This is a genomic window from Pseudomonas sp. SWRI111, assembly GCF_014268555.1.
Lineage (GTDB): Bacteria > Pseudomonadota > Gammaproteobacteria > Pseudomonadales > Pseudomonadaceae > Aquipseudomonas > Aquipseudomonas hamedanensis.
Map to the genome: position 1 here is coordinate 230,687 of NZ_JABWQQ010000001.1, position 115,343 is coordinate 346,029.

The window sequence follows — 115,343 nt, forward strand, 5'->3', positions numbered from 1 at the left end:
GAGAGCGGCAACACTTATAACCAGCGCTATGAAACCAACACCATCGGCCTGGAAGTCAGCGTGCCGCTGTACGCCGGTGGCGGGGTGTCGGCCTCAACCCGTCAGGCCAGCCGCACCATGGAGCAGGCGGAATACGAACTCGACGGCAAGACCCGCGAAACCCTGATCGAATTACGCCGCCAGTTCAGCGCGTGCCTGTCCGGGGTCAGCAAATTGCGCGCCTATCAAAAGGCGTTGAAGTCGGCTGAAGCGCTGGTGGTCTCGACGAAGCAGAGCATCCTGGGCGGTGAGCGGACCAATCTCGACGCGTTGAACGCTGAGCAGCAGTTGTTCACCACTCGCCGGGATCTGGCCCAGGCGCGCTACGACTATTTAATGGCCTGGACCAAATTGCATTACTACGCCGGGACCTTGAACGAGCAGGACCTGGCGCGGGTAGATGAGGCTTTTATGGTCGCGCAACAGCCCTCTCCCTAAGCCTCTCCCGAGGAACACGCAACACCGCAAAAAGACCCGATAAAACAAAAAAAAAGAGTGATGAACATGGACGTACGCATCAAGCCGATCCCGGTCGGCACCCTGTTGCTTGTGATTTCTGCCACCTCGGCCCAGGCGCAGTATCTTGAGTCCGGCCAGCCCGGCGACCCGGCCAGTTGGCGCAGCACCGAATTCCTGCGGGACTGGGGCCTGGGCCGCATGCAGGCCGAGCAAGCGTATGCCGCCGGCATCACCGGCAAAGGCGTGAAAATCGGCGCTCTCGATTCAGGCTTCGATGCGGCCCACCCCGAGTTCGCTACGGATCGCTATCACCCGGTACTCGCCAGCGGCAGTTACGTCGACGGTACGCTGTTCAACGTTAACGGCACCCTAAACCCCAACAACGATTCCCACGGCACCCACGTGGTCGGCACCATGGGCGCTTCGCGCGATGGCAGCGGTATGCACGGCGTTGCCTACAACGCGCAGATTTTCGTTGGCAACACCAACAAGAACGACAGTTTTCTGTTCGGTCCCAATCCCGATCCGCGCTATTTCAAAGCGGTGTACGACGCCCTGGCCGACGCTGGCGTGCGAGCGATCAACAACAGCTGGGGCAGTCAGCCGCCGGATGTCAGCTACCGCACGCTGGCGGACTTGCACGCCGCCTATGCCCAGCACTGGAATAAAGGCACTTGGCTCGACGCGGCGGCCGACGTTTCGCGCCGGGGTGTGATCAACGTGTTCAGCGCCGGCAACAGCGGCTACCCGAATGCCAGCGTGCGTTCGGCACTGCCGTATTTTCAGCCGGATCTGGAAGGGCACTGGCTGGCCGTGTCGGGTCTGGACCAAAGCAATCAGCAGAAGTACAACCAGTGCGGCATCGCCAAGTACTGGTGCATCAGCACACCGGGCGCGAAGATCGACAGCACCATTCCCGGCGGTGGTTATGCGATCAAGTCCGGCACCTCGATGTCCGCGCCGCACGCGACCGGCGCGTTGGCGCTGGTGATGGAACGCTATCCGTACATGAGTAATCAGCAAGCGCTCGAAGTGCTACTGACCACCGCCACGCAGCTCGACGGGTCTCCGACCGAGGCGCCGAGCGAGCGGGTCGGTTGGGGCGTGGCCAATCTGAACCGGGCGATGCGCGGCCCGGGACAACTGCTTGGCGCCTTCGACGCCAATCTGGCCGCCGGCCAGCGCGATGTCTGGAGCAACGACATCTCCGACACCGCGCTGCTCCAGCGTCAGCGCGAAGACGCCGCTGAACACAGCGCCTGGCAGCAAACCCTGCAAGACAAGGGCTGGCAGAGCGGCGTTCCAGTCGGCGCCAGTCAGCAGGAGCAGACCGATTACGCGGTCGGCACGGCCCGCGATGCCGCAGCGGCGAATCGCGTGTATCAGGGCAGCCTGATCAAGTCCGGTGGCGGCCAACTGGTGCTTGCCGGCAACAATACCTATCGCGGCCCGACCACCGTCAATGGCGGTCTGCTGACGGTCAATGGTTCGCTGGCCTCAGCCGTTACCGTGAACGCCAACGGCACGCTTGGCGGGTCCGGGCGCATCGCAACGTTGCTGGCCAATAACGGCGCTCGCGTGGCGCCGGGCAATTCCATCGGCACCCTGAACGTGGCGGGCGATGTCACCTTCGCGCCTGGCTCGACCTACGCCGTGGAACTGTCGCCCACCGCCAGCGACCGCCTTGTGGCCGGCGGCAGTGCCAGCGTCAGCGGGGCCACGGTCAGCCTGGCGCTGGAGAACAGCCCGACACTGCTCAGCACCCGCGAGGTGCAAAGTTTGCTCGGCACGCAGTACCACATTTTGCAGGCGGCCGATGGCATTCAGGGCCGCTTCGCTGCGGTGCTGCCGAACTACCTGTTTATCGGCGGCCGTCTCGACTACGCCGCCACCGCTATTCAACTGAATATCGAACGCAATTCGAACAGTTTCGCCAGTGTCGGTCTGACGCCGAATCAGCGCTCGGTTGCGGCCGCCGCCGAGGGCTTGGGCGCTGGCAATCCAGTCTATGAAAGCCTGCTGCGTTCGCCGACAGTGGCCACTGCGCAACAGGCTTTCCAGCAATTGAGCGGCGAAATCTATCCCGCCCTCGGATCGATGTTGATCAATGACAGTCGTCAGGTGCGCGACGCCGTTGGCGAGCGTCTGCAGCAGCCTGCGGTGGCGCAGAACAATGGCTGGATCAAAGCCCTTGGCGCTTGGGGGCGCACCGATTCGGGCAACGACACGGCGGGCTATAACACCTCGATTGGCGGCTTGCTGGCCGGTGTCGACGGCGCGCTCGACGAGCAGACCCGCGTCGGTCTGGTCACCGGTTACAGCGACAGTTCGCTAAGCATGGGTTCAGGCACGCATTCCTCGGCGAAGGTCGACAGCTATCACCTCGGCGCGTACGCCGGTCATGCCATCGGCGCCTGGCGCTTGAGCACTGGCGCGGCGTACAGCTGGCATCGCGGCGATGTGAAACGTGAACTGCAATACGGCGATGTCAGTGCCAGGCAGAAAGCCAAAGTCGATGCGGCAACCACTCAGGTCTTCGGTGAAGCGGCGTATCGATTCAACGTGCTGGAGCCGTTCGCCAACCTCAGCTATGTGCATCTGGACACTGAAGGCTTTCGGGAGAAGGGCGATGGTGCCGCGCTGAAAAGTTCTGGCGATCAGCGTGACGCGGTGCTCAGCACCCTCGGCGTGCGAGCGGTCAAGACGATCAGCCTGACGAACCGCCAGTCGCTGGATGTCAGCGGTCACGTCGGCTGGCAGCACAGCCTGACGGACATCGAATCGCAGCAGCACCTGCGCTTTGCCAGCGGCGGCGCGCCGTATGCAGTCGAAAGCTCGGCACTGGTGCGCGATGCCGCACTGGTCGGCGTGCAGGCCAGTCTGGCGTTGAGCAAAGACGTGCGGGTCAACCTCGATTACAACGGCCAGTTGGCGAGCCGCGAGAAGCTGCACGGCGTTGGTTTGAGCCTGAACTGGCAGTTCTGATCGCTTGTGGCGAGGGGATTTATCCCCGTTGGGCTGCGAAGCGGCCCCCAGCAATCTTTCCTGCCAACCGTACACACAGGTTTTGCGACTGCTGCGCAGTCGAGCGGGGATGAATCCCCTCGCCACAGGTGCGGTGTGTCATTGGCTACAGCGGACAAAGGTGCCTCTCGCCACAGCTATTGAAGCAAACGGATTTTTCGCAACAACACTAAGGAAGGTCGCTGGATGAAAAACAACAATACCCCCGCGCAAACGGGCGGCTGCTTTGCCCTGAAAACCCTGACGCTGGCGATGCTGTGTGCCAGCGCCATGGCGCAAGCCGCACCGTATGTCGAAAATGGCCGCCCGGGTGATCCGTCGAGTTGGCGCAGCAGCGAGTTTCAGGCCGACTGGGGCCTGGGAGCGATTGGCGCCGATCATGCCTACGCCGCCGGCTACACCGGCAAGGGTGTGAAACTGGGGATCTTCGATCAGCCGGTATACGCCGCGCACCCGGAATTCTCCGGCGCCAATAAAGTCGTCACTCTGGTCACAAGCGGCATCCGCGAATACACCGACCCGTACATCCCGGTGAAGGCCGGCGATGCGTTCCTTTATGACGGTTCGCCTTCGGTCGGCTCCAACGGCAAGCTTGGGGCACACGGCACTCACGTCGGCGGTATCGCCGCGGGCAGTCGTGACGGTGGGGTGATGCACGGCGTCGCGTTCGGTGCGCAGATCATCAGTGCCGATAACGGCGACCCAGGCCCGGAAGACGGCATCGTCCGCGGCAACGACGGCGCGGTGTACAAGGCCGGTTGGGACGCGCTGATCGCCAGCGGTGCGCGGATCATCAACAACAGTTGGGGCATCGGCATCACTGATCGCTTCGACCTCGGCGGCCGTGATCCGGCGTACCCACACTTCACCGTCAACGATGCGCAGGTGCAGTTCAACGAGATCCGCACGCTGCTCGGCACCAAACCCGGTGGCGCCTATGACGGCGCGATAGCTGCTGCGCGCAGCGGCATCGTGACCATCTTCGCTGCCGGCAACGACTACAACCTCAACAACCCGGATGCCATCGCCGGCCTCGGTTACTTCGTGCCGGACATCGCGCCGAACTGGATCACCGTGGCCGCGCTGCAAAAGAATCCGGATCTGGCCAGCGCCAATCCGTACATCATGAGTACGTTCTCCTCGCGTTGCGGCTATACGGCGAGTTTCTGCGTCTCGGCACCGGGCACGAAAATCTACAGCGCGATCATCGAAGGCACCAACGCCGACAACCTGACCACCAGCTACGCCAACTACAACGGCACCTCTATGGCCGCGCCGCATGTGGCCGGTTCCATGGCAGTGCTGATGGAGCGTTTCCCGTACATGACTGGCGATCAGGTCGCCACGGTCTTGCGGACCACCGCTACCGACCTCGGCGCACCGGGCATCGACGCCTTGTACGGCTGGGGCATGATCAACCTGCGCAAGGGCATCGACGGCCCGTCGATGTTCGTCACCGAGCAGGACATTCCCGAGGAGTTCCGGATTCAGGGCGCTTACGGCTCCGGCCAGTTTGTCGCCGATCTGCCGGGTATCGGCGCGATCATCGATCAAGGCAAACCGACGGAACGCGTGTGCACCGACATCACTTGCGGCCTCGACACCTGGCGCAACGACATTGCCGGCCACGGCGGCCTGACCAAGCAAGGCATCGGCACGCTGGTGCTGACCGGCAACAACAGCTACAGCGGCCCGACCCTGATCAATCAGGGCCGCCTGGCCGTCAACGGTTCGCTGCAATCGGCGGTCACGGTCAATGACGGCGGCATCCTCGGTGGCAACGGTCGCATCGGCGCGCTGGCAGTGAACCGCGGCGGTACGGTGGCGCCGGGTAACTCGATCGGCACTCTGAACGTGGCTGGCGACGTCACCTTCGCGCCGGGTTCGACCTACGCCGTGGAGTTGTCGCCAACCAGCAGCGACCAGATCAATGCAACCGGCAAAGCGCTGATCGAGGGCGCCACGGTGAGCATGGCGCTGGAAAACAGTCCGACCTTGCTCAGCACCGGCGAAGTGCAAAGCCTGCTCGGCACGCGCTACAACATCCTGCAAGCGGCCGGCGGCATTGAAGGGCGCTTCGGCCAGGTGTTGCCGGATTACGCATTCCTCGGTGGCACGCTGGACTATTCGGCCGACGGCATCCAGCTGGCGGTGGGGCGCAACGCCGCCTCGTTCGCCAGCGTCGGCCTGACGCCGAATCAGCGTGCGGTCGGTGCCGCTGCCGAGCGCCTGGGTGCGGGCAACGCGTTGTTCGAAAGCCTTTTGCTGTCGCCCAACGCGGCGTCCGCGCAACAAGCCTTTCAACAGTTGTCCGGCGAGATCCACCCGGCCATCGGCACGCTGCTGATCAACGACAGCCGCTACCTGCGCGAGGCCGTCGGTGAGCGCCTGCGTGAGCGCGATCTGTTCAATGCCGACGCGCCCACCGACTCGGGCAGCAATGCCTGGGTCAAGGTGCTGGGTTCCTGGGGAGAGAGCGACGGCGGGCATAAGAACGCCGACTCCAACAGCTCCATCGGCGGCCTGCTGGCCGGTGTCGACGGCTTGATTGCTGAAGATACGCGGCTGGGTTTCGTCACCGGTTACAGCGACAGCTCATTGAGCATGGGCAGCGGCACGCATTCTTCGGCGTCGGTCGACAGTTACCACTTGGGCGCGTACCTGGGCCATGAAATCGATGCCCTGCGCCTGACCGTCGGCGGCGCCTATAGCTGGCACCGCATCGACGTGAAGCGTGACCTGCAGATCGGCGCTACCGGCAGCAAACAGAAAACCAAGCGTGACGCGACCACGGCGCAGTTGTTCACCGAAGCCGCTTACGATCTGGGCTTGCAACCGATGAACCTCGAACCGTTCGCCAACCTGTCCTACGTTCACCTCAACACCGACAGCTTCACCGAAAAGGGTGATGCCGCGGCGCTGAAGGGCGGTGAAGACAATCGCGATGTGGTGCTCTCGACCCTGGGTGTACGGGCCAAACGCAGCTTCGCCCTGTCGGATCAACATCAGCTGGAACTGGGCGCCAGTCTCGGCTGGCAGCACAACCTGAGCGACGTCGATGCCGACAGTCATTTGGCCTTCGCCAACGGCAACAGCGCATTCACCGTGCAAAGCGTGTCGATGGACCGCGATGCCGCGGTGGTTGGCGTGCGTGCCGGTCTGGCGTTGAACCGCGATGTGCGGGTCAACCTGGATTACAACGGGCTGATCGGTTCGAATGAGAAGGACCACGGCGTGGGTCTGACCCTCGACTGGCAGTTCTGACGCGTGACCGGCAGCTCTTGCCGAGCTGCCGGTTTTGAAGAAAAGGGAGCGCAGCACATGGGATTGTTCGATTACAAAAACGCCGATGGCAAAGGGTTGTACAGCGATGCCATCGCGCTGACGTTGTATGCCTACGCGCCAACGGGTAAGCCTTTGCCGTCGACCGCGTGGGCGCCGGTCACCGCGACGGCGCTGGGCTATCAGGGCAAGGTCGGGGCGCAGGGCACGTTCTTTGGTGAGCAGGAAGGCTTCACCAGCGCCGAGGCCGAAGTGCTCGGCAAATACGACGCCGCTGGCAAACTGATCGGCCTCGGCATTGCCTTTCGCGGCACCGGCGGGCTGGGTTACAGCGACACTTTCGGCGACCTGAAAAACAATCTGCTGGCAGCGGTAGGGCCGTCGGATTACGCGAGCAACTACGCGAAAAACGCTTTCGACAACCTGCTCAAGGCTGTCGCCGCCTTCGCGGTTGCCAACGGCATTGCCGCCACGGACGTGCTGATCAGTGGCCACAGCCTCGGCGGGCTCGGGGTCAACAGCGTCGCCGAGTTGAGCGCGGACAATTGGGGCGGTTTCTTCAGGGACGCCCATTACATCGCGTTCGCCTCGCCGACCCAGAGCAGCACGGGCAGCAATGTATTGAACATCGGTTTCGAGAACGATCCGGTGTTTCGCGTACTCGACGGCACTACGTTCAGCACCGCGTCGCTGGGCAAGCACGACAAGCCGCACGACTCGACCACCGACAACCTCGTCAACTTCACCGACAACTATGCTTCCACCGCGCAGAACCTGGTGCCGTTCAGCATCGCCAATCCGCTGAACTGGTCAGCGCACAGTTCGCTGGGCTATGCCGACGGTTTGAACAGGGTGATCGATTCGAAGTTCTACGACCTCACCAGCAAGGACTCGACGATCATCGTCTCCAATCTGGAAGAGGCGTCCCGAGGCAAAACCTGGGTCGAGGATCTGGGTCGCAGCGGCGAGCCGCACACCGGCAGCACCTTCATTATCGGCACCGACAGCAATGACTGGCTCAAGGGCGGGGCGGGTAATGATTTCCTGGAGGGGCGTGCCGGCGATGACCGGTTCCGTGATGATGGCGGCTTCAACATCCTCCTCGGCGGCCAGGGCCACAACACTTTCGAGCTGCAAAAACCGCTGCAGAATTTCAGCTTCGCCAACGACGGTGACGGTACGCTGTACGTGCGCGACGCCTACGGTGGCATCAGCCTGACCCGCGACATCGGCGCACTGGTCAGCAAGGAATCGGGTTCATGGTGGGGCAGCAAAGAGATCATCTGGGGCATCTCCGGCAAAGGTTTGAGCAACGGCAGCGAACTCACCCCCTACAGCCACTCACTCAATGGCGATGGCTACGGCAATGCCTTGCACGCGAGCGGCGACGGTGACTGGCTGTTCGGCCTCGGTGGCGATGACCAACTGATCAGCGACAAGGGCCAGGTGACGTTCGTTGGCGGCGCCGGTAACGACGTGATGACGGCAACGGGCGGCAACAACACCTTTCTGTTCAGCGGCGCGTTCGGCTTTGATGCCATCAACGGCTATCAGGGCAGCGACAAACTGGTGTTCATGGGCGTCGAAGGCGCGGGGCAGGGCTACGACTACAAACAGCACGCGGCGCAGTCCGGCGGCGATACCGTGCTGAAAATTGGCGATTATGCCGTGACCCTGATCGGGGTTGGAGTGGCTAATCTGTCGGACTCGGCGTTTGTGTTCGCCTGATAACCCATGTAGGAGTGAGCCTGCTCGCGATAGCGGTGTTCCCGCTGCGGATATTTCAACTGACAGACCGCTATCGCGAGCAGGCTCACTCCTACAAGGGGTGATGTGCAAGAAGTTGTGAAATGCTCCGGGGCGTCCCCGTGGGGCGCTCTGGCTGTGAGCTATCTCTGACAATTCCAACAACAAGAGAGGCAATGGCAATGGGTGTGTATGACTACAAAAACTTCGGTACAGCCGAGTCACAGGCATTGTTCAGCGATGCCATGGCGATCACGCTGTATTCCTACCACAACCTCGATAACGGCTTTGCCGCCGGTTATCAGGACAACGGCTTCGGCCTCGGCCTGCCGGCGACGCTAGTCACCGCGCTGATTGGCGGCACGGATTCGCAGGGTGTTATTCCCGGTATCCCGTGGAATCCCGACTCGGAAAAACTTGCCCTGGAGGCGGTGAAACAGGCCGGTTGGACACCGATCACCGCGGCGCAACTGGGTTACGACGGCAAGACCGACGCCCGCGGAACCTTTTTCGGCGAGAAGCCCGGCTACACCAGCGCGCAAGTGGAAATCCTCGGCAAGTACGACGCGCAGGGGCATCTGACGGAGCTGGGCATTGCGTTTCGTGGCACCAGCGGCCCGCGTGAAATCCTCATTGGCGACTCGATTGGTGACGTGATCAACGACCTGCTCGCCGCGTTCGGCCCGGCGGATTATGCGAAGAATTATGTCGGCGAAGCCTTCGGCAATCTGCTCAGCGACGTCGTTGCGTTCGCCCAGGCCAACGGCCTGACCGGCAAGGACGTGCTGGTCAGCGGGCACAGCCTGGGTGGACTGGCGGTCAACAGCATGGCCGATCTGAGCAGCGACAAGTGGGGTGGATTTTTTGCCGAGTCCAATTACATCGCCTACGCCTCACCCACCCAGAGCAGCACCGACAAGGTGCTTAACATCGGCTACGAAAACGACCCGGTGTTCCGCGCCCTCGACGGCTCGACGTTCACCGGCGCTTCGGTCGGCGTGCACGATGCGCCGCACACCTCGACCGCCGACAACATCGTCAGCTTCAACGATCACTACGCTTCGAATGCCTGGAATGTGCTGCCGTACTCGATCCTCAATATCCCGACGTGGATTTCACACCTGCCGACCGGCTACGGCGACGGCATGACCCGCGTGCTGGAGTCGGCGTTCTATGACCTGACCAGCCGCGACTCGACGATCATCGTCGCCAACCTGTCCGACCCGGCGCGGGCCAACACCTGGGTGCAAGACCTCAATCGCAACGCCGAAACCCACAAAGGCAGCACCTTTATCATCGGCAGCGACGCCAACGATCTGATTCAGGGCGGTAGCGGCAGCGACTATCTGGAGGGTCGCGCCGGCAACGACAGCTTCCGTGACGGCGGTGGTTACAACGTCATCCTCGGCGGGCAGGGCAGCAACACGCTGGATTTGCAGCAGACGGTGAAGAACTTCGACTTTGCCAACGACGGCGCCGGCACCCTGTATATCCGCGATGCCAACGGCGGGATCAGCATCACCCGTGACATCGGCAGCATCGTCACCCAGGAACCCGGTTTTCTCTGGGGCGTGTTCAAGGACGATGTGGTGCACAGTGTCACGGCCAGCGGTTTGAAATCCGGCACCAGCCTCACCGCCTACGAGTCGAGCAGCAAAGGCAGCGCTGGCGCCGATACCCTCAAGGCCCATGCCGGCGGTGACTGGTTATTCGGTCTTGCTGGCAACGATCATTTGATCGGCGGCGCAGGCAATGACGTGTTTGTCGGCGGCGCCGGGAACGATCTGCTGGAATCGGGGGGCGGCGCGGATACCTTCCTGTTCAATGGTGCGTTCGGCCAGGACCGGGTGGTTGGCTATACGGCCAACGACAAACTGGTATTTCTGGGCGTGCAGGGTGTGTTGCCGGGAGATGATTTTCGCGCACACGCCTCCAGCGCAGGGCAGGATACGCTGCTGACGTTCGGGGCGGATTCGGTGACGTTGGTGGGGGTGTCGCTGGGGAGTTTGAGTGCTGACGGGATTGTTATCGCCTGATGGTCATGTGGTGCCTGTAAGTCCCCCTTCGCGAGCAGGCTCGCTCCCACACTGGATCTGAGTCGTACGCAAATCCTGTGGGAGCGAGCCTGCTCGCGAAGGACGATAACTCGGTTTACAAAGTGACTCGATAGCCACTCCCTGACTCAAAACCCTGCAAACCAGGAAAAGCGGCCTAAAGCCAGCACGTGTACACACGTTCTACAGCTAGCCGCCCATTAGCACAGGAGATTCAAACGTGAAAGGTTTCAAGGGGTCTGTGGGTTTCGTTGCATGGGTGCTGTGTTCGGCCAGTGTCTGGGCCGATCTGCCTCAAAGCTCGATCCTCAGCCGCTACGGCATCACCACTGATCAACTGCCGGCGCCGGCGGCAACCGAACCGGTGGAACCGGTCGAAGAGAAGAGCCGTTTTCAGATTCAGCCGGAACAGCCGTTCATGACGATTCGCCTGGGCGACGGCAAGGTGCCGCAAACCACTGGCAATCTGAGCATCGACCGCATGGTGCAGCAGGATCTGGAGCGTTGCCAACGTTTGCAGGGGGAACTGGTGAAGCGGGGCGGGAGTTACCTGCGTTGCGACGGCAGCATTCCCGGAATGCCGACTTTCGAATGACGAAACGATCACTGTAGGAGCTGCCGAAGGTTCGGCAGCTCCTACGGGGAAGACCGCGATGTGTCAGTCTTCTTTGCGAACGGTCGCGACTTCGTCTGCGCGAACCTTGACCTGGGCGCCGGAAATGTCCTCGAACTCGTAGAAACCATCCTCAGTCTTGGTCTTCGGCATGTCCTCGGTCAGGTATTGGGTGCCGTTCTGCAACGTGACCACTGTCTGCGTCGAGCAACCGCCCAGGGCCAGCAGCGCCGTTACTGCTAAGGGGATGCCCAGTGCCTTGATTTTCATACCCACCTCTGATTCCTCATCACGTAATGCCGAGCATTGTCGGCCTCTAACGCGGTTGGTGCCACTACGCCGGGAAAAGTTCGATGGCTCAGTTAAAAAATGCCGCTGATCCTTTTCCGTTTGCACCCGGCGGGGCAGAACTGGTATCTGTACGCATAACCAGTATTCGCCCGCATGGCCCTGAATTCCCGTGACTGCCAATCCCCTCGACGACCCGTTCTATTACCTCAACAACTTCCGGCAAGTGCTTGACTGGCTTGAACTTCGTTATGCCGATGTGCTGAGCGAAACCGAGCACGGGTTCATCCGCGACTTAAAAGCCTTGCCCCAGGCGGCACAGGGTTTGCTGGTGCGGCTGGTCATGCGCAAGGGCGTGCATTTTCGCGCGAGCAAACTCAATTACGACGAGATCGGTGATATCGCGCAGGCCGCGCAGCCGCTGCTTGATCACGGTTGGCTCGACGCGCAGGCGTCGCTGTCCATGGTCGACTTGTTCGATGTGTTGCTCAAGGCCGAGATTCTGCAAGCGTTCGGCCCTTTCATCGACCAGCCCAAGGGGCGCAAGGACGATTGGCTGCCGCTGCTGGCCGAGCAGTTTGCCGACGCCCGACGCCTGTGCGACTGGGCGCCATTGCTCGACGATCGGCTGTTCAGCCTGACGATCATGGACCTGTGCGATCGCTTGCGGCTGATGTTCTTCGGCAACCTGTATCAGGACTGGTCAGAGTTCGTGCTGGCCGACTTGGGCATCTTTATCTACGAAAAAGTTGAATTCTGCAGCGAATCCCGCGGCCTGCGCAGCCGGGCAGACGTTGACGCCTGCCTGTTTCTGCACCAGTGCCAATTGCGTTTCGAGGCCGGCGAACCGCTGCAAGCCATCGCCGAGCAGGTCAGCGCGCTGCACTTCGACAATCCGTGGCTGCAACGCCGCCGGGACAAGGTGCTGTTCCAGATCGGCCAGTACGCCGAGCGCATCGGCGAGTTTGCCTTCGCGCTGAGCGTTTACCGCGAAAGCGCCTGTCCCGGCGCGCGGTTGCGCATGATCCGGGTTCTGGAGCGTTGCGCCGAATACCCGTTGGCGCTGGAACTCGCCACGCTGGCTGAACAGGCGCCGGAAAGTGCCGCCGAACAACAGGGCCTGCAGCGCATAGTGCCGCGATTGCGGCGCAAACTCGGCGGACCACCGCTGAAACGGGTCAAGGCCAGACCGGTCGAGCGCCTCGACCTGCAACTGCCGCGCAGCGACCCGGCATTGTCGGTGGAGTGTTATGTGCAGGCTCACCTGCATGACGACGATGGCCCGGTGCACTATGTGGAAAACAGCCTGATCAATGCACTGTTCGGCCTGCTGTGCTGGCCGGCGATCTTCGCGCCGCTGCCGGGGGCGTTCTTTCACCCGTTCCAGCGCGGCCCGGTTGACCTGTTGAACGAAGACTTTCAGCAACGCCGCGCCGAGCTGTTCGAGGCGTGCCTGGCCGAACTTGACGACGGCCGTTATGCCGAGACCATTCGCGCCCGGTTTGTCGGCAAATGGGGCATACAGTCTCCATTCGTGTTCTGGGGCGCCTTGCATGAAGACCTGCTGGAGCAGGCGCTGGCCTGCCTGCCGGCCGAACACCTCAAGCACTGGTTCAAGCGTCTGCTGCTCGACATCAAGGCCAACCGTACCGGCATGCCTGACCTGATCCAGTTCTGGCCGCAGCACAAAACCTACCGGATGATCGAAGTCAAAGGCCCCGGCGACCGCTTGCAGGACAACCAACTGCGCTGGCTGGAATTCTGTCATGCGCATCAGATGCCGGTTGCGGTGTGCTACGTGCAATGGCTGGAGCAGAGCGCTTGAGCTACAGCGTTGCAGTGCGCGCGTTGTGTGAGTTCACCGCCAAGACCGGTGACCTCGACCTGCGGTTCACCCCGTCGCCGACAGCGCTGGAAGGCATTGTCGGCCATCGCACCGTGGCCGCGCGGCGCAGCGCGCACTACCAGAGCGAAGTCGCGCTGGAAGGCGAGTTCCGCCAGTTGAAAGTCAAGGGCAGGGCGGACGGCTACGATCCGGCGCAAAATTGCCTGGAAGAAGTCAAAACCTACCGTGGCGATTTGAGCAAGCAACCGGCCAATCACCGCCAGTTGCACTGGGCGCAGGCGAAGATCTACGGCTGGTTGATGTGCGGCAAGCTGGGTCTTGAGCAGATCAACCTGGCGCTGGTGTACTTCGACATCGTCAGCGAAAAGGAGACGTGCCTGATCGAGGCGTACAGCGCTGAGGCGCTCAAAACGTTTTTCGAACAGCAATGCGCGCTGTTCCTGCACTGGGCCGAACAGGAAATGGCCCATCGTCAGGCGCGCAATCTGGCAGCGCAGCAACTGGCATTTCCTCATGCCGACTTTCGTCCGGGCCAGCGGCATCTGGCTGAATCGGTGTTCAAGGCGGTCAGCACCGGTCGCTGCCTGATGGCCCAGGCCCCGACCGGAATCGGCAAAACCCTCGGCACGCTGTTCCCCATGCTCAAGGCGCTGGCGCCGCAGCAGTTGGACAAGGTGTTCTTTCTTACGGCCAAGACGCCGGGGCGCAAGCTGGCACTCGATGCCAGTCAGGTGTTGTTCGCGCAATCGCCGGCCTTGCCGTTGCGGGTTCTGGAAATGGTCGCGCGGGACAAGGCTTGCGAGCATCCGGACAAAGCCTGTCACGGCGAATCCTGCCCGCTGGCGCAGGGTTTTTACGATCGCTTGCCCGCTGCCCGTGAAGCCGCGGCCCGGGTCAACCTGCTGGATCAGGCGGCGATGCGTGAAGTCGCCGCGCAGCACGCGGTGTGCCCGTATTACCTGAGCCAGGAAATGGCCCGCTGGGCTGACGTGGTGGTCGCCGACTACAACTATTACTTCGATTTCAGTGCGCTGCTGTTCGGCCTGGCGCAGCTCAATCAATGGAAAGTCGCGGTATTGGCCGACGAGGCGCACAACCTGGTTGAGCGCGGCCGGCAAATGTACAGCGCCAGCCTTGATCAGTTCACCCTCGCCAGCGTGCGTAAAACCGCACCCGCAGCGCTGAAAAAAGCCCTGCAACGGATCAACCGCGAATGGAACGCCCTGCATGCCCCGCAACTGGCGGCGTATCAGGCGTACGACAAGCCCCCGGAAAAACTGCTGCAAGCGATTGCCCTGGCCTGCGGTGCGATCGGCGATTACCTCAATGAGCATCCACAGGGCCTGGACAGCGGACTGCAGAATTTCTATTTCGACTTGCTGCAGTTTGCCCGTGTCGCGGAGTTGTATGACGCGCATTACCTGTTCGACATCAGCAAACGCGACCTCGACCGCCCGCGTCCGATGTCGCAACTGTGTTTGCGTAACGTGGTGCCGGCGGCGTTCATCGGGCCACGGCTGCAAGCGGCGCGCAGCAGCGTGCTGTTCTCGGCGACGCTCAGTCCGCGTGATTATTACGCCGATCTGCTCGGCACCCCGGGCGATACGGTGTGGATCGACGTCGAATCGCCCTTTGCCGCCGAACAGTTGCAGGTCCGCATCGTCAGCCAGATATCCACTCGTTTCAATCACCGTCAGGCCTCGCTGGAACCCATCGTCGAACTGATTGCACGCCAGTTCGCTGAGCGCCCGGGCAATTACCTGGCGTTTTTCAGCAGCTTCGATTACTTGCAGCAAGTGGCAACCTTGCTGGCTGAGCGATACCCCCGGATTCCCTTGTGGCAACAGTCGCGGGGCATGGCCGAAGGGGCGCGACAAGCCTTCCTCGACCAGTTCACCGCGGACAGCCAAGGCGTCGGTTTTGCCGTACTGGGCGGTGCGTTCGGCGAAGGCATCGACTTGCCGGGCGCCCGGTTGATCGGCGCATTCATTGCCACTCTGGGGCTGGCGCAGCTCAATCCGGTCAACGAACAACTGAAGCGGCGCATGGCGGCGATCTTCGGTGCCGGTTATGACTACACCTACCTGTATCCGGGTGTACAGAAAGTCGTACAGGCCGCCGGCCGGGTGATTCGCACCCGTGAGGATCGGGGGGTGGTGGTACTGATTGACGACCGCTTTGCCGAATCCCGGGTCCAGCAGCTGTTACCGCGCTGGTGGGCGCTCAAAAACGACCCGGTGGCTGTCCAATTCGGCGCAATGACGCATACTTCAGCACATGACACTGTGCGGTGAAAGTGATGAGTGAACACAACAGGACGGCTGCGATCGAGGAGCGGCGTTTCAGGCTGCTGATCGATGCGGTTGTCGACTACGCGATCTACATGATCGACCCGGATGGCATCATCACCAGCTGGAACTCGGGCGCCAAGCGGTTCAAGGGTTACGAGAAAAACGAAATCCTTGGCGAGCATTTCTCGCGGTTCTACACCGCTGAGGACCGTGCTGCCGGCCTGCCGCAACAGGCGCTCGACACCGCGATCAACGAAGGACGCTTTGAAGGCGAAGGCTGGCGGGTACGCAAGGACGGCACGCATTTCTGGTCGCACGTGGTGATCGATCCGATCATCGACACCAATGGCCAGTTGCTGGGTTTCGCCAAGATCACCCGCGACCTGACCGACCGCAAGATGGCCGAGGAAACCCTCAAGCAAAGCGAACAGCAGTTTCGCCTGCTGGTGCAGGGCGTTACGGATTACGCGATCTACATGCTCAGCCCCGAGGGGCGCGTCAGCAACTGGAACCAGGGCGCCCAGCGGATCAAGGGCTATCTGCCGGAAGAAATCATCGGCCAGCATTTTTCAATCTTCTACACCCCGGAAGACCGCGACAACGGCGAGCCGCAGCGGGCGCTGGAAATCGCCACCCGCGAAGGGCGTTTCGAAAACCGAAGCTGGCGGATGCGCAAGGATGGCACGCGTTTCCTGGCCCACGTGGTGGTCGATGCGATTCGCGGTGACACGGGCACGCTGCTGGGTTTTGCCAAGATCACCCGTGATGTGACCGAGGCCCATGAAGCGCAAGTGGCACTGGAGAAAACCCGCGAAGCGTTGTTCCAGGCGCAGAAGATGCAGGCTATCGGACAGCTCAGCGGCGGCATCGCCCATGACTTCAATAACCTGCTGACGGTGATTCTCGGCAACCTGGAAATCGTCCAGAAGCGCGTGGGTGACGACCCCAAAATCGGCCGTCTCCTGGAGAATGCCACTCAGGGTGCCTTGCGCGGCGTATCGCTGACCCAGCGTATGCTGGCGTTCGCCCGCCGCCAGGAACTCAAGACCGAGTCGGTCGATATCCCGCAACTGGTGCAAGGCATCACCGGGCTGCTGCGCAGCTCGCTGGGACCGGGAATCCGCATCGTGACGCGGTTTCCCGAGGGGCTGGAACCGGTGCTGGCCGACAACAATCAATTGGAACTGGCGTTGCTCAACCTGGCCACCAACGCCCGCGATGCCATGCCCGAAGGTGGCTGCGTGATCATTGATGCGCAACCGCAAGTGGTGCTTGAACAAAGCCATGCGACGCTGGCGGCGGGGCGTTATGTCTGCCTGCGTCTGATCGATGATGGCGAGGGCATGGACGCTAGCACCTTGTCCTCGGCCAGGGACCCGTTTTTCACCACCAAGGGCTTGGGCAAAGGCACCGGGCTGGGGCTGTCGATGGTGCATGGCTTTATCGAGCAGTTGGGCGGGCGTTTCGTCCTCAAGAGTGAAAAAGGCCACGGCACCACCGCCGAACTGTGGATTCCGGTGGCCGGCGAGGGCGCGCCAAGCCTGTCACAGAGCCGGTCCGCCGAGCAGACCACGGTGCCAAGGCTCAGCGTACTGGTGGTGGACGACGACTCTCTGGTGCTGACCAGCACCAGTCTGTTGCTGGAGGACCTCGGCCATCGAGTGGTCAGTGCAACCTCGGGCAGCCAGGCCCTGAAGCTGTTCGATGAGGGCGAAGTCATCGACCTGATGATCACCGACATGGCCATGCCGCACATGAGCGGTGCACAACTGGCGCATGCCGTGCGTTTGCTCAAGCCGGACCTGCCGATCATTCTCGCCACCGGTTATGCCGACCGCCTGGAAGGGTTCGCCGCGCAACTGCCACGACTGCCCAAGCCATTCACGCAGATGAACCTGGTCGAAATCATCGCCCGATCGATGAAAAGGGGCACTGGTCGATCCGGCTGAACTTGTCGGAATACGCAGCCTTCCAATGGTCTTTATTCATCTGGAGGGCGCGTCTTTTGCCTCGCATACTGACTCAGTCGACCGCTGAAGAAACCCTGACCGAACATAACGCCAAGATGTTCGGCTCGCCCAAGGAACGGCTGGATTTCTATCGCCGGGAAATCCAGTACGAGACCAGCATCCTCGCCAATCGCACCGACGCCTATCTGGCGGCGCAGTCGTTTCTGGTGATTGCCTTCGCCTCGTGTATGGCTAACCTCAATCCGGAATGGGGCAAGATGTTCACCTTGGTGGTGCCGCCGTTTCTGGCGTTGCTCGGCGTGCTCAGTTCACTCAACGCCTGGCCGGGGATTCGCGCGGCGTACGACATCATTGACCACTGGCATTTCAAGCAAAGCCAATTGCTGCACAGTGAACCGGTGATGGGCCTGGCCTATGACGAGTCGCCGCTGTTCAGCGAGATGGAATCGAGCCACAAGGGCTATCGCAAATCGCTGCTGTTTTCGGTGCGCACGCCGTGGATCTTTGCCACGTTCTGGGTTCTGTTGGGCGTTTATGCGGTGTTTATTCAGGTGACCAATCCATGAGGTGGACGGGCGGATGAGGCGCTTGCGCTGGATGTGTGGTGGGGTGGGATGTCCTCTCACCCCAGCCCTCTGGCGAAAGAGAGCGCTGGGGTGATGAGTCCTGGATTACGCCGTCTCAAGCTCACGCCGCGTTTGCACGGCATTCTGCACCGCCGTCGGAATGGGCGGGAAATCTTCGTTCAAGACATACAAATGGTCGATCGCGTCTTCAAACTTCGCATCGGCTTTCTTGCGCAAGGCTCGGTATTGCTCGAATCGCTCGAAGTCCGTCGGGGTCGTTTCAAGCAGTTCGTTTGCCGCTTTGTTCAGCGCGTGGGCTTCTTCGAACAGTTGGCGGTTGCGTTCCAGAGCCAGCGCTCTGCAAGCCTTGATTTGCGCAGGAGTCGAGCATTCGTTCATGACCGTGACCTTAATGTTGTCGAGGTTCCTTTTCATAGGCAGCGTGCCGCAGGGGAACCGAACCTGCCGGGCCGCGCCGGGTGATTGGCGCGGTTAATGTTGTGACCCGCGCCCATGGCTGGCTGATCCATTTTTTTGCAGAAAAAAATTCGATTATTTCCAACGATTTGAAGCGCTTGAAAAATCAGATTTTTCGTTTCTTAAACTGTTCGTACCGCGCAAGCATCGGCTGCGTACTCACGCCGTGCAGCAGAATGCTCAGGGCCAGCACCGATAACGTGATATCGGTGCACACCGTCGCCACTTCGACGCTCAAGCCGTGGTTCAAGGCGAAAAACAGATAAAACAGACTGCCGATGCCGCGGATGCCAAACCAGCCGATCAGCCCGCGTTGGGGCCAACTGAGCAAGCTGCCCCAAGGCATCACGGCCACGCTCAGCGGGCGAATCAGACAAAACAGTACGGCGCCAATCCACAACGCTCGCCAATCCCAATGGGCGATCAGTACGACGCCGAGCAGGGTCACCAGAAAGACTTCCATCGCCCGCTCGACCAGGCTGCCGAAGGCGAGCATGTCGCCCATCATGATGCCGGCGGCCACCTGGCTGTCCTGCAGTTGCGCGGTATCGCCATGCACCGCGTCCTGCGGTTCGACGTTCTGGTGGCCAACCACGGGTTGCACCAGATGCTCGGCCGGCGGTTGGGTGACGCCGGTGGACTTGACTTCCTCCTGGCGTAAGCCGAGGCCGGCAGCGAACACCGAGAGAAACCCGTAGCCGCCTATTGCATCCGCAACCACGTAAGCCAGTGCAATCAACGCCAGCGTGAGGTAATCATTCGGCCCCAGCGTGCTGTCCTCGTTGTGGATCCGCAGCGACAGGGCGATGCGGCCGATGCCACGGCCCATCCAGTAACCGGTCAGCAGCCCCACCGGCACGGCCCACAACAGGCTGCGCAAAACCCAGTCCTGCCATTCGCCGGGGCTGCCATCGCCGTGCAATAACAGCAGGCCGAGAATTACGAAAGGGAACGCAACGCCGTCGTTGAGTCCAGCCTCTCCGGAAAGGCCGAAACGCACGCTGTCGACGTCCTGCGCATCGTTGACCTGGACCAGCGCGGCGAGGACCGGATCGGTCGGTGCGAGAATCGCGCCGATCAGCAATGACGGCCCCCACGGCAATTGCAGGCCCCAATGCAGCAGCAGGCACACGCCGATGATCGTCAGCAGCATGACCGGCCCGGCGAGGCCGAAAGCGATGCACCAGGTTTTGTTGCGCAGCGGCAGGCGCAATTTCAACCCGCAGACAAATAGCGAAAAGAGCACCGCAACTTCAGTCAGGTGCTCCATCCATAGCGAAGCGTTTTCCAGCGACAGTTTCAGCAGGTTCAGGCCACTGGGACCGATAACGATGCCTAGCAGCAGGCACACCGCTGACGTCGTGACCGGCAACCAGCGTAGCCATGAAGATGTCAGAGCAAGGGTCAGCAGCACGCCGCCGAGCACCGCGACCCATACGCTGAAGTTCATCTTCGGGCACCGCCACGTGTCGTCAGGCGCAAACGCACCGGATCAACCCGCATGGGTGCGCAAATACTCAGGCGTGAGCACGTTGAACCACAGCAGGATCATCGACACCAGGATTGTCACCAGCACCAGCAGACCGACGCCCCAGACACTCGCCGAGTACAACAGGCCTTGCTCCCGGCGCTCGTGCATGAACGTCGGCAGGCCGACGAACAACAGGAACGTCGAATACACCGATGCTGCCCCCAGCACCAGAATGGCCAGCCAGCGGCTTGGGTAAAGGCCGGCGATTCCGGCGATGAAAAAAGGCGTCACGGTGTAGGCGGCAAAGCCGATGCACTGATTCAGCGTCGGGCGGGTATCGAAGGATCGCGACATCCAGCGGATGAAACCGCCCATCAACGCGACGCCGACAACAATGGTCAGGTACAGCAAAACGCACAATTGCACAGCGCTCGCGGCGCTCAGCTTTACCGTCTCACCCGCGGCGAGGCTCCAGCCGACATAGGTGGTGCCGACGAACAGGCAGACAGCAGGAATCAGCGCCAGGACCAGCAAATGCGCAAGATAGTGGCGCGGATGAGCCTCTTCTTCGCGGCGGATATCGGTCCAGGCGAAATTGGGTTGGGTGAAGAGTTTGACGATCGGTGCGGACATGACGATCTCCTTTTCCTGACGGCCCGTTGGGCGCTTACAGGTATGGAGAGGCGTCATGCCGCTGGGTTCAGTTTTTCTTGAACACGGTTACAGCATCGGTTTGCCGCCGGTCACGCCGTAGCGCTGGCCGGTGATGTAACTGGCTTGATCCGACGCCAGCAGCACGTAGATCGGCGCGACTTCCACCGGCTGGCCGGGGCGGCCGAGTGGCGTGTTGCCACCGAAGTTCTGCACTTCTTCCTCGGGCATGGTCGAGACGATCAACGGCGTCCAGATCGGCCCGGGTGCAACGCTGTTCACACGGATTTCCTTAGGCCCGAGCATCTGCGCCAGGCCACCGGTGAAGTTGGCGATGGCGCCTTTGGTGGTGGCGTAGGCGAGCAGGGTGGGTTTGGGCATGTCCGAATTGACCGAACTGGTGTTGATGATCGATGAGCCGGGACGCATGTGTTTGATCGCTGCCTGGCAAATCCTGAACATGGCGGTGATGTTGACGTCGAAGGTCATCACCCATTCGTCATCGGGGATCTCCTCGAAGTTTTCGTGGGTCATCTGGAACGCTGCGTTATTGACCAGCACATCGATGCGGCCGAAGCGCTCTACAGTCTTGTCGACCAGCGCCTGGCAATGGGCTTTTTCGGCGATATCGCCGGGCAGCAACAGGCATTGGCGCCCGGCCTGTTCGACCCAGCGTGCGGTTTCCTGGGCGTCTTCGTGTTCGTTGAGGTAGGCGACAGCGACGTCGGCGCCCTCACGGGCAAAGGCAATCGCCACCGCGCGGCCGATGCCGCTGTCAGCGCCGGTGATCAGGGCGATCTTGCCGCTCAGTCGCCCGGAGCCAACGTAGCTTTGCTCGCCGCAGTCGGGGTACGGTTCCATCTTGCGCTGCGAGCCGGGCACCGGTTGGGCTTGTTGGGGGAAGGGTGGTTTTGGATAGTCAGTCATCGCGGGACTCCTGATTTCAAGGCCAGTGTTCGGGGTTGACCCGACGGCTTTGCCTTGAGTTCGATCGGATTTGCAGCGGATTTAGTTCGCGGAGATCGCATCCAAATGTGGGAGCGAGCCTGCTCGCGAAGGCGCCGGGTCAGTGACATCAATGCCGACTGGCCCGCCGCCTTCGAGAGCAAGCTCCCTCCCACAATTGGTTTTGTTGCGGTCAGTAATAACTCTGGTGTACCCCAAACCTGTGGGAGCGAGCTTGCTCGCGAAGGCGCCGGGTCAGTGAAATCAATGCTGACTGACCCACCACCTTCGGGAGCAAGCCCCCTCCCACAATTGGTTTTGTGATGGTCAGTAATAACTCTGGTGTACCCCAAACCTGTGGGAGCGGGCTTGCTCGCGAAAGCAATTGATCAGTTTGGAAACCTTGGCTGACCCACCGCTTTCGTACAGCGCCGCTCGTGTCGCGGTCATGGCATACTGCCGCGCATGACTTTCAACTCCCCCTTGAGCGCTTGGCAACACGCGGTCCAACATAAGGGCTTCATCCAGGATGAAGCTCAGGAACACGCGGTCTGGGCGCTGCAAAAATGCCATGAAGCCCTGCATGCCGGTGCCCGCTCCGTCAGCGGTGTGTACCTGTGGGGGCCGGTCGGACGCGGCAAGACCTGGCTGATGGATCAGTTCTATCAGAGCCTGCGCGTGCCCGCCCGGCGCCAGCACTTTCACCACTTCATGGGGTGGGTGCATCAGCGCTCGTTTCAACTGACCGGCATCGCTGATCCCTTGCGGGTATTGGCGCGCGAGTTGGCCGCCGAGGTCCGCGTGCTGTGCTTCGATGAGCTGTTCGTCAACGATATTGGCGACGCGATTATTCTCGGGCGCCTGTTTCAGGTCATGTTCGACGAAGGCGTTGTGGTGGTCTGTACCTCCAACCTGCCGCCGGACGACCTGTATGCCGATGGCTTCAACCGCGACCGGTTTACCCCCGCGATTGCCGCGATCAAGGCGCACATGCAAGTGGTCGCAGTGAACGGCGCCGAGGATCACCGCCTGCATCCGGGCGCCATTGAACAGCGCTATTTTGTCAGTGCGCCCGGATCGCCGAGCGCATTGTCCGACGTGTTCAACGTACTGAATGCCGGGCAACCGTCCGCTGCCGAGCCCGTTGCCGTGGGGCACCGAATGCTCAATGTGGTGCGGGCCAGCCAAGCCGTGCTGTGGTGCCGTTACGCTGATCTGTGCGAGCAACCGTTCGCCGCGATGGACTTCATCGCGCTGTGCGACCGCTACCGGGCTATTCTGTTGAGCGAAGTGCCGAACCTGAGTGCGCGCAAGCGCGAGGGGCGCATTGCTCGCGGCACCGAAGATGGCGCCGAACGGGTGATCGCAGGTGATCGTGAACTGCCGCAGTTGTCGGTGCACGACGATGGCGTACGTCGATTCATCGCGCTGGTGGACGAATGCTACGACCGTAAAGTGCCGTTGTACATCGAGGCGCAGGTGCCGATGGATGCGCTGTACACCGAGGGCTATCTGCAGTTCCCGTTCCGCCGCACCCTCAGCCGTCTACAAGAGATGCAACTGCAGCGTTTCGCCGAAGCTTGAACAAGGAGAGGGCGCCGACATGAGCCAACCGCTGTCCCATCATTTGCTGACCATGGCCTATCAAAATGCCTGGGCCAATCATCGTCTGGCCAAGGCCTGGATCCAGCTCGACGCCGCTGAACTGGCGGCGCCACGGGTGAGCTTCTTTCCGGGCATCCGCCTGACGCTCAATCACATTCTCACCTGCGACTGGTTTTACGTGGATGCGCTGGAGCGAGAGCTGCGCGGTGACGAGCCGCACCCGGACTGCTACGTGTTCTTCAATCAGGACGAGCCATTTACCGAAGCCGCCTCGTTGCGCGACGAGCAGGCCCGCGTCGACCGACGGTTGATCGCTTATTGCGAACAACTGCGCGATGCCGAGCTGACGCGAATCGTCACCATTGCGCGCGACGCACCGCAACATGACAGTCGTCTGCGTCTGCTGTCGCATCTGTTCGAGCATCAGATCCATCATCGAGGTCAGGTCCATGCGATGCTCAGCGGGACGTCGATCGAACCACCGCAACTGGATGAATTTTTCTGTGCCGGCGAAAGCGCACTGCGCGCCGAAGACTTTGCCGAACTGGGCTGGACCGAGGAACTGATCTGGGGACATTGATAAAGCAAAACAGCGCAGCGGCCCCACGCAGCTGCTGCCGAAGGCTGGGATCTTTCTATTTTCCAATTGTGGCCCGGTCCGCACTCGCGCTAAGGTCAGCCAGCCTTTCAGTTCGCACTTTGCGTGCCGGGGCGATTGTTTGTTCGGGGATGGAAATGGATTGCGCAGAAATTCTTGTGCTTCAGGCCAGCTACACCAATCCGTTACACGCCGAGGCCATCGGTATCGTGCTCAATCATTATGCAGAAGACCCCATGGGCGGCGGACACCCGATCGCCCCGGAGCTGTTGCAACGCCTGCCCGAAGAACTTGCGCGGCGGCCCTATGCTTTCAGCGTGCTGGCGTTTGTCGGCGGCGAGCCGGCCGGTCTGGTGAACTGTTTCGAGGGCTTTTCAACCTTTGCCTGCAAACCGCTGGTCAATGTCCACGACGTGGCGGTGGTCGGCAAATTCCGCGGCCTCGGCCTGAGCCAGAAAATGCTCTGCAAGGTCGAGGATATCGCTCGTCAGCGCGGTTGCTGCAAGATCACCCTGGAAGTCCTCGCAGGCAACGCCGTGGCACAAGGCGCTTACCGCAAATTCGGTTTCGCCCCGGGAATGTTCAATCCCGATCATGGGCAGATGCTGTTCTGGATCAAGAACCTGCAGGCATAAAAAAGGCGCCCGAAACGGGCGCCAACTGTCTACTTCCAGGCCAGAGCGAAGCCATGGAAGGTCCATTGGTGATGCACAACATTCAGTCGCGATAAGACTCGGTGACTTGCGCGGTCTGGTCGGCGGGAACGCGGATTTCTTTTGCGTCAGCGTCGGCCTTCTGTGCGCTTTGCGCGTGCTGGACCGGGAAGTTGTCGTAGTAGTAACGCATGCGCTCGGCGCCGCCCTCGGCGAAAACGCTCGAAGAGACGAGGGCGAGCAGTGCAGCGAACATTGCGGTAGTGATTTTCATGGTACCTCCTACTGAACAAGTGGGAGTCGTTCATCCATGAAGCAGACCTCGGCGATGAGTGTGGGTGGGCGGCATTAAGTTGGTGTTAACAGCTCAAAGCCTCCAGTCCAGGCTCACTGTCAGGGTGCGCGGATCGCCCCAATACACGCCGTTGTAAAAGCCGACGTTGTCGTAGTACTTCTTGTCGAACAGATTGTTGATGTTCAGCGACGCCGACAGGTGGCGGTCGAACGCATATCGCGACATCAGATTGACCAGCGTGTAGGCGCTCTGGTTGATGCGCGCGTTTTCTGTAGTGAGCCCGACCGGGCGGATCGAGTTGCCGTAGACATCGCTTTGCCAGTTCACCGCGCCGCCCACGGTCAGCGCCTGCCACTCGCCTGGCAGGCGATAGGCCGTGGAGACCCGCAACAGGTTCATTGGCTCATTGGTGTTGGTGCGCTCGCTCGTACCGTTGACCGAGTGGGTATAGGTGTAACCGGCCGTCATGTTCCAGCCCGTCATGACTTCACCGGACACCTCGGCTTCGAAGCCATTGACCTTGTTGCCCTTGCCGCCAGACTTGTAGAACTGTTCGCGGGTTACCGGGTCCGGGGGCACTGAATTGTCGACTTCGGCGACATTGTCCTGCTTGCTCCAGAACACCGCAGTGGAGAGGTTCAGGCGCTCTTCGAACACACTGCCCTTGAGGCCCAACTCGTAGTTTTTGCCGACGACCGGGTCAATGTATTTGCGATTCTTGTCGCGGTTGCCCTGGGGTTTGAAGATGTCGGTGTAGCTCACATACACCGTGTATTGCGGCGTCAGGTCGTACAGCAGCCCGGCGTAAGGCGTCCAGACGTCGTTCTGTTTTTGGGTGGTGTAATCGACCTCGGTCAGTTGCCGATTGGTATCGAATTTGTTGCCGGTGCTGGACGCTTCCCAACTGCCGTATCGGCTGCCGAGCACGGCATGCAGATCTTCGGTCAGGCTCAGGCGCGTGGCGATGTATCCGGCTTGCTGCCGGGTATTGTCTTTGGAGCCAGTGAGATCGGTGACGGTGTCGCTGAATTTGGCGATACCGCTCATGTACTTCCAGTCGCGGATGGTTTCGTAATCGCCGGGTTGCGCACTGGCAACCGTATAAGGGGAGTGCGAGCGCCGCTCGGCCTCACCGTAGCCAAACATCATTTCGTGTTCACGCCCCAGCAGCGAGTAGGCGCCGGAGACATTGAAGTCATACGCCTGCATTTTCTGCGTGCCGATCATGTGCGAGGTGTAGGCGCTCATGCCGCTGCGGTCGGCCTTGGGGAATCCGCCGCCGCCGTAATAGACCTTGCCGTCGGTATCGCTTTGCCGGTGGGTGTAGGCAGCTTTCAGGCGCCAGCCGCCGGCCAGTTGCTGGTCGAGGGTGGCGAACGCGGTTTTGTCTTGCAGCGGCCAGGAACTCCACGACGTCGCCATGTTGGTCGAACGCCCCAGCCCGGCCTTGCTGCCATCGGCATTCCAGTAAGGCACGGTGCCCCAGGACGAACCTTGTACGTGCTTGTTCTGGTAGTCGTAACCGACTGCCAGCACGGTGGAGTCGCTCAGGTCGGCTTCCAGCACGCCGTAACCAACCTCCCGTTGCAGCGCGTATTTGTCTTTGATCGACTGGCTGTCGCGATAGGCGAGCACCGTGCGCCCACGCAAGCGACCATCAAACGCCAAGGGGCCACCGACATCGACGTAGCTGTAGTAATCGTCATAGCTGCCCCCGCTGACCCCGGCCAGCGCCTGCCATTGCGCAGTCGGCCGCTTGCGCACCATGTTGATGGTCGCCGACGGATCCCCTGCGCCAGTGGTCAGCCCGGTGGCGCCGCGGACCACTTCGATGCGGTCGTAGATAATCGTGTCCGAGTCGGACTTCATTCGATCGAAGGTGTTGAGCATCCCGTCGATCTGGAAATTGTCGATCGCATAACCGCGCGAAGAATAACTGACCCGATCCGAATCCAGATGCTGCACCACCACGCCCGTGGTCTGACGCATCGCCTCGGACAACGTGCCGAGCTTGAAATCATCCATCTGCTGACGCGTGACCACCGACACCGATTGCGGGGTTTCCTTGATCGACAGGTTAAGGCGCGTCGCCGTGCTCATCGCACCAGTGGTATAGGACTCGGTGTTTTCAGTGCTGGTGCCCAGGCCTTGCGCACTGATGTTGGTTGCGGCCAGTTCCAGTGCATTGCCGGCGGGTTGCGGAGGCTTTTCAGCTTCGGATTCGGCCAGCAAATCAGCGCTCAAAGCAGCACCGCACAGGCCAAGGGTAAGGGTCATGGAACGGGTGATGGGCGCAAACATCGCAGCCGACTCCTTGTCTTCGAGGGAAAAATTTCCGTTTGTTCAAAGACGAAGGGTGGGGTGGAGATTTAGGGGTAGACGAGAAGTATTGTTATTTGCGGATGTTTCAGCTTTTCGCAGGACTATTTAAAGAAGTCGGAGTGAGGGCAGGGCAGGCAACCGCCGCAAAACCTGCGAAGCACACCCGTTCCCCTGTGGGAGCGAGCCTGCTCGCGAACGCGGTGGATCAGTCGCAAAATCTGCAATGACACCCCGCGTATGCGAACAAATCAAATCACCGCACCGCGGCATCGCGTTAATGACCGGTGTCTGCGCCAGCTGTTCTCAAACGTTGAGCCTTGAGCGCCAAGCCTCGAGAGACGGGGTTAGCCAGATAGGAAACCTGACCTCGTAAACGGTCTTGAACGGGACTGCTGTCGCCGCCACGCTCGGGGTCACCCCAGGTCACTACGCGGCCACCGGAGGTCAATGCGACGAAACCTGATCCATTGCTATAGAGCGCTTGTACCTGAGTGAGCTGTTCTGCAACAGGAGAGAGGTCACCGCCAGATCGTACATTTCCCCACGCGACAACCGTACCGTTCTTGCGCAAAGCTGCGTAAGCAAGCCCACTCCCGCAGACCTGAACAATGTCATCCAGTTGGGCAATATCGGCAGGGATCGTTCCTCCCGCTTCGCTATTGCCCCATGCCACGACGTGCCCATTGGCTCGACGAGCGGCGAACGAGATGTTTGTTGAGCTGACGTCTACAATGTCTTTCATTTCAGCAATGACTGGATCAACAACTCCGCCGTAAGACGTGTTGCCCCAAGCGACCACCTGTCCCGTCCTGCGTATCGCACAGAATGCTCCGAAGTGAGCGGCCGTTAATTCGATAACATCGGTCAGGTCGGCAACGGGCTCGGGTAGCATACCGCCGCTGTTTTCCTTTCCCCATGCAACGATTTGGCCAGTGCTTCGAAGCCCTGCGAAGGCGCTGCTGGCACTTACCAGTTTTTTGATATCCGTTAGCTTTCCAAGCTCGACAGGAATCTCACCGCCAGTTGTTGCGTTGCCCCACGTCACCACTTCGCCATTGATTCGCTGAGCCGCGAAGGCCATAGGATTACTGGTCACTTCGACAATGTCGTTTAACGCACCGATTGCTTCTGGGAGTACTCCACCAGTAGCTGGATCCCCCCAGGCCGTAAGGCGACCGGTCTCTCTCAAGCCTGTAAATGCCCAGGCACTACTGACAACCTTGGTAAAACCTGACGGATCGATGTCACCCATGTCGCCGCCATACTCAGCTTCACCCCACGCATTGACCACTTGGTTAGCGCGAAGAATTGCATAAGCCCCGACAGAACAGCTCACGGCAACGATGTCTTTCAGGACGGCAATATTTGAAGGGACGATGTCTCCGTATTTCGGATGACTCCATCCCACGACGTCGCCCTCGTCGCGGATCGCTATGTAGGATGTCTCGCCGCCGATAATGTTGGACGGGTTGATTGTCAATTGGTCATCGTCTGTGCGCACTTGCAAGAGCTGTTGGGGCAAGTCGTCGCGCCAACTGTCTGCAACTTCCCAATGGGGACTTGAGGCGTATTTCCATTCAACTTTTAATGGTTTACCTGTCTGCGCGTGGAAGGCGCTCAGTATCCGACTGCTAACGGCTTTCTTGAATTCGCTAGAAGATCGCGCTCCCAAAACTCTGAGGCTCCCTTTATCTACCACCTCGCGCACATCATAAACCGTCGGATCCGAAGGCCCGTCTGTGCCCCCGGCCTTACGCTCAACCTGATAACTGAGCGCGATTTCCTCACCCTGTTCAGCCACTATCCGCGCATGTCCGATTTTGATCGAAGTCAGTTCCTTGTCCGCTTCGGCCGCCAGAACTGTGTGCGGGTGGGTGGTCGTGGTTTGGCCTTCCAGGGTGACGGTGATTTGATCGCCTTCCTTCAACCGCGCCTTGGCGGGGATGATGACGGTAGCGCCGTTCGGGTAAATCCCCCCCAATAGATCTTTTTGTTTGCCGGTTGCTTGGAGGAACGTGGCAACGGGTAAGTAACCGGGCAGGGTGTTCTGATGGCGGGCCAGAGGCGTGTGGCTGGAAGAACTATCGGTGGACATGGGCTGCAACTCCGTAGGTGAAAGTGACGGAGTGATTGAACGGCTAAAAACGCAATTGCGCACCTGTCAGATCTGACAGGTGCGAAGGTGATGCCGACGAGTGGTCGCGAACCGCGAGCGCGTTTTGTACTTCCTCCAAGCGCAAAAAAGCCCCGCATCTTTCGATACGAGGCTCTCCTACAAGCGAACAACGTTTATTTCTGCACGACTTCCGAAGGTCCTGCGGCGGCGGTTTTGGGCTTCATCAAACTGAAATCGATCAACGCACGCTGCTGGGTTTGGTAAGGATCACCAATCAGCAGCGGGCGCTCCTTGAAGCTGTCGCTGACCAGGCTCTTGCTGCGGTCGAGTTCGTCGAAGCTCAGGCCGGCCATGTCGGCCCAGGTGTGGATCAGGTGCGAGCTGCTGTACGGTCGCTCCAGGTCGGCAGCGAAGTTCCAGTCGTGGGTTTGCTTCCACTTCGGCGATGCCCAGGCCATGAACGGAATGGTGTACATCGGTGCGGTCGGTTTGTTTTCGTTGCGACCCAACGTTTTGTGGCCGACCGAGTCGAACACATCCTCACCGTGATCCGAAAGGTACAGCAGGAAGCCGTTCGGATCGGATTTGGCGTAATCCTTGATCAGGCTCGACACGACAAAGTCGTTGTACAGCACGGCGTTGTCATAGCTGTTGTAGGTCGGCACTTGGTCGTCCCGCACGCCAGCCGGTACGCCCTGGCGATCCTGGAATTTGTCGAAGGTCGGTGGATAGCGGTACTGGTAGCTCATGTGCGTGCCGAGCAGATGCACGACGATCAGCTTGCGCGGCGCCGCGTCGGCCAGGGCCTTGTTGAACGGCTCGATGACGTCGCCATCGTACTGCGCGGCGTTCTGGTTGCGGTTGTTGTTCAGGTACACCTGCTCATCGGCCTGTTCGGAGAAGGTCGTGAGCATGGTGTTGCGCTTGGTCATGGTCTGCTGGTTGGTGATCCAGAACGTTTTGTACCCGGCCTGTTTCATTACGCTGACCAGCGACGGAGTCGTCAGGTACAGGTCCGGATGCTCTTCGTCAGCGAAGGTCAGCACCTGCTGCAATGCCTCGATGGTATACGGGCGAGGGGTGACGACGTTGTTGAACACCGCCAGTTGGTCCTTGAGCTTGTCCAGTTCCGGCGTGGTGTTGCGCTGATAGCCGTAGAGGCTCATGCGCTGACGGTTGGTCGATTCGCCGATGACCAGCACCAGCGTCGCCGGCTGATTGGCGGAGGCGTCCTTGAGGTTTTTCAGCGGAGGGATCTTGCTCACGTTGTGCAGCATGCCCTGCATGTCGGCGAGGGTCTCCTGATAACGGTGATAGGCCACGACCATCTGCCAAGGCACGGCCGGCTCGATACGGGTTTCGAATTTTTCGAAGCCCTGGGCGAAAGAGCCCATGCGCAGCGTCTGCTTGACCAGCGGGTAACCGATCACCGCGATCAGAATCGCCATCGCCGCAACGAACGCACGGCCACGCGGCATGTATACCGGGCGCAGACGAGCCCACAGGAAGTAAGCGAATGCGGTATGCGCGAGGAACGCCGGAACCATCCACCAGGCAAAGTACTGGGTCATGTACTCGCCAGCTTCAGAGATGTTCGATTCGAACATGATGAAGATGACGCTCTGGGAGAACTCCTGCTCATAGATGAAGAAATAGCCAAGGCTGGCCATCGAGCAGGCCCATAGCACCACGCCGATCAGGGCGGCGAGCAAGCGGGTGTGTCTGGGGAAGAGCAACATTGGCGCCAGCCAGATCGCGCTCATGACGAACGCCTGGCGGAAACCGGTGAAGCCCGAAGTGCCGGTCAACTGAATCAACAGTTGGGTGATACCGGAGAAATACCAGAAAAATACGAACAGCCAGAGAAAACCAGCCCAGTCGAAACCTGTCGCAGTCGTTTTGCTGCGTTTGAACAATGCCATTCAGCACTCCAGCTCAGTCATCAAACCACCGCCGGAACGCATCCATGACACCGACGAACAAAAGCCGTACGCGCAGGTACGGCCAGAATGGGGGCGGAGTATCCCCAAGCGAATGTGAAAGTTTCGTTAATCGGCGCCATGCAACAGCCGCAAGCGCAGGGGTGAAACAGGTCGGGAACGACGATGGCCGCTCCCGTAGCAGGCAGGATCAGGCGTTGGGCGCGCGCAGCACAACCGGGCGGGGTTGGGGCTGGGCGTCTTGAGTCAATGCGCGCAGCTGCGCCAACTCGTGTTTCAACTGGTCGCGCTCGTCCTTCAACTGACGCAATTCATCGCGACGGATCGTGACGTAGAGGGTTTGTGGCGGCATTGCTGTGTGTACTGTGCCCATTGCTCACCTCGCAAATGGCGTGCATCAACTGTAAGTCGCCCTCGCTTTCGAGGTGCGTGACTTACTATCGGCGCCAATTTTGATTTCTTTTGCCTGTGAATGGAACTTTTTTATTTTTCATGGTCGGTGTGTCTTCGGCACGATTCGAGGCGTTATCAGTCTGGATCGGGCACAATGCCCGGAAACTTCATCGCAACGCTCTGGACTAACCTCCATCAACCGCGTTGGGCTATAACCAATGACACACATTTATTTGTAGTAAGGAGCATCAGCACATGCAACTCGGGATTATTGGACTGGGCCGCATGGGCGGTAATATTGCGCGGCGCCTGATGCTCAACGGTCACACTACCGTTGTCTACGACCGCAATACCGCTTTCATCGACACCCTGGCCGCCGAGGGCGCCACGGGCGTCGCCGACCTGCCGGCCCTGGTGGCCGGTCTGGACAAGCCACGCGCCGTCTGGGTCATGCTGCCGGCCGGTGCGCCGACCGAAGAGACCATCGACACCCTGAGCAATCTGCTTGAAGCCGGCGATACCATCATCGACGGCGGCAACACCAACTATAAAGATGACATTCGCCGGGCCAGGACGTTGGGCGAGAAGGGCCTCCACTACATCGACGTCGGCACTTCCGGCGGCGTCTGGGGCTTGGAGCGCGGCTACTGCATGATGATCGGTGGCGACGCCGAGACGGTTAAGCGTCTGGACCCGCTGTTCGCTGCTCTGGCGCCGGGCATGGGCGACATCCCGCGTACCAGGGATCGCAAATCCGACGACCACCGCGCCGAACACGGCTACATCCACGCAGGTCCTGCCGGCGCCGGGCACTTCGTCAAGATGATCCACAACGGCATCGAGTACGGCATGATGGCCGCGTTCGCCGAAGGCTTCGACATCCTCAAGACCAAATCCAGCGAGCGTCTGCCGGAAGATCAGCGTTTTGATCTGAACGTGGCCGACATTGCAGAGGTCTGGCGTCGCGGCAGTGTGGTGTCCTCGTGGCTGCTCGACCTGACCGCCGATGCGCTGGCCAGCGATCCGAAACTCGACGGTTTCTCCGGCTCCGTAGCGGACAGCGGCGAAGGCCAATGGACCATCGAGGCGGCCATGGAACAAGCAGTGCCGGTGCCGGTGCTGTCCAACTCGCTGTTCTCGCGCTACCGCTCGCGCGGCCAGGGCACCTTCGGCGACAAGATCCTGTCTGCACAGCGTTTCGGCTTCGGCGGCCACGTGGAGACAGCCAAGAAATGACCCATACGATCCGCAGAAAATCCAAGGCAGAACCCGCACCACCGACCACGCTGTTTCTGTTCGGTGCCCACGGCGACCTGGTCAAGCGCTTGCTGATGCCGGCGCTGTACAACCTCAGTCGCGACGGCCTGCTGGACGATAATCTGCGGATCGTCGGCGTCGACCACAACGCGATTACCGATGAAGCCTTCGCGCAGAAGCTCGAGGATTTCATCCGCAGCGAAGTGGCGGCGAAGGTCGGCAAGGGCGATCAGATGCTTGATCCGGCCTTGTGGGCCAAGCTCGCCAAAGGCATCAGCTACGTCCAGGGCGACTTTCTGGACGACAGCACTTATTCAGCGCTGGCGGCGAAAATCGCCGCCAGCGGTACCGGCAATGCGGTGTTCTACCTGGCCACCGCGCCACGTTTCTTCAGCGAAGTGGTGCGCCGACTCGGCAGCGCCGGTTTGCTCGAAGAAACCCCTGAAGCGTTCAGAAGGGTGGTGATCGAGAAGCCGTTCGGCTCCGACCTGCACACCGCTGAAGCCTTGAACGCTTGCCTGCTCAAGGTGATGACGGAAAAGCAGATCTACCGGATCGACCATTACCTGGGCAAGGAAACCGTGCAGAACATCCTCGTCAGCCGGTTTTCCAACAGCCTGTTCGAAGCTTTCTGGAACAACCATTACATCGACCACGTGCAGATCACGGCCGCCGAAACCGTCGGCGTCGAGACCCGTGGCAGCTTTTATGAACACACCGGCGCACTGCGTGACATGGTGCCCAATCACTTGTTTCAGTTACTGGCGATGGTCGCGATGGAACCGCCGGCGGCGTTCGGCGCCGATGCGGTGCGCGGCGAGAAGGCCAAGGTCGTGGGGGCGATTCGTCCCTGGACCGTCGAGGAAGCGCGCGCCAACTCGGTTCGCGGCCAGTACAGCGCCGGTGAACGCGACGGCCAGCCATTGAACGGCTACCGCGAAGAACCCAATGTTTCGCCCGACAGCACCACGGAAACCTACGTGGCATTGAAGGTGATGATCGACAACTGGCGCTGGGTCGGCGTGCCGTTCTACCTGCGTACCGGCAAACGCATGAGCGTGCGGGACACCGAAATCGTCATCTGCTTCAAACCGGCGCCTTACGCGCAGTTCCGCGACACCGAAGTGGATGAATTGCAGCCGACCTACCTGCGCATCCAGATTCAGCCCAACGAAGGCATGTGGTTCGACTTGCTGGCGAAACGACCCGGGCCGGCGTTGAACATGGCCAATATCGAGCTGGGCTTCGCCTACAAGGATTTCTTTGAGATGCAGCCGTCGACCGGCTACGAAACGCTGATTTATGACTGCCTGACCGGCGACCAGACACTGTTCCAGCGCGCCGATAACATCGAGAATGGTTGGCGCGCGGTGCAGCCGTTTCTCGATGCCTGGCAGCAGGATGCAAGCGTCGAGACGTACGCAGCGGGTGAAGATGGCCCCAAAGCGGCTGAAGATCTTTTGACTCGCGATGGCCGCGTCTGGCATGGCCTGGGATGAGCAAACCGATCCGTTTTCTACTGAGTGACATGGACGGCACGCTGTTGCTGCCCGATCACACGCTGAGTCAGCGCACCATTGACGCGGTGCGATCGCTGCGCGAGGCGGGCGTGTTGTTCAGCCTCGCCACCGGGCGCCCCCCGCGAGCCATGTTGCAGCAGATCGAGGCCTTGGGCGTTGATCTGCCGACCGCGGCGTTCAACGGTGGCACCATCGTCAATCCCGACGGCACTTTGCTGGCCGCGCATTATTTACCCGCGACAACGGCGCTGATCGCACTGGCGCAATTTGCCGATCAGCCGGATGTCGAGATTTGGGTCTTCAGTGGCGGCGACTGGTTGCTCAAGGATCCGCACGGGCCGATGGTGCCCCGCGAGCAGCACGGCCTGGGCTACCCGCCGGTAGTGGTGGAAAGCTTCGAGCCGTATCTGGAGCGTATCGACAAGATCGTCGCCACGAGCAACAACACCGAACTGTTGATCGAACTGGAAGCGCAACTGCTGCCGAAGGTCAACGGCATGGCGCAAGTGTCGCGTTCACAACCGGTGTATCTCGATGTCACTGCACTGGAGGCCAATAAAGGCACCGCACTGACGACCATTGCCGATTACCTCGGCGTGCCGCTGGAGCAAACGGCTGCAATCGGCGACGGCGGCAACGACCCGGCGATGTTCAAATGCGCCGGCCTGTCGATCGCCATGGGCCAGGCGGAGGAGGCGGTGAAGCGTCAGGCTGATGTCGTCACCGCGCCAAACACCGAAGACGGCGTGGCCCAGGCGATCGAGCAATACATCCTCCCGCGCTGATCCAGCACAAAACCCCCGTGTGGGAGGGGGCTTGCTCCCGAAGGCGGTGGGTCAGTCAACATCAATCTCACTGCGCCGGCGCTTTCGCGAGCAAGCCCGCTCCCACAGGGTAATCGGTCTTCTGTCAGAGCCAATAACTCACGGCATACCAGCCGAGCAGGCCCATGACCACGGTATAGGGCAGCGCCATCCACACCATTCGCCCGTACGACAAGCGCACCAGCGGTGCAATCGCCGAGGTCAGCAGGAACAGGAACGCGGCCTGGCCGTTTGGCGTCGCCACACTCGGCAGATTGGTGCCGGTGTTGATCGCAATCGCCAGCGTCTCGAAATGCTCGCGGGTCATGTGGCCGGCGAGGAAAGCCTGTTTGACTTCGGTGATGTAGATCGTCGCGACAAACACATTGTCGCTGATAGCCGAGAGCAACCCGTTGGCAATAAACAGCATGCCCGGCTGCTGGTCCACCGGCAGGGCAAGCACCCACTGAATCAGCGGGGCAAACAGTTGTTGATCGTGAATCACCGCGACCACGGCAAAAAACACCACCAACAGCGCGGTAAACGGCATCGCATCCTTGAACGCAGTGCCCAGGCGATGCTCATCGGTGATCCCGGTAAACGCGGTGATCAGCACAATGACCATCAAACCGATCAGGCCGACTTCGGCCAGGTGGAATGCGAGGCAACCGATCAAAATCAGCGCCGCCGCACCTTGCACCAGCAATGCTGCAGTCTGACGCGTCGTGCGCTCGGCGTTGTCTTCGGCGGCGTAGTTGGCCAGAACAGCACGAACGTTATCCGGTAAAAGCGTGCCGTAACCGAACCAGCGCAGCTTTTCCAGCAGCACGCACGTCACCAGACCCGCCGCCAGCACCGGTAGGGAGACCGGCGCGACTTGCTGGAAAAATTCGCCGAAATGCCAGCCCATCTCATGACCGATTAACAGATTCTGCGGCTCGCCCACCAGCGTGCACACGCCGCCGAGCGCGGTACCGACCGCGCCGTGCATCAACAGGCTGCGCAAGAAAGCGCGAAATTGGTTCAGGTCGTCGTGATGCAGCGTGGGCAGGTGCTGGTCGTCGCTGAACTCGCTGTCCTGGCGTGGATCGTTGCCCGAAGCCACGCGGTGGTACACCGAATAAAACCCCACCGCCGCGCTGATGATCACCGCGGTCACGGTCAGGGCATCGAGAAACGCCGAAAGAAACGCCGAGAGGAAGCAGAACATCAACGACAGGATCGCTTTCGAACGCACGCCGAGCAACAGGCGCGAGAAAAGAAACAGCAGCAGATCTTTCATGAAGTAGATGCCTGCGACCATGAACATCAGCAGCAGAATCACCGGGAAGTTATGCAGCAGCTCATCATAGAGTGCCTGCGGCGTAGTCATCTTCAGCAGTAGCGCTTCGACCAGCAGTAGGCCTCCGGGCATCAGCGGGTAGCACTTGAGCGCCATGGCCAGGGTGAAGATGAATTCGATCACCAGCAACCAGCCCGCTACGACCGGGCCTACGGTGAACAGCACCAGCGCATTGATAATCAGGAAACCGATGATTGTCGCCTTGTACCAGCGCGGCGACTGCCCGAGAAAGTTGTGCGCGAACGCCTGGGCCATTGATCCGGACATCGGTTGCTCCTTGTTTTATTGAAGGGCGCAAGTTGCCGGATGTGACGGGCAAGTTCAAGTGGGGCGTGGGTTTGTCTCAATCACCCATGGGGCCGACGCTGTTCCGTCCGCCTTGCGAACGATCAAGTTTTGCGTGCCTGGCAAGAAATTTTTGACCTTGGTGCTCCAGTATTCGTCCGAATGTGCTGATCAACTAAAGCGCCTACTGTCAGAACAACAGGTACGAGGCTAATCCACGCGAACGGTGAGACGCTGTCACCGTCTGCTCGCCTAGCGATTGAGATACCGCGCCACCATCGCCCGGTAGTTGCCGTCCAGCGAATACCCGCCCACCACAATGGCTCCGTCCACTTGCAGCGCCAGTGAGTTGGCGGTGTCGAGGCTCCTGCCCAGGCGGGTCCGTAGCCAGCCATGGCCAGCGCCGAAGCTTGAATCCAGATGGCCATCGGGCCGATACCGGGCGACGATAAAGTCGGCCTCGACCCCGCCGATGGTTGCGCCCACTGCGATGATGTTGCCGTTGGCCATGCGCTGGGCGGCGCTCCACTGGCAGCCGCTGGGGCCGATATCCAGCAACTGGGGCTGGCCGTTATTGCAATGTGCGTCGGGGCGCCCGTTGGCGTGCAGGTTGAACGCCAGGCAGCGAATCGGGTCGCGGCTGCTGCCAAAACACTGCAGCGACTCACCGGACTCGATGACCTGACTGACCTGGGCGCTTTTGCCGTGAGCCGTGAATGCCATGAAGCCGTCCACGGCGAACCGTTCATCCAGGCGCCCATCGGGCAGGTAGACAGCAAGTAGGCCTTCTTGCGGAAAACCGATGGAGCCGGCGACCACAATCCTCCCGTCGTTTTTCAGCAGTAGGCGACTCAGCCAGGTATTGAGCAACAAGTGGCGGACCATCACGAAGCCGCGGCCGTTAAAGCTGTCATCCAGGCTGCCGTCGGCCTTCAGACGAATGAGCAGGCCGGCATGGTCCGCGAGTTCGAAATGATGGTTGGCGATCAGCAAGATGCGGCCGTCATCCTGCACGGCAAAATCACAGGCTTCGACACCCGGGACACCGGGCGGTAACCAGTGATCGCGGGTGCCCATGGATAAATCGCCCGGCAGGCGCACAACCTGAAAACCGTTATCGGCGAACGCTGGGTCTGGCCGGCCCTGCGCATCGAACAGGGCGAAGCCGGGCAGGGTGCGATGGCTGTTTTCATAATGCAGGCCGGCCAGCAGAATGCGCCCGTCCGGCAGCGCCTGGACCTTGCCGGCCATGGCTTCGAAACCCGCGGCAAACGTACCGATCACGCTGCCCTGAACGCCGAAGGACAAGTCGGCCGAGCCGTCTGCGAGCAAGCGCGCGAGACCGAAACGGCAGCCTTCAAGGGTACCGACCTTGGCGGCCACCAGTATCCGGCCTTGGGCATCAAGGGCGACATCCTGGGTCAGGCTGGACAAGCTGCCGGCAAAGTACACCTGCGCAACGCCGCGGAAGGCGAACGTCGAATCAAGTGGTCCCGGATGGTCTGCTGACGCTGGAAGCGCAAAGGCGTTCAGGGTGGACATGCACGCATCTCCTTGCGAGTTGACCACGGCCGGGAGCCGGCGGGGATAACTGCATGAGCGGAACATTCAAAACCTGAACGCGAGGAAGTACAACTGTTAGAAGTAGCAGACGGACGGTCGCACTGTGCCAGAACAGTGTCTTTTTGAACCAGTCGCAAGCCTGCCAAGCAACTTGACGAAAAAGCGCTGTGAAAAGTTGTACGAAAGAATGTCTTTTAAAAAAGAAGGGGCAACTAAGGCAAGCATGCGGATGACGTGAATGTCATCCGCATTGTCCGTGATCAGTGAGGCATCGACCAGGACTGCAGCTTATGACCTTCTTTGCTAAGTTCGCTACGAGCCTGCTGCAGCAGTTGCTCAAGTTGCGCAGGATCAGAGTAGGTGCTGCTAGGAATCTGTGTGCGACCGATGTGGGAATTGGTGCGGTCGATAACGGTCAGGCTCAATTCGCCATTGCCGTCTTGTGGTGCCCAGGCCACGCACTGGAAAGGTTTGAACGCGTGGTTGGCAATCAAAAGAGCTTCGTTGATACGGAGCGGGGCGGTCATGGGGTCTTCTCTCTATAAGTGCCCAATCAAATGATGTGCCGTCGGTTGGGCTTACCGTTCGGCTGGTTACTTGTACTGATGCACGCAACCGGGGAGCAGGTCACACCTGAGACAAAGAAATTTCGACTTTATTTCATGGCCCCGCCATAAAGAGCAGTTTGAAAGCGGGCTGAAAGTTTTGTGTCGATAGGCAACTAACCAATCCCGTTCTTATAACGGATTTGCTGGTACATCTATAAGCAAACGGTACAAGGCTCTGTCAAAATCTTGCTAGTGTTACAGCCAGGTCTGCCAAATGACTGTTTTTACAATCATTTCCTAAAATTTGGCGCCAAGGATCAGACATGAACGAAGCGCCAGCCTTACGCCGTCTACTGGTTGTCGACCCCTGCGACGATTGCCACCGTTTATTGCCCGGCTTGCGCACGGCAGGCTGGGATGTCGACAGTTGTTCGCTGGAGCATGCCGCTGATCGTGCGTGTGATGTCGGCTTGCTGCGTTTGCAGCCTTTTCATCTGGAACGTCCCGAAGCCGTCAAGGAGCTGATCAGCCGCAGTGGCACCGAGTGGATTGCCGTGCTGAACCAGGAGGTCCTGCGCTTACAGAACGTTGGCGACTTCGTCTGTGAATGGTTCTTCGATTTCCACACCTTGCCCTTCGATGTCTCGCGGGTGCAGGTCACGCTCGGTCGCGCGTTCGGCATGGCACGTCTGCGCGGGCAGGGGACGATTCATGTCGATCAGCCGGAGCATGAGTTGCTCGGCGACAGCAAACCGATTCGTGAGCTGCGCAAGTTGCTCAGCAAACTCGCACCTACCGAGTCGCCCGTGCTGATCCGTGGTGAAAGCGGCACCGGCAAAGAGTTGGTGGCGCGGACGCTGCATCGGCAATCGCAACGCCACAGCAAACCGTTTGTAGCGATCAACTGCGGGGCCATTCCCGAACACTTGATTCAGTCCGAATTGTTCGGCCATGAAAAAGGCGCATTTACCGGTGCCCATCAGCGCAAGGTCGGACGCATCGAAGCGGCCAATGGCGGCACGTTGTTTCTCGATGAGATCGGCGACTTGCCGTTGGAACTGCAAGCCAATCTGCTGCGCTTCCTTCAGGAAAAACACATCGAGCGAGTGGGCGGCAGTCAGCCCATTCCGGTAGATGTACGCGTTCTGGCTGCGACGCACGTCGATCTTGAGGCCGCCATCGAGCAAAAGCGCTTTCGTGAAGACCTCTATTACCGCCTCAACGTGCTGCAAGTGCTGACCGCGCCTCTGCGCGAACGCCACGGCGATCTGTCGATGCTGGCCAATCACTTTTCACACTTCTACAGCCACGAAACCGGACGGCGGCCACGCAGCTTCAGCGAAGATGCCTTGATCGCCATGGGTAAACATGACTGGCCGGGCAATGTGCGCGAACTGGCCAATCGGGTGCGCCGCGGGCTGGTATTGGCCGAAGGCCGGCAGATTGAGGCCCGCGACCTCGGATTGATCAGCCAGCAGTCAGTCACCGCGCCCATGGGCACACTCGAAGACTACAAGACTCGCGCCGAACGCCAGGCCTTGTGCGATGTGTTGAACCGCCACAGCGATAACCTCAGCGTCGCTGCCAAAGTGTTGGGCGTGTCGCGGCCGACGTTTTATCGGCTCCTGCACAAACATCAGATCCGTTAGATAACTGAAGATCAACAGATCGTCCGAACGCGGCCCGAGCGTTCGGACGATCTTTTGCTTTTAGAAGTAATACGGGAATTTCAGGCTGAAGGAAAAGTCCGGCGCATCGTCCGTCAGGCCGATCGACAGGTTCGGCACGATGGTCAGGTTATCGCTGGCGGCAATGGTCATGCCGACGTTGAAGTATCCGGCGTTGGCGTCGCTGGACACCACCGATTCCCAGTCCCCGCCATCCTGTTTCAGCTTGCTCTTGCGTTGCACCAGGTCGGACACCGAGAACGACATACTCATCTTCTCGTTCAACGCGAAAGCGATACCGGCGCCGATCTGGAAGCTGTCGCCGATGCGCACCTTGCCCGGGTTTTTCTGGTTGACCGTGGAGCTGACGTCGTCAAACGACTCCTCCAGGTTGTGCGTGTACGACAGGCTGCCGAACAGCACCGCCGGGTCAAACGTCTTGACCAGCGAGATACCCGGTGTGATCGACCAGACGCCGTTGCCGGTCGGCAGGGTATCGGGGACGAACAGGTTGGAGTTGGCATCGGTCTGGCGCAGCTTGATGCCGAACGGATCCTTGCCCGTCGGCGCCTTGACCCGCAAGGTGACGACCGCATCCGGGGTATTGACCGATTCGTCGAGGAATTTGTAAGCGATGCCGAAGTTGACGTCGCCCAGGGTTGGGTCCTTGGTCACGGTTTCTTCGGTGGTGACGCCGGCCGCGCCTTCGTTACCGCCACCCGACTGATACGTCGATTCGCGGTACACCACCGGCACGTTCAGGTCGAATTGCCACCGATTGTCGAAGTTGTAGCGACCCGTCAGGTCGAAGGTCCAGGTGTCGGCCTTGATCCGGTCGAGGTTGATGTTGCCGAGAAAGATCGAATCCAGCGCGAGGAAACCGTTGAGGATCAATTGGCGAGTGTCATAGCGCGAATAGGTGATGCCGGTCTCGACACTGAACTTGCCACCGCCAAAAAAGCCGCTGGCTTCGTCATACAGGTTGGAGACGCTTTGCGCCGGTTGCGAATCGTCGGCCAGCGACTGACCGTAAGAAGCGCCACTGCCCCCGGCGGCGCCTCCCGATGCAGCGGCCGCACCGGTGCCGGTGGCGACACGGTTGCCTTTCATGTCCGATGGCGATTTGGCCAGTCGTTTTGGCGGTGGGGCGGCGGGCTGTTCTTCGACCTGGCGAACCCGTTGTTCGAGTACCGCCAGGGCCTGTTGCTGTACTTCGTATCGTTGTTTCAGTTCCAGAAGTTCCCGTTTCAGGGCTTCTACATCGGCGTCGGGAGCTGCTTGCAGCATCGCCGCGGGTAGAAGGGTACTCAAACACACTGCGGCACGCAGTGATACTGATCGATACATGAATAAGCCGTCCCTTTAAGCCCAATGATCGAGAGTCAGCGTAGTTCAATATCCGCTTATGCGTAGGGCCCCGAGTTGAGTCAGGTTGCAGTCCAGTGCGCCGGCGCTTCTGCCGTTATTGTTCAGTACGACGTTGAGCTGTGTGAGGTTGTTGACCACGTTGGCACTGCCCAGCAGGCGGGTGTTCTGCAGCAGTCCGCCCTGGGCGACTTGTTGCAATGCCGTGCCCTGGTTGCCACTGGCCTGAATGGCCATTTGCACGCCACCGCCCGACGCGGAAACCGCGACGCTGCCGGCGCCGTTGCTGCCGGTGATGGTCTGTCCGGCCACGAGCGCCTGACCTTGCGACGGCAGCAGTGCCGGCGCCTGACTGGCTTCGCTGACGTTGATCGCCACATTGTTGTTGGCGGTGTTGCCATCGCCCGCCGCGCGTACGCTTTGTGTCACGCCCTGCGTGCTGTTGAGGCCGGCGCCACCGATGACGGTGCCAGTGCCCAGTGTGGGGGTGCTGCCGTTGCCCGACTCCTTGATGGTCGAGACATAAAATTCCGGTTTGACCGTTGCAGCCTGGATCTGCATTGAGGTCGCGGCCCCGATCAGGTCGCCGCTGGCGTTGCGCCAGGTACTGCTCATGACAATGCCGAAGCTGATAATCCGCCCCGGCATCACATACCGACCACGCAGCTCGGCGAGCTCCTGGTCCTTGATCTCAATGGGTTTGAACCCTGCTTGGGCAAAACCTGATGCACTCGCTGCCAGGCAGGCGGCGGCCAGCCAGTATGAGCTTTTCATTTGCTGCTCCCGGGACATCCAGTCCCATTCTCTAACTCGGCGATTAAAAAAAGTCGCTCTGAATGAACCCGAAATCCATCAATTCCGCATCTTTGACCGGGTTGAAGCCGTCCAGCTTGTTTTTTGCCGTCAGCGGCACCGGAGGGCTGCGCAAGGCATTGACCTTGTCATACCCGGGACCCACGATGGCGAAGACAATACCGTTCCAACCTTTGACAAAGTCATCATGTTTGTAGCGTTTGTGGCCGAGTACCGGGTCTGCGATGTACACCCAGTGCTTGTCCGAACGCTGCAACACGACGAAATGCTTGTAGCCGCGAATGTCCATCAGGACCACCACCGGAATGGTCACCGCTTCGAGTTTCTCGGGCGGGATCCGGTAGCCTCGGGCGCGCATGCCGATGCTTTCCACGTAGCGCTTCATGTCGAGCATGGAGAAACCCTGGGTTCGCACCAGGTCCTGGTCAGCGTTGACCAGCATGCCTTTGATGATGTGCTCCTCATCGACGTCGAGCCAATAGGCCTGGCGCAGGACCGTTGCCAGTGCAGCAGCGCCGCAGCTGAAATCGGTCTTCTGTTCGACGATGTCGGCAAACTTGCGCTCACGCAGGCTCTGCACGTCCTTGTAAACCAGCACGCCACCCGGCAAGGCAGCGACGGGCATCTGCGCTGCCTGAGTCAGGCCACACAGACAAAGCAGAGTGAGGAGGGCAGGAGTTCGCATGATCGAATACGCCTTGTGGAACCGGGGAAAAGCCCCGTTGCCGGGGCTTTCGTTTCGATCGCGCTACATGCAGGCTTTGCAACCTGCGGCGATGGACAGCGAGTTGCTTTGCTGGTTGCCCACACCGGCCGAGACGTTGGCTCCACCGTTGCCGGAGAAGTTGTTCATCGAGTTGGTCATGTTGGCATTGTTGACAACAGGGGTTTTCCAGCCGTCTTTGGTCAACACTTGGTGGGTGGTGACGCCAGCGAGGCCAAAAGTACCCACGGCTTCGAACTTGGCTTTCTGATCATCGTTGCCGCCGTGGCCGCCGCCACGGTTACCCCAACCGCCATGGTTGTCGTCTTCGATGGTCGCGGTGCCTTTGGCTTTGAACGTGCCAGCGGCTGCATAAGTGCCGGTAAGGGTGTCGGTCTTGTACGCCTGCACGCCTTTGTTTTCGACGACCAGGCCAGTCGAGGACTGGTTGGCAGAAGCTGCAGCCTGCGCTACACGGCCACCCGATACGGCGATGGCGAGGTTGTTTTTCTGCTGGTTGAAGTTGCCGGCCGTCACGTTGATCCCGATGTTGCCGGAACCACTGTTGCCTGCGTTGTTGAGGTTGGCGTTGTTGAAGGTCGACGAGTTTTTCACGTAGTTGTTGTTATTGACCTGAGTCGCGCTCGAGGCCGCAACAGCGTTACCGAAGATGAAGCTTTCGTCGGCGGTGGCCAGCGCAGCGGCGTTGTCCTGCTGGTTGCCGTCGCCGGCAGCAACGTTGGCGCCCATGTTGCCGTTGGAGCCATTGAGCGAGTCGCTGGCATTGGCGTTATTGAGCGTGCCCTGGTTTTTCACCACGTTGCCGTCGCTGTCTTGCACGTCAAGTACGGCGGCGCCGGCGCCGGCAGTGATTTGCAGAAGTTGTTCCAGGGTAGGGCCTTTGGGCTGGTGATTACCGTGCCCGTTGCCATGCCCGTTACCATGACCGTTGTTGTCATCACGGCCGCCTGCCTGTGCTGCGATTGCCATCACTGCTGCAAGTGCGAAAACCAGTGGTTTGAGAGCCATTGTAGGTTTCATGGTGTTTCTCCATCGTGCTTATTAGTTGGTTAAGTGTTGGTACTTTCTAATTGCACTGCGTGTGTTTGGGTCAGTCTGCGACCCGGATGCTCAGGGTGTTAGCCATGCGGTTCCCCACCCCGGCACTCTGGTTCACCTGGATCACCCCGCGGCTGCCGGTGAAGGCCTGATCACTTGTCGTGACCTGGCGACTGCCGGGTGGGGTACCAGTTGCTCCTGAGCTCGGTAAAAACGCCACGTTCTGTTGCGAAAGGGCGCTGTCGTCAACGCTCTGCGGTGCAGCACTGATGCTGACGCGCGTGACGTTGGCCATCTGGTTATTGGCCCCGGCACCCTGGTTCACACCGAGGATGCCGTTGCCATTGCTGAAAGAATTGCCGCCGATGTTGGCGCTCGCGTCGATAGCGCGGCTGGCGGAGGTATCGAGGGTCTGGGTGATGCGGGTGGCGGCGTGCGCTTCGGTGCCGATGGCAATCGCCTTGGTGTTGGCTTGCTGCATCTGGTCACCGGCGGCCTGGTTGACATTGAAGTTGCCGCGGTACTGCGCGCCTGAATCCTGAATATTTGCCTGGTTGACTGAAGCCGAATCGGCCATGGCGCTGGTGCAGCCGAGCAGGGCAAGTAGCAGAAGAGTGCGATTCATCTCACTGGCCTCCGGCCATGCGGGTCAGGGGTGCCAGACCGGTGCTCATCGCCCGGTTGACCGTATTGGAGATCGAGCCGCCCGCGCCGCCACCCGTGCCAACGCGCATGCCGGGCAGACCGTTCTGGTTGGTCAGGGTATTCATGCCGGGCAGGTTGGAGCTGGGGGTGGTCATGTTGCCGCGGATCGAAGAACCGCTGGCGACACTGGCGAAGTCGCCGTCGCTGAGTTCGGTGTTGCTGAGGGTCTGATTGATCCGCGCCGAAGGGTTGGCGTTGACGGTGGTCGGGTAGGGGTCTTTGCCGCCATTGCGACCGATAGGGATCGGCTGCACGTCGCGATTGAGGACGATCACGCCATTGCCTTCGGCCTGCGCGCTGACACTGAACACGACGCTGGCGGCTGATCCGATCAGCAGAAGACAGGTCAAACCTTTACTGAAATTCCCCACGGCTGCAATTCCTTCTTCGGTGGGCTGCCCTTGGTCAGCGTTGTGAAGGAGAGAGCGAAAGCTGTGCCGCTTTTGGAATGCCTTGGCTTTTCAATGATTTGCGTAAACCCGGTGCGGGTTTGGGCTGGGATCTGTTTCAAACGTGAAACACGCCGAGCGGCACGCAGTTGGCACTGGCCTGAGGGATGCTCTGGCGCGGGGCTAACGTCGAGGTGTTTCATTGGTGTAACAACGCTGATGACAAAGCCATGAACATGGCCCGCAGCGGCCTTTGAGCGGTCGGCGGTGTTTCAGAAATGGACACTTTGCGCAGACTCGACGGGCGTTGGCACCCGCCGTCGGGTTATTCGGCGAGTAATTGCTCGACGGCGGCAAAGGCTTGCACTTGCCGTGCGGCCCAGTCGCCCTGAATGATTTGCAACGGTTGCTGGTGCTGTTCGAGCCAGTGGCGAGTGGCGTGATAGAACGCCAGACGCTCGGGCAGGTCTGGTTGGCAGCGCTGGCCATCTTCGGTCCAGTCGATCTGCTCCGGTGACAACAGAAGGTGCAAGTCGTAATGGCGCTTGAGCAGTTCCGCTTCCAGCCAGGCCGGGCAGGCGCCGAACAGCGTCTGGCTCCAGAGAATATTGCTCAACAGATGGGTATCGAGAATCAGCAACGACGGCTGTTGCGCGCGTGCCTCATCCTCCCATTGCAACTGGCCTCGGGCGATTTCGGGAATGTCGGCCAGGCAGGTATCGCGGGGGTTGAGTTCGATAAACCGACGCACGTATTCATCCACCCGAACGCCGCCGAAACGTTGTTGCAGACCCGCCGCCAGCCAGCTTTTGCCAGTGGACTCAGGTCCCGTCAACACGACAACTTTCATCGTTGCAGCGCCGGATCGGCTCGCCATTCGCGATAACCCTGGACGGCGAGCAGGGTAAACAACCCGTACAACGCAGCGGTGAGGTACAGCCCTTTATAGAGGAACAGCCCGACGAAAATCACATCGAGCACGAACCACAGCGTCCAGCATTGCAAGCGCTTCTGCGCCATCCACCACTGCGCCACCAGGCTGAACCCGGTCAGAGCCGCGTCGAGCCAGGGCTGCGCGGCATCCGTCCAATGGGCCATCGCTGCGCCGAGCAACAGACTGCCGACCGCACCGATGCCCAGACCGGACAGAATCGCGCGCGAAGGCAGCCGCGTGACATCCCGCCCGTCGTGCATCGTGCCGGCGCGGGTCCACTGCCACCAGCCGTAGAGTTGCAGCGCGGCGTAGATCACCTGCAACAACATGTCCGAATACAGCTTTACCTCAAAGAAGATCCAGCTGTAGAGCAACACCATGACCAACCCGATCGGCCAGCACCATGGATTCTGTTTGACCGTCAGCCAGACGGCGATCACGCCGAGGGCGGCGGCAAACAGTTCGAGCCCGGACATGAAAATTCCTTGGGGAGTGAGAGAAAGCCGCGGATTGTACTGCATCCGCCAGAATAATGGCCCGACGCAGGCTCCCGGGGATCTCTGCCTGGATCAGATTAATAGGTTTACACACGATCCAATGTGGGAGCGGGCTTGCTCCGGGCGGCGTTCCGACGAAGGCGCTGGGTCAGGCGACAGGGTTGCTGGCTGTGTCGCCACCTTCGCGAGCAAGCCCGCTCCCACAGGATTTTGGGCATGGGGGCAGGATTTTCGGCGTGGCGCAGCACCAATGTGGGAGCGGGCTTGCTCGCGAATGCGCTGGGTCAGGCGACAGGGTTGTTGGATGTGCCGCCGCTTTCGTCGGAACGCCGCCCGGAGCAGGCTCGCTCCCACAGCAATTTTTGCCTGGATCAGATTAATGGGGCTTACACAGACCCAATTGTGGGAGCGAACTCGCTCCCACAATTGTGTTGCGTCAGACCAGTGGCGGCGTGCGCGGTGGGATCTGGCGTTTGCTGCCGGTCGATTCGAATGCCGACGCCAGGCGCAGCAGGTTCGAATCGTCGTAGGCGCGGCCGGCGAAGGTCAGGCCGACCGGCATGCCGATGTCGGCCATCAGGCCCATGGGCACGGTGACGGTCGGGACGCCGAGATGGCGGATCGCGAGGTTGCCGTTGGCCACCCAGACGCCGTTGCTCCAGGCGATGTCAGCCGATTGCGGGTTGACGTCCGCGTCGGCCGGGCCAACGTCGGCGACGGTGGGGAACAGCACCGCGTCGAGGCCGAGTCGGTCCATCCAGTCTTCAAGGTCGATGCGCCGGGTCTGCTCCAGCCCACGCAAGCCATCGGGCACGGTGGGGATTTCATTCCACGGCGTGATACCGCGCTCGGCCATGCGCACGTATTCATCCATGCCGGCGGCCAGATCACCTTCGCGATTGGGCAGGGTGCCCGGATCGTGCGGAAAGATTTTCGCCCCGTCGACGTCAACCAGACGATTGAGTTTGGGGTCGCCGTTGGCTTGCAGGAAATCGTCGAATGCCCAGGCTGTCAGGTCCCACAACTCATGGTGCAAGAACTCTTTCGACACCAGCCCGCGGGTGAACACCGTCGGCGCGCCCGGGCGATCGCCTTCACAGTTGGACACCAGCGGGAAGTCGGTTTCGATCACTTCGGCACCGGCGGCTTCGAGGGCCTGCCGCGCCTGGTTCCACAACTCGATCACCGAGGCGCGGGTCTGAATGCGCTGGCCCGTCGGCCCACCGATACCCGGTGCTTCGCTGGTGCCCGCCTCAGGATCGGTATTGATGAACATGCGCGGCACGGCGAAACGCTTGCCGGCGAGGGCTTTGGCATCGGCGGCCAGATCAGCGTAAGACGCGGGGCGCACTTCGCTGACGCTGGGGATGGGCACCCACGTTTGCAGGCGCCACAGGTCGCCACGGGTGTCCGGGTCTTCGGCGACGACAACGTCGAGCACTTCGAGCAGGTCCGCCATGGTCCGTGCGAAGGGCACAACCACATCCATTGTCGGGGTCAGCGGCCAGTTGCCGCGCACCGAGATCACCCCGCGCGACGGGGTATAGGCGCACAAGCCATTGTTGGACGCCGGGCCACGCCCGCTCGACCAGGTTTCTTCGGCCAGACCGAATGCGGCGAAGCTGGCAGCGGTGGCGGTGCCGGCACCATTGGACGAACCCGAAGCGAACGGCGCTGTCAGGTAGTCGGCGTTGTACGGGCTTTCGGCACGGCCATAAACACCGCGCTGCATGCCGCCATTGGCCATCGGCGGCATGTTGGTCTTGCCCAGGCAAATGGCGCCGGCACCGCGCAGACGCTCGATGGTGAAGGCGTCGCGATAGGCAATCAGATCGGCGAACGCCGGGCTGCCGGACGCGGCGGTCAGGCCCTTGACCAGATAACTGTCCTTGGCGGTATAGGGAATGCCGTCGAGCGGGCTGAGGGTTTCGCCTCGGGCACGCCGGGCATCGGAGGCGCGTGCTTCGTTCAACGCTTCAGGATTGCGCACCACCACGGCATTGAGCGCCGTCGGTGTGTCCGCGCCGTCGTAGGCATCGATACGGGCCAGATAAGCCTGCACCAGCTCGACCGCGGTGGTCTGGCCGGATTCAAGCGCAGCGCGCAGTTGGGCAATGGAAACTTCGGTGACTTCGATCATGCAATCACCGCTGTCAGGCAGGGCGTGTTTTGTCTGGAAGGCGTGTTCATTTCGGTTCTCGGTGCACAGCTTGAGACGACAAGGTTAAGACTGGCGCCTATTTAACACCAAGCCGCGTGCGGAGTAATCGGCAGGATTGATTTTCGACGCGGCCGGCGCCTTCGAACAAGCCTGTTCCCACACGTTTGTACGGCGCCGGACATGGCTAGAACCGCCAGGTCACGCCACCGCCGACGATATGCAGGGCGCTATTGGGATAGCTGCCCGACAGCGTCTGCCCGTTACGTTTGCTCTGCTGCACGTCCATGTCGCCAAGCCAGACCAAAGTGTAATTGAGGTTGAGGTCGGTATTTTCCGCCAGTGCGTAGCTCAGGCCGGTCGCCAGTCGCCAGGTCTCGTTCATCGGATTGTCGACGGTGCGGCTTTTGTCTTTGACGGCGGAGCTGTCGTAACCGATGCCCATGTTCCAGCGCAGGGTAGGGCTGATCTGGTTTTGCGCGCCGATCGACAGGTGCCAGGTGTCCTGATACTGGCGATCCACCGAGCGGGAAACGTTGCCGGCCGCCGTGTCGACGTTCACGCCGATATCGGCAAAGTCGCTCCAGTCCTGCCAGTTCAGCGACCCGAGCAGGGTCCATTGTTGGTTCATCTGATGGGCGATGCTCAAAGTCGCGCTTTGCGGGATGTTCATGTCGATTTCCAGCGCCTCGACGTCCAGCCGCGACAACGCCAGATTGAGCAGGGGATTGCGAATGCCGTGGGCCGAAGGCGAGTCCTTGAACTCCAGTTTGACCTTGCTGGTGTAGGCAAGACCGACCGTGGTTCGCGAGTCCAACTGATAACGCAGGCCGAGGTTGAGGCCGACGCCGGTGTCGGTGTCCTTGTATTGCACGTTGCCATCCTCCCGGAACGGCGTGCCCGGCAGGAAGGCGTTATTGTCGACGGCCATTTTTGTGTAGTAGTAGCCGTACACCAACCGTGGGCCAATTCCCATCGACAGATCATCGGTGATCTTGTAGGCGAACGTCGGCTGCATCGACACGCCAATCAGCGTCGACTCCTGCGTGAAGTAACGCCCGGCCCAGTCATCGTCGTATTTCACACTCAGACCGAAGTTAGCTGAATACCGCCCGCCAGTGCCTGCCCGGCGCTGCCGGCCAACGCCAGAATCATCAGTGAGTGTGTCGACCGCATCCGCAACTTCCTTATCAACAGGGACGTGCATCAGGTTTAGACGGGAATCGGCCGAAGCACCAGTGTCGCAACTGGCACCAGTGCTCGAAAACACGACGACCGCGCGGTTGTGATCTAGGCTCAGCGCAGTGTCGATTTTCAGCCATGGGAGAACGCGAAATGGAAGAACAGCCGCACATTGCCTTCAACAGTTCCAGAGCCCTGCTGGACGTGCTGATCCGGGCCGGGCTGATCGCCACGCTGGTGCTGTTCTGCTTCGATATCTTTCATCCATTCCTCAACGTGATGCTGTGGGCGCTGATTCTCGCCATCACCCTGTATCCGCTGAACCAGAAGCTCGGGGCGAAACTGGGCAATCGCCATGGCTGGGCGGCGATCCTGCTGGTGTTGCTCGGCCTGCTGATCCTGATGGTGCCGCTGAGCCTGCTCGGTGCGTCGGTGGCCGACTCGGTCAAAGCCGGCATGCACACGATGGAGGCGGATCACTTTGAAATTCCGCCGCCACCGCCCAGCGTCGCCGACTGGCCGCTGATCGGTGCGCCAATCTTCGGCATCTGGCAACACGCCTCGCAGGATTTGAGCTGGGCGTTCAAGGAACTGGCGCCGCACCTGAGTAGCTGGGGCAAGGTGCTGCTGCACCAGGCCGCCGGCGTCGGCACCGGGATCGTGGTGTTTGTCATCGCACTGATTATCGCCGGGCTGATCATGACCCACGGCGAGCGCGGCCACCGCACCGCCGTGGCAATCACCACGCGGATTTCCGGCCCGGTGCGCGGTCCGCAAATCGCGCAATTGTGCACCTCGACCATCCGTGCAGTGGCGCAGGGTGTGGTCGGCATCGCCTTCATTCAGATGCTGCTGATCGGTGTCGCGCTGGTGATCATGGGCGTTCCCGCTGCGGGCATTCTGGCGCTGATGGTGTTGCTGCTGGGCATCATGCAGTTACCGGTGCTGCTGATCACAATTCCCGTGGTGATCTTCGTATTCGCCCATGACGGCGCCAGCGCCGGCACGATCATTTTTGCCGTCTGGATGATCATCGCCGGGCTCTCCGACAACGTGCTCAAGCCGCTGTTGCTGGGACGCGGCGTCGCGGTGCCGATGCCGGTGGTGCTGATCGGCGCGCTCGGCGGCATGGTCACCAGCGGCATCATCGGTTTGTTCACCGGCCCGGTGATTCTCGCGGTGGGTTATGAGTTGTTCATCGGCTGGGTCTACCAGCCGGCGGATCTCAGCCGTCTTGTCGAGGAAACGCCTGAACCGTGACCGGACCTGGCCTCAATCAATCCGCGGATGCTGTTGCGCCAGTTCCTTGCGCTTGGCTTCCAGCTCGGCGATTTGCGTGTCGATGTCTTCGATTTTCTGTTCGATATTGTCGTGGTGCTCTTGCAGCAATTCCTTGGCCTCTTCCAGGTCGGACGCTGCCGGGGCCGCACCGCGCAAGGGTTTGTTAGCGGTTTCCTTCATCGTCACACCGGTGACCAGACCGACCACGGCAATCACCATCAGGTAGTACGCCGGCATGTACAGGTCGTTGGTGCTTTCCACCAGCCAGGCCACGGCGGTTGGGGTCAGGCCAGCGATCAGCACCGAGACGTTGAAAGCGCTGGCCAGCGCGCTGTAGCGGATGTGCGTGGGAAACATCGCCGGCAGGGTCGACGCCATCACCCCGATAAAGAAGTTGAGCAGCACCGCGAGGATCAGCAACCCGGAAAAGATCAGGCCGATGCTGCCGCTGTTGATCAGCATGAACGCCGGAATGGCAAAGATGAACAAGCCGATGCTGCCCACCACGATGAACGGCTTGCGGCCGATCTTGTCGCTGATGAAGCCGATCAGCGGCTGTACGAACAGCATGCCGACCATGATCGCGATGATGATCAGCACGCCGTGGTTTTCGCTGTAATGCAAGTTATGCGTGAGGTAGCTCGGCATGTAGGTCAGCAGCATGTAATAGGTGACGTTGGTCGCCGCGACCACGCCGATGCAGGTCATCAGGCTGCGCCAGTGTTTGGTCGCGACTTCCTTGAACGAAACTTTCGGGCCGCGCGCCAGACCTTCGCGGTCGCCTTGCTCGAGTTTTTCCACGTGCTGCTGGAACGCCGGAGTTTCCTCCAGCGCGTGGCGCAGATAGAGGCCGATCATGCCCAGGGGCAGGGCGAGGAAGAACGGAATGCGCCAGCCCCATTCCTCGAAGCGCTGCTCGCCGAGAATGGTCGAAATCAAGACCACGACGCCGGCACCGAAGACGAAACCGGCGATCGAGCCGAAATCCAGCCAACTGCCAAGGAAGCCGCGTTTACGGTCTGGCGCGTATTCGGCGACAAAGATCGAGGCACCGGTGTACTCGCCACCGACCGAAAAACCCTGAGCCATTTTCGCCAGTAACAACAGAATCGGCGCCCAGATGCCGATCGAGGCATAGGACGGAATCAGGCCGATGGCAAAGGTGCTGAGGGACATGATCACGATGGTCGCGGCGAGGACTTTCTGCCGCCCGTATTTGTCTCCCAGGGCGCCGAAGAACAGCCCGCCCAACGGCCGGATCAAGAACGGCACCGAGAACGTCGCGAGCGCGGCGATCATCTGCACGCCAGGATCGGCGCCGGGGAAAAATACCTTGCCGAGCACGTAGGCAACAAAGCCATACACACCAAAGTCGAACCATTCCATGGCGTTGCCCAGCGCGGCGGCGGTGATCGCCTTGCGCATCTTGGCGTCGTCGACAATGGTGATGTCTTTCAGGCCGATCGGCTTGACCGTGTTCTTGCGTGATTTCATGTGAATTACTCTGTCGCTGGTCCGTCTTGTCACAACCGCGGCCCCGGGGTGGGGCAGGGAAGACGAGTTCCGTTCTCATGCGATGCCATCCTTTCGATGGCACCTTCTTTGAGATCAGAGATCAGAAGTAACCAAATAATTCACCACTCACGCTTATTTTCTTCACTCACCCATCGCGCAGTGATTTATCGACGCAGCGTCAGCCAGGATTGGCCGAGGTCGCTGGCCCAGCCGTCCAGCACCCCTTTGACGTCATCGGGGCTCAACACCTGCCGGTCGTTGTCCAGCGGCAGACCGATGCCCTTGCGCACCACTTCGGCGACCACTTCACCGGTCGAACCGTCTTCGAATGAGACCTCGGTGGCGACGGTACTGTCCTGGTCGCGTATTCCGGTCGCGGTGCTCACCCCGGCGGCCACCAGGGTGACGGGCAGCCACTCATAAAAGCGCAATCCTTGCACATGAGTGGCGACCTGGGTAATCGCCGGCCGGACCGTCAGCGTGCCCGGGCCGGGTCTGTCGACGACGCGCAGCACTCTGCTCAGTTCGATTCTCAGCGCCGCGTCGTAATAGTCGGTGACCCCGGACAGCGTGCTGAGAGGAATCCGCACCGTCGGTTCGGCGCTGGGGTAGAACTGACTCGGCGCCAGGTAAACCTGCGTATAACGGCCTCTGGCCAATGCCGGGCTGACCCAGGCCAGCACGGGTTGACCGGACGGTGACTGACGCTCGGTCAGCACCGTGTAATCATGCAGAAAGCCACTGTTCTCGGCTTTTTTGCTGGTGCACGCCGACAGGCTCAGGGTGGCGGCAAGGGCCAGCGACAATGAGCGAACGCTGTTGATCAAAGCGAAGTTTCCTTGTGTTGAGACCCGGTGTGGTCCGAGCACTCGATATGGAGCTGGCCGTGGGTCATGATCCACGCGACCAGATCGGCCGCCGAAATGCTGTGGACGTATTCGACCCAGTGCGCACTGGTCGGGCTGAAGTGCTCGAAATAACGGCGCAGGACGATTCGGCTCTGGTCGTCGGAAACGCCCAGGCATGACTCCTGGAACACAATCGGCGTGTCAGGGCCGAGCGCGGCGGTGCGCTGGCTGAGGATCAAAGGCCGGTTGACGCAGTGCCCGCCGACGCGATGGCTGCTGTACAAATCCTTCATGCAAACCCCCTGGACTGGAATGGCTGCAGAGTGCCCCAGCGGTTTTGCCAGACGATGTCCGTTTGGTGTCCGTGGTGTAGAGATGTTGCGCGATTGAAATAAATGACCCGGGCGCCGATTGGCTTTAGATTGCGTGTTTTTTCGTGGGTGGGCGTGGAACCGTGAGCAGACTGCTGATCGTCGACGATGACGTGGAAATTCTCGCGCTGCTGAAGAAGTTTTTCATGCAGCACGCCTATGACGTCGACGTCGCCGCACACGGCGAGGCCATGTGGGCGGCGATTGCCGCGCAACGTCCGGACACGATCATTCTCGACCTGATGCTGCCCGGCGAAGGCGGCTTGAGCCTGTGCCAGAAAGTGCGCGCGCAGATGGGCATTCCGATCATCATGCTCACCGCCATGGCCGAGTTGAGTGATCGCATCGTCGGCCTGGAGCTGGGCGCCGATGACTACCTGACCAAACCGTTCGCCCCGCAGGAACTGCTGGCACGCGTGCGCGCCTTGCAGCGGCGCGCCGGCGAGCAACGCAATCCGATCACGCCAGCGCGGCCAGTCGTCGCCTTCGCCGGTTGGCACCTGGACATCACCTGTCGCGAATTGCGCTCACCCGACAACGTGATGATTCCGCTGTCCGGCGGCGAGTTCGATCTGCTGGTGGTGTTTCTCGACCATCCGCAACGCATCCTCACCCGCGAACAGTTGATCGATCTGACCCACGGCCAAGGCCACGACGCGTTCGACCGCAGCATCGACGTGCAGGTCAGTCGTCTGCGGCGCAAGATCGAGCCGGACTGCAAACGGCCGGACCTGATTCGCACCGTGCGCAATGGCGGTTATATGTTCACCGCCAAGGTCAGCCGCTCGTGATCCGCCGACTGCTGCCGGGCGACACCCTCAGACGGCGAATCGCCCTGACCATTCTGGCGGCGATGCTCGCGTCGCTGGCGCTGAACGCGCTGTTCGTTCAGGTCGCCGGCATCTGGGCGCGTCCGCCCATCGAGCGCACCGGCCTGCTTGAGCAAATTGCCGCAACCTCACGGGTGATCGAGGCGGCGCCCGCCAGCCTGCGCCCGCAATTGGCCGCCGCGGCGAGCAGCAGCCTCCTGCAAGTGTCGTGGAAAGCGCAACGCGCTGAATTTGAACTGCCGGGCGACGGCGCTCGCGTAGAAGCGAGCAGGGTGCCGGTGCTGCAGCAATTGCTCGGTGATCAGCGCAAGATCGAAGCCTTCAACCCCGGCGACTGGCCCGGCGACAATCCGCAGGCGCATTACGCCGCACTGGTGCAACTGGTCGACGGCAGCTGGTTGTCCTTTATCCCGCCCGAGCGCAGTTGGGGCCTGGAGTTGTCCACGCGGATCGCCATCATCATCGCGCTGGGCCTGATTGCGACAGTGCTGGTCGCCTGGATCGCCACGCGCCAGTTGGCCAATCCCTTGCAGCGCTTCGCCAGCGCGGCGCGGCGTTTTGGCACTGACCTGCGCGCACCGCCGATCAAGATCGAAGGCCCGCACGAAATCCGCCAGGCCATCGTGGCGTTCAATACCATGCAGGCACAGATCCAGCATTTCATCAGCGAGCGCACGCACATGCTCGCGTCGATTTCCCACGACCTGCGCGCGCCACTGACGCGGATGCGTTTGCGCAGCGAGTTCATGGAAGACCTCGACCACCAGCGCAAACTGATTCGCGATGTCGAGGAAATGCAGTCGATGATCAATGCCGCCCTGGCGTTTTTCCGCGAGGACACCCATCGCGAACAAACCACGGCGTTCGACTTGTCGGAGTTGCTGCAAACCATCGTCGATGACTACCGCGATCAGCACATAGACATCGTTTTCGACGGGCCGGCGCACCTGGTGTACGAAGGCCGGCCGTTAGGCATCAAGCGGGTGGTGGTCAATCTGCTGGAGAATGCGCGCAAGTATGCGCAGCACCCGCGCATTGCCTTGAATCGTGAGGAATATGCCATCGCCATTGAAGTCAGCGACGACGGCCCGGGCATCCCCGAGGCTGCGCTGGAGCAGGTGTTTGACCCGTTCTTCCGCCTCGAAACGTCGCGCAACCGCGACACCGGCGGCGTCGGCCTGGGGCTGTCGACCGCCCGAGCGATTGCGCGCGAGCAGGGCGGGGAACTGACACTGCGCAACGCACGCAAGGGCGGACTGGTAGCACGGGTCGAGTTGCCAGTGTGAAACTTTGGGGTGCCCGCAAGTGTTGGAGATCGATATAGGAGGGGGCTTGCTCCCGAAGGCGGTGGGTCAGTCAGCATTGATGTACTGACCCGGCGCTTTCGCGAGCAAGCCCGCTCCCACAGGTTTTGCGGGCACCAAAGTTATTACTGACCGCCACTAAACCAGTTGTGGGAGGGGCTTGCTTCCACAGGTTTGGGTGCACCAGAGCTGTTACTGCCCGCCACAAAACCAATGTGGGAGGGGGCTTGCTCCCGAAGGCGGTGGGTCAGTCAGCATCGATTTCATTGACCCGGCGCTTTCGCGAGCAGGCGTCGGTCAGAGTGAGGCTTTGACTTGCAGGCCCATGACCAGGGCATTGTCGATGTCCTGGCCGGAGAATGCGCCCGGTTCGATGATGTATTGCACATTCGGGCGCAGGGTCAGCCACGGGGTTGCCTGATAGCCGTAGCCAAACTCGATCAGTTGTTCGGCGCTGTCCAGGTTGGGGAACGCTGCGCCATTGGCCAGCGCGGCGTCCTGCTGCACGTCGCGGCTGCGCGGGTTGGGGACGGCGCGGCCATAGCCCAGAGCGAGGGTGTCGTGCGGGCGGCCTTCGAACGGTTTGTACAGTACCAACCCGGTGCCGTACCACTTGCTGAACGGCGAAGCCGCTTGACTGGCGGCCGAATATTGGCCGAACGCATGCAGGCTACGGCCCTCGGAAGTCGGCGAGCGCCAAACGGCCTGATCGACCAGCAGATAATGGCCGCCGCGACCGGACACTTCATCGTCGCTGCCGATGCGCTGCACATCTGAACTGTCGTAGTAATAGCCAACCTTGTACTCACCGGGCAGCTCGCCCGCGTGCTTGTACACCAGTTCGATCGGCACCACGGTGCCGGTGGTGTGTTTCGGCCCCAGATGCCAGGCGCGGCTGGAATTGCCGTTGCTCTCGGGGTCGACGTTGAACGCCGCCACACGCAGTTGCCAGGACGGCGACAGGTCGTATTTCACCCGCACACCCAAATACGCATTCGGGTAATTGGTCCAGCCACTGCCACCGGACATGTTCAGCGGATGCCCACAGAAACCGGCGTTCATGAAGTTGCATAAAATGCCGCTGTCGAGGCCACCGAGGTCGTTGCCCATGGCCATGTAACCGAGCTTCACATTCAGCGCCGGGGTGAACAGGCTGCGCTCATAACTCAGCTCGGTCAGGCGTGTGTACAGCCCGCCGTAGTTTTCCTGAATCGGCAAGCGGTTGCCGACCAGGTCTTGCGAGGCGCTGTTGCCGCGCCGGTCGTTGATCGTCAACTGGACCTTGCCGGCATTGTCGACGCCATACAGTTTGCTCAGATCAAACTGCACGCCAAGCTTGATGTTCTGCGAGTAACGCGCCGAACGGTGCAGGCCGCCGTCAGCGTTGTAAGCGGTTTCGCCGCTGTAATCGCCGGTGAACTTGATGCCGTTTTCATTGAGCTGATGACGCAAGCCGCCCCAGTCGCCGGTGAGGGTGCTGCGTGTCAGCAGATCGGAGTCGCTGGCGGCCAGCGCGGGAAGGGTAGTGATGCAGCTCAGGCCCAACAGCAGGCCGGTGAAAAGCCCGGAACGGGAAAAGCGAACAGCCGATAACATGTGAATCCTTCCTGCTGAAATCTTCAACGCGATAAAACAACGACGCGGTGCCCTGAGGCACCGCGCGCATGGGGTTGCTGACTGAGTAAACGAAGCGATTTACGGCAAGGCGTACGCCATCACGTAATCGCCGCGATCGGTCGACTGACGAGCGCCGCCCGCGGTGACGACGATGTACTGCTTGCCGGTCTTCGGCGAAACGTAAGTCATCGGGCCGCCCTGGCTGCCGACCGGCAGACGCGCTTTCCAGACTTCTTCACCGTTGCCGCTGTTGAACGCACGCAGGTAGAAATCCTGAGTGCCGGCGATAAAGATCAGGCCACCTTGAGTCGACAGGGTGCCGCCGAGGGTCGGCAGACCAATCTTGATCGGCAGGTGCATGCGGATGCCCAGGGGACCGGTGTCTTCAACGGTGCCAACCGGAACCTGCCACGCGACTTTCTGAGTCTTCATGTCGATCGCGGTCAGAGTGCCGAACGGCGGCGCTTGGCACGGAATGCCGGCCACCGAGAGGAAGCGGTTCTTGTTCACTGCGTACGGCGTGCCCTTGAGCGGTACAGCGCCCATGCCGGTGTTCAACGCCTCGCCACCGCCAGCGGCCTGGCCTTTGTTCTGCGACGGGATCATCTGGATCCACAGGCCCAGACGCATGTCGTTGACGAAGATGAAACCGTGCACCGGGTCAGTGGAGATGCTGCCCCAGTTCATGCCGCCCAGCGAACCCGGGAAGCTCAGCGACTTGTCAGTACCCGGCGCGGTGTACAGACCGTCGTAACGCATGCTCTTGAAGTCGATGCGGCAGAGCAATTGATCGTACGGCGTGGCGCCCCACATGTCGGATTCGGTCAGGTGTTGCGCGCCAATCTGTGGCATGCCCACGGATTTCGGTTGGGTCGGCGAGTACGGCTCGTTAGGGATGTTGGCCGCTTTGACCGGTACTTCTTTAACCTCGGTCAACGGTTTGCCAGTGGCGCGGTCGAGCACGTAGATCTGCCCGGCCTTGGTGCCGATGACCAGCGCCGGAACGCTTTGGCCGTCCTTGTCGAAGTCGATCAGGCTCGGCTGCATCGGCAGGTCGAAGTCCCACAGATCGTTGTGCACGGTCTGGAACACCCAACGTTCTTCACCCGTGCTGGCGTCCAGCGCGAGAATCGAGGCGCCGTACTTGTGGTCCAGTTCGCTGCGCTCGACACCATAGATGTCGGTGGACGAGCTGCCCATCGGCAGAAACACCGTGTTGGTCGCCGCGTCGTAGGACATCGGCGCCCAGCTGTTCGGCGTGCTGCGCACATAGGTGCTGCCGTCAGCCGGCGCGTTGCGATCCTGCGGATTGCCCGGATCGAATGCCCAGCGCATGGCGCCAGTGATCACGTCAAAACCACGAATCACGCCGCCAGGCATGTCGCTCTGCACGTTGTCAGCGACGCGACCGCCCACCACAACGGTAGTGCCGGCCATCAACGGCGCGGACGACAACTGATAGTAGCTGTCCGGAACATCACCCAGACCAGCCTTCAGATCGACCTGGCCATTGTTGCCGAAACCCTGGCAGAACTCGCCGGTGTCGGCATCGACTGCGATCAGGCGCGCATCAATGGTGTTGGTCAGCAGACGGCGCTGGCAGTTCGCGGCCGGAGCCGGTTTGGCTTCGATGATCGAAGAGTTGCTCGGCTGAGCGATGGTGGCGGTGGCGTCGAAATAAGCCATGCCACGGCATCGCTGCCAGACTTTCGATTGTGCGTTGATCGCGTTCTTCCACAGCTCTTTGCCGGTGTCGGCATCGAGGGCGATCAGGTTGTTGTGCGGGGTGCAGATGAACACCTTGTTGCCAACCTGCAGCGGGGTGAGCTGGTCTTCGGCGCCGTTGCCATCGCTTTCGGCGACGTCACCGGTGTGGTAAGTCCACGCGACTTTCAACTTGTCGACGTTGTTGCGGTTGATCTGATCGAGCGCGGCGAAGCGGCTGCCACCTTCGGTGTTGCCGTAATGCGCCCAGTCTTTCTGCGCCTTGGCCGGCTCGACCGGGGTCAGGCCCGGGCCAGTGCCAGTGGCGGCAACCGTTGGATGCGCGACGAACATGTTGCCGGCAGCAACCGCCAGACCGACCGCCAGTACTGCCGCGACCGCATAGGCGCCCCGACCGGCAGCGCGGCCATTGGCGCGGGCCAGCAGTGGATAAACCAGTGCGACGGCCAGACCGATTGCGCTGAACATGAACAACCGTGAGAACACTGGCCAGAACACCAGACCGGCGTCAATCACCGCCCAGATCGCGGTGGCCACGAGAAACGCGGCGAACAGCCAGGCGCCGGCGGTTTTCTTCAGCGCGATCAGCAGACCGGCAACGGTCATCGCCAGACCGCCGATCAGGAAGTACCAGGAACCGCCCAGGCTGACCAGCTTCACACCGCCGGCCGCGAGCGCGAGACCGAGCAGGGCGATGACCACGCCAAGACCGACCAGAATGAACGTTGAAACGCCTGAGACGCGTTGACTGTGGTTCACATTGAAAGTCCCGTTTGAATGAAGCGCGGGATTATAGCGGTAACTAACCATTGAGTTAACCGCAGTTTTGCCATGAAACCGTGCACTTCTGAGAATCAAGCGTGGTGCAGGATGAGCAAAACGCAAGTCGGAACGGGACTTGTCAGGGCTCCAGCAACAGGGGGCGCCATTCGATCAGCGGAGGTTGCAGCGGCTGCGGATCATTCGCAGGTGGCGGATCGGCTTCGGTCTCGCGAGGCAGTTGTTCGTCCGCCTGGGCTTCATCGGCTGGCATTGTTTACGATGCCTGGCCGAGCGTGACGGCGACCTTGCCTTTGGCTCGACCCTGTTCGACGTAGCGCAATGCCTCGGCGATCTGGTCAAAGGAAAAGCTGCGGTCGATCACCGGTTTGATCACCTCCGCCTGGATCAACGCGGTGATTTTCTGCAATTGAGTGCCATCGGCGCGCATGAACAAAAACCTGTAACGCACCCCGTGTTTGCGCGCTTGGCGACGAATGCCGCTGCTCAGCAAGCGCATGATCAGCCCGAGCACCCAAGATAAACCCTGCTCCTGAGCAAACTGCGCGGTCGGCGGGCCGGACAGGGAAATCAACAGCCCACCCGGTCTCAGCACCTTCAGCGATTTTTCCAGCACATCGCCACCGAGGCTGTTGAGCACCACGTCGTAGTCGCGCAGTTCGTTGGCGAAATCCTGCTGCTTATAATCGACCACGACATCAGCGCCCAACGCTTTGACCCACTCGACATTCGCCGTGCTGGTGGTGGTCGCGACGAAGGCGCCCAGGTGTTTGGCAAGCTGGATTGCGACGGTGCCGACGCCACCGGAGCCGGCGTGAATCAAAACCTTCTGGCCCTTCTTTACCTGAGCGATTTCCACCAGCGCCTGCCATGCGGTCAACGAAACCAAAGGCATACACGCCGCTTCTTTCATGTCCAGGTTGGAAGGCTTCAGCGCGAGGGCGTTTTCGTCGACGGCAATGCGTTCGGCAAACGTACCGATCCGCGATTCCGGCGGGCGCGCATAAACCTCGTCACCCGGCTTGAAACGCGTGACCGCTGCACCGGTGCTGACCACCACTCCGGCTACATCGTTGCCCAATACCAAGGGCATCTGATACGGCAGGATCATCTTGAATTCGCCAGTGCGAATCTTCAGATCGAGCGGGTTCACACTGCTCGCGTGCACCTGAATCATTACGTCATGCGCTCCGACTGTCGGATCGGGCAGGTCGCCAATCTGGCCGTTCTGCTTGCCGTAGCGCTCGATAAAAAATGCTTTCATTGTGGATGCTCTTGTCAGTACGGGAAGCGTTCAGGCGTCGAGAAACGCCACAGCCTTGGTCACGAAATCGCGGTGATGCTGGAAAATGCTGCCGTGACCGGCATCCGGGTAAACGATCAGTTGCGCGTTGGCGATGCGCTGGGCCAGATCGACGGAATTCACCGTCGGCACCATGATGTCGTTATCGCCGTTGACGATCAGTGTAGGCAGCGCCAATCGGGTCAGGTCCTGCGGCGCCTGTCGGCCCCACGCGGTGATTGCTTTGAGTTGTCGTAGAAAGGCGCGCGGCGTCGGGTTCTTGTCGCGATTGTGCTGGCGCTGTTTCAAGCGTTGCAGATAAGCCGCGGCGGCGCGTTGCCCGTCAGCGGACGCTGTGAAGAACAAGTAAAACTTCGGATCACGCAGCGTCAGCAGACCCTTGACGATCAGCGGCCAACTGACTTTGCCGACGTCGGCAATACCGCTACCGCCCGCCGGCCCGGTGCCCGTGAGGATCAATTTGCGCACGCGATCCGGCGCTTTCAGAACGATGTCCTGCGCGACGAAACCACCCAGGGAAAAGCCCAGCAGGTCAACCTGGCCTAGGCCCAGCGCCGCCATCAACGCGAGGGCGTCGTCCGCCATTCCGCTCACTGTCAGCGGCGCGCTGCCGCCGGAGCCACCGATGCCTTGGTAATCGATGGTGATGACCCGACGCTGTTGTGCCAGCGCGTCGACGATCTTCGGATCGAAGTTGTCCAGCACCGCGCCCCAGTGGTTGAGCATGACCAGCGGCACGCGCGCTCTCGGTCCGAGATCACGGTAGGCGAACGGAATCCCGTTCACCTGCACCGACAGATTCGCCGCATGAATGAATGCCGATGGCGGCTGATTGCTCGTGGTCATCGAAATCAAACAGCCGGCAGGTAACGTTGCGCGACGGCCGACTGACGAATCTGCCCCAACAGGCCCTGACGCGCAGTTTGCAAAGCGTCCCAGCGCTCGCCTTCGTGCAGCGGCGGAATGGTCACGACTTCGCGGCGATCGAAACCGACCAGGGCGGCGTCGACCAGATCGTCGACCTCCATGATGTCGCTCAGGGTGTTGATGTCGATACCGGCGCGATCCCAGATTTCCGTGCGGGTCGCGGCAGGCAGCACGGCTTGCACGTAAACACCTTGTGGCGACAATTCCAGGCTCAGGCCTTGGGAGAGGAACAGCACGAACGCCTTGGTCGCGCCATACACCGACATGCCGAACTCCGGTGCCAGGCCCACCACCGAGCCGATGTTGATGATCGCGCCGTCACCGGCCTTGGCCAGGCGCGGGGCAACGGCACTGGCCAGACGCACCAGCGCGGTGGTGTTCAGCGCGACCAGTTGCGCCACGCTGTCGGTGCTTTGTTCGATGAACGTTCCGGACTGCGCGGCGCCGGCATTGTTGACGAGGATGCCGATGCGCGCGTCATCGCGCAGACGCGCTTCGACGGTGTGCAGATCGCTGAGTTGGGTCAAATCGGCCGGCAGCACTTCAACGTTGACGTTGTGTTCGGCGCGCAGGCCGGCGGCGAGTGCGTCCAGACGCGACTGGTCGCGGGCGACCAGCACCAGATCGTGACCGCGTTGGGCGAAGCGTGCGGCGTAGACCGCGCCGATGCCAGTGGAGGCGCCAGTAATGAGAACAGTAGGGCGGGTAGTCATGATGTCAGCTCTTTTTCAGGGGATAGGGGAGCAGCAGGTCAGCGAGCGCTGGATTCAGCGAGCGTCGGGTAGTCGATATAGCCGGCCGCGCCGCCGCCGTAGAGTGTGGCGGGGTCGAAAGCGGCCAGCGGCGCGCCGACTTGCAGGCGTTCGACCAGATCCGGATTGCCAATGAAAGGGCGGCCGAAGGCGATCAGGTCAGCCTTGTCCTGAGCGATGCGCGAATTGGCCAGATCAAGGTCATAGCCGTTGTTGGCGATGTAGGTGTTCTGGAAACGCTGGCGCAGGGATTCAAAATCAAACGCGGCGATGTCGCGTGGCCCGCCGGTGGCGCCTTCGACAACGTGCAGGTAAACGATGTCCAGTGCGTTGAGTTGGTTAACGAGGTAGTCGAACTGCGCTTGCGGGTCGCTGCTCGACACGCCATTGGCCGGTGACACCGGCGAAATACGCAAGCCAGTGCGATCGGCGCCGATCTCGGCCGCCACCGCAGCGGTCACTTCCAGCAGCAGACGTGCGCGGTTTTCGATCGAGCCGCCGTAGGCATCGGTGCGCTGGTTGGACCCGTCCTTGATGAACTGATCGAGCAGATAGCCATTGGCGCCGTGGATTTCCACGCCGTCAAAGCCTGCCGCCATCGCGTTCACCGCCGCCAGACGAAAATCATTGACGATGCCCGGCAGCTCCGCGGTTTCCAGCGCGCGCGGTTCGGACACATCCTCGAAGCGATTGTTGACGAACACTTTGGTGGCCGCCCGCAGCGAGGACGGAGCGACCGGCGCGGCGCCGTCCGGTTGCAGGTCGACATGAGACACCCGGCCGACATGCCACAGTTGCAGAAAAATCTTCCCGCCCTTGGCGTGCACCGCATCGGTGACGTTACGCCAGCCATCGATTTGCGCCTGGGTGTAGATGCCCGGTGTGTCCTGATAGCCCTGGCCCTGCTGGGAAATCTGCGTGGCCTCGCTGATCAGCAGACCGGCGCTGGCACGCTGGCTGTAATAGGTCGCGGCAAATTCGCTCGGTACAAAACCTGCGCCGGCACGGTTGCGCGTCAGTGGCGCGAGGACTGCGCGGTTGGCCAGTGTCAGGCTGCCGAGGGTGTACGAAGAAAACAGATTCAGGTCGCTCATGTGTTTTTGTTCCGGCCATGGGAGTGAAGTGATGTGGCTGGCTTTTAGGATGATGACCGAAATCTAAACTGTCAATGATTTTGATTATGGCCAACATCTATGTATCATCGACGCATGATTTTTCAGCGCTGGCGAGGTATCCAACATGCGCGTATCCAAGGCTCAGGCCCAAGCCAATCGGGAGCACATTGTCGAAACGGCTTCAGTGATGTTCCGCGAACGCGGTTATGACGGGGTCGGCGTGGCTGACCTGATGGCGGCCGCTGGTTTCACCCATGGCGGTTTCTACAAACATTTCGGCTCCAAGGCCGATCTGATGGCCGAAGCGTCGGCCAATAGCCTGGCGCGGTCATTGACCAGCGCCGAAGCGTTGAGCGTGCAGGACTTCATCGATATGTACGTGTCGCGCGAGCATCGTGACGGCCGTGCCACCGGTTGCACCATGGCGGCACTGTGTGGCGACGCGGCGCGTCAGTCGGGCGATTTGAAGTCAGCCTTCGCCGACGGTATCGAGCGCACGTTGCAGACGCTCGGCGACAAATATCCGCATGCAGCGGATGCGCCGGCAGGCGAGGGCAGAACCAGAATGATCGACCTGCTGGCCCGCGCAGTCGGCGCGATCATGCTCTCGCGGGCGTGCCCGGACGACTCAGCGCTGGCCGATGAAATCCTCGCGGTGTGTCACGCCGAAATGACGGCTTCGTTGCCGGTCATCGAATCGCCGCAAGACGCCACACAAGACAGCTGATGGTTTCAGTGCTGGCGATGCAGTGCCCTGTCGAGGGCCGCTAGCAGCAGTTCCTCATCAAAGGGTTTGCACAGACACTCGAACGCCCGGTAATGCCCGGTCTCGGCGAGTGCTGCCTCATCCCAATGGGCCGACATGCAGATCACCGGAAACTGTCGGGGCCTGTCGAGCAACGCGCGCATCACCTCGATGCCGGAAAGACCGGGCATGCGCAGATCCAGCAGCAGGCAAGCGATGTCAGCCAAATCGGCTTCAGCCAGAAACGCTTCGCCACTGGCGTAGACCTGCGCGCGGTAGCCGACCGAACGCAGCAGGTTCGACAGGCTTTTACGCACGGAAGCGTCGTCGTCAACGATACAGACGATGGTGGGGCGGGCGCTGTCAGCCGCCGTCGGGCGACCTGCCACGCCGCTCACGACAGGCTCGATGGGCCAGGCGAAGGCGCAGCGCTGATCAGTCCGTAGAGTTCGACGAGATTGACCAGCGAGCGGGTCTGCATCTTCGCCATGATGTGCTTGCGATGAACCTTGGCGGTCACTTCACTGGTGCCCAACTGGTTGGCGATCTGTTTGTTCGACAGACCGCCGACGATCAGCGGCAGCACCTCACGCTCACGCGGCGTCAGCTGCCCCGCCAGTTGCCTGACGTGTTGAACCCGTTGCCACTGATCGAACGCCGTCGCTGCATGCTGACGGGTGCTGCGCAGAACACCTAGCAGTTCATCGTCGTTGAACGGCTTGGTCAGAAACTCCACGGCGCCGGCCTTCATGGCCTGCACCGACATCGGAATGGTGCCGTGGCCGGTCATGAAGATCACCGGCCACGGATGGCCGCGCTCGTTCAGTGCCGCCTGCAACTGCAAACCTGTGGTGTCGGGCAGACTGACGTCGAGCAGCAGGCACGCCGGGCCATTGTCGAGGTTGGCCTCGAGCAGTTCTTCGGCCGACTGGAAAATCCGGTGCTCGATGCCTTCGGCGCGCAACAACCGGCTCAGCGCAGTGCGCACGCAGGCCTCATCGTCGACGACAAATACCGGCACCGAGTGCGCCTCGACCGGCGGCGGCTGCGCCACGATCGGCGCCGAGGCCAGGGCAGTGAACACGGGCAGTTTGGGTTCGTGGTCTTTCAATAATCGGTAACCTCGACGGGGAACCGTCTGGATGATTTCTTTTTCCCCGAGCAGTTTGCGCAGCGAGGAAATCTGCACCTGCAGATTGTTCTCTTCGACGACGATGTCCGGCCAGACCTGATTGATCAGTTCGTTTTTGCTGACGATCCGCCCGTCGGCCTGCATCAGCACCGAGAGTATTTCGAACGCCCGTCCGCCCACGCGCAGGGGCCGACCATCGAGAAAGGCTTCGCGCCGTTCCAGGGAAATCGTGGCTTGGCCGAGTCGGATCATGCAGGCCTCTGCGTCGCGGTGAAAAGGAGAAGGCGGGGCGCCGGGTTATCTGGCTCGTACGCTAGGGGACGGCTTGCGATAAAGCAATTATCCCGAGGGATAAGACGCGCGCTTTCAGAGCACCACGTGAGCCGGTGCAAGGCTCTGGACGGCCATCTTGAGGCCGTCGACGGACATCGGCGCAGCGGCTGGCCCTTTTGCAAAAACCGCTGCGTATACTTCGTCACCAGCCTGAATTCCATTTCCAGTGGTGAATGTGTATGCCCGGCCAGACCTCCTCGCCTGCGGTTTCCTGCGCTAACGGTGCCCCGGTGCTCGATGACGCGTGGCTTGGAGATTGCCGGTTCAGCCTGTTGCGCCGCGACCATGAGCTGACCTGGTTCACCCTCCAGGACAGCCGCTCGGGCGAGGCGTGGTTCGCCGTGCGCGCGCCGATTCAACGACCGGCGCTGTGCAAGCGGCTGGAGCGCGGTCTCCATGTGCAGTTGCCCTCGCAGTGGGCGATCAACCCGTTGGCGCTTGTTCGTTCGGCCGACGGTCCCGTGTTGGTCTATCCGCACTGGGGCACGCCGCTGGCTGGACTGATCGACGCCGCCGGCCTGCCGCTCGGTCGAGTGCTGAATATCGCCGTCGCGGCTGCCACTGCTCTGGCCAACACTCGCCATCCCGGCCCCCCGCCAAACCCTGTGGGAGCGAGCCTGCTCGCGAAAGCGGTGGATCCGGCAACAGAGATGTCGGCTCAAATGACCCCTGCGCGAGCAGGCTCGCTGCCACAGGGATTTCTATTGCCGTGGCATCTGATGGTCGGCGCGGACGACAGCGTCAGGCTGATGGGCCTCCACATTCAGGCGCAGGAAACCCCCGTCGCTGAACTGCCAAGTCCCGAGCACTGGCCTTATCTGGCGCCGGAACAGCTGCAGCGCGATGGCGTCAACGTCGATGAACGCAGCGATGTGTATGCGCTGTCGGCCATCCTCTATGAGGCCCTGACCGGTCGCCCGCCGCTGACCGCTCGCGATGCGGCGCAATGGCTGCATGTGCACGCCGCCGTCGAGCCGTTGTCGCCGGCCGACTATATTCCCGAACTGCCGCAAGGCATTTGCCATGTGTTGCTCAAAGGCTTGGCCAAGGAGCCGGACGCGCGTTATCAGAGTCTCGAATCGCTGGCCGCCGACCTCAACTGGTGTCTACGCCAGTGGCAGCGAAAGGGCCAGATCGAGCCGTTCCGCCTCGGTGCCTTCGATGCGCGGGCGGCGGCCACGCGCGGTGACGTGCTGTTTGGCCGCGATGGCGAACGCGCGCAACTGCTGGAACAGATCCAGCGCGTGCGCAGCGACGGCACGGCTCGCGTGCTGCTGGTTGCCGGCGCGCCGGGGGCTGGCAAGTCGGCGCTGATCCAGCAAGGCCTGCGCACGCACGCGCCCGGTTACTGGGCCAGCGGCAAAATGGATCTGGCGCAGAACAACCGGCCTTTTGCGCCACTGGCACAGATTTTCCGCTCGCTGATCAGCCAGGTGTTGGCCAAGCCCGCGCTGGCCTTGCAGGCCCTCAGCGAGCAACTGAGTGAAACCCTCAAGGGCCGTGGCCGTTTGCTGGTGGACCTGGCGCCGGAAGCCGAATTGCTGATCGGCGCTACCACCGAACTGCCGAACATGCCGGCGCGTCATGCCCTCGACCGGGTCAATCGGGCGCTGCTTGATGTGCTGGAGGTCTTCGCCCAGCCGGGGCATCCGCTGTTGCTGTTCATCGATGATGTGCAGTGGGCTGACGACTCGACCCAGGCGTTTCTCCAAGCCTTCATTGCCCGGCCAACGCGGCATTTATTGTTGATTCTCGCGTATCGCGAAGGCGAGTTGCCGAACGGCGAGGGCGGATGGCTTGATCAGCTGCGCGCAGCCCCGGCGTTGCCAGTCACCGACCTTGAGTTAGGCCCGCTGTCGGTGCAGGCCGTCGCGCAACTGATGGCTGTCGAACTCGATGCCGACGTCGACAACCTCCCGGCGCTGGCCTCTGTCGTGCATTTCAAAACCGCTGGCAATCCGTTGTTCGTCAGTCAGGTGGCGCGCGCCTTGGTCGATGAGCGCCTGCTGCGTTTCGATGCCGCGACGCGGCACTGGGTCTGGAATCAGGGTGATGTGGACGGCTACCGCTACGCCGATAATGTCGCCGAGTTGATGGTGCAGCGCTTGCAGCGTTTGCCGGCCAGTGCCCGGGAAGTGCTGCGCACGGCGGGTTATGTCGGTGGCCGCTGTGACGACGCACTGTTGTGGCGTTTGCTGCCGGGCGATCCCGCGCAATGGGCGCGTGACGTGGACTATCTGGTCGGCACCGGGTTTCTTCTACGCGAACCGGGCCAACTGGTCTTTCCCCACGACCGCGTGCTGGAGGCGGCCGCCGCCCTGACAGCACCGGCGGGGCGCGCCGCCGAGCATGCGCGCATTGCCGGCGCCATGCTCGATCACTGGGGCGAGCAGCGTCAGGCGCGGGTGTTCGACATTGCCAGTCAGATTCAGCGCAGTCAGGTTGATGGTCTGCAAGAACCCCGGCGCGCCGATTTCATTCAGTTGTTGGTCGAGGCCGCCGAGCGCGCCCGCGACACCGCGGCTGTCGAGCAGGCCGTGGATTATCTGCGCACTGCCGAGCGGTTGCTGGGCGCCGCGGGATGGTCGCAGCTCTACCCGCAAGCCTTCGCCGCGCGCTGGCTGGCGGCCGAATGCGCGATGTTGCTGGCGGACCTGCCGGGTGCGCAACAGCGCCTTGATGACTGTCTGTGCCACGCCGGTACCGCGCTGGACCAAGCCAAAACCTATCGTCTGCGGGCGACCCTGCGCACCTTGGACTGCGATTATCATGGCGCGATCAGCGAAGCGCTGGACGGGCTCGCACTGCTGGGTATTGCCTTGCAGCGCCGGCCATCGAAGGCGCAAGTGGGCGAAGCGTTCGAGCGGGTTCGGCAATTGGTCGGCGCACGGCGCATTGCTGACCTGACCGCGCTGCCCAAGGCTTGCGACCCGCAGATCGAAGTGGCAATGCAGCTGCTGAGCACGCTGATCGCTTCATTCTTCGTGCAGGACGATATTGCCTTTGTGCACTTGGCGAAGGTGGTCGAACTGACCTTGCTGCACGGCACCACGCCAAGCAGCGGCTATGGTTTTGCCTGGTACGGCGTGATGATCGCCGACCGCTATGGCGAGTACGTCGACGGCGTCGCTTTCGCCGAACTGGCCTTGGCCCTCACCGACCTGCACGGCTATGAAGCCGGGCGCGCCGGCACGCTGGTGGCGCTTGATCAGGTCAGCCCGTGGACCCGGCCAATGACCTATGCCCGACAAAAGGCCTTCGCCGCGTTTGAGTGCGGCCAGGCCGGTGGCGACCTGGGCATGTCGTGTTATGCCTGTAATCACATCGGCTCGGATCTGCTGTTCATGGGCGAACCGCTGCACAGTGTGCTGAACGAGCTGGACCTCGGCCTGAGCTGGGTGCGGCAGTTTCACTACATTGACATCGAGCGCATTCTGCTGGCGCAACAGACGTTCGCCAGTGAACTGCGCAACGGACCTGAGCCTCGCTCGATCAGCGAACTGGATACCTTGGAACATGACCGCTTCGGCCCGCTCGATCGTGAGCGTGTTTCGCAGCCCACGCTGTTCTGGAGGTGGTTGTACTCAGGCATGTCGGCGTTCTATTTCGGCGATGTGCGCTATGCGTTGCGCCGCTTTGAAGCGGCCGAGGCGCTGACCTGGTCGTTGCCGGCGCACATCGATCTGGCCCAGTACTACCTGTTTTACAGCCTGGCGTTGGCCAGTCCGGAGGCGCCGGGTTCTGTTGCCGAAAAGCTGGAGAAACTGGCGCAGCAACGTCAGCGCTTTTTGCCGTGGGTTGAGCTCAATCCATCGACATTCAGCAACAAACTGCTGCTGATCGAAGGCGCAATGGCCCGCGTTCGCGGTGAGGGGCTGGTTGCCATTCGCTGCTTCGACCAGTCGCAGATCGCCGCGGCCGCCGCCGGGTTTATCCATGAGCAAGCACTGGCCCATGAACAACTGGCCGAGGTCTGCCGATTCAATGGCCTGGTCTCCGGCATGCATCATCACCTGCGTGTCGCCCGCGATTGCTATGGACTGTGGGGAGCTGAAGCCAAGGCGCGGCAACTCGAAGCACTGCACCCGTTTCTCGCCCGCGAGCACTCGCTGGAAACCGTAACGCCGGTGACGCGCGGGCGCCTTGATCTGGAAGTCGGGATTGAAGCGGCCCGCGCGGTTTCGCAAGAAGTGTTGCTGGATCGGCTGGTCGAAACCCTGATGAATCACTTGATGATCCAGGCCGGCGCCGATCAGGGCGCGTTGCTGCTGGTCGCCGAGGGTGAGCTGCAACTGGCCGCCGCTGCGCACGTGGAAGCAGGCAATGTGCGGGTCAGTCAGGACAACAACCGCTCATTGGAGCACATTGCGCCGGTTTCAGTGCTCAACGCTACCATGCGCACCCGCACGCCGCTGGTGCTCGACGATGCCCGCACCGATTGCCCCGAAGCCTACAGCGCCGACCTGCACCAGCGGCAGACGCGCTCGATGATGTGCTTGCCGCTGCTCAAGCAAGGTGCGCTGATTGGCCTGGTCTACCTGGAAAACAGGCTGGTACCGAAGCTGTTCGGTGCCGAACGCCTGACCATGCTGGAAATCCTCGCCTCGCAGGCAGCGGTGTCGCTGCAAACCGCGCGTCTCTACGCGCAACTGGTCGAAGACAACCGCTTGCGCGCGCAAATGGAAGCCGACTTGCGCAGTTCGCGGGCGGAACTGGCGCGTAACTCGCACCTGAAAATGATGGGCGAGTTGTCGGCCTCGATTGCCCACGAAATCAGCCAGCCGCTGCTGGGGATTTCTTCCAATGCCTCGGCGAGCTTGCGCTGGCTCAAGCGCGACACGCCGGATCTGACCGAAGCGATTCAGGGCCTGGAGGACATCCGTTCCGACAGCGCGCGGGCCACCGAGATCGTTCAGGCCTTGCGTGCGTTGGCCAAACAGGCGCCGTTGCAGCGCCTGCCAGTGTCGATTGATGCGTTGATTGGTGAGGTCGTGCAACTGACGGCCAGCGACGTGCACAACCGTAGCGTCACCTTGCACGCGCAACTCAATGCTGCTGAGCCGGTGTTGGGGGATCGGGTGCAGATTCAGCAGGTGATTTATAACCTGATCGTTAACGCACTGGAGGCGATGGCCGGGCATGGCGTTGCTGACGGACGCTTGAGTATCGAATCGACGATCAGCGATGGGCAGGTCTGCGTGTGCTTTCAGGACAGTGGACCGGGAATCGCCGAGCATCAGCGTGAGGAGATTTTTGATGCGTTCTTCACCACCAAGGGCAGTGGAATGGGCATGGGCCTGGCGATTTGCCGGACCGTGATTGGCGCCCATGGCGGGACGTTGCGCGTGGAGGACAGCGAGGCGGGGGCGCGGATTTGTTTCAGGTTGCCGCTCGCATCGGGTGCCAGGCTCGAACGCCGCTAGTCACTCCCGACGCAAGTGCTGGCTGACTAGCGAAAAAAAAAAGGCCGCGGTAACGCGGCCCAAAAGGGAGGAGTGAACAAAACGCTTTGAAGATCAAATCAAGGCCGCAGTTCCGTCGAATGCTTCAAGACCGTCGAATTGAGCAAACCCTCGTGGAGCCGCCACGTATCGCCATCAACCACCGCCAGCCGCGCACCACACACGGCCTGACGCCAAACCTTCGGCGGCATTCCCACCAACCGCCCGAACGTGCGCGTGAAGTGCGAGTGATCGGAGAAACCGCACTCATAGACAATGTCGGTAATCGCCATCGAGGTCAGCAACAAAGCCTTCGCCTTGTCGATTTTCATCCTCAGCATCCATTCCTGCGGCGAGCAGCCGGTGACAATCTTGAACGCCCGGGAAAAATGACTGCGCGACAGATTGCAATGTTCAGCGATTTCGCTGACGCGCAAGCTGCGGCTCAAGTCGCGCAGCATGTAGGCCTTGGCACGACGCTCCTGCCAGCCGGACAGCGCGCCCAATGGGCGCGCCAGGTGGCAGGGCGGGTCTGACTTCTCCGATTGCGGGTTCATGGCGGCTCTCCTGATCGATGGGGAAAGTCTGGCCGCGGGCGACATTTAAAGTCCTTAAACAAACCTTAAAAGTTATGAAGGCCGGACCTCAGGCGTGGAACGGGTAATCGACGTAACCACGCTGATCGCCGCCGAAGAAACTGCTCGGATCCGGCGTGTTCAGCTCAAGGCCATCGCGCAGACGACGCGGCAGATCCGGATTGGCCAGAAACGGTCGGCCGAAGGCAATGAGGTCGGCGCGATTGGCGATCAGCGCCTGCTCGGCGGACGCTGCGTCATACCCGCCAGCGAGGATCAGCACGCCGTTCCAGGTATTGCGCAACTGGGCGATGATCGCGTCCCAGCGCGGGTCGAAGTGTTCGTCCTTGACCGTGCCGACCATGGCCGGCTCAACCAAATGCAGGTACGCCAGATGCCACTGATTGAGCGCTTCGACCAGATAACCGAATGTCGCTTCGGGCGTGTCATCGCCCATGCCCATAAAGCGGCCCATCGGCGTCAGGCGCACGCCAACGCGCTCGGCACCGACTTCGTCAGCGACGGCTGCAACCACTTCGAGCAAAAAGCGCGCGCGGTTCTCCACGCTGCCGCCATAGCCGTCATTGCGCTGGTTGCTGTTGCTGTTGAGAAATTGATCGAGCAGATAACCATTACCGGCATGGATTTCCACGCCGTCCATCCCGGCGTTCAACGCATTGCGTGCGGCGCGGCGATAGTCTTCGACAATGTCGGCGATTTCCGCTGTCTCGAGCGCACGTGGCACCGGCACATCGCCCCAGACGCCATGGCCTTCGTCGTCGACGATAAAGGTCTTGCCCGGCACTGGCAGTGCGCTCGGTGCAACGGGCAGACCGGCGTCCGGCTGGAAACTCGGATGCGATACGCGGCCGACGTGCCACAGCTGCATGAAGATCAGACCGTGCGCCTCATGCACCGCCGTGCTGACGTCACGCCATGCCTGAACTTGCGCATCGGTGTAGATGCCCGGCGTCCACGCGTAGCCCTGGCCTTGTTGGGAAATCTGCGTGGCCTCGGTGATGATCAGTGCGGCACTGGCGCGTTGGCGGTAATACTCGGCGTTTATCGCGGTCGGGACGTCGCCCGGTTGGCCGGCGCGCGAGCGGGTCAGCGGCGCCATCACCACGCGGTGGGCAAGGGTGTAAGGGCCAAGTGCGATGGGTTGAAACAGGCGACGGGTCATGGGTAGCTCCGGATTTCGATGAGTTGGGTTCAAGCGCGGCAGCCAGGTGCCGCTCGCAGTGCAGGTAACTTAACCGGGGGGCGCGGGGCTGATAATCCGTGGCCGGCGCTACGCTGTTTTGCGCGCCGCGCAACGGCGCCCGCGCTCATCGGCGATGAACGCGGGCGCGCTTCAGGCGGGTTGGCTGGAGCGGGTCAACGGCAGGTTCAGCCAGCGCCGGCCCGTGGCGTTGGCAACCGCATTGCCGAGGGCGGCGGCCATCGGTCCTTGAACGATTTCTGCGGCGCCGAGAAAGGGTTGTCCCGGTTGATCGAGCAAGTGCACGTCGACTTTTTTCGGCAACTGCGTGAAGCGCAAGATCGGGTAGCCGCTCCAGTCGTAGCTGCGAATGCCGCCGGCGTCGTAGGCGACTTTTTCATAGAGCGTCCAGCTCGCCGACTGCACGATGCCACCCTCGACCTGATTGCGCAGGCCATCGGGGCTGACGATCTGGCCGACGTCCACCGCCGTCACCACATGATCGACCCGGATCTCGCCAGTCTGCGGATGCACCCACAGCTTCACCGCGATAGCGCAGTAACCCATGATGTTTTTGTAGCGGGCGAAGGCGAAACCGATCCCCGCGCCGGGCTCACTGCTTTTGTGCGGCCAGCCGATTTCGTCACGCACACGCTCGATCACCGCACGGGCGCGCGGGTCGCTCAGGTGCGCGAGACGCAACGCCAGCGGATCGATGCCGGCCTTGATCGCCAACTCATCGATACTTGCCTCGATAGCGAAGATGTTGATGTGTGCGCCCAGCGAGCGCATGGCCGAGGTGCGAAAGGGCATTTCGGTGACGAAGTTCATGTTGATCTGCGTTGAACCCAGATCGTACAGCGGCACCGCGTTGCGATCGCCGTCACCTTCGGGCTGGGCGATCGGCACCGAGGGCGCCGAGGCGAATGGTTTGGCCAACAAACGCGCTGGCAACAGGCGCCCGGCATTGACGATGCGTTCGTTGTGTGGCGTCGTCCAAAGCTCGTAGTTCCAGTCCTGCAAACGGCCCTGGCTGAGGCCGGCGTCGACCTCTGTGACCATCGCCGAACTGTACGGCTCCCAGAGATTTTCCTGCTCGCGCATCCATTGCACGCGCACTGGCGTGCCGGGCAGGCGCATGGCGATTAATGCGGCATCAGCGGCGGCATCATCGGCGCCGTTGTGGCCGTAACAGCCTGAGCCTTCGGTATGAATGCAACGCACGCGTTCCGGCGGCAGACGGAGCATTTCGGCGATGCCGGCGCGCAGCGGATAGACGCCTTGGGTGTGGGTCCAGACCGTGAGTACGCCGTCCTTGAACCAGGCCACCGCACAGGACGGGCCGATCGAACCGTGCATCAGGTATTGCTTGGTCACCCGCGCCTTGAATCGCACATCGGCCACGCCATTGGGCGAACCGCTATGGCTGATCGGATAGCGCTTGGAGGGCAAGCGCTTGAGCAAATCATGAATCCCGGCGGCCTCGGGAATGGCCTCGCCGCCGCTCCACTTGGCACTTTCAATGCCGCTGCGCATGGCCTTGATCGCTTGCCATTCATCACGGGCGACCACGGCCAGATAGTTGCCATCGCGGATCACCTTGACCACGCCGTTCAGCGCTTCGATGGGCGCTGCATCGAACGCTTGCAGCGTGCAGCCCGGGCGCGGCGGGCGGATTACCCGCGCGTGCAGCATGCCCGGCAGGCGCATGTCCTGCACGAATGCCGCGCCGCCGCTGACTTTGGCGGGGATGTCCAGGCGCGGCAAGTTATGCCCGATCAGTTTGAAGTCGGCCGCCGCCATCGTCGGTGACTGCGCCTTGGCGTATTGGTGCACATCGACATGGCCGACCGCGTCGGCGTAAGTCATCCGTTGCCCGGCCGGGCCTTCGATCACGCCGTCGCGGGTGTTCAGCAACGCTGCATCGATTTGCCAATTGCGTGCGGCGGCATCGACGAGCATTTCGCGCACCTGCGCGGCGGCGTTGTACAGCGCGGTGCCGCTGTCGAAAATGCTGTGGCTGCCGGCGGTGTAGCCTTCGTTGGGCGTCAGCGCGGTGTCGGCGGTGAGCAAGTTGATCGCGCTCGCGGGGACTTGCAGACGTTCGGCGGCGATTTGCAGCAGCGCGGTTTTCACACCGGTGCCCAGTTCAACCTTGCCGGTGTACACGCTGATGCCGTCGGCGCCGATGCGAATCCAGGCGTCGAGGTAAGGGTTGGTGCGCAGACTGCCGGGCAGATCGGGGGCCAGCACCACGGTGCCGAGGGTGTCGACCTCGCTGTCGGCCAAAGCCCGTCGCGCCACTGGCATCAGCGTGAACGCCATGAGCAACGCGCCACCGCGCAGGAAGGCTCGGCGGCTGGGGTTCAAGCCGTTTGATTCGCTCATGACAGGCTCCCGTTGTGCCCGGCTACCTGTTTGATCGCCTCGATGATGCGCAGATGCGTACCGCAGCGGCACAAATTGCCGGCCATGTGCTCGCGGATGGTTGACTCATCCGGATGCGGATCGCGTTCAAGCAACGACTGTGCGCGCATCAACATGCCGGCGATGCAGTAGCCGCATTGCGCCGCCTGCTTGTCGATGAACGCCGCTTGCAGTGCGCCGGGTTTTTCTGCGCTGCCGAGGCTTTCCACGGTCCGAATCTTTTTGCCTTCAAGACCTGCGCACGGCGTCAGGCAGGCGAACACCGGTTGGTCGTCAACAATCACCGTGCAGGCGCCGCACTGGCCCAGGCCGCAGCCGTACTTGGCGCCGTTGAGGTTCAAGTGATTGCGCAGCGCGTACAGCAGCGGCATGTCCGGCTCCAGCTCCAGCGCTTGGGTGGCTCCATTGACGTTGAGGGTGATCTGGCTCATTTCGTCTCCTGACGTAACGCTTCAATAGTGGAAGAGAGGTCGGCCCACGGCTGATCGGCTCTGGCTTGCTGGCGCAGGTAAGCGGCGAGGGCGGCGAGTTGGGCGTTGTCGAGGCTGGCGGCGAACGGCGGCATCACCGGGCCGGGCGAGCCGGGAATGGCGGGCACGCCTTCGAGCACGGTCTTGAGGAAATTGCGCGAACTGGCGGCTTGCAACGCCGAGGTGTTTTGCAGGCCCGGGCGTCCGTCGATCTCACGCATCGGCGCGGCGGCTCCATGGCATCCGGCGCAGGCGCTGCTGAAGAGCAGGGCGGCGGTTGTATGATCCACTGGGCTACTCGGCTGCTTTTTTGCGGTGGTTTCCGTTACTGCGTGGGGGCTTTGCAGGCTCAGCAGATACTCGGCAATCGCCTCGGCGTCACTGGCCGGCAGACGCGCCAGGCTCAGGCTGACCGGACGCATCGGGCCGGCCGGCGTGCCGTGGCCATCGACCACGTCGGCGCGCAGGTAGCCGACCAATTGCTCAGGGTTCCACGGGTTGGCGCGTTGGCCCAGACCGACCAGCGGCGGCGCGTTCCAGCCATCGACGCTGCCGCCCTGAAGATATTCCGAGGATTTCTCCGCGCCGATCAGGTTCAGCGGCGAATGGCAGCTGGCGCAGTGACCCGGGCCATCGACCAGATAGCGTCCGCGATTCCACGCCACGCTGTGTTCGGCCATCGGCGTCAACGGTTCGCCATGCAGAAACAGCAGGTTCCAGAACGACACCAGCGGACGAATGTTCATCGGGAAATTCATCTGGTTCTGCCGCGCCGGGGCGTGTACGGCGGGGCCGCTCATCAAGTAGGCGTAGGCGTCGGCGATGTCCGCCGCGCTCATGCGCCGGTAGTGCACATAGGGAAAGGCCGGGTAGAGAAAGTGGCCGTCACGGGCAATGCCTTCGCGCATCGCCCGTTCGAAGGCCGGCAGCGACCACTCGCCGATACCCGTCTGCGTATCCGGGGTGATGTTGGTGCTGTACAGCGTGCCGAACGGCGTCACCAACGGCAGCCCGCCGGCCAGGTATTCGCCGCCGGGACGGGTATGGCACACCGCGCAATCACCGGCCTCGACCACCCGCGCGCCGCGTTGCAATTGTGCAGCCTCGAATGAGGTAGGGCGTTTGATCGGTGCGATCGCCGGGCGCCACATCAGCGCGACGGCGCCGATCAGGCCGATCACCGCGAGCACGGCGACGCTGATCCACAGGGTTCTGGATTTGAGCAAGTGACTGTTCATGGTCGGCAGGAAAACGCGGCGGGCAGTGGCAGGACGAGTGAAGTACGGGTCATGGAAACGCTCCTTGTAGCAGCCGGGGAAGGGCACCGACGTGGACGTCTGCGCCTGGGGCCAAAGCGTAGAGAAGACACTTGCGGCGGAGAATCACCGGTCCACGCAACAGCGCGTTGCGTCGAAAGCAACGTTGCGCCTGGCGCATCAGTGCGTTGCCCGGCGCACGGATTCTCGTTGCCGTCGGCTGACCGTAGCCTTGGCGCAACTTTCCCGAACTCAACGAGGTGTCACCATGCTTACGGGCAATCCTGCCGTTGCGGCCCCGGCCGAACAGCCTGCTTCACTCTCCGGCCTGATGGTCGCATTTCTGGCCTTCTGCTGCGGCGCGGTTGTGGCCAACCTGTATTACGCGCAGCCCATCGTTGAACTGATCGCGCCGCAGATCGGTCTGTCCAGCGCCAATGCCAGCCTGATCGTTTCGCTGACGCAGTTCGGCTATGCGCTGGGTTTGTTGCTACTGGTGCCGCTGGCCGATCTGATGGAGAACCGCCGTCTGGTGGTGGGCTTCACCCTGGCCGCGAGCGTCACGCTGTTGTGCGCCGGCCTGACCCATTCGCCGTCGCTGTTTCTGCTGTTGTCGTTGCTGATCGGCCTGACCTCGGTGGCCGTGCAGATTCTCGTGCCGCTGGCCGCGCATCTGGCGCCGGAAGCCAGCCGTGGCCGAGTCGTCGGCAATATCATGAGCGGCCTGTTGCTGGGGATTCTGTTGTCGCGACCACTGTCGAGCCTGCTGGTTGAAGTGTTCGGCTGGCGCGGGGTGTTTTACAGCGCGGCGGCACTGATGGCCGTTATCGCATTGATTACCGCTGTGGCGCTGCCGCGTCGGGTGCCGACGCACAAAGCCACCTACGTTGCGCTGATTGGTTCGGTGTTTGCCTTGGCCCGACGCTTTGCGGTGTTGCGTCAGCGTTCGCTGTATCAGGGTTTGCTGTTTGCCAGCTTCAGCCTGTTCTGGACCCTCGCGCCGATTGAGCTGATGCGCCATCACGGTTTTACCCAAGCGCAGGTGGCTATCTTTGCTTTGGTCGGTGCGGTCGGGGCGATTGCGGCGCCGATTGCCGGGCGTCTGGCCGATGCCGGGCATGCGCGTCGCGGGACGCTGGTGGCGCTGCTGCTGGCGCCCGTGTCGCTGTTGATCGCGGCGCTTCCGGGCAGCGGCTATGTCTGGCTGGTGGTGTGTGCGGTGCTGCTGGATTTTGCCGTGCAACTGAACATGGTGCTTGGCCAGCGTGAGGTGTATGCGCTCGATCCGCACAGCCGTGCACGCCTCAACGCGGTGTACATGACCAGCATCTTCGTCGGCGGCGCCCTCGGCTCCCTGATCGCCAGTCCGCTGTACGAGCATTTTGGCTGGAACCTGTCGGCCGTGTTGGTGGCGGTGATGCCGGCGCTGGCGTTGGCGTTGTTCCTGGGCCGCAAGGCTGACAGACCCTGAATCGAGTAACAACACGATCCCTGTGGGAGGGGGCTTGCTCCCGAAAGCGATGGGTCAGTTGGCACATTTGTTGACTGACAGTCCGCCTTCGCGAGCAAGCCCGCTCCCACAGGGGGTGCGGGTACAGCGCACGCTCGCGTCCCACCACACAGCTATTGTGGGAGGGGGCTTGCTCCCGAAAGCGGTGGGTCAGCTGACACATTTGTTGACTGACACACCGCCTTCGCGAGCAAGCCCGCTCCCACTGGTTTGAGGTATACCAGGATGGCGCCAGACGCCGCCAAGCACGACGGTACAAGACGTGTGGCCAACGCTGATGCACAATCACCGGTGCTCCCTCACCACCGGACTCCGCTTATGGACAAGTTGCTGGCCTTGAAGATGTTTGTTGAAACCGTGCGCTGCGGGGGTTATTCCTCGGCGGCGCGCAAACTCGGGATCTCGACGTCTTCAGTGACACGGCAAGTGGCGGGGCTGGAACACGAGCTGGGCGCCAGCCTGCTCAATCGCACCACACGCAACACCAGCGTGACCGTCGCTGGCCAGACCTATTTCGAGAAGGCCGTGGCGATTCTCGATGCCATCGATGAAGCCGATGCGGTAGTGGCCGACCGCGGCAGCGACGCACAGGGGCGATTGCGCATCAGCGTGCCAGTGGAGTTCGGTCGTCGGCTTATCGCGCCGCACCTGAGCCGCTTGCTCGAGCGCCATCCGGGGCTGGAGATCAGCCTGTCGTTGAGCGATCAGGTCAGCGATTTGCTGAGCGAGCAGATCGATGTGTCAGTGCGCCTGGGTTCGTCGGTGGTCAGCGAGGACATCGTCAGCAAGCGCGTCGGGCATTTCCAGCGCTGGGTCGTCGCCAGCCCGGATTACCTGGCACGCAGCGCAGTGCTGGAGCATCCACGGGATCTGCTTGAGCACCAATGCCTGCGTTTCGATTACGGCGGCAGTCATCACCACTGGACCTTCCAGAGTGACGAAGCGCCCATTCAACTCAACGTCCATGGACGCCTGCAAAGCAACAACGCCGACATCTTGCGCGAAGCCGCCATTGGCGGCGGCGGGGTGACGCTGCTGGCTGACTGGCTGGTGCGCGACGATGTTGCCGCCGGGCGCCTGACTCGCTTGCTTGAGCACTACGAGGTCAATCCCGGCAGCGCCAGCAGTTGCATCAACGCACTGTATTTGCCCAACCACCGTGGCTCCAGCCGAATCAACGTATTCATCGATTTCCTAGTGGAGATCCTCAATCCTGCGGCCCCGGCCACACCCGCCGCGTAGCGCCGGCCAACACGCTGCACACTCTGTTGCTGCAGCCGCTTCAGACTGCTTGTATGCTTGCGCCACGGAACACGTGGCCGCGGTCAGTGCCGATGTTCGATTGATGGCTGGAATGGAAACCGGACTTCCTTAAGGTACTGTCGTGAAGCGTGATACCCGTCTTGTAATGCTCCTGCTGTTGGTCATTGGCTGCTCCCTGACTTCGCTGACGATCTGGAAAGTCTGGTCCTCGCGTGAGCGCGCATTGGCCGAGGTCAACGTGCATGGCCTGAACCTGACCCAGGCGCTCAACACCTACACCGAAGGCATCGTCCGGCAAAGCTCACTGCTGTTGCTCGGGCTGGTCGAACGCCTGGAAGCGGAGGGCAACGGCCCGGCGCAGATCCAGCGCATCAAGACCCTGATCGACAGCCAGCAGTCGCTGATGCCGCAGCTCAGCGGCATCACCATTTATGACCGGCATGGGCACTGGCTGATGTCTTCCAACCGGCCGATTCCCGCAGGCGCCAACAGCAGCGACCGCGCCTATTTCATCCACCATCGTGACGACCCGAGCCGCGAGCCGTTCATTGGACCGCCGATCCAGAGCCGTTCCAATCTCGAATGGGTGGTGACCATCAGCCGCCGTTTCAACGACGCCGAGGGACAGTTTGCCGGCGTCGTCGCGGTGACGCTGGGGGTGGAAAACTTTCTCCGTGTGTTCGGCAAGCTCGACGTCGGCCAGGACGGCGCGATCGGTCTGTCGTACACCGATGGGACGTTGTTGGTGCGCTATCCGTTCCGCGAGCAGGACATGGGCCGCAACTTTTCCAATTCGCCGATTTACGCTAAATACCTTGTCGACCGCTCGGTCGGCACCGCCTCGTACACCTCCAGCCTCGACGGCGTCGAGCGGCTCTACGCCTTTCGCAAAAGCGAAAGCCTGCCGTTGATTACCACCGTTGCGCTGGGCAAGGACGAAGCCCTGGCAGCGTGGCGTATCGAGGCGGCGTTGTCGGCGGTGGTGGTGGTCGGGCTACTGGGACTGACCGGGTTGATCGGCTGGTTTTTGATCCTCGATATACGTCGGCGTACCGAGGCGGAGGAGGCGTTGCGCGATGCTCAGCAGCAGTTGCTGGCCTCCAATCGACAGCTCGAATTGCTGGCGATGAAGGATGCGCTGACGGGCTTGGCCAACCGACGCTGTTTCGATGAAACGCTGGCGGTTGAAGCGCGGCGGGCGCAGCGTGACGCAACCTCCCTGGCTTTGCTGATGATCGATATCGACCACTTCAAATTATTCAACGATGCCTTGGGCCACGTCGCCGGCGATGCCTGCCTGCAAGCGGTCAGCAAGATCCTTGAAAGCTGCGTGCGGCGCCCGTCGGATCTGGTCGCGCGTTATGGCGGTGAGGAAATGGCCGTGATCATGCCGGCCACCGACAGCGCCGGCGCGACGGTGGTGGCGCAACTGATGCTCGAACGTTTGCGGCAGGCGAACATTGCCCATCCGGGCAGTCCCTTTGGCCAGGTGAGTGTGAGCATTGGTGTTGCGGCAGCTTCAGGCATGCATCTGAACGGAGTGCCTGCAATGATCGAGGCAGCCGATCAGGCGCTGTACCGCGCCAAAGCGCGAGGGCGAAATCGCTTGGCTGCAGACGCCTGAGGCATTTCAGAACGCCTCACCGTTATCGAGTTTATCCAGCAGCCGTTGCCCGCGCTGCCACAGCGCATCTTGTTTGGCCAGCGCCATGCGGTCTAGGTTTCTGTAATCATGGCCATGCACTCCTAAAGAGATTTCGGACACGCCGCATGATCCCTGACCAGTCACATATCCACTGTGGGAGGGGGCTTGCTCCCGAAGGCGGTGGGTCAGCTTGGTCATTCGTCGGCTGACAGGACGCCTTCGCGAGCAGGCTCACTCCTACACGGAGGTTGTGTCGGATTCTTGGGCGAGGTACGTCGGGTAATCGATATAGCCTTCGGCACCACCGCCATACACCGTCGCCGGGTTCAGCGGATTCAGCGGCCAGCCATTGGCGATCCGTGCTGGCAGGTCCGGGTTGGCCATGAACGGCCGGCCGAACGCGACGAGATCCGCCAGGCCCGATTCGAGCAGTTGCGCGCCTGTTTCAGCGGTGTAGCGGCCGGCGTAAATGATCGCGCCAGTGAACGTCTCGCGCACGGCCTGGCGAAACGTCGTCGGCATCTGTGGTGCGTTGTCCCAGTCAGCCTCGGCGATGGACAGGTAGGCAATGCCGGCGTTTTCCAACACCTTGATCGCTTCGATGTAGATGGTGTGCGGATCATCTTCGACCATGCCCAGGTAAGTCCGCGCTTCGTCGGTTGTGGTGAACAGCGGCGCGAAACGCACGCCAACCTTGTCCTTGCCGATGCACTCAGCGACCCCGGCCACCACCTCACGCAGGAAGCGCAGGCGATTGTCCAGCGAACCGCCGTATTGATCGGTGCGCCGGTTGCTGTGGGCGGAGATGAACTGGTTGACCAGATAACCATTGGCGCAGTGCAGTTCGATGCCGTCGAAACCGGCCTCCATCGCGTTGCGTGCGGCCTGGATATACAGCTGAACCAATTCCTGCACTTCATTGGTTCTCAGCGCGCGCGGTGCGGACGGCGGCACCAGTTCACCGGCACCAGGCGCAGTTTCGATAAACACGCTGACCCGATCGGTCGCCACGGCAGAGGCCGACACCGGCGCCGCGCCGTTGGGTTGCAGGGCCGTGTGGGAGACACGCCCGACGTGCCAGAGCTGAGCGAAGATCACGCCATCCACCGCGTGCACGGCCTCGGTGACTTTGCGCCATCCGGCGATTTGCTCAGGGGTATGAATGCCCGGCGTCCACGCATAACCCTGGCCGCGCGGTTCGATCTGTGTGCCTTCGGTAATCAGCAAACCGGCACCGGCGCGCTGTTGGTAATACGCGGCCATGAGTTCGTTGGCGACGTTGCCTGGCTGCGTGCTGCGCTGGCGGGTGAGGGGCGGCAGGACGATGCGGTTTTTCAAGGTGAGACTGCCCAGTTTGGCGGGCGTGAAGAAAGCGCTGTTATTCATGGAGTACCTTGTTTCGAGCCTGATTAGACCGGTCGACTAGTAAAGAGACAAAAAAACAACGCCGGGCGCTGCGCACTCGGCGTTGGCTACGGTTCAGCGGGGGGCATTCAGCCCAGCAACTTCAGCAGTTTCTCAGCCACGGCGGCGGAGCTGGCCGGGTTCTGGCCGGTGACCAGTTTACCGTCGGCCACTACGTGCACCTGCCAGTCAGCGACTTTCGAATAGCGTCCGCCGAGACGCTGGAACTCGTCTTCGATCAAGAACGGCACTACATCAGTCAGGCCAACAGCGGCTTCTTCGGCGTTGGTGAAACCGGTGACGTCGCGGTCTTTGACGATTGGCTTGCCGTCAGCTCGCACAACATGACGCAACACTCCCGGTGCATGGCAGACAAAACCGTGGGGCTTGTTGGCGCGGTCGAACGCTTCGATCAGCGCAATCGAAGCTTTGTCTTCGGCCAGATCCCACAGCGGGCCGTGGCCACCCGGGTAAAACACTGCATCGAAATCGTCAGCGCGGACATCCGCCAGACGGCCAGTGTTTGCCAGTGCCTGTTGTGCGGCGGGATCAGCGCGGAAGCGATCCGTCTCCGCAGTCTGGGCACCGGGCTCATCACTTTTCGGATCGAGCGGTGGCTGGCCGCCAGCGGGCGAAACCAGCGTGACGTCAGCGCCGGCGTCCTTGAAGGCGTAGTAGGGAGCGGCAAACTCTTCCAGCCAGAAGCCGGTTTTTTTGCCGGTGTTGCCGAGTTGATCGTGAGAAGTCAAAACCATCAAGATTTTCATAGTGCACCCTGGGTTGGTCAGGCATCGGCACGAGGCGAAGGATTCGCTCGGCGTCGACACCGCATGAATTTGGTGTGTCGGAGCGCAGCATAGTTTCCAATTAGACCAGTCGTCTAGTAATTTTTTCAGGAAATGTTTTTGGTCGGTGGATATGGCAAACTCCCGTTCGTAAAAATTATACGACTGGTCTATTGCCTGGAATTATTCGCACCATGAAGCCGACCTTTGACGACACGCGCCAACACTTGCTCGACACCGGCCACCGGATGATGGCCGAGAAGGGCTTCACCAGTGTCGGCCTCAACGAGATCCTGCAAACCGCCGGTGTGCCCAAAGGCTCGTTCTACCACTACTTCAAATCCAAGGAGTTGTACGGTCAGGCGCTGCTCGAAGATTACTTTGTCGACTACCTTGCCGACATGGAGCGGCGCCTGACGCTGCCCGGGCTGAGCGCGTTCGAGCGGCTGATGGATTACTGGCAGGGCTGGCAGAACCGCTGCACCCTGGAAGGCCACGGCGACGAATGCCTGGTGGTGAAACTCAGCGCCGAAGTCGCCGACTTGTCCGAGTCGATGCGACTGACCCTGCGCGACGGCGCCGAACGCATCATCGCGCGCATCACGGCGTGCATCGAACAAGGCCAGGCCGACAAAAGCCTGCCCGACGGCGATGCACGGCATCTGGCCGAGACTTTGTATCAGCTGTGGCTCGGCGCCAGTCTGTTGAACAAATTGCAACGCACCGGGCAGTCGCTGCAGACCTCGATGGCGATGACCCGGCAGTTGTTGCGGGTTTGACGCCGTCACTGCGATCCCTGTAGGAGTGAGCCCGCTCGCGATGGCGTCCTGTCAGCAAATGAATGTCCAAGCTGACCCACCGCCTTCGGGAGCAAGCCCCCTCCCACAGTGGATATGTAACAGGTAAGGGATCATGCGGTGTGTCCGAAGTCCCTGTAGGAGTGAGCCTGCTCGCGAAGGCGGTGGGTCAGTTGAATAATTTTCTGACTGACACGACGCTATCGCGAGCAGGCTCACTCCTACACTTTTTATGGCGAACCATTGATATTCATTCACTCCCCGATTTCTGTGGGAGCGCGCCTGCTCGCGAAAGCGATCTGTCATTCAACGCGTCAGTGGCCTGACACGGCACTTCGTGATCGCCCACCCTGACCAACATGACAAATAAGAATACGTTTCAATTACGAATAGGCCGGTATACCATGCGCCGCGTTTTCACTGGCGGCTTTGCCCTTCGTTTTGGCCTATTCGTAAAGGTTTTCACCTCATGCGTCGTACTCTGCTTTCCATTTGTGTGCTGCAGGCGTTGTCTTCAACTTCATGGGCCGAGCAAGCCAAGTCCTCAACAACGCTGGAGCTGGAGGCCACCGACGTCGTCGGCACGGCGGAATACGAACGGGCAGACGGCCCGGTGCAAGGATATCGGGCGACACGTTCGGCCAGTGCGACGCGCACCGATACGTCGATCCACGAAACCGCACAATCGATCAGCGTCGTGACCAAGGACGCCGTTGAAGACATCGGCGCGACCCGCTTGCAAGACGCCCTGGATTACGCCGGCGGCGTAGGGCGGGCGAACAATTTCGGCGGGCAAGGCCTGACCACGTTCACCGTGCGCGGCTTTACCACTGGCGAGTTCTACCGCAACGGTTTCCCGATCAATCGTGGCTACCCGAACATGCCGGATGCCAACACCATTGAGCGTCTGGAAGTCCTGCGCGGCCCGGCGACCATGCTCTATGGTCGTGGCGATCCCGGCGGTACCTTCAACGTGGTGTCGAAGCAGCCATTGCCCGAGCGCAGCGTGACCTTGGGCAGTCAATTGACCGATCAAGGCATGAAGCGCGGCACGCTGGACGCCTCCGGCCCGCTTGATGAAGAAGGCCGACTGGCGTACCGACTGAACGTGGTGGGCGAGGGCGGCGACACCTTTCGCGATCACGTCGAGACCGAACGCTACGGCATTACGCCGGTGCTGACGTGGCAGGCGACGGACGCGACCAAGCTGATATTCGAAGGCGATTTCATGCGCAACAACGCGCCGCTGGACCGAGGCCTGACGCGCTATCCGAAGCAGATTGGCACGGCCTCGCGCGACACGTTCTTCGGTGAGAAAGACGTCGGCAAACTGCACAACGACAACAACATGGTGCAGCTGCGTTTTGAGCACATGCTCAATGATGACTGGACCCTGGGCGGCGGTTTCCAGTGGCTCGACGGCTCGCTCAAGGGCGACGCGATCGAGGCCAACGGCATTGCCGCTGACGGCCGCACGCTGGGGCGCAACTTCAATTATCGCAAACTGGAATGGACCGACAAGGACACCCAGCTCAACCTCACCGGGCATTTCAGCACCGGGGCCTTGCAGCACACCTTGCTCACCGGCATCGAATACGAAGATTACGACTACAAATCGATCATCCAGCGCTCCAGCGGCGCGGTCGGGGCCTATCCGATCGACATCTTCAATCCGGTCTACGGTCAGCCTCGTCCGGCACTGACCCGTACGCCGACTCACGACAAGGAAAACCTGAAGACTTACGCTGCGTTCGTCCAGGATCAGGTTGCGTTGACCGACAAACTGAAAGTGCTGGCCGGGGCGCGTTTCGAGCGCTTCGAACATGACTACGAAACCTACGTGCCGGGCGGCAAGAACTGGCAAGCCAGCGACAACGCGGTAACCCCGCGCCTCGGCGTGACCTACGATTTGACCGAGACGCTGGCGGTCTACGCCAACACCGCACGCTCGTTCAAGCCCAACACCGGCGCCAGCCGCACTGGCGGTGGCTTCGCCCCGGAGAAAGGCAAGTCCTACGAGATGGGTCTGAAGTGGGAGGCGCTGGACCAGCAGTTGAGTGTCGAGGCGGCGATCTATCAGATCGAAAAACGCAACGTGCTGACCACCGATCCGGTGGATTCGACGTTTAGCGTGGCGGCCGGCGAGGTGCGCAGCCGTGGCCTGGACCTCAATGTCACCGGCAATCTCACCCCCGAGTGGCGAGTGATCGGCGGTTACGCCTATGTCGATGCCGAAGTGACCAAGGACAACACGTTGCGTTCCGGCACGCGTCTGCTGAACATTCCGCAAAACAGCTTCAGCCTGCTCAACGTTTATGAATTCCAGGACGGCACCCTCAAAGGCCTTGGCCTGGGCACTGGTGTGAAATACGTCGACGAGCGCGCCGGGCAGACTGCCAACACAGCATTTTCGATGGGCAGCTACACCGTGGTCGATCTGCTGAGTTTCTACAAGGTCAACGACAACGTGCGGCTTAATCTCGACGTGAAAAACCTGTTCGACAGTGATTACGAAGAGGGCGCGTTCGGCAACGTCTACGCCTATCCAGGTGCACCGAGAACCGTACAGGTGGGGATTTCCTACACGCTGTAAACCCGGCTCAGCTGTCGCTTCTGCGCCATGATGGCCTGACTGTGGCATGTCGAGATCAGGCATCGACATGCCGCATACAGGCTAGTGAGCGTGCAGCCTGGCCACGTAAGGTGACGCATCATTTCCTCGCCGAAGCGTCTGCGCCGCTGCTTTCGCCGGTCTCGACGGCGAGCAATGATGATCGCCTGACGCTCAGTCAGTGGCCCGAAACGTCGATCATGAGAACAATAAGAACCCATGAATAGCCTGAACCCCAAAGACTCTACCGGTCAGTTGGCGCAAGGTTTCAAACCGCGTCACGTCACCATGCTCTCCATCGCAGGCATCATCGGCGCGGGACTTTTCGTCGGCTCAGGACACGCCATCGCCGCCGCCGGGCCAGCCGTTTTGCTGGCTTATCTGTTTTCCGGACTGTTGGTGGTATTGGTCATGCGCATGCTCGGCGAAATGGCCGTGGCGCATCCCGACACCGGTTCGTTTTCGACCTATGCCGATCAGGCGATCGGTCGCTGGGCCGGGTTCACCATCGGATGGCTTTACTGGTGGTTCTGGGTGCTGGTGATACCGATCGAGGCGCTGGCCGCCGGGCATGTGCTCAACCAGTGGTTTCCCCAGGTCGACGCGTGGCTGTTTGCCTTGCTGTCGATCGTCTTGTTAGTGATCACCAACCTGTTCAGCGTGTCGAAATACGGTGAGTTCGAGTTCTGGTTTGCGATGGCCAAGGTCATCGCGATCATCGGTTTCATCGGCTTGGGTTTTGCGGTGTTGATGGGCTGGATTCCCGAGCGGGAAGCCAGTGGCTTGAGTTCGCTGATGGCGCAGCACGGTGGTTTCGCCCCCAACGGCTTGTCAGCCGTGGTCGGCGCATTCATCACCATCATGTTCAGTTTCATAGGCACGGAGGCGGTGACCATCGCCGCAGCAGAATCGAACAATCCCGCGCAGAACATCGCCAAGGCCACACGCTCGGTGATCTGGCGCATCGGTATTTTCTATTTGCTCTCGATCTTCGTGGTGATTTCCGTGGTGCCGTGGAATGACCCGCTGCTCGCCTCGGTGGGCTCTTACCAGCGCGCCCTCGAACTGATGAACATTCCTCACGCCAAGTTTCTCGTCGACGTGGTGGTGTTGATCGCCGTGGCCAGTTGCATGAACTCGTCGATCTATATTTCTTCGCGCATGCTTTATTCGCTGGGCCGACGCGGTGATGCACCGCCCGCGCTGAAAGTGACCTCGGCGGCCGGGGTGCCAAGAGCGGCGGTGATTGCCAGTACGGTGATCGGCGCCGGCGTCACGCTGCTCAGCTACTTCATGCCGGCCGGGCTGTTTCAGTTCCTGCTCGCCAGTTCCGGCGCGATTGCCTTGCTGGTGTACCTGGTGATCGCGATTTCGCAGTTGCGTATGCGCCGTCGGCTGGAAAGGGAGAAAGTCGAACTGACCTTGCGCATGTGGCTGTTTCCCTGGCTGACCTGGCTGGTGATCGCGTTTATTTGCACCGCCCTCGCTGTGATGATGTTCACCCCGGCGCATCGGCTTGAAGTGTCGTCAACCATTGGCCTGGCGCTGGTGATTTCCTTCGTCGGTCTGGTTACTGCCCGTCAGCATGGCTCGGCGGGCAGGGTGGTAGCGGTAGCGAAACCCTAGTCAGCCTGGCGCTGGCTCAGACATCCAGCACCAACGTTTCGCTGCCCTGCGCCGGCGCGGCGCAGCAGATCAGCACTTCGTCGTCCGCCAGGCGCATGGCCGGCGGGCTGAGGTAATGCACCTGGCCGCTGCTCAAGCGGGTTTTGCAAGTGCCGCACGAACCGCCGCGACAGCTGAACTCAGGGTTCAGGCCGCGGGCCTCGGCCAGTTCCAGCAAAGTGCCGGCACCCGGTGCCCAGCGCGCTTCCTTGCCGGAGGTGGCGAACAGCACCTTGACCGGTTCCGCAGCGATGGGAACTTGCGGCGGTGCCGGGGTGCTGATTTCGACATCGCGCACCAATGTTGACGGGCCGAAGGTCTCGGCGTGGATGCGATCGTTGGGGATGCGCATCTTGCGCAGACCGTCGTACAGCGCCTGGGTGAAACTGCCCGGGCCGCACAAGTAGAAGTCGTAGTCATCCAGCGGCAGCAGGCTTTTCAGTAAAGCGATGTCGATGCGCCCGGCGTGGTCGTAGCCCTGAGGAGGAGTACTGACTGGTGGCTGGCTGACCACCCGCAACACATGCACTTTGTCGCCTGCACGCGCTGCCAAATCATCGATTTCCTCACGAAAGGCCAGATCTTCGACGGTGCGACTGCTTTGTATCAGCCAGGTCGGGCGCATGCGGCTGATGCGTTTGCCCTGATAGACCACTTCGCGCAGCATCGACAGCAACGGCGTCACCCCGACCCCGGCCGCCAACAACACCAAAGGGCGCCGCTCCGTCGCATCGACAGTAAAATCGCCTTGTGGCGCGCGGGCTTCGATCAGATCCAGCGCCTGAACGCGGTCGTGCAAGTGCGCAGACACCGCGCCGTCGCGTTTGACGCTGATGCGCACAAACTCATCCGACGGCGCGCTGGAAACACTGTAGGTGCGGATCGACGCGGCGGCGTGTCCGTCCAGCAAAACCTTGATCGGCAAATGCTGCCCCGGTTCGAAGCGGGGCAGGCCGAAGCCATCGTTGGCTTGCAGGTAAAAAGAACGGATCTGCGGACTCTCATCGACAACCCGCGTCACCTGCAACGACCGCCATTGATTACGCAGGGCTTGCGCCTGCAAGCGCTCGCGGGTCTGCTCCCAACTGCCGGTCATTTGCGAGTTGGGCGAATCGCCCTCGGGCTGATCGATCCAACGCAGTGGCAGCGCGGCCTGACGGTAAACGATGCGCTGCGGCTTGAAGCGCCACAGGCGCTCGGCGCCCTGGAACGCGGCGATTTGCGGATCGTCGAGCAGCACTTCTGCGCTGCCGGTCATCTGCAACAGATCGCCGCTTTCGAAGTCGATGAAGGTCAGCCCGGCACGCGGATTGAGCAGAATGTTACCCAAGGTATTGAAGAACAGATTGCCGGAGAAATCCGGAATGGTCAGCGTGCCGTCGTCATCCATATGGACGAATCCGGATTTGCCGCCGCGATGCGAGGCATCGACTTGTCGCTGGCCGTCGCGCACAACGTAGGTGGCGACGTAGAACGAGTCGGCAGCGGTGATCATGTCGCGCACGAGGGGTTCGCTGACGGTCAAGTCGAGCGCGGTGTCGGTGGTCTCGTCAACGAAGGCGTACTGGCGCAGATTGATGTAGCGCGGGCAGTTGCCGTAAGCCTGGGTTACGCCGATCTCAAGGCTGTTGCCATCGCGACGGCTGATCGTGCCGTTCATGCGATTGCGCCGACGCGTGTGCAATTCGATGCCGAGCATGCCGATCGCGTCGCCGGGCTGCAAACCTGGCTGAGCCGGATCGTTGGGCTGATCGTCGAGTTTGATCGTGAGGGTTTGCGGAGACGGCGACTCCATGAAACCGGGCTGGCCGGTGCGGATCGTTGCCCATGGATCGCCCTGAGGATCAACCGCACCGAGCACCACGAAGGGCAGTTGCGCGTAGAACTCACGGTGCTGATCCGGCATCCAGTCGCGGGCCAGTTGCCGCTGGCCAACCCCGGCCATCATTTCCACGGCGCCGACAGCACGCTGCAGGGTCAACTCACCTTCGTGCCAGGGCGAGGACGCTGATTTCGACACTGTGTCCATTCCGATTCTCCTCGTGTGCAACGGGCCGGTGAGCTGCCAAGGGCTGGAAACCCAAAGTGGAGCTCATGTTGACCTTCAGTCGGTTTGGAGGGAATGGCCAGAAATCGCAATCCATTGTTTCAGTCGGTGAAATGATCTCTCTGGTGAATTCAAGGAAGGGAGCAGGCTCGCTCCCATCCATCGGTCATTGCGCCGTCGCAGCGGTTTCGATCAGGTTGGCGACGACGTTCGGGTTGGACACCATCACCACGTGCGACGCGCCTTTGACCACCACGGTCTTCTTCGCGTGAGCCCGCTCGGCCATGAACGCCAGGGCTTGTGCCGGGATGTTCTTGTCCTGATCGCCGTAGACGAAGTACGACGGCACGGTTTTCCACGCGGGTTCGGTCGCGGCTTCATTGAGCGCAGCGACGGTCACCGGGCGTTGAGTTGCGGCCATCAACTTCGCATCAGCCGGGGAAACGTCGGCAGCGAATTGAGCGTGGAATTTGTCCTGCTGGATGTACAAGTCCTTGCCGCCGTCGGCCAAAGCAACCGGGGCCGCGAGCGTCGGGCCGAGGGTGCCGCCCGGGAAACGCCCGGACAGTTCAGCCGCCGTTTCACCGGCTTCTGGCGCGAAAGCGGCGACGTACACCAGAGCTTTCACGTTGGCATTGCCATAAGCGGCGGCGCTGATCACCGGGCCACCGTAGGAATGACCGACCAGCACCACCGGGGTTTTCACGCTGGCCAGCACATCCGCCACCGACTGCGCGTCACTTTTGACCGAGCGCAGCGGGTTGGCGGCGGCAATCACCGGATAGCCATCCTTCTCCAGAATCTTGACCACGCCGTTCCAACTGCTCGAATCGGCGAAGGCACCGTGTACCAGCACTACAGTAGGTTTGTCCTGCGCGGCGAACGCGGCGCTGGCACTGAACATGGCGGCGGTGAGGGCGAGGGTTGCAAATACTTTGTTCATGGTGATGTCCTGTCGGTAGGTAGAGGAAGAATGGAAGCGACAGTGGTATTTAGCGCGCTAAATGTGTCAGATCTGTGTCCGCACGACTGAACTTCGCATGCGAGTGTATCTGCGCCGGCCAACGCTACACAGTGATACAAATGCTGCGCAAATAGTCAGGCATCAGGCGTTTGCAGTATCTCTATCCATAACGCGCCTTTGCCGGATGCCGCTTCACCGACACGCTTCAGGGCGCCGTCTTTACTCACGGCGTAAGTGCCGACTTTGGCGCTTTTTTCCCCGGTCACCAGCAGCCAGCGGCCGTCGGGGGAAAAGGCGATATTGCGCGGTTGCTGTTCCTGTACCGGGAAGTTATCGAGAAACTGAATTCCTCCCGTAGACGGGTCAACGGCAAATGCAGAGACGCTGCTGCTGGTGCGCTCGCTCATCAACAGCAGTTTTCCATCCGGGGACATGCGCAGGTCAGCGGCCCAGATGCGCGGGGTGGGGTCGTCTTTCAAATCGTTGTTGCGCGCGTCACGGACTTCGCCGTGGGCCAGTTTCAAACGCGCGGGAATGCCATTGGCATCAGCAATCTGCGTCAACGCGCCGGTAGTGTCGTCGATTGAAAACGCGGTCACGGTGCCGCTCATTTCGCCGACCACATAGAGGAATTTTCCGTTCGGCGAGAACGCCAGATGCCGAGGCCCGGTTTTGTCTGGAACACTGACGTAGCCGCTGCCAATCGGGCTGAGTTCACCCGTCTGCGCATCCAGGCGGTATTGCAGAACCTTGTCTGTCCCCAGATTACCGGCGTAGGCAAAGCGATTGCTCAGCTCGGTACGGACCGAATGCGCATGCAGGCCGGTCTTGTAGCGGAGGATATTGGCGGAAGGTTGATAATCCTCAGCGATCTTCTGAACACTGACGAGATCGGCGCCGTAAGACGCAGCGAGCAGATAGCGTCCCTTTCGGTCGGTAGACAGATAGGCCATGCTCTCTGCCAGCGGCGCCTGGGTAAGTGGCGTCAGGTGACCGCTCTTCGAATCGATCCGGTAGCCCAGAACCTGGAAGGGTTTGACGCGCAAGGCTGCAAACAGCACCTTGCCGTCAGGGGTGATGGCCATGGGATTGACCTGGTCACCAGCCTGAATCTGTTCCACGAGAGTGAGTGCGCCGTTGTCCTGATCGAGGCGGTATTGCGAGATCAGACCATCGCCAGGACTTGAGACGTAAGCATAGGTAGCCGCATTGGCAGACAGGCACAGACCTGAGGCGACAGCAGCGGCGATAACGGCGATTTTTCTCATGAAGTTCAGCCTTGTTGTTTTTGTGATCAGTCATCCTATGAGTGATTAATGGATGTCTCAACGCTTATTTTGTCGACCGTGCGCGCCGCTGCGTTCGAGCGACAAGGTTGATATGGCTGAATGGGTCTGGGATAAATGATCGGGGAGGGCGACGACTAGGGACGCTTGAAACATTTTTACATACTCTCCCATTAGCGTTGTTGTACGACATCGTACCTAATGTGCCGAGCTGCAATCGTTCTCACAAAAACAATAACGGAGATACCCCTATGACGAGCATGCCTTCACTCGATCATCAGGCCGCTGCGAAACCGCAAAACCGTTTCATGCGCATGCTTAAACTGTTGGGCCCCGGCATTATCGCCGTGCTGTCGTGGCTCGGTGCCGGGGATCTGATCACGTCCTCCGTGGCCGGTGCGAATTACGGCTACGCCATGATGTGGGTGCTAGCGGTCTCGTTGTTGTTGAGGTACCTGATCGTCAACATCATTGCCCGCTTCCAGCTGTGCAATAACCAGGGCATGACCATTCTCCAGGGCTACGCCCAGCTCAACCCGGTGTTTGCCTGGTTCATGCTCGTTTATGCCTTGTTGATGGGGCATTTAATGAATGCCTACATGATCAAGGGAGCAGGGGAGTCGCTGGCGATGCTGTTCAAGATCGACCAGCCATTGCTGTGCTCGGTGGCCGTGGTGCTGGCGGTCTGGATGTTGGTGGGTCGCAACATCTACACAATGATCGAAGGCGTGATGAAGTTGCTGCTGGCGATCATGACCCTGGCGTTCATCGCCCTGGCGGTGATGTCGGGCCCGGATGTCACCGGCATCATCAAAGGCACTATCGGCTTCAGCATTCCGCCTGACGAAGGCGTGCATGGCGCATTGCTGGTGGCCGTCTCGGTGATCGGTGCGGTTGCAGGCTCTATCGCAAACTTCGTTCACCCCTATGTCATGCGCCAGAAAGGCTGGATCGGACCGCAGCACAAGCGCATTCAGCGCAACGATCTGCTGTTTGCCGTATTCGTCGGGATCATCATCAACCTGGCCATCTGGATCGTTGGTGCGGAAATCCTGCGGCCCAACGGTATCGAGGTGAAAACCCTGGGCGACTTGGGCAAGGCACTGGAAATCTTCTTCGGCCCGATCGGCTGGTATGTGTTTTTCATCGGTGTGTTCGCGACGTTGTTTGCGAGCATTTCAGGCAAGACCACGGCGTTCCCGATGCTGATCACCGATGCCTTCCAGCACGTGCGCCCTGAGCGTCGCGAGAAGTACGGCAAAGAGTTCCATCACGACCCGATGCACAAGTGGTTCATGCTGTTCATCCTGGTCACACCGCTGATCTGGTCGTTGCCGGGCATGCCGGACTTCGTGACACTGACCATTGGTGTCAGCGCGTTGAACATCATTGGCTTGCCGGTGATTTCCCTGGGCTTGCTGATCATGTCCAACCAGAAGTCGCTGCTGGACAAGCAATATCGCAACAACCTGTTTGAAAACATCGCGCTGCTGTTTGCCACCGGACTGGCGCTTTGGGTCGCCTTCCAACTGGGTGTTGATCTGTTTACCTGATAACTGGATGTCGAGGGGGTACGCCCCCTCGAATGGCGCCGCTTACAACGGCACATCCATGTTGATCCTGCGCCAGGCGGCTTCGGAAAAACTGTAAACCGAGAACGCGATCAAGCCCAACGCCATTAGCATCAGCAGCACACCGCCTGCCGGCAGATTCTGCAGTGCATCAAGCGCTTCCTTCATGCCGGGAGGATGGGTCGCTTGGTATATCGAGCCACTGACAGCCATCAGCAGGGCAATCTCGATAAACACCACGCCGCGGGCGATCAGCCCAAACCGCGACACTGGGCGCACATAGCGCATCACTTCATCATCCGCCTCGAAATACTTCTCGAACGAGGCCTTCCAGCCTTTAATGATGTGCGCGATTCCCACACCCAGCGGGATCAGCGCGATCAGGTAAATCAGCATGTTCGAGTGCTCGAACGACAACAACTGCGCCAGTAGATCCTTGGTCTTGCCATCCCCGGAACCGCCGGAACTTCTAACGCCACTCACCAGCAGGCTCAAGGCAAAGAAGGCCAGTGCCGCATTGACCAGACCACCGGCCAGCAAACCAGCACGAATGACCAGGCCCTTGAGTTCGTTGCCGTGGTGATCAATGTCGCGAATAGCCTGTAATGCACGCCAGGCGGCGAAGGCAAGAAGCCCGGCGACCACCAGACCCACAAGTACATAGCCGAACGGCTGGCTCAGCAACGCCTCAAGACTTTTGTGGCTGTCTTTCGGTTTGGTGGAGTCGTGCGCTGCGAGCAGCGCGAAGATGCCGATGATCAGATACAGAACACCTCGCGCGGCATATCCGCCTCGTGCAAGTAAGACCAGAGTGTGTCGGGTGGACATGGCAGTTATTTCCAGAGATCGTTCCGCAGCAGACCTATGGCTTGGGCAGGGGTTCGAAAAAGGTTGCCCTGCACCGTTTGAGGCTTGCTTTGATACGCCCTGAAACTGAGGTTAATGTCGGCCTGGATGGCAAAGCCAAAGCGCTTGGCACTCATTCACTTGCAAACAAGTCGCTTTGTCAGGCTGTGGCGGACTCTCGTGCCACTTGCCTGAGGACTTGTTCGTATTCCTTGACTGATAGCGATCCGGACATCAACTGACGTCCGTTCAGCACCATGGCCGGGACCGAGTTAATCCCGCGTTGGAGGTAAAAACTCTCAAGTTCACGTACCTCGATAGCGAACGCCTCGCTGGCCAAAATTTCCCGGGCGCGGGTGGTTGAAAGTCCTGCTTCACCGGCCAGGCGTACCAGTGTTTCGTGGTCGTTGGGGTTGTCGCCGTTGGTGAAATAAGCCTTGAGCAGAATTTTGTTCAGCGTGACCTGGTGGCCTTCTTGCACGGCCCAGAGCAGAAGGCGATGGACGCTTTTCAGAAGTAAATCGCCCTCCCTGGCTGCAGTCGCAGGGAGGGCGAATATTGCGGGAGCAGGAATCAGTTCTGCGCTTTGCTCATGCGGGTGAAAAGCTCGGTAGGTACTTTCTTGCCGTTGGAGGTGTACTGGTTGGTCCTGAACTTGTAGACCTCACCTTCCGTAAGAAAACCATCGTGATTGGTGTCCATCGATTGAAATTCTTCACCGCCCTGAGGTGCCACAGCCAAGAGTTCCTTAAGAGAGACGAGGCCATCATGGTCGGTGTCTGTGCGAGCGAAAGAGTCGTCACCACACTTGCCTTCACCGCACTTGCCTTCGGCAGTAGCGGACTTGTCGCTGGCTTGGCTAGAACCGCATTTGCCTTCGCCACACTTGCCTTCGCCGACTTTATCTGCCGATGCCAGTTGATAGCCTTGGGGCAATGCCTCAACAGCAAAAGCCGCAGACGATGCCAGACTCATGCCGCCAGCTAAAGCAATAGCGGCCAGGCCAAAAGTGGTTTTGTTCGATAATGGTTTACGGTACATGGTGATTCTCCAGATGCTTTGTGCGGCCAAGCCGCAGTTCATGCCACAGGGCGAATAAACCCTTAAGGAAGCTCCAGGCGAAGTGGGGAAAGCCTGGAATTACATGGCTTATACGCGCAAGCGTTTTCCACCTCGACAGGGCGACCTTATCGGGTAAGACCTATTAAGCCGGCGCTATGTATCCACGCTGTATCAGGCAAGGGAGCGATTTGTAAGCCAATCCCAAGAGTCCGCGCACGGGTACACAGCGATACAAAAAGTGCGATTGCATTTCCTGCTGGACGCACACAGCCGCCCACTGAGCCGTTAATGGTCAGTCAAGACAACAGCCTGAAAACAGGTGCCGCCGCTACGCCGACTGCAGCTTGCTCATGAAGCTGGTGCAGCAGAACCAGTGCGTCGGCAACGAAGCTGGCCACGTCAGAAGCACCAGCCTCTGCAGCCAAAGCATGCAACTGCGCTCGGCCGTCCATATCCGGGAACTGCTCGATCCGCTGCAACAAACGCCATGCCAGCGGGCTGACCTGCGAGAACTGCACTTCGCCACTCGGCACACGGCTGATCAGCAGTAACGTTGGTTGTTCTGGCGCTTCAGAAGGCAGGTTTCCTGGCCCGAGACGATGCACGGCCCAGGTGTAAGCCAGCGGCCAGACGAGCGGGGAGAGCCGAAGAGGGCGGTCGAGTAACTGCGCCGCATCACTGGCCACTAACGGGGCAGCGTCCAACTGTTGCAGCGCCATCTCCACCCACTCGTAATGGGCCAGTTCAGGCAGGAACGGGTACCAGGGATGTTCGTGACCCGGCGAGTCCTCCAGGCTCGCTACGAAGTCAACAAACTCACGTGCGACTTCTCCGAAACGCGGCGTTTGCGCGCGGTAGTCACGCAAAAAACGTCGCACCAGTGCACGCCAACCGGCATCACCGAGCACGGCAACCAGTACCGGAAACGTTCCACCCAGTAACCCCAGTAGATTATTCAACACCAAGTCGAGATAAACCCGGGCTCTTACGGGGTTCATCCCCGCAGGCGGCGAATAGCCGTCCGGATCACGCAGGTAACGGGTCAGCGCGAGTTGCTGACTGTGCAAACTTGAAGTGAAGTCAGCCATCGGCGGCCACCCGCACCCAAGCATCCGCGTCGCGCTGCAACCGCCTGATGATATTCAGCTCAGCCACAAGTTCGTCGTAGTGCGGAAAGTTGAAATCGCGCTCCAGCAGCGTTGGTTTCACACCAAAGAGGCCATAAGCCTGCCCCAGTAATGACCAGACGACCGGTTTGACCGAGGCGCCGTGGGTATCAATTATCAGGTCATCGGCTTGGTCATAATGGCCAGCCACGTGCATAGCGACTACGCGTTTTGGTTCCAGGCCGGCCAGGAAAACCGTTGGATCAAACCGATGGTTCACTGAGTTGACGTACACATTGTTAACGTCGAGCAACAGGTCGCAATCGGCCTCGCGAAGTACTGCATTGGTGAACGTAAGTTCGTCCATATCCTGATGAGCTGCGGCGTAGTAAGAGACGTTCTCTACAGCAAGACGACGGCCGAGAATGTCCTGTGCACGACGGATGCGCCCAGCAACGTGATGTACTGCCTCCTCAGTAAAAGGCAATGGCAGCAGGTCGTATAGCTGGCCATCGTCACTGCAGTAACTCAGGTGTTCGCTATAAAACGGCACGTTGAAGCGATCGAGAAATCCGCGTACTTGCTCAAGAAAAGACTCGTCCAGAGGCGCACTGCCACCTAGCGAAAGCGACAGGCCATGGCATGACAGCGGGTAGCGTTCAGCTAGTAACTTCAGGGCATCTCCATGGGCGCCGCCGATGCCGATCCAATTCTCTGGAGCAACCTCTAGAAAGTCGAAATCGCCAACGGGAGCGTCACGAAGCGTTTTGAGAAGCGCACGGCGAAGTCCGAGGCCAACGGTTGCCTCAGATGGGGGCTGTGGATCTAAATGCACCGATGATGAAATGTTCGTCTGCATGAGTTTCATTCTCCGATTCGATGTTTGGAATTCACGGTCCTCAGCGTGTATTCAAACGCTTGCTACACCGATCGATGAATGCGTCCAGGCTCAGCTTGCCCGCTCCTGTAAACAGCAACGGCACAAGTGCTACGAGATAGATCAAGGGCAGCTTGAAATTGCCGTAGCCTTTATTGCTGATGGAGTAACCCTTAGCCAGTTCGCTCAACGTCGACCAGTCTGCTGGCCAGTGAACTGCGGCAGTCGCCACGACGGTTACCACTATGAGGATTAGTGCCGAGAGACGTGTTCCAAGACCTACAAGCAAAGCAATGGAACAGAGCAGTTCTGCCCACATTGATAACTGCCAGTTAAACGTAGCCGGCAGCTGATTGAAGGGAAAAGGAAAGGCACTTTGAATGCTTGGGAACCAGTTCTCACCGTTCCACTTTTCCCACCCAGCTTCAAAAAACTCCCAGGCGAGAAATATGCGCAAGCTTAAAGGTGCGATCCAGTCTCCAGCGCGATCGAGGTTAAGGTGCAGCCGATTCAAGACTGATGACATGTTTGCTTGCATTGGTTTAATCCTCCGACTTGTCGTCAAGAAAGTGGAAGCACTTCGGGTACTTCCAATGAGAGGTGGCAGGCACGGGACCCACTGCGCTGGCCATGGCCGTAGTTCATCCGGTTGGTGTATCTCGCTTGTGTCTTGCGCTGCTGCAAGCTCAATGTTGTGTAACGCGTCCGCCTCCGTACACACTTGGATACAGAGCACTCTTGTAGAACGCACTATCCAGGCACTTGGCCTGCGGCATTTGGATTCTGCTTGGAGTTTGGATATTTCAGATCAGGGGAGGGCAAAGGCGCGTAGGTTTAACCTGTAACGCGGCGCTATGGAACATCAAGTCGAGGTTTCCGGATGGACCACCAGGTCGTTCGGAGAGAGAGCGCGGAAAAGTTCTGTTCAATCAGGGACAGCGCCAAGTGCCCACCTTGATTTTCTGTGGGAGCAGCCTGGCGCGAACAAGTCAGCCCAGCGTTCTGGAACGGTCTAAGGAATCAAACGCATCTCTCGTAATTTGTCGAACACGTCGAAAAATGCCTGATCGCTCGCTTGGTATGCCGTGAATCCCAGGGTGCGGCTTTTCGACATGTCCGTGACAACTTCGATGGGTCGCCCAAGGTCAGCATCGGTATGCCATGGCGATATCAGGCGACCAATATCGGGTTCTTTCAGGCCGTGCTCCGTGACTATCTGCGTCCATATGGCTTGGTCGTTAGCCATCTGTTTCTCAAGGGGTGAGAGTGAAGCGGGATAGTCCGCAGCAGGCAAATCGAAGTAGTCGGCAATGCGGCCCCACATCCATTTCCAGCGAAATACATCGCCATTAGTAACGTTGAATGCCTGATTGGCGGCCGCCGGCGTAGTGGCTGCCCACAGTTGTTGTTTCGCCAACTGCCGCGCGTCCGTCATATCGGTGAGGCTGTCCCATTGCACCCGTGATCCCGGAAACACAAAAGGCCGATGGGTTTGTTTGCAAATCGAGGCATAGACGGCGAGGGTAGTTGCCATGTTCATCGCGTTGCCAACGGCTACCCCGGTGACGGTATGCGGGCGATGAACGCTCCAGGTGAAACCGTCCTTTTCAGCCGCGGCGAAGAGTTCGTCTTCCTGAGCGTAATAGAAATTCTCGACATCCAGACGACCCTGCTCCTCGCGGAACGGTGTCTGCGGCAGGCTGCCTTTACCATACGCTTCGAACGGGCCGAGGTAGTGTTTCAACCCGGTAACCAGTGCTACGTGCTGAACGCTCCTGGCTGGGCGAATAGCGGTGAGCACATTGCGTACCATGGCGGCATTGACGCGAATGTTTTCGGCCTCCGTGGCTTGCCGCGACCATGTGGTAATGAACACATGAGTGGGTTTTAAATCTGCCAGCGCCTGTTGCAGCGAAGCAAGATCCTGAAGGTCGGCCGCGACAGGGATCACGCCTTGCGCTTGTGAAGGATGTCTCGACAGTGCGGCGACTTGCCACTGGTTGTCGATCAGTAATTGAGTGGTGGCGCTACCGACGATACCGCTGGCGCCCCCGACCAAAGCTGTCTGGGTCATACGTTTCTCCTGGATTTAAATTTCGGAGTACGCCTGAGCATCAGAGGTTCAACCTGAAAATCCGTTAGAGTGTTCGCTACTCTCCGTTGAAGCCTGTGAACAATGAATCGTCCGCTGTTTGTCGCTCTGGATGGCCCGAAAGGCGTCGGCAAAACCTCGCTGTTGGAGGCCATCACCGAAGTCCTGAGGGCTGACAATAAGAAAGTCATCCGGCTTTGCGAGAAAAAAAGCGACCCGTTCAGGAGCGAGACAATGCACTTGGTGAACCAACTCGTCCGACATCCTGACCGGGATCTGGAGCTGGATGTTTGCCAGCGCCTGGCTGATAGCCGCAGCTGGATTTCCCGGCACGTGCTGACCAGACAACCCACCGACAGCATTATCCTGATCGACCGCTGGTATCCGTCCGAGGCCGCGTTTCGCCGCATAGTCCCGTTCGCAGAAATCCTCCAATTGAACCTTGATCGCAACGTGCAGGTGCCAGACCTGCATGTTGGGGTGGTCACAGCGGCCCAGATTTCGTGGGCGAGGGCAGGGGCACGACGGCGCGGCTTGAGCAGTACTGTGCTTCGCGGTCTGGAGGAGCATGTCGCTTGTACACACGCGTTTGAGCAAGCCGTTGCTGAACAGGGTTGGTTTTTATGCCGCAATGAGGGAACGATCGAGGAGGCGACGAGGCGGGTGGTTGGGGAGATTAATCGGGTGGTGAGCCGCCTGCGCGTCCCAGCGTGAGCTCCCCATGAGCAGGGTCGGCGGCCGGCAGCATCTGCTGACAGGTAATCTATAAGTTCTCACCAAAAGAGCCGCACTTTGTGCGACTCTTTTTATTTTTTGCTAATTAAAGCGATTGCAGCGAAATGCTTGCACTTGAAGAATCCTGCACGCTATCCGCATCCATCCATACCCACTGGCTACCGTCACCCTGAAGGTTGTTGGAGACGCTTTGTATCTGTGTCGGGATGATAGTAACCGCACCAGGCTCTGAGGCAGTTGGGCCGATGCTGGTCACCTGGCCAGTTAGCAAGCCGTTGGAAGTTTCATTGACCACGAACACAGTTGCATTTGCTTCGCGAAACTGGCAGGAAATGAACTGTGTGATTTTGCTTACAATAGTCAAATTCATCCATTTTGAAGGTGGTACGGCGAAGTACCGAGAGTATTTGTTGAACTGATATTGTTCTCCATTGGCTTGCAAAACATTATTGGTAAGGCCGCTTGTATTGATTGGCATGCTCACACTGCCCAACCAGGCTTCGACTTGACCGTTACCACTCCCGCTCGAAATAGATATGGAAATGGTCTGGGTATCACTGCCAGAGACGAAGCCCATAGACGCCAGGCCAGCGTTGGCTGTCGTGCCAGGGACGAGTATTTTCACCGGCGCTTTGCTGTTGCTCCATACAACATTGACGTCGACATTATTATCGTTGCCCGCTGAGTTGTATAAGAATATTCCGTAAATTTGGCCAGGACGCAGAGTAGTACACGTCGCCGTATCTCCCGCGTTTAGCGTAATACGCTGGCCGCCATTCCAATTGGTTTGCGAATCGTTGAGACCAAAGCTTTCCATGGAGTAGTCCTTTCGTTGATTTCTTCGTGATTGGCTATCGCGCATTACATCCATATGTCCCTGCGCGAATGGTGAGCCTAGTCTTCATCCATGAAAGCAAAGTGTTGTCTTTAGATTCATTGGCTATTGAGGTTGGAGCTGAAATCCTTCGAGTGCTAATTATTGAATGTTTTGAAATCGGAGGTTGTTTGTTATAGAGAAGTGTCAGTCTTTTGGTCGGTTTCGATTTGAGTTTGAAAGCCTTTGAAATTGTGAGAATAAAAGAAAAGGGCGCGTATTAAGACTACGGTTCAACCACTGAGGAAGAACCACGCTGGTGGGTAATGAGGTAGGTCGTTTCTCTGGATGATCCAGATGCACATGCCAAACCAAACGAGACAGGTGTTGCTGCATGTCACCAGCCTTTAAAAACCTTCACCCCAAAAGCCACCGCAAATCCTGCCTCTTAGCCGAGCGTCGCTTTAAAGAAGAAAAAACCGCCTGCTTTTTCTTCGTTTCAATTCCATGACAAAAAATTTTTTTTCATCTCAACTTTCTGATTTATATAGGTAATGTAATAAAAAAGAAAAATCAAGCTTGCGCTACGCATTTGCGGTGCTAAACCTCAAAAGCTGCACGGCAAATTTGAGCGTTTAAATTTGAGTCTCATCGACTGACTTGCAGCAGGTGGTGATGGGGACGATCCCGCTAGTCCCCCGTAGCCTATCCATTTCCCCAACCGTTTTAAAAGGGGGATTGGAGGTAAATTATGCGCAAGCCAACCAAGCCTGGTTCGCCTGAATCGGACGCAGGCCAACATAATCCCATTTGTATAAAGCCGGCTACACTGAACGCCCCCAACACACCCCGCCCGCCAGGGCTATCCTCGCGCGACAGCATATCTTCAAATAAGACCGCCAAAGCAGAACGCCGCGTGAGCAAGGAACCGATCTCGGGTAATCCTCCAAGGACTTACCCATCGGTGGTCATGATGTTGGACAGCGCTACTGATCTGGTCGTTGGCTTCCTTGTTACTGGTATCGCCACTCGAAAGATCACGACCGAGCAAAAAAGCGATGATACTGCCTCCCGTACGAGACTTTTCGTAAGATCTGATTCTTGTTCTTTTGAGGAGTTCGACCAAAGCAAACTCAGTCAGGAAGTTTCTGAATTGAGGGAGCCATGGCCCCACGAGGTGAAATTTGACGTAATCACTCCTCAGATGCGCATTCAAATTACAGAATGCGCAAAGCGAAAGTCTCGGCTGAGTTCGGAAGTTGAAAGTGTTATCGCTGGCGTGTTCAGGCGCGAGTTCCTAAAAGCCTCCTCGACCAAGAAGAACGCGTGGCGTGTAGTTTGCCAAGAGTGTTCTTTCTTGAAGATCAAGCCGCCATCCTATAGCGCCACTGCCGAACGCCTGGATGTTCTGTTCTCCCAAGAGGTTCTTCGGTACCACTAAAAGCCTTCACCCAAGATGCCTTAAGAGAATAGTACTGGAATAGTCCAGCGCTGAAGCAAGTCGGACGGTACTTTCAGTAGGTACCGTCCGACACCACTAGTAGCCACTAATCGGAGGATTCATCATGAGCTTCTACGACGCTTTGGGTGAGAACCCCATGGTCGTGCAATACAACAGTGATATCTGGGTTGTAGAGGGTTTGAACGGGACGGCCAGGCAGGTGCTCCTCAGGAATGCCCGTAGCTCCGAGGTGTGTTCAGTTTGTATTGACAGTGTGAAGGCTGTGGATCATCACGCTCTAATTCAGTCTGCAGTCGCCAAGGACGCAGCGAAAACGGTGTGGAGATCGCTGATCCTGGTCAACGGTTTTACCCCGGAGCAAATAATGGACGCACAGAGTAGGTGCACCATTATCGTCAGGACGCTCAGTGGGAAATTAACCTTCAGGAAGCTGCGAATGAATGCGACCTTAGCAACTTCTGATACTACAAAGTGCGCCGTAGGAACACCCAGGAGCTTAGTCCCGCAAGTTTGGAGGCCAAGAAGCAGGAGCGCAAACATTGCGGCCCCTGGGGCTGATATGGGGTGTCGTGGTTAGTCAGGAGGTGCAAGGCCTGGCGCTGTAGTTGAGATATTCGAAAGCCAATACTGCTTGGTCTGCGAAAAGTCCGCTACTGATCTAATCCACGACCGAACGAATCCGACCGCCAACCAGAAACCGGCTGGCCAGTAGCCGACCAACTGATCGAAAACAAGGCAGGGCAGGGCAAACAAACCGTCTCAGGGTTTCAAACCCTTGGGATCTCTATGTCCAACATAACAGGACTTTTAGTCCAATGCTAAAACCAATCGGGCGGCGCCTAACGCTGGTTTCACCGAGCGTGCCTCGTCACGCCTACAGCTTAGTGCCTAAAAGAAGGATCTTCATGAAGGTTGATAAGTAAGCGTCGAGAAGCGCTGCTGAAGGTTCCGCCCATGGCCACTGAGCAGAGGTATCCGTTATGAATTCTTTTTCAGCGCTAGATGGTAGTAGTAAAATTGTTAGGTATGACAATGATCTTTGGTTGGTCGAGGGCATCGACGAGGCCACCAGGAAAGTATACCTAAAGAATCTACGCACTCTCAAAGTATGTGCGGTGGAAGCCGCTAAGGCGATCCCTGTCGATCACCAGACCCTCAATGAGGCCGCTGCTACCAAGATCGCAGAAACCGAATCGGCGCGCTCGCTCATATTGATCGATGGCTTCACTACGAAGCAAATGGAGCAAGCGCACGATCGTTTCAAGATCATAGAGCGAGAGCTCAAAAAAGAGATCTCCGCTGAGCAAGCCGCCAAGGAATGCGGGCTCAGTCGCCCTCGTTACTACGAGGTGCGCCGCAACTACAACCCCGAGATTGGCCATATCAGTTTGCTTACGAAGAAGCGTGGGCGTAAGCAAGGTGCAACGACCCTCTCTCCTGAGATGGAGAAGATCATCGCTGACCAGTTCTGGCTGTATCGTGGCCAGGGTGCATCTTACCGCACGGTATGGAAGGGGGTTCAATCGAGATGCAATGAGCTGAAAATCACCGAGGTGCCTTCCTACGAAACAATCTGCGACCGCATGAACAAGCTGTCCGAGTACGAAAAAGCGGTTCCCGTGCGTGGCAAAGACTTTGCTGGTGACAATTTCCAGCTTAGGGATGGTTTCCGTGGGTTCAGTCGTGCGCTTGAGCAAGTCCAGATGGATCACACCGTTGCGGATGTCTTCATTTCCAGCACTGAAGAGCCTGACAAGACCATTGGCCGGCCTTGGATCACCTTGGCGATCTGCGCCAAGACCAAGGTGATCCTCGGCTTCTATATCGCCATTCGTTATCCCTGCCTCTGCAGCGTTGCTCATGCGCTCAAGCACGCAGTAATGCCTAAAGACGGGTTTATGAAGAAGCTGGATCTTGAAGATCACGATTACGAGTTTTATGGCCTCTTTGACGAGCTGCTGACTGACAACGCTCGCGAGTTTAGGTCGGGGAATCTAGCCGGTGCGTGCGCGCTGGAAGGGATCAAGCTTCGGCACCGTAGCCAAAAACAGGATGGAGGAATCTGCGAGCGAGTTTTGGGCACTTTGAACATCGGCGCAGTCCAGATGCTGCCCGGGGGGACGGCCTCCAGGACTCGGAAGGAAAGGGACTATGATCCGTCGAAAGATCATGCGATGACGCTTGACGAGTTCATCAGGTACTTCACGCTTTCCGTTTGCGAGTATCACGACACCATAGCAACAGACGGGAAGACGCCGCGTCAGCGTTGGCTCGAGGCCATGACGGACAAGAATGGGGCGCCCACCATTCCCCGGCAAGTCCACAACGTCAAAAACTTCATCATCGAGGTCATGCCGGAGAAGAATCCTACCCTGTCCAGGACGGGGCTCAAGGTCAACGGCTTCCGTTACTCGAGCAATGTCCTGCGACCCTTTGTCGGCAAGCGGCTACGCGTAAAGTATGACCCAGTCAACTTGTCTTCCATCCTCGTCCTTATTGAGGGTGAGTGGATTCAGGTGCCTGCGCGTGAGCAGACCACTGGAACCCTTGCCGCCCGTGATCTTCTGCTCAAGTCGCTGGCCAAAGCAGGGAAAAGGGCAGGGAAGCTGGGAGAGCGGGCTGTCAGGGCGTTCCTCGCTCGCACCAAAATGATCAGCAAGGCGCTCGCGCTTCCCAGTCCTGCGATGCGCAAGCAGCGTGAGATCAATGCTGCAGATAAGTTCGATCCGCTGCTCAAGCACCACGCCAAGAAAGCCAAGAAAGTCACGTACCAGCAGCGTGACTTCTCTGAACCCGTCGATGAGTTCGAGGGAGAATAGCCATGGATTTGTCTCATTTGGCCCCGAAAGTCCAGCAGATCGCTCTCATGGACAACGAGGCTCGCATCGCGTACTGCGACATGCCGGTTTGGATCAAGACCGGCAGCACCAAGTCTTTCTTTGATGCGGTCGCACGCCTGATCGAGCTTCAGCGCATCGGCAGTCGATCGTGTATTGGACTCATCGGCGTTAGCGGCATCGGCAAATCGACGATGGTTGAGCGCGCAGAGGCTCTGTTTAACACGCCCGATGCCACTCGTGTCATCCGGATCGACTTGGCCACTTGTGGACGGCACATCGACCTCCAGGAAACCTTTCTGAGCCAAATCGGCTTCACGGAGAATGCGAAGACGATGAGCAATCCCAATGGTGTTAAGCGCACGAAGGAGAGGCTGGAGCAAATGCAGGCAGCGGTTTGCATCCTTGACGAAGCAAACGCGCTGATCGGTGCAAAGCACATGCTCGTTCAGTCCAACTACACCTATCTGCGCGCCTTGGCTAACAGTGACGTGGGGTTGAGTGTGATTGTCGTGGGCACTGAGGAATTCAAATCCCACCTAGCTGTAGATTCACAGTGCCGATCGCGCTTCGGACTGTGGGAGGTGCCCTCGTGGGAGTCTGACAGCTTAGAGTTCTCGCGCTTCCTCAAAACTTTCGTCAAATTCATGCCACTCAGGAAAGCCTCTGTTCTGGATACCCGGGATATTCAGGCCGATCTGGTAAATGAATGTAATGGGAGCACGCGAGAGATCGTGAAGGTGCTGGTCGCCTCTGCGAAACTAGCGATTCAGTCCGGAGAGGAGCGGATCGATCAAGAGCTGATTAGCCTGAGTCGTAGCATGCTGCTGCCCACGTTCGGGGATGACTGAATCTGTGTGGCGTGGGTGGGTATGCAGTTCAGCCAATGAACCGCCTTTGCAGCGTGCTCTGGCTCTCCTACGCGAGCGCCATAAGGCAGAAGGAAGGCTGATTGTCGTGAGGGGTGAGGCGGGCGCTGGAGCAAGCGCTTTCGCCTCACGTCTTCATCAGCTGCTAGCTCGCGAAGGCATGCGTTCGGAATTGGTGCCAAGGATGGCCATGAACGCTGATTTCGTGTTCATGACCCATCTCCTCAGGTCGCTAGGCCTGCCCATCTACTCCGCTGATATCCACCCACCACGCAGGATTAGCCTCCCCTACATTGCTGCGCTTCATTTGAGGCGGTATCAGACGATCATATTTGACGATGGGCACGACTTCTTCAGCAAGCACCAGCAGAAGATCCATTTGACTTATAAAGTGCTGTCCTATCTGCTAACGCCGCCGTTCGGCTATGACATTGTCTTCTGCGGTACGTACGACGGGCTAACGGAGCTGGGGTTGCGCGCACGCGGTATGGGGGTCGAAGTCGTGTACGTCGATCTGAAGGCTGTGGAGTGCGACGAGGCCTATCAACACTTCGTTGCCGGGACAATGGAAGCACTGGCATTGTCGAAAATCCCAACTTACCTAGTTCCGTTCGAGAGTCCGCCGGCCGTATTCGACCCGCTCCAGCAAGGAGCGATTGACGCCGAAAACGACCTCATCAGAATGCTGGTGCCTAAGACCATCCCGCTCCTATTTCCCGAATTCGTGACGTCTCACGGTATCGATCTATACGAGCTTCATGAGCACACAAAGGGGCTTGTTGGCAAAACCGTGTCCACTCTCAGAGCACTCAAGGCGTCCATGGTACTGGACGCCAAGTCAATGGCAGGGAGGGCGGGAGCGCTGGATAAAGTGCCTCTTCCCCTTGCTGAGGTTGCCAGGGTTGCAGAGGTCGCTGGAGCTGCAGAAGTACTCAGTATCCATAGCCAGGTACCCGCTCACTCTGTAAAACAGCAAGACTCCCAGCCTGCTGAGGTGCTGAGTATTCACGCACCTAAACCGAAACCCAAGGCGGTATTCGAGCGAGGATTCGAAACGTACCTCAAACCGGTCGCTGACGAGACCTTGGGCTCCTGGCTGTCCAGAAATGCATGCTCCCCATCAATCACGATCATTCATGATGATTTTCTGCGGTGGTGTACAGGGCTGACTCAGGGTAGTCAGCAGTCCTATCACTCCTATAAGCGCCAAATGCTCACACGTGCACGCGGCGTAGCAGACTCCAACGGTCTGCCAATTCCGGCGAGGTTGGCCAGGGAGGTGGCGACAGCTCCGTCCAATGAAGGGAATGCGGATCAGATTCCTTGGGATCCGGCGGTGCTCCTTGGCTCCGCTGGCTATAGCGTGGCGCTAGGAAGAGACATCCTTGAACACGATACGCTTTATCGATCTCAGGCATTCCTCAACGTGTTTCCAGCGCGCTTACAGAATCGCATGCACGTCCAATTTTCGCTTCCAGGTGATGCCACGCATCCTCGGGAGAACCGTAAGTACTGTGCTCAGTGCATTGCAGACGATGTGACAGCGATGAGAGCCCCTGCACTGCGCAGGGCGTGGCGCAAACGTGGGGCCGCTGTGTGCATCTATCATCGTCACCCGGTTTTGCTGCAGCGCCTTGATAGGAGCAGCCTCAGTGAGCTGACCGGATCCTGGCTTGCTTACTCCCAGCATACTCAGCGCGAAGCCTTTGACCACGGCACCGGGTTGATCAGCCGAAGTGCGCGTGGTTTTCAGGAGATTGCATCTGAATGCAGGATCTGCCGAATTGTTGGCCGCTTACAGGTCTGGGTAGACAATGCGCCGGCCAAACCTACAATGAGCCAGCCCTCTAAGTATGCACTCTATTTCTTACTGGGTTTTTTCCTATACCAACCTACTTTAATTAGTGATGGCGGTATCGCGCGATGGTTCATCAGATTGGATAAAGGTTCAAGGCTGAATGCTAAGTTGTTCGATAGGCCAACAGTTCGGCAACTGGTGGCAAACATTGAAACGGCGCCTCCAAAGGCTATAGCAGTGGCGTATTTGCTTATCGGATGTGCTTTTAATTTGATTAGGCCTGCAGAACATGACTTTCTCCAGGGAGCGCTTACGTTTACCGATAGTGTCTTCCCCAGTGATCGTGGCGAGATAAAAGCCCTCGCGCAGTGCTTCCAGAACTATCACATTGTTGCAGTATGGGAGAGCGCCCGACGTAATCTTTCTGCCGAAGATTTGGCGCATGTGGAATGGCTGCTAAAAAAATAGTAGCCGCAAACCGCAGGCCGATTTTTTGTTCGAGTGGAGGCGCATTCCGCAGTCAGAATCGCTCGCCTCGTATTTCTTAGGCGACGTCTTGTAGTGAACAAGGTTGTAGAGAGAGGGTATTGCTGGAGTGAACCTAAAAGCCTCCGGGGACGGCTGACACCTCTGAGCGCCTCCTGCGCTGTGACGCATGGCGCGTGAGGTTAAGCAGCGCGTCAGAGGTGAGCGAGGCGGCTTCAGCGCATCAGTCATTTGCTATCACCGTCACCAGCAATATGCACCGGAGATGATGTGTGGGCGAAACGGCCATCGACGCCAATTTACGCTTAAATTGTGGCGCCTTGTAATGCCGGAGATAGAGCCTTCCAGGCAGAAAATTGCTTTAAAATCCGGAATCGCGGAGCGCCGAGGCCAAGCAAGGTTTTATCAGTATATTGTTCCAGCTCTCATAGCCTCGTGGCCGCTCCTCTAAACTGATATGGAAGGTTTAAGGTAAATTGACATATGTCGCTTTGGGCATGGTTCATGAGCGCATGATGGCACCGGTTTTCGTAAACGAACATGGCCTTTATCATTGTTACAGGAGCCGAATCAATGAGTTAAGTTATTGAAATATAAGAAAATGAATTTAAGACATCCAGAACGATGAAATCCGCCCAAATCACCATGCTTGCCCGGCGTGCGGAAGAGCCTCAGCCCTCAGGACTGGCCTGAATCACGCAAAGTGGCGTGGCGGAGCGCTTTGCGATTCCTGCCAAAGGCCCTTTGAACCCTTTAACACCCTTAAGACTTGGACTACACTCAAATTGCGTCCTAAGCCAGGTGCGGAATCATGAGCCGACCTCATACCTACGTTGAGATTCGAGAGCTTCAGTTCTTGCTGACGAGGCTTGCCGACGAGGCCCATCGTCTCGAAGCCAGCGACTCGAACTATCAGCTCGATCTGGAATTCAGCAAGGAGCTTGATCAGCTGATTCAGCGTTATGGTTACAGTGATGACGAGGCTTTGCGGCTGATAGAGATAGTGAGTTTTTACGAGTCCGAAGAAGGTTCGGAGCTGCGCAAACTGATCGGCGAAAAAAGTGAGTGTCGCGAGGATTTGAGTGTTACCGGCAGCACTAAAGCCGAACCAGCATGATTCACTGGGCAGGTGAATCTAAGTCTCGTCAATACAAACGCATTGTTTCCGGGGTGAGGGCTCTAAAATGACGAACCTTAATGACTATCTCTCCCTTAAGAGTAAGTTGACCAAGCTTGAAGAAAAGCCTGGTCTCGCTAAAGACCTTGCGTTTACGGAAGAATTTATAAGGCTGAAAGATCGCTATAATTTCAGCGCGAGCGATGTTGTACGTTTGATCAAGCCAGGCCGCGCCTTCACCGCCATTTCTTCTGCAGAGTGCGTTCACGAAGCTCTACAGTCGATTGCTAAAGATGCGCCTGCTGTAAAATCAACTGCCAAGTCGATGCGACGGTATCGGAATCCACATACGGGTGAAGTCGTTGAAACTCGTGGGTCAAACCACAATCGTCTAAAGGCATGGAAAGAGCAATACGGCACAGACGTTGTCACATCTTGGCGAGAGATTTAAGCTCGAGACCGGTTCTTGAAACCTTGAGCCCTACCATGACTACTGTGTCGAATGACGAAAATAGCTGGAGCGCAATAGGCTGATTCAAGCCCAGCCTGTCTACCACACTCAATCTTACCCACAAAGCATGATCAAATATCATGCAGTTGCGCTTGACGGCCCAGTCGCTGCATATCTGCCCTCCAGTGAGGAGATTGCAGGTCAGGGAGCGGGCGGTCTTCTTAAGCGCCAGGTATGCAATTTGGGAATCCCCTACGGGATGCCCGCCAACTGATCACGTGTACGTAAACCAAGCGTGCACAGCGCTTAGTGGTCGTCTTTCCACAGCCTGCTAACCGTCGACTGCCCAAGCCCCAGCCTTCCCGCGGTCTCCACCTGCGTCTTCCCCTCAGCCTTGCACTTGAGTACTGCCGCCCGATTGATCTCTTTTGATCGAATACGGGGATGCACCGAGTGGAGCTTCCCATCACTGAACTCGCCGTCGAGGTTGTCCAGGACACCTAGCTTTTCCAGCTTGGCAAGCTCGCCGGCCAAGTCTTTCAAAAACTCCTTGGGTGTCTGACGGCGACCATGGGAGGAGGCCGCGGCGAGGAGGGCGACTAGATTGATGTCGAGGATTACAGATATGTCCTCGAGGGTGGAAAGGGTAGGACTGCTTTTGCCCTGTTCAATATTACTGAGTTGGCGAGGCTCTACTCGCCCATGGAAGTCCTCTTGGGAGAGATTCTGTGCTGCGCGCGACAGCCTCAGGACGGCGGCGAGTGGTTCTCTCAGCGACATTTGGAGCATCCAAAGCTGAGGATAAAGCCATATTGCGCGCTTCCACTCCATGCAATATAGTGCATGGAGTGGATATAAAGGCACTGTGTCTGGATTTTTATGGGAGCGCTGGGAAGCCCTTAATCCATCGCATAGGCATACCCACGCGCTCGCCGCGCTGACAGATCCGGTGCGCTTCAATTTACAGCTAAATCCTCAAGAGCCAGCGTTTGCGAATCAGAATTTACTCAGATCTCCATGCCGAGTTCCACCGTTTCGACCCGCCGCCCCTTGATGGTGGAGTTGACCTGGTAATCCTCGCCGGCGACATCAACAAAAAGGTCAGGGGCGTTCAGTGGGCCAACGAGACGTTCGCCTGCCAGGTCGTGTACGTCACAGGGAATCACGAATATTACGACGGGCACCTTGATCGCACCTTGCAGAAGATGAAGGACGCCGCGGCGGGCCACGTGCATGTTCTGGAAAACGAATCGCTGATTCTGGGGGATGTCAGAATCCTCGGCAGCACAGCGTGGACTGACTTCACGTCAACAGGGAACCAGGTCGCGGCCAGCAACGCTGCTAGGCAAGGCATGAACGACTTCAAGTACATCAGGGCAGACTCGAACTACAGAAGATTGAGACCGGATGACCTGGTTACCCGGAACCACATCGCCAAGGACTGGCTCACCCAAGAGCTTGCTCAACCGTTTGACGGCAAAACGGTAGTGGTAACCCATCACTCACCATCTCACGTGGTGATTGGTGAGCAGCATGAAGGGCATCTTACTGCAGCGTACACCAACGACTGGCAGCACCTAATCGAGGAGGCCAATGTGTGGGTGTTCGGTCACACGCATGAGGCTACAGATGTTGAGCTGGCTGGCTGCCGGGTGATCTCAAACCCCCGTGGTTACCCTTCAGAGAACACCGGTTTTGACCCTTACTTTGAGATCCAAATCTAATGGCCACTTCGGCGAAGAAGCACTTTTTTGACCACGCCATCGAGCCGATAGAGCTCGAGCGGGATCTTCCCTCAGAAGTCATTCAGGCACAGGGCATTTCCTGGGGAGTGGTGGTCGACGCTTACCTTGTCAACGCTGCAAGGATAGGGCAGAGCTATGCGGCGCTCGTTTACAACGATCAGTCAAACGTGAGCTTGAATGGAATGACGGTTGCTACCCCTCCACTGGTCTTGGTTGAGTCCAGGGAGGGCTTTAAATTAATGCGCAGCCTCAATGGCCAAGACCACTTCGTCATTGCTAGCGAGCTAAGAGACCCGAGTTGAGCCTCCCAATCAGGCTGGCTCATCAGCCAGGCTGAAGGCGCTTACAAGCAGTAGTACTTGGCCAGGAGCAGAGCACCTCCGATTCGCAACCCTACATATCCTGCTGAAACAAAGCGCTGGATTACTTCGCGTGCGCGCTTGCTCAGATGACCTCGAGCTACCGGCAGCCTCAAGATTAAATGTACTAAGGAAGAAGCATGTCTGATCTGAAGAAGATGGTACTTACTGTTAAAAACTACGATCTAAAAGCTAGTGGCGAGCTGGATGCCCTATACAGTCAGGTACGATGCGAAGACGTCAAAGGGAATACATTCCACTTTAAAGAAGTTGTGATGCTCGCTTATTTGCGAAAGCACGGTGCAATAGTAACGGATAGCCCCACAACCTGGTACTACAAGCATCTTGCGAAAAACTCAATCGTTCTTGTTGCTTTCGAGAAGCAGAATGGGAAGGTTGAGTACGACCTTGACCACATGAAGCTCGTCGCTAAATCGAGTGTGCTGAAAGGTATCGTATTCACTTTCGCAGCGATTCCGGCAGGATTGATCGCCGCAACGGCCACGTACGGTCTCGGCCTCTTAATTATCCCGGTGGGCCTGTTTTATGGGTATCGGAGTCTGTTTAAAATTCCAGGAATGCTGCGACGCAAGACGCTGATTGGCGATCTGGCCAGCCACGGTATCGTGGTTCGCTAGCGGTCAGGGCCAGTATTGTTTCGGCAGCCACCTATCTATGGGGAGGTGCAAGATGATGAAGGCGGTGATTTTCGATGTCTTCGGTACGCTTGTGGAGATTCGGAATCGGCAGCATCCAT

93 protein-coding genes and 2 pseudogenes (2 of these 95 running past the window's edge) are annotated in these 115,343 nt (G+C 59.9%); 40 read left to right on the top strand and 55 right to left on the bottom strand.

The genetic code is table 11. The annotated features are described in order from the left end of the window. From HU755_RS00955 to HU755_RS00980, 6 genes are all read left to right on the top strand, one after another. Window positions 1-477, top strand: partial view of a TolC family outer membrane protein gene (locus HU755_RS00955; protein ID WP_186618971.1) — the end only. Its footprint begins 894 nt before the window's first position; the window shows 477 of its 1,371 coding nt (coding positions 895-1,371); its start codon lies off the left edge, out of view; the stop codon is at window positions 475-477. A 66-nt stretch (window positions 478-543) separates the two neighbouring features. Further along, complete coding sequence (locus tag HU755_RS00960; RefSeq protein WP_186630261.1) at window positions 544-3,483, top strand: autotransporter serine protease; 2,940 nt, start codon at window positions 544-546, stop codon at window positions 3,481-3,483. A gap of 225 nt (window positions 3,484-3,708) precedes the next feature. Then, complete coding sequence (locus HU755_RS00965; RefSeq protein ID WP_186630262.1) at window positions 3,709-6,786, top strand: autotransporter serine protease; 3,078 nt, start codon at window positions 3,709-3,711, stop codon at window positions 6,784-6,786. A gap of 57 nt (window positions 6,787-6,843) precedes the next feature. Further along, complete coding sequence (locus tag HU755_RS00970) at window positions 6,844-8,532, top strand: polyurethanase (protein ID WP_186630263.1); 1,689 nt, start codon at window positions 6,844-6,846, stop codon at window positions 8,530-8,532. 200 nt (window positions 8,533-8,732) lie between these two features. Further along, a complete protein-coding gene (locus HU755_RS00975) occupies window positions 8,733-10,586 on the top strand; it encodes a polyurethanase (RefSeq protein WP_186630625.1) in 1,854 nt (617 codons plus the stop codon). Between the two features lie 238 nt (window positions 10,587-10,824). Next, complete coding sequence (locus HU755_RS00980) at window positions 10,825-11,199, top strand: hypothetical protein (protein WP_186618967.1); 375 nt, start codon at window positions 10,825-10,827, stop codon at window positions 11,197-11,199. A 63-nt stretch (window positions 11,200-11,262) separates the two neighbouring features. Here HU755_RS00980 and HU755_RS00985 read toward each other — a convergent pair whose 3' ends face one another. Then, window positions 11,263-11,487 (bottom strand): YgdI/YgdR family lipoprotein, encoded by a 225-nt coding sequence (locus HU755_RS00985; protein ID WP_186630264.1) that lies wholly within the window; start codon window positions 11,485-11,487, stop codon window positions 11,263-11,265. Window positions 11,488-11,677: 190 nt separating this feature from the next. On the opposite strand from HU755_RS00985, the gene HU755_RS00990 reads away from it, so the two are divergent. The 4 genes from HU755_RS00990 to HU755_RS01005 are packed head-to-tail and all read left to right on the top strand — an operon-like array spanning window position 11,678 to window position 18,178. Next, the gene (locus HU755_RS00990) at window positions 11,678-13,330 is read left to right on the top strand and encodes a VRR-NUC domain-containing protein (protein WP_186630265.1); all 1,653 of its coding nucleotides are present in this window, start codon (window positions 11,678-11,680) and stop codon (window positions 13,328-13,330) included. Then, a complete protein-coding gene (locus tag HU755_RS00995; RefSeq protein WP_186630266.1) occupies window positions 13,327-15,645 on the top strand; it encodes an ATP-dependent DNA helicase in 2,319 nt (772 codons plus the stop codon). Before HU755_RS00990 ends, HU755_RS00995 begins: the two co-directional genes overlap by 4 nt. A gap of 5 nt (window positions 15,646-15,650) precedes the next feature. Beyond that, on the top strand, window positions 15,651-17,591 hold the full coding sequence (locus tag HU755_RS01000; RefSeq protein WP_186630267.1) for a PAS domain-containing sensor histidine kinase: 1,941 nt from the start codon (window positions 15,651-15,653) through the stop codon (window positions 17,589-17,591). A gap of 56 nt (window positions 17,592-17,647) precedes the next feature. Then, window positions 17,648-18,178, top strand: coding sequence for a hypothetical protein (locus HU755_RS01005; RefSeq protein WP_186548336.1), 531 nt, complete (start codon window positions 17,648-17,650; stop codon window positions 18,176-18,178). A 105-nt stretch (window positions 18,179-18,283) separates the two neighbouring features. On the opposite strand, the gene HU755_RS01010 is transcribed toward HU755_RS01005, so the two are convergent. The 4 genes from HU755_RS01010 to HU755_RS01025 form a co-directional block, all read right to left on the bottom strand. After that, window positions 18,284-18,577, bottom strand: coding sequence for a hypothetical protein (locus HU755_RS01010; protein ID WP_186630268.1), 294 nt, complete (start codon window positions 18,575-18,577; stop codon window positions 18,284-18,286). Window positions 18,578-18,761: 184 nt separating this feature from the next. Continuing rightward, window positions 18,762-20,105 carry a sodium:proton antiporter gene (locus tag HU755_RS01015; RefSeq protein ID WP_186630269.1) on the bottom strand — a complete coding sequence of 448 codons (1,344 nt, stop codon included), beginning with the start codon at window positions 20,103-20,105 and terminating at the stop codon, window positions 18,762-18,764. A 42-nt stretch (window positions 20,106-20,147) separates the two neighbouring features. After that, entirely contained in the window at window positions 20,148-20,759 is a 612-nt protein-coding gene (locus HU755_RS01020) for a Yip1 family protein (RefSeq protein WP_186630270.1), read from the bottom strand. An 87-nt stretch (window positions 20,760-20,846) separates the two neighbouring features. Next, complete coding sequence (locus HU755_RS01025) at window positions 20,847-21,704, bottom strand: glucose 1-dehydrogenase (protein WP_186630271.1); 858 nt, start codon at window positions 21,702-21,704, stop codon at window positions 20,847-20,849. A 483-nt stretch (window positions 21,705-22,187) separates the two neighbouring features. Here HU755_RS01025 and zapE point away from each other — a divergent pair, with 483 nt between their 5' ends. The 3 genes from zapE (at window position 22,188) to HU755_RS01040 (ending at window position 24,560) form a co-directional block, all read left to right on the top strand. Then, window positions 22,188-23,306, top strand: a complete 1,119-nt coding sequence (zapE, locus tag HU755_RS01030) for a cell division protein ZapE (RefSeq protein ID WP_186630272.1) — start codon at window positions 22,188-22,190, stop codon at window positions 23,304-23,306. A 19-nt stretch (window positions 23,307-23,325) separates the two neighbouring features. Further along, on the top strand, window positions 23,326-23,907 hold the full coding sequence (locus tag HU755_RS01035) for a DinB family protein (protein ID WP_186548322.1): 582 nt from the start codon (window positions 23,326-23,328) through the stop codon (window positions 23,905-23,907). 155 nt (window positions 23,908-24,062) lie between these two features. Then, window positions 24,063-24,560, top strand: a complete 498-nt coding sequence (locus HU755_RS01040; protein WP_186618958.1) for a GNAT family N-acetyltransferase — start codon at window positions 24,063-24,065, stop codon at window positions 24,558-24,560. An 82-nt stretch (window positions 24,561-24,642) separates the two neighbouring features. Here HU755_RS01040 and HU755_RS01045 read toward each other — a convergent pair whose 3' ends face one another. From HU755_RS01045 to HU755_RS01065, 5 genes are all read right to left on the bottom strand, one after another. Then, window positions 24,643-24,852: a hypothetical protein gene (locus HU755_RS01045; protein WP_186548318.1), complete on the bottom strand. Its 210-nt coding sequence runs from the start codon at window positions 24,850-24,852 to the stop codon at window positions 24,643-24,645. A 93-nt stretch (window positions 24,853-24,945) separates the two neighbouring features. Continuing rightward, complete coding sequence (locus tag HU755_RS01050) at window positions 24,946-27,174, bottom strand: TonB-dependent siderophore receptor (protein ID WP_186630273.1); 2,229 nt, start codon at window positions 27,172-27,174, stop codon at window positions 24,946-24,948. 295 nt (window positions 27,175-27,469) lie between these two features. After that, window positions 27,470-29,290, bottom strand: a complete 1,821-nt coding sequence (locus HU755_RS01055) for a hypothetical protein (RefSeq protein WP_186630274.1) — start codon at window positions 29,288-29,290, stop codon at window positions 27,470-27,472. Window positions 29,291-29,484: 194 nt separating this feature from the next. Further along, a complete protein-coding gene (locus HU755_RS01060; RefSeq protein ID WP_186630275.1) occupies window positions 29,485-31,233 on the bottom strand; it encodes a phosphoethanolamine transferase CptA in 1,749 nt (582 codons plus the stop codon). A 208-nt stretch (window positions 31,234-31,441) separates the two neighbouring features. Next, window positions 31,442-31,624 (bottom strand): DUF6026 family protein, encoded by a 183-nt coding sequence (locus HU755_RS01065; protein ID WP_186548314.1) that lies wholly within the window; start codon window positions 31,622-31,624, stop codon window positions 31,442-31,444. 275 nt (window positions 31,625-31,899) lie between these two features. On the opposite strand from HU755_RS01065, the gene gnd reads away from it, so the two are divergent. Genes gnd through HU755_RS01080 form a run of 3 tightly spaced genes read left to right on the top strand, consistent with a single transcriptional unit; the run spans window position 31,900 to window position 35,206 of the window. Then, the gene (gene gnd, locus HU755_RS01070; protein ID WP_186630276.1) at window positions 31,900-32,880 is read left to right on the top strand and encodes a phosphogluconate dehydrogenase (NAD(+)-dependent, decarboxylating); all 981 of its coding nucleotides are present in this window, start codon (window positions 31,900-31,902) and stop codon (window positions 32,878-32,880) included. Then, window positions 32,877-34,400: a glucose-6-phosphate dehydrogenase gene (zwf, locus tag HU755_RS01075; RefSeq protein ID WP_186630277.1), complete on the top strand. Its 1,524-nt coding sequence runs from the start codon at window positions 32,877-32,879 to the stop codon at window positions 34,398-34,400. Before gnd ends, zwf begins: the two co-directional genes overlap by 4 nt. Further along, the gene (locus HU755_RS01080; RefSeq protein WP_186630278.1) at window positions 34,397-35,206 is read left to right on the top strand and encodes an HAD family hydrolase; all 810 of its coding nucleotides are present in this window, start codon (window positions 34,397-34,399) and stop codon (window positions 35,204-35,206) included. Before zwf ends, HU755_RS01080 begins: the two co-directional genes overlap by 4 nt. A 124-nt stretch (window positions 35,207-35,330) precedes the next feature. Here the strand turns inward: HU755_RS01080 and nhaB are convergent, their stop codons facing one another. The 3 genes from nhaB to HU755_RS01095 form a co-directional block, all read right to left on the bottom strand. Continuing rightward, window positions 35,331-36,833, bottom strand: a complete 1,503-nt coding sequence (gene nhaB, locus HU755_RS01085) for a sodium/proton antiporter NhaB (RefSeq protein WP_186630279.1) — start codon at window positions 36,831-36,833, stop codon at window positions 35,331-35,333. A 270-nt stretch (window positions 36,834-37,103) separates the two neighbouring features. Continuing rightward, window positions 37,104-38,393 carry a hypothetical protein gene (locus HU755_RS01090; protein ID WP_186630280.1) on the bottom strand — a complete coding sequence of 430 codons (1,290 nt, stop codon included), beginning with the start codon at window positions 38,391-38,393 and terminating at the stop codon, window positions 37,104-37,106. Window positions 38,394-38,674: 281 nt separating this feature from the next. Next, a complete protein-coding gene (locus tag HU755_RS01095) occupies window positions 38,675-38,941 on the bottom strand; it encodes a hypothetical protein (protein ID WP_186618949.1) in 267 nt (88 codons plus the stop codon). A gap of 344 nt (window positions 38,942-39,285) precedes the next feature. Here HU755_RS01095 and HU755_RS01100 point away from each other — a divergent pair, with 344 nt between their 5' ends. Further along, a complete protein-coding gene (locus tag HU755_RS01100; protein ID WP_186548300.1) occupies window positions 39,286-40,611 on the top strand; it encodes a sigma-54 dependent transcriptional regulator in 1,326 nt (441 codons plus the stop codon). 60 nt (window positions 40,612-40,671) lie between these two features. Here HU755_RS01100 and HU755_RS01105 read toward each other — a convergent pair whose 3' ends face one another. The 10 genes and pseudogenes from HU755_RS01105 to HU755_RS01150 all read right to left on the bottom strand — a co-directional run. Beyond that, window positions 40,672-41,976: a hypothetical protein gene (locus tag HU755_RS01105; RefSeq protein WP_186548298.1), complete on the bottom strand. Its 1,305-nt coding sequence runs from the start codon at window positions 41,974-41,976 to the stop codon at window positions 40,672-40,674. A 45-nt stretch (window positions 41,977-42,021) separates the two neighbouring features. After that, window positions 42,022-42,768, bottom strand: coding sequence for a hypothetical protein (locus HU755_RS01110; RefSeq protein ID WP_186630281.1), 747 nt, complete (start codon window positions 42,766-42,768; stop codon window positions 42,022-42,024). Window positions 42,769-42,811: 43 nt separating this feature from the next. Beyond that, the gene (locus HU755_RS01115) at window positions 42,812-43,492 is read right to left on the bottom strand and encodes a C39 family peptidase (protein ID WP_186630282.1); all 681 of its coding nucleotides are present in this window, start codon (window positions 43,490-43,492) and stop codon (window positions 42,812-42,814) included. A 63-nt stretch (window positions 43,493-43,555) separates the two neighbouring features. Then, complete coding sequence (locus HU755_RS01120) at window positions 43,556-44,551, bottom strand: heme utilization protein (RefSeq protein ID WP_186630283.1); 996 nt, start codon at window positions 44,549-44,551, stop codon at window positions 43,556-43,558. Window positions 44,552-44,621: 70 nt separating this feature from the next. After that, window positions 44,622-45,194 carry an adhesin gene (locus tag HU755_RS01125; RefSeq protein ID WP_186630284.1) on the bottom strand — a complete coding sequence of 191 codons (573 nt, stop codon included), beginning with the start codon at window positions 45,192-45,194 and terminating at the stop codon, window positions 44,622-44,624. A gap of 1 nt (window position 45,195) precedes the next feature. Beyond that, on the bottom strand, window positions 45,196-45,645 hold the full coding sequence (locus tag HU755_RS01130; RefSeq protein WP_186630285.1) for a hypothetical protein: 450 nt from the start codon (window positions 45,643-45,645) through the stop codon (window positions 45,196-45,198). Between the two features lie 343 nt (window positions 45,646-45,988). Next, on the bottom strand, window positions 45,989-46,513 hold the full coding sequence (locus tag HU755_RS01135; protein ID WP_186548286.1) for an AAA family ATPase: 525 nt from the start codon (window positions 46,511-46,513) through the stop codon (window positions 45,989-45,991). Then, the gene (gene pnuC, locus HU755_RS01140; protein ID WP_186630286.1) at window positions 46,510-47,073 is read right to left on the bottom strand and encodes a nicotinamide riboside transporter PnuC; all 564 of its coding nucleotides are present in this window, start codon (window positions 47,071-47,073) and stop codon (window positions 46,510-46,512) included. Before pnuC ends, HU755_RS01135 begins: the two co-directional genes overlap by 4 nt. A gap of 457 nt (window positions 47,074-47,530) precedes the next feature. Next, window positions 47,531-49,234 carry an amidase gene (locus HU755_RS01145; RefSeq protein ID WP_186630287.1) on the bottom strand — a complete coding sequence of 568 codons (1,704 nt, stop codon included), beginning with the start codon at window positions 49,232-49,234 and terminating at the stop codon, window positions 47,531-47,533. Between the two features lie 205 nt (window positions 49,235-49,439). Next, window positions 49,440-50,351: pseudogene (locus tag HU755_RS01150) on the bottom strand (OmpP1/FadL family transporter); the annotation flags it as partial. 236 nt (window positions 50,352-50,587) lie between these two features. Here HU755_RS01150 and HU755_RS01155 point away from each other — a divergent pair. After that, the gene (locus HU755_RS01155) at window positions 50,588-51,694 is read left to right on the top strand and encodes an AI-2E family transporter (RefSeq protein WP_186630626.1); all 1,107 of its coding nucleotides are present in this window, start codon (window positions 50,588-50,590) and stop codon (window positions 51,692-51,694) included. A 12-nt stretch (window positions 51,695-51,706) separates the two neighbouring features. Here the strand turns inward: HU755_RS01155 and proP are convergent, their stop codons facing one another. The 3 genes from proP to HU755_RS01170 all read right to left on the bottom strand — a co-directional run bounded on the left by proP (window position 51,707) and on the right by HU755_RS01170 (window position 54,371). Next, a complete protein-coding gene (gene proP / locus HU755_RS01160; RefSeq protein WP_186618939.1) occupies window positions 51,707-53,209 on the bottom strand; it encodes a glycine betaine/L-proline transporter ProP in 1,503 nt (500 codons plus the stop codon). A gap of 185 nt (window positions 53,210-53,394) precedes the next feature. After that, a complete protein-coding gene (locus tag HU755_RS01165; protein WP_186630627.1) occupies window positions 53,395-54,054 on the bottom strand; it encodes a DUF3313 family protein in 660 nt (219 codons plus the stop codon). Further along, a complete protein-coding gene (locus HU755_RS01170) occupies window positions 54,054-54,371 on the bottom strand; it encodes a hypothetical protein (RefSeq protein ID WP_186630288.1) in 318 nt (105 codons plus the stop codon). The genes HU755_RS01165 and HU755_RS01170 overlap by 1 nt, the downstream gene beginning before the upstream one ends. A gap of 161 nt (window positions 54,372-54,532) precedes the next feature. Here HU755_RS01170 and HU755_RS01175 point away from each other — a divergent pair, with 161 nt between their 5' ends. After that, on the top strand, window positions 54,533-55,240 hold the full coding sequence (locus tag HU755_RS01175; RefSeq protein WP_186630289.1) for a response regulator: 708 nt from the start codon (window positions 54,533-54,535) through the stop codon (window positions 55,238-55,240). Continuing rightward, the gene (locus HU755_RS01180; RefSeq protein WP_186548269.1) at window positions 55,237-56,565 is read left to right on the top strand and encodes an ATP-binding protein; all 1,329 of its coding nucleotides are present in this window, start codon (window positions 55,237-55,239) and stop codon (window positions 56,563-56,565) included. Before HU755_RS01175 ends, HU755_RS01180 begins: the two co-directional genes overlap by 4 nt. A 315-nt stretch (window positions 56,566-56,880) precedes the next feature. Here HU755_RS01180 and HU755_RS01185 read toward each other — a convergent pair whose 3' ends face one another. From HU755_RS01185 to HU755_RS01210, 7 genes are all read right to left on the bottom strand, one after another. Continuing rightward, on the bottom strand, window positions 56,881-58,179 hold the full coding sequence (locus HU755_RS01185; protein WP_186630290.1) for a carbohydrate porin: 1,299 nt from the start codon (window positions 58,177-58,179) through the stop codon (window positions 56,881-56,883). Window positions 58,180-58,278: 99 nt separating this feature from the next. Continuing rightward, window positions 58,279-60,684, bottom strand: coding sequence for a membrane-bound PQQ-dependent dehydrogenase, glucose/quinate/shikimate family (locus HU755_RS01190; RefSeq protein ID WP_186630291.1), 2,406 nt, complete (start codon window positions 60,682-60,684; stop codon window positions 58,279-58,281). A 142-nt stretch (window positions 60,685-60,826) separates the two neighbouring features. After that, complete coding sequence (locus HU755_RS27655; protein WP_272977265.1) at window positions 60,827-60,958, bottom strand: hypothetical protein; 132 nt, start codon at window positions 60,956-60,958, stop codon at window positions 60,827-60,829. A 3-nt stretch (window positions 60,959-60,961) separates the two neighbouring features. Continuing rightward, window positions 60,962-61,969 (bottom strand): NADP-dependent oxidoreductase, encoded by a 1,008-nt coding sequence (locus HU755_RS01195; RefSeq protein ID WP_186630292.1) that lies wholly within the window; start codon window positions 61,967-61,969, stop codon window positions 60,962-60,964. 30 nt (window positions 61,970-61,999) lie between these two features. Beyond that, entirely contained in the window at window positions 62,000-62,854 is an 855-nt protein-coding gene (locus tag HU755_RS01200) for an alpha/beta fold hydrolase (RefSeq protein WP_186630293.1), read from the bottom strand. A 5-nt stretch (window positions 62,855-62,859) separates the two neighbouring features. Continuing rightward, entirely contained in the window at window positions 62,860-63,648 is a 789-nt protein-coding gene (locus HU755_RS01205) for an SDR family oxidoreductase (protein ID WP_186630294.1), read from the bottom strand. Window positions 63,649-63,686: 38 nt separating this feature from the next. Beyond that, the gene (locus tag HU755_RS01210) at window positions 63,687-64,781 is read right to left on the bottom strand and encodes an alkene reductase (RefSeq protein WP_186630295.1); all 1,095 of its coding nucleotides are present in this window, start codon (window positions 64,779-64,781) and stop codon (window positions 63,687-63,689) included. A gap of 145 nt (window positions 64,782-64,926) precedes the next feature. On the opposite strand from HU755_RS01210, the gene HU755_RS01215 reads away from it, so the two are divergent. After that, on the top strand, window positions 64,927-65,529 hold the full coding sequence (locus HU755_RS01215) for a TetR/AcrR family transcriptional regulator (RefSeq protein ID WP_186630296.1): 603 nt from the start codon (window positions 64,927-64,929) through the stop codon (window positions 65,527-65,529). Between the two features lie 5 nt (window positions 65,530-65,534). Here the strand turns inward: HU755_RS01215 and HU755_RS01220 are convergent, their stop codons facing one another. After that, complete coding sequence (locus HU755_RS01220; RefSeq protein WP_346655418.1) at window positions 65,535-65,945, bottom strand: response regulator; 411 nt, start codon at window positions 65,943-65,945, stop codon at window positions 65,535-65,537. Beyond that, complete coding sequence (locus HU755_RS01225; RefSeq protein ID WP_186630297.1) at window positions 65,942-66,931, bottom strand: response regulator; 990 nt, start codon at window positions 66,929-66,931, stop codon at window positions 65,942-65,944. The genes HU755_RS01220 and HU755_RS01225 overlap by 4 nt, the downstream gene beginning before the upstream one ends. Window positions 66,932-67,281: 350 nt before the next feature. On the opposite strand from HU755_RS01225, the gene HU755_RS01230 reads away from it, so the two are divergent. Beyond that, window positions 67,282-72,435, top strand: coding sequence for an AAA family ATPase (locus HU755_RS01230; protein WP_186630629.1), 5,154 nt, complete (start codon window positions 67,282-67,284; stop codon window positions 72,433-72,435). A 98-nt stretch (window positions 72,436-72,533) separates the two neighbouring features. Here HU755_RS01230 and HU755_RS01235 read toward each other — a convergent pair whose 3' ends face one another. The 5 genes from HU755_RS01235 to HU755_RS01255 form a co-directional block, all read right to left on the bottom strand. After that, window positions 72,534-73,010 (bottom strand): helix-turn-helix domain-containing protein, encoded by a 477-nt coding sequence (locus HU755_RS01235; RefSeq protein ID WP_186630298.1) that lies wholly within the window; start codon window positions 73,008-73,010, stop codon window positions 72,534-72,536. A gap of 88 nt (window positions 73,011-73,098) precedes the next feature. Beyond that, window positions 73,099-74,211, bottom strand: coding sequence for an alkene reductase (locus HU755_RS01240; RefSeq protein ID WP_186630299.1), 1,113 nt, complete (start codon window positions 74,209-74,211; stop codon window positions 73,099-73,101). 171 nt (window positions 74,212-74,382) lie between these two features. Next, window positions 74,383-76,617: a molybdopterin cofactor-binding domain-containing protein gene (locus HU755_RS01245; RefSeq protein ID WP_186630300.1), complete on the bottom strand. Its 2,235-nt coding sequence runs from the start codon at window positions 76,615-76,617 to the stop codon at window positions 74,383-74,385. Beyond that, the gene (locus tag HU755_RS01250) at window positions 76,614-77,087 is read right to left on the bottom strand and encodes a (2Fe-2S)-binding protein (RefSeq protein ID WP_186630301.1); all 474 of its coding nucleotides are present in this window, start codon (window positions 77,085-77,087) and stop codon (window positions 76,614-76,616) included. The genes HU755_RS01245 and HU755_RS01250 overlap by 4 nt, the downstream gene beginning before the upstream one ends. Further along, entirely contained in the window at window positions 77,084-78,451 is a 1,368-nt protein-coding gene (locus HU755_RS01255) for a cytochrome c (protein WP_369408035.1), read from the bottom strand. Before HU755_RS01255 ends, HU755_RS01250 begins: the two co-directional genes overlap by 4 nt. A gap of 199 nt (window positions 78,452-78,650) precedes the next feature. Between HU755_RS01255 and HU755_RS01260 the strand changes: the two genes are divergently transcribed. The 3 genes from HU755_RS01260 (at window position 78,651) to HU755_RS01270 (ending at window position 82,779) form a co-directional block, all read left to right on the top strand. Next, window positions 78,651-79,853 carry an MFS transporter gene (locus tag HU755_RS01260; protein WP_186630302.1) on the top strand — a complete coding sequence of 401 codons (1,203 nt, stop codon included), beginning with the start codon at window positions 78,651-78,653 and terminating at the stop codon, window positions 79,851-79,853. 357 nt (window positions 79,854-80,210) lie between these two features. After that, window positions 80,211-81,134, top strand: a complete 924-nt coding sequence (locus tag HU755_RS01265) for a LysR family transcriptional regulator (protein ID WP_186630303.1) — start codon at window positions 80,211-80,213, stop codon at window positions 81,132-81,134. A gap of 142 nt (window positions 81,135-81,276) precedes the next feature. After that, window positions 81,277-82,779, top strand: coding sequence for a diguanylate cyclase (locus HU755_RS01270; protein ID WP_186630304.1), 1,503 nt, complete (start codon window positions 81,277-81,279; stop codon window positions 82,777-82,779). Window positions 82,780-82,785: 6 nt separating this feature from the next. Here the strand turns inward: HU755_RS01270 and HU755_RS27660 are convergent, their stop codons facing one another. The 3 genes from HU755_RS27660 to HU755_RS01280 all read right to left on the bottom strand — a co-directional run bounded on the left by HU755_RS27660 (window position 82,786) and on the right by HU755_RS01280 (window position 84,971). Next, window positions 82,786-82,920, bottom strand: coding sequence for a hypothetical protein (locus HU755_RS27660; protein WP_272977386.1), 135 nt, complete (start codon window positions 82,918-82,920; stop codon window positions 82,786-82,788). A 117-nt stretch (window positions 82,921-83,037) separates the two neighbouring features. Beyond that, window positions 83,038-84,186 carry an alkene reductase gene (locus HU755_RS01275; RefSeq protein ID WP_186630305.1) on the bottom strand — a complete coding sequence of 383 codons (1,149 nt, stop codon included), beginning with the start codon at window positions 84,184-84,186 and terminating at the stop codon, window positions 83,038-83,040. 107 nt (window positions 84,187-84,293) lie between these two features. Next, window positions 84,294-84,971 (bottom strand): type 1 glutamine amidotransferase domain-containing protein, encoded by a 678-nt coding sequence (locus tag HU755_RS01280; RefSeq protein WP_186630306.1) that lies wholly within the window; start codon window positions 84,969-84,971, stop codon window positions 84,294-84,296. Between the two features lie 212 nt (window positions 84,972-85,183). On the opposite strand from HU755_RS01280, the gene HU755_RS01285 reads away from it, so the two are divergent. The 3 genes from HU755_RS01285 (at window position 85,184) to gabP (ending at window position 90,023) form a co-directional block, all read left to right on the top strand. Further along, entirely contained in the window at window positions 85,184-85,768 is a 585-nt protein-coding gene (locus tag HU755_RS01285) for a TetR/AcrR family transcriptional regulator (protein WP_186630307.1), read from the top strand. Window positions 85,769-86,255: 487 nt separating this feature from the next. Next, window positions 86,256-88,379 (top strand): TonB-dependent siderophore receptor, encoded by a 2,124-nt coding sequence (locus HU755_RS01290; RefSeq protein WP_186630308.1) that lies wholly within the window; start codon window positions 86,256-86,258, stop codon window positions 88,377-88,379. A 237-nt stretch (window positions 88,380-88,616) separates the two neighbouring features. Continuing rightward, window positions 88,617-90,023, top strand: coding sequence for a GABA permease (gene gabP, locus HU755_RS01295; RefSeq protein WP_186619740.1), 1,407 nt, complete (start codon window positions 88,617-88,619; stop codon window positions 90,021-90,023). A 16-nt stretch (window positions 90,024-90,039) separates the two neighbouring features. Here gabP and HU755_RS01300 read toward each other — a convergent pair whose 3' ends face one another. From HU755_RS01300 to HU755_RS01310, 3 genes are all read right to left on the bottom strand, one after another. Then, the gene (locus tag HU755_RS01300; RefSeq protein ID WP_186630309.1) at window positions 90,040-92,091 is read right to left on the bottom strand and encodes a pyridoxamine 5'-phosphate oxidase family protein; all 2,052 of its coding nucleotides are present in this window, start codon (window positions 92,089-92,091) and stop codon (window positions 90,040-90,042) included. A gap of 184 nt (window positions 92,092-92,275) precedes the next feature. Further along, window positions 92,276-93,052, bottom strand: coding sequence for an alpha/beta fold hydrolase (locus HU755_RS01305; RefSeq protein ID WP_186630310.1), 777 nt, complete (start codon window positions 93,050-93,052; stop codon window positions 92,276-92,278). 155 nt (window positions 93,053-93,207) lie between these two features. Further along, window positions 93,208-94,341 carry a lactonase family protein gene (locus HU755_RS01310; RefSeq protein WP_186630311.1) on the bottom strand — a complete coding sequence of 378 codons (1,134 nt, stop codon included), beginning with the start codon at window positions 94,339-94,341 and terminating at the stop codon, window positions 93,208-93,210. A 269-nt stretch (window positions 94,342-94,610) separates the two neighbouring features. On the opposite strand from HU755_RS01310, the gene HU755_RS01315 reads away from it, so the two are divergent. Next, window positions 94,611-95,912: an Nramp family divalent metal transporter gene (locus HU755_RS01315; protein WP_186630312.1), complete on the top strand. Its 1,302-nt coding sequence runs from the start codon at window positions 94,611-94,613 to the stop codon at window positions 95,910-95,912. A 42-nt stretch (window positions 95,913-95,954) separates the two neighbouring features. On the opposite strand, the gene HU755_RS01320 is transcribed toward HU755_RS01315, so the two are convergent. The 7 genes and pseudogenes from HU755_RS01320 to HU755_RS01350 form a co-directional block, all read right to left on the bottom strand. Continuing rightward, entirely contained in the window at window positions 95,955-96,758 is an 804-nt protein-coding gene (locus tag HU755_RS01320) for a DUF1206 domain-containing protein (RefSeq protein ID WP_186619785.1), read from the bottom strand. A 178-nt stretch (window positions 96,759-96,936) separates the two neighbouring features. Continuing rightward, window positions 96,937-97,278 (bottom strand): annotated as a pseudogene (locus tag HU755_RS01325) (DsbA family protein); the annotation flags it as partial. Window positions 97,279-97,349: 71 nt separating this feature from the next. Next, window positions 97,350-97,817 carry a hypothetical protein gene (locus HU755_RS01330; RefSeq protein ID WP_186630313.1) on the bottom strand — a complete coding sequence of 156 codons (468 nt, stop codon included), beginning with the start codon at window positions 97,815-97,817 and terminating at the stop codon, window positions 97,350-97,352. Between the two features lie 317 nt (window positions 97,818-98,134). Beyond that, window positions 98,135-98,926 carry a DUF2063 domain-containing protein gene (locus HU755_RS01335; RefSeq protein WP_186630314.1) on the bottom strand — a complete coding sequence of 264 codons (792 nt, stop codon included), beginning with the start codon at window positions 98,924-98,926 and terminating at the stop codon, window positions 98,135-98,137. Then, on the bottom strand, window positions 98,919-99,812 hold the full coding sequence (locus HU755_RS01340; RefSeq protein ID WP_238349931.1) for a DUF692 domain-containing protein: 894 nt from the start codon (window positions 99,810-99,812) through the stop codon (window positions 98,919-98,921). The genes HU755_RS01335 and HU755_RS01340 overlap by 8 nt, the downstream gene beginning before the upstream one ends. A gap of 31 nt (window positions 99,813-99,843) precedes the next feature. Next, a complete protein-coding gene (locus HU755_RS01345; protein WP_186630315.1) occupies window positions 99,844-100,359 on the bottom strand; it encodes a DoxX family protein in 516 nt (171 codons plus the stop codon). Window positions 100,360-100,833: 474 nt separating this feature from the next. Beyond that, window positions 100,834-101,895: an SDR family oxidoreductase gene (locus HU755_RS01350; RefSeq protein ID WP_186630316.1), complete on the bottom strand. Its 1,062-nt coding sequence runs from the start codon at window positions 101,893-101,895 to the stop codon at window positions 100,834-100,836. 102 nt (window positions 101,896-101,997) lie between these two features. Between HU755_RS01350 and HU755_RS01355 the strand changes: the two genes are divergently transcribed. Beyond that, a complete protein-coding gene (locus tag HU755_RS01355) occupies window positions 101,998-102,627 on the top strand; it encodes a dTMP kinase (RefSeq protein WP_186630317.1) in 630 nt (209 codons plus the stop codon). A 106-nt stretch (window positions 102,628-102,733) separates the two neighbouring features. Here HU755_RS01355 and HU755_RS01360 read toward each other — a convergent pair whose 3' ends face one another. Then, window positions 102,734-103,465, bottom strand: a complete 732-nt coding sequence (locus HU755_RS01360; protein ID WP_186548205.1) for a hypothetical protein — start codon at window positions 103,463-103,465, stop codon at window positions 102,734-102,736. Window positions 103,466-104,213: 748 nt separating this feature from the next. On the opposite strand from HU755_RS01360, the gene HU755_RS01365 reads away from it, so the two are divergent. The 6 genes from HU755_RS01365 (at window position 104,214) to HU755_RS01390 (ending at window position 112,482) form a co-directional block, all read left to right on the top strand. Beyond that, complete coding sequence (locus HU755_RS01365; protein WP_186630318.1) at window positions 104,214-104,903, top strand: hypothetical protein; 690 nt, start codon at window positions 104,214-104,216, stop codon at window positions 104,901-104,903. 1,001 nt (window positions 104,904-105,904) lie between these two features. Continuing rightward, on the top strand, window positions 105,905-107,743 hold the full coding sequence (locus tag HU755_RS01370) for a Mu transposase C-terminal domain-containing protein (RefSeq protein ID WP_032865449.1): 1,839 nt from the start codon (window positions 105,905-105,907) through the stop codon (window positions 107,741-107,743). A gap of 2 nt (window positions 107,744-107,745) precedes the next feature. After that, window positions 107,746-108,612, top strand: a complete 867-nt coding sequence (locus HU755_RS01375; RefSeq protein WP_017135652.1) for a TniB family NTP-binding protein — start codon at window positions 107,746-107,748, stop codon at window positions 108,610-108,612. A gap of 208 nt (window positions 108,613-108,820) precedes the next feature. Beyond that, window positions 108,821-110,896: a TniQ family protein gene (locus tag HU755_RS01380; protein ID WP_186630319.1), complete on the top strand. Its 2,076-nt coding sequence runs from the start codon at window positions 108,821-108,823 to the stop codon at window positions 110,894-110,896. A gap of 829 nt (window positions 110,897-111,725) precedes the next feature. Continuing rightward, window positions 111,726-112,031: a hypothetical protein gene (locus HU755_RS01385; RefSeq protein ID WP_017135654.1), complete on the top strand. Its 306-nt coding sequence runs from the start codon at window positions 111,726-111,728 to the stop codon at window positions 112,029-112,031. Between the two features lie 67 nt (window positions 112,032-112,098). Next, window positions 112,099-112,482, top strand: coding sequence for a histone-like nucleoid-structuring protein, MvaT/MvaU family (locus HU755_RS01390; protein ID WP_178124053.1), 384 nt, complete (start codon window positions 112,099-112,101; stop codon window positions 112,480-112,482). A gap of 306 nt (window positions 112,483-112,788) precedes the next feature. On the opposite strand, the gene HU755_RS01395 is transcribed toward HU755_RS01390, so the two are convergent. Then, window positions 112,789-113,262, bottom strand: coding sequence for a helix-turn-helix domain-containing protein (locus HU755_RS01395; protein WP_238349932.1), 474 nt, complete (start codon window positions 113,260-113,262; stop codon window positions 112,789-112,791). A gap of 209 nt (window positions 113,263-113,471) precedes the next feature. Between HU755_RS01395 and HU755_RS01400 the strand changes: the two genes are divergently transcribed. The 4 genes from HU755_RS01400 to HU755_RS01415 all read left to right on the top strand — a co-directional run. Beyond that, window positions 113,472-114,206, top strand: coding sequence for a metallophosphoesterase family protein (locus tag HU755_RS01400; RefSeq protein ID WP_186630321.1), 735 nt, complete (start codon window positions 113,472-113,474; stop codon window positions 114,204-114,206). Further along, on the top strand, window positions 114,206-114,529 hold the full coding sequence (locus HU755_RS01405; protein ID WP_186630322.1) for a hypothetical protein: 324 nt from the start codon (window positions 114,206-114,208) through the stop codon (window positions 114,527-114,529). Before HU755_RS01400 ends, HU755_RS01405 begins: the two co-directional genes overlap by 1 nt. Before the next feature lie 197 nt (window positions 114,530-114,726). Next, on the top strand, window positions 114,727-115,224 hold the full coding sequence (locus tag HU755_RS01410; protein ID WP_186630323.1) for a hypothetical protein: 498 nt from the start codon (window positions 114,727-114,729) through the stop codon (window positions 115,222-115,224). A 52-nt stretch (window positions 115,225-115,276) separates the two neighbouring features. Next, a protein-coding gene (locus HU755_RS01415; protein WP_186630324.1) for an HAD family hydrolase crosses the window boundary here: on the top strand, window positions 115,277-115,343 show its start. 578 nt of this gene lie beyond the right edge of the window; the window shows 67 of its 645 coding nt (coding positions 1-67); its start codon is at window positions 115,277-115,279; its stop codon lies off the right edge, out of view.

Bases quoted from the DNA above. Each gene is read 5' to 3' on its own strand.
- HU755_RS01035 (WP_186548322.1), top strand. From the start codon at position 23,326: ATGAGCCAACCGCTGTCCCATCATTTGCTGACCATGGCCTATCAAAAT.
- HU755_RS01355 (WP_186630317.1), top strand. From the start codon at position 101,998: ATGAATCGTCCGCTGTTTGTCGCTCTGGATGGCCCGAAAGGCGTCGGC.
- HU755_RS01365 (WP_186630318.1), top strand. From the start codon at position 104,214: ATGCGCAAGCCAACCAAGCCTGGTTCGCCTGAATCGGACGCAGGCCAA.
- HU755_RS01000 (WP_186630267.1), top strand. From the start codon at position 15,651: ATGAGTGAACACAACAGGACGGCTGCGATCGAGGAGCGGCGTTTCAGG.
- HU755_RS00960 (WP_186630261.1), top strand. From the start codon at position 544: ATGGACGTACGCATCAAGCCGATCCCGGTCGGCACCCTGTTGCTTGTG.
- HU755_RS01045 (WP_186548318.1), bottom strand. From the start codon at position 24,852: ATGAAAATCACTACCGCAATGTTCGCTGCACTGCTCGCCCTCGTCTCT.
- HU755_RS01300 (WP_186630309.1), bottom strand. From the start codon at position 92,091: ATGGACACAGTGTCGAAATCAGCGTCCTCGCCCTGGCACGAAGGTGAG.
- HU755_RS00970 (WP_186630263.1), top strand. From the start codon at position 6,844: ATGGGATTGTTCGATTACAAAAACGCCGATGGCAAAGGGTTGTACAGC.
- HU755_RS01195 (WP_186630292.1), bottom strand. From the start codon at position 61,969: ATGAAAGCATTTTTTATCGAGCGCTACGGCAAGCAGAACGGCCAGATT.
- HU755_RS01305 (WP_186630310.1), bottom strand. From the start codon at position 93,052: ATGAACAAAGTATTTGCAACCCTCGCCCTCACCGCCGCCATGTTCAGT.
- HU755_RS01200 (WP_186630293.1), bottom strand. From the start codon at position 62,854: ATGACCACGAGCAATCAGCCGCCATCGGCATTCATTCATGCGGCGAAT.
- HU755_RS01080 (WP_186630278.1), top strand. From the start codon at position 34,397: ATGAGCAAACCGATCCGTTTTCTACTGAGTGACATGGACGGCACGCTG.
- HU755_RS01135 (WP_186548286.1), bottom strand. From the start codon at position 46,513: ATGAAAGTTGTCGTGTTGACGGGACCTGAGTCCACTGGCAAAAGCTGG.
- HU755_RS01375 (WP_017135652.1), top strand. From the start codon at position 107,746: ATGGATTTGTCTCATTTGGCCCCGAAAGTCCAGCAGATCGCTCTCATG.
- proP (WP_186618939.1), bottom strand. From the start codon at position 53,209: ATGAAATCACGCAAGAACACGGTCAAGCCGATCGGCCTGAAAGACATC.
- HU755_RS01090 (WP_186630280.1), bottom strand. From the start codon at position 38,393: ATGTCCACCCTGAACGCCTTTGCGCTTCCAGCGTCAGCAGACCATCCG.
- HU755_RS01055 (WP_186630274.1), bottom strand. From the start codon at position 29,290: ATGTCCACCGATAGTTCTTCCAGCCACACGCCTCTGGCCCGCCATCAG.
- HU755_RS01280 (WP_186630306.1), bottom strand. From the start codon at position 84,971: ATGAAAATCTTGATGGTTTTGACTTCTCACGATCAACTCGGCAACACC.
- HU755_RS01025 (WP_186630271.1), bottom strand. From the start codon at position 21,704: ATGACTGACTATCCAAAACCACCCTTCCCCCAACAAGCCCAACCGGTG.
- HU755_RS01290 (WP_186630308.1), top strand. From the start codon at position 86,256: ATGCGTCGTACTCTGCTTTCCATTTGTGTGCTGCAGGCGTTGTCTTCA.
- HU755_RS01250 (WP_186630301.1), bottom strand. From the start codon at position 77,087: ATGAGCCAGATCACCCTCAACGTCAATGGAGCCACCCAAGCGCTGGAG.
- HU755_RS01060 (WP_186630275.1), bottom strand. From the start codon at position 31,233: ATGGCATTGTTCAAACGCAGCAAAACGACTGCGACAGGTTTCGACTGG.
- HU755_RS01345 (WP_186630315.1), bottom strand. From the start codon at position 100,359: ATGCAAGCAAACATGTCATCAGTCTTGAATCGGCTGCACCTTAACCTC.
- HU755_RS00975 (WP_186630625.1), top strand. From the start codon at position 8,733: ATGGGTGTGTATGACTACAAAAACTTCGGTACAGCCGAGTCACAGGCA.
- HU755_RS01285 (WP_186630307.1), top strand. From the start codon at position 85,184: ATGAAGCCGACCTTTGACGACACGCGCCAACACTTGCTCGACACCGGC.
- HU755_RS01110 (WP_186630281.1), bottom strand. From the start codon at position 42,768: ATGAAAAGCTCATACTGGCTGGCCGCCGCCTGCCTGGCAGCGAGTGCA.
- HU755_RS01240 (WP_186630299.1), bottom strand. From the start codon at position 74,211: ATGACCCGTCGCCTGTTTCAACCCATCGCACTTGGCCCTTACACCCTT.
- HU755_RS01155 (WP_186630626.1), top strand. From the start codon at position 50,588: ATGGAAGAACAGCCGCACATTGCCTTCAACAGTTCCAGAGCCCTGCTG.
- HU755_RS01210 (WP_186630295.1), bottom strand. From the start codon at position 64,781: ATGAGCGACCTGAATCTGTTTTCTTCGTACACCCTCGGCAGCCTGACA.
- HU755_RS01380 (WP_186630319.1), top strand. From the start codon at position 108,821: ATGAACGCTGATTTCGTGTTCATGACCCATCTCCTCAGGTCGCTAGGC.
- HU755_RS27655 (WP_272977265.1), bottom strand. From the start codon at position 60,958: ATGCCAGCCGATGAAGCCCAGGCGGACGAACAACTGCCTCGCGAGACC.
- HU755_RS01120 (WP_186630283.1), bottom strand. From the start codon at position 44,551: ATGAAACCTACAATGGCTCTCAAACCACTGGTTTTCGCACTTGCAGCA.
- HU755_RS01040 (WP_186618958.1), top strand. From the start codon at position 24,063: ATGGATTGCGCAGAAATTCTTGTGCTTCAGGCCAGCTACACCAATCCG.
- HU755_RS01320 (WP_186619785.1), bottom strand. From the start codon at position 96,758: ATGTCCACCCGACACACTCTGGTCTTACTTGCACGAGGCGGATATGCC.
- HU755_RS01315 (WP_186630312.1), top strand. From the start codon at position 94,611: ATGACGAGCATGCCTTCACTCGATCATCAGGCCGCTGCGAAACCGCAA.
- HU755_RS01310 (WP_186630311.1), bottom strand. From the start codon at position 94,341: ATGAGAAAAATCGCCGTTATCGCCGCTGCTGTCGCCTCAGGTCTGTGC.
- HU755_RS01330 (WP_186630313.1), bottom strand. From the start codon at position 97,817: ATGTACCGTAAACCATTATCGAACAAAACCACTTTTGGCCTGGCCGCT.
- HU755_RS01385 (WP_017135654.1), top strand. From the start codon at position 111,726: ATGAGCCGACCTCATACCTACGTTGAGATTCGAGAGCTTCAGTTCTTG.
- HU755_RS01215 (WP_186630296.1), top strand. From the start codon at position 64,927: ATGCGCGTATCCAAGGCTCAGGCCCAAGCCAATCGGGAGCACATTGTC.
- HU755_RS01095 (WP_186618949.1), bottom strand. From the start codon at position 38,941: ATGACCGCCCCGCTCCGTATCAACGAAGCTCTTTTGATTGCCAACCAC.
- HU755_RS01390 (WP_178124053.1), top strand. From the start codon at position 112,099: ATGACGAACCTTAATGACTATCTCTCCCTTAAGAGTAAGTTGACCAAG.
- HU755_RS01335 (WP_186630314.1), bottom strand. From the start codon at position 98,926: ATGGCTGACTTCACTTCAAGTTTGCACAGTCAGCAACTCGCGCTGACC.
- HU755_RS01260 (WP_186630302.1), top strand. From the start codon at position 78,651: ATGCTTACGGGCAATCCTGCCGTTGCGGCCCCGGCCGAACAGCCTGCT.
- pnuC (WP_186630286.1), bottom strand. From the start codon at position 47,073: ATGTCCGGGCTCGAACTGTTTGCCGCCGCCCTCGGCGTGATCGCCGTC.
- HU755_RS00985 (WP_186630264.1), bottom strand. From the start codon at position 11,487: ATGAAAATCAAGGCACTGGGCATCCCCTTAGCAGTAACGGCGCTGCTG.
- HU755_RS01125 (WP_186630284.1), bottom strand. From the start codon at position 45,194: ATGAATCGCACTCTTCTGCTACTTGCCCTGCTCGGCTGCACCAGCGCC.
- HU755_RS01405 (WP_186630322.1), top strand. From the start codon at position 114,206: ATGGCCACTTCGGCGAAGAAGCACTTTTTTGACCACGCCATCGAGCCG.
- HU755_RS01050 (WP_186630273.1), bottom strand. From the start codon at position 27,174: ATGTTTGCGCCCATCACCCGTTCCATGACCCTTACCCTTGGCCTGTGC.
- HU755_RS01105 (WP_186548298.1), bottom strand. From the start codon at position 41,976: ATGTATCGATCAGTATCACTGCGTGCCGCAGTGTGTTTGAGTACCCTT.
- HU755_RS01395 (WP_238349932.1), bottom strand. From the start codon at position 113,262: ATGTCGCTGAGAGAACCACTCGCCGCCGTCCTGAGGCTGTCGCGCGCA.
- HU755_RS01065 (WP_186548314.1), bottom strand. From the start codon at position 31,624: ATGGGCACAGTACACACAGCAATGCCGCCACAAACCCTCTACGTCACG.
- HU755_RS01100 (WP_186548300.1), top strand. From the start codon at position 39,286: ATGAACGAAGCGCCAGCCTTACGCCGTCTACTGGTTGTCGACCCCTGC.
- HU755_RS01170 (WP_186630288.1), bottom strand. From the start codon at position 54,371: ATGAAGGATTTGTACAGCAGCCATCGCGTCGGCGGGCACTGCGTCAAC.
- HU755_RS01205 (WP_186630294.1), bottom strand. From the start codon at position 63,648: ATGACTACCCGCCCTACTGTTCTCATTACTGGCGCCTCCACTGGCATC.
- HU755_RS01350 (WP_186630316.1), bottom strand. From the start codon at position 101,895: ATGACCCAGACAGCTTTGGTCGGGGGCGCCAGCGGTATCGTCGGTAGC.
- HU755_RS01225 (WP_186630297.1), bottom strand. From the start codon at position 66,931: ATGATCCGACTCGGCCAAGCCACGATTTCCCTGGAACGGCGCGAAGCC.
- HU755_RS01410 (WP_186630323.1), top strand. From the start codon at position 114,727: ATGTCTGATCTGAAGAAGATGGTACTTACTGTTAAAAACTACGATCTA.
- HU755_RS01370 (WP_032865449.1), top strand. From the start codon at position 105,905: ATGAATTCTTTTTCAGCGCTAGATGGTAGTAGTAAAATTGTTAGGTAT.
- HU755_RS01185 (WP_186630290.1), bottom strand. From the start codon at position 58,179: ATGTTATCGGCTGTTCGCTTTTCCCGTTCCGGGCTTTTCACCGGCCTG.
- HU755_RS01360 (WP_186548205.1), bottom strand. From the start codon at position 103,465: ATGGAAAGCTTTGGTCTCAACGATTCGCAAACCAATTGGAATGGCGGC.
- HU755_RS01010 (WP_186630268.1), bottom strand. From the start codon at position 18,577: ATGAACGAATGCTCGACTCCTGCGCAAATCAAGGCTTGCAGAGCGCTG.
- HU755_RS01275 (WP_186630305.1), bottom strand. From the start codon at position 84,186: ATGAATAACAGCGCTTTCTTCACGCCCGCCAAACTGGGCAGTCTCACC.
- HU755_RS01115 (WP_186630282.1), bottom strand. From the start codon at position 43,492: ATGCGAACTCCTGCCCTCCTCACTCTGCTTTGTCTGTGTGGCCTGACT.
- HU755_RS01015 (WP_186630269.1), bottom strand. From the start codon at position 20,105: ATGAACTTCAGCGTATGGGTCGCGGTGCTCGGCGGCGTGCTGCTGACC.
- HU755_RS00965 (WP_186630262.1), top strand. From the start codon at position 3,709: ATGAAAAACAACAATACCCCCGCGCAAACGGGCGGCTGCTTTGCCCTG.
- gnd (WP_186630276.1), top strand. From the start codon at position 31,900: ATGCAACTCGGGATTATTGGACTGGGCCGCATGGGCGGTAATATTGCG.
- HU755_RS01145 (WP_186630287.1), bottom strand. From the start codon at position 49,234: ATGATCGAAGTCACCGAAGTTTCCATTGCCCAACTGCGCGCTGCGCTT.
- nhaB (WP_186630279.1), bottom strand. From the start codon at position 36,833: ATGTCCGGATCAATGGCCCAGGCGTTCGCGCACAACTTTCTCGGGCAG.
- HU755_RS01265 (WP_186630303.1), top strand. From the start codon at position 80,211: ATGGACAAGTTGCTGGCCTTGAAGATGTTTGTTGAAACCGTGCGCTGC.
- HU755_RS01235 (WP_186630298.1), bottom strand. From the start codon at position 73,010: ATGAACCCGCAATCGGAGAAGTCAGACCCGCCCTGCCACCTGGCGCGC.
- HU755_RS01020 (WP_186630270.1), bottom strand. From the start codon at position 20,759: ATGTCCGCACCGATCGTCAAACTCTTCACCCAACCCAATTTCGCCTGG.
- gabP (WP_186619740.1), top strand. From the start codon at position 88,617: ATGAATAGCCTGAACCCCAAAGACTCTACCGGTCAGTTGGCGCAAGGT.
- zapE (WP_186630272.1), top strand. From the start codon at position 22,188: ATGACTTTCAACTCCCCCTTGAGCGCTTGGCAACACGCGGTCCAACAT.
- HU755_RS01245 (WP_186630300.1), bottom strand. From the start codon at position 76,617: ATGAGCGAATCAAACGGCTTGAACCCCAGCCGCCGAGCCTTCCTGCGC.
- zwf (WP_186630277.1), top strand. From the start codon at position 32,877: ATGACCCATACGATCCGCAGAAAATCCAAGGCAGAACCCGCACCACCG.
- HU755_RS01340 (WP_238349931.1), bottom strand. From the start codon at position 99,812: ATGAAACTCATGCAGACGAACATTTCATCATCGGTGCATTTAGATCCA.